Origin of the sequence: Gordonia sp. LUNF6, assembly GCF_047041125.1 — a bacterium.
GTDB classification, from domain to species: Bacteria; Actinomycetota; Actinomycetes; order Mycobacteriales; family Mycobacteriaceae; genus Gordonia; species Gordonia sihwensis.
In genome coordinates this window covers 1137927-1250161 of sequence record NZ_CP178181.1, presented here as the reverse complement: position 1 = coordinate 1250161, position 112235 = coordinate 1137927, and the positions used below count along the sequence as shown (strand labels likewise).

The 112235-nt window shown below is 69.5% G+C and carries 111 protein-coding genes, 1 pseudogene and 1 riboswitch (2 of these 113 cut by a window edge); of the genes and pseudogenes, 47 read left to right on the top strand and 65 right to left on the bottom strand.

What is annotated here, in order from left to right:
* The 3 genes from ACK8HH_RS05905 to ACK8HH_RS05895 all read left to right on the top strand — a co-directional run.
* Positions 1-1690, top strand: the end of a protein-coding gene (locus ACK8HH_RS05905) for an ATP-dependent helicase (protein ID WP_412475717.1). Its footprint begins 2957 nt before the window's first position; 1690 of the gene's 4647 nt are visible here — the last part of the coding sequence; its start codon lies beyond the left edge, outside the window; the stop codon is at positions 1688-1690.
* Between the two features lie 2 nt (positions 1691-1692).
* Positions 1693-2478: a DNA-formamidopyrimidine glycosylase family protein gene (locus tag ACK8HH_RS05900; RefSeq protein ID WP_045539391.1), complete on the top strand. Its 786-nt coding sequence runs from the start codon at positions 1693-1695 to the stop codon at positions 2476-2478.
* A gap of 83 nt (positions 2479-2561) precedes the next feature.
* Positions 2562-3065, top strand: a complete 504-nt coding sequence (locus ACK8HH_RS05895) for a nuclear transport factor 2 family protein (RefSeq protein ID WP_045539390.1) — start codon at positions 2562-2564, stop codon at positions 3063-3065.
* 6 nt (positions 3066-3071) lie between these two features.
* Here ACK8HH_RS05895 and ACK8HH_RS05890 read toward each other — a convergent pair whose 3' ends face one another.
* Together ACK8HH_RS05890 and ACK8HH_RS05885 are read right to left on the bottom strand one after the other, a co-directional pair.
* Positions 3072-3494 carry a pyridoxamine 5'-phosphate oxidase family protein gene (locus tag ACK8HH_RS05890; RefSeq protein WP_045539388.1) on the bottom strand — a complete coding sequence of 141 codons (423 nt, stop codon included), beginning with the start codon at positions 3492-3494 and terminating at the stop codon, positions 3072-3074.
* A 79-nt stretch (positions 3495-3573) separates the two neighbouring features.
* Positions 3574-5316, bottom strand: a complete 1743-nt coding sequence (locus ACK8HH_RS05885; protein WP_062367050.1) for a glycerol-3-phosphate dehydrogenase/oxidase — start codon at positions 5314-5316, stop codon at positions 3574-3576.
* A 51-nt stretch (positions 5317-5367) separates the two neighbouring features.
* On the opposite strand from ACK8HH_RS05885, the gene glpK reads away from it, so the two are divergent.
* From glpK to ACK8HH_RS05870, 3 genes are read left to right on the top strand one after another with little or no spacing between them, the layout of a single operon-like run.
* On the top strand, positions 5368-6876 hold the full coding sequence (glpK, locus tag ACK8HH_RS05880) for a glycerol kinase GlpK (RefSeq protein WP_082781277.1): 1509 nt from the start codon (positions 5368-5370) through the stop codon (positions 6874-6876).
* A 38-nt stretch (positions 6877-6914) separates the two neighbouring features.
* Positions 6915-7298, top strand: coding sequence for an ArsR/SmtB family transcription factor (locus tag ACK8HH_RS05875; RefSeq protein ID WP_006896517.1), 384 nt, complete (start codon positions 6915-6917; stop codon positions 7296-7298).
* Positions 7299-7307: 9 nt separating this feature from the next.
* Positions 7308-7793, top strand: coding sequence for an SRPBCC family protein (locus ACK8HH_RS05870; RefSeq protein ID WP_006896518.1), 486 nt, complete (start codon positions 7308-7310; stop codon positions 7791-7793).
* On the opposite strand, the gene ACK8HH_RS05865 is transcribed toward ACK8HH_RS05870, so the two are convergent.
* Together ACK8HH_RS05865 and ACK8HH_RS05860 are read right to left on the bottom strand one after the other, a co-directional pair.
* Positions 7762-9180 carry an MFS transporter gene (locus ACK8HH_RS05865; protein WP_006896519.1) on the bottom strand — a complete coding sequence of 473 codons (1419 nt, stop codon included), beginning with the start codon at positions 9178-9180 and terminating at the stop codon, positions 7762-7764. The genes ACK8HH_RS05870 and ACK8HH_RS05865 overlap by 32 nt on opposite strands.
* Positions 9177-10580, bottom strand: a complete 1404-nt coding sequence (locus ACK8HH_RS05860) for an NAD(P)H-quinone dehydrogenase (RefSeq protein ID WP_006896520.1) — start codon at positions 10578-10580, stop codon at positions 9177-9179. The genes ACK8HH_RS05865 and ACK8HH_RS05860 overlap by 4 nt, the downstream gene beginning before the upstream one ends.
* 121 nt (positions 10581-10701) lie before the next feature.
* Between ACK8HH_RS05860 and ACK8HH_RS05855 the strand changes: the two genes are divergently transcribed.
* A complete protein-coding gene (locus ACK8HH_RS05855) occupies positions 10702-11193 on the top strand; it encodes a gamma-glutamylcyclotransferase (protein WP_006896521.1) in 492 nt (163 codons plus the stop codon).
* Positions 11194-11266: 73 nt separating this feature from the next.
* Here the strand turns inward: ACK8HH_RS05855 and ACK8HH_RS05850 are convergent, their stop codons facing one another.
* Both ACK8HH_RS05850 and ACK8HH_RS05845 read right to left on the bottom strand, forming a co-directional pair.
* On the bottom strand, positions 11267-12445 hold the full coding sequence (locus ACK8HH_RS05850; RefSeq protein ID WP_062367052.1) for an amidohydrolase: 1179 nt from the start codon (positions 12443-12445) through the stop codon (positions 11267-11269).
* A complete protein-coding gene (locus ACK8HH_RS05845) occupies positions 12442-13137 on the bottom strand; it encodes an enoyl-CoA hydratase/isomerase family protein (protein WP_006896523.1) in 696 nt (231 codons plus the stop codon). The genes ACK8HH_RS05850 and ACK8HH_RS05845 overlap by 4 nt, the downstream gene beginning before the upstream one ends.
* A gap of 65 nt (positions 13138-13202) precedes the next feature.
* On the opposite strand from ACK8HH_RS05845, the gene ACK8HH_RS05840 reads away from it, so the two are divergent.
* From ACK8HH_RS05840 to ACK8HH_RS05830, 3 genes are read left to right on the top strand one after another with little or no spacing between them, the layout of a single operon-like run.
* Positions 13203-14015, top strand: coding sequence for a purine-nucleoside phosphorylase (locus ACK8HH_RS05840; protein ID WP_062367053.1), 813 nt, complete (start codon positions 13203-13205; stop codon positions 14013-14015).
* Between the two features lie 4 nt (positions 14016-14019).
* Positions 14020-15579 (top strand): phospho-sugar mutase, encoded by a 1560-nt coding sequence (locus tag ACK8HH_RS05835; protein WP_062367055.1) that lies wholly within the window; start codon positions 14020-14022, stop codon positions 15577-15579.
* Entirely contained in the window at positions 15576-16223 is a 648-nt protein-coding gene (locus ACK8HH_RS05830; protein ID WP_375002346.1) for a hypothetical protein, read from the top strand. Before ACK8HH_RS05835 ends, ACK8HH_RS05830 begins: the two co-directional genes overlap by 4 nt.
* Here the strand turns inward: ACK8HH_RS05830 and ACK8HH_RS05825 are convergent.
* Positions 16220-18142 carry an ABC transporter ATP-binding protein gene (locus ACK8HH_RS05825; protein WP_412475615.1) on the bottom strand — a complete coding sequence of 641 codons (1923 nt, stop codon included), beginning with the start codon at positions 18140-18142 and terminating at the stop codon, positions 16220-16222. The two genes, ACK8HH_RS05830 and ACK8HH_RS05825, sit on opposite strands and share 4 nt — an antisense overlap.
* Before the next feature lie 75 nt (positions 18143-18217).
* Between ACK8HH_RS05825 and soxR the strand changes: the two genes are divergently transcribed.
* Positions 18218-18682, top strand: coding sequence for a redox-sensitive transcriptional activator SoxR (soxR, locus tag ACK8HH_RS05820; protein WP_006896528.1), 465 nt, complete (start codon positions 18218-18220; stop codon positions 18680-18682).
* Positions 18683-18691: 9 nt separating this feature from the next.
* Here the strand turns inward: soxR and upp are convergent, their stop codons facing one another.
* Positions 18692-19339, bottom strand: a complete 648-nt coding sequence (upp, locus tag ACK8HH_RS05815; RefSeq protein WP_062367062.1) for a uracil phosphoribosyltransferase — start codon at positions 19337-19339, stop codon at positions 18692-18694.
* An 86-nt stretch (positions 19340-19425) separates the two neighbouring features.
* Between upp and ACK8HH_RS05810 the strand changes: the two genes are divergently transcribed.
* Together ACK8HH_RS05810 and ACK8HH_RS05805 are read left to right on the top strand one after the other, a co-directional pair.
* A complete protein-coding gene (locus tag ACK8HH_RS05810) occupies positions 19426-19749 on the top strand; it encodes a type VII secretion target (protein ID WP_062367064.1) in 324 nt (107 codons plus the stop codon).
* Positions 19746-20693: a C40 family peptidase gene (locus ACK8HH_RS05805; protein WP_062367065.1), complete on the top strand. Its 948-nt coding sequence runs from the start codon at positions 19746-19748 to the stop codon at positions 20691-20693. The genes ACK8HH_RS05810 and ACK8HH_RS05805 overlap by 4 nt, the downstream gene beginning before the upstream one ends.
* A gap of 30 nt (positions 20694-20723) precedes the next feature.
* On the opposite strand, the gene ACK8HH_RS05800 is transcribed toward ACK8HH_RS05805, so the two are convergent.
* The 5 genes from ACK8HH_RS05800 to ACK8HH_RS05780 form a co-directional block, all read right to left on the bottom strand.
* Positions 20724-22433, bottom strand: coding sequence for a cytochrome c biogenesis protein DipZ (locus tag ACK8HH_RS05800; protein WP_375002359.1), 1710 nt, complete (start codon positions 22431-22433; stop codon positions 20724-20726).
* Positions 22434-22514: 81 nt separating this feature from the next.
* Positions 22515-23237 (bottom strand): anti-sigma factor domain-containing protein, encoded by a 723-nt coding sequence (locus tag ACK8HH_RS05795; RefSeq protein WP_412475614.1) that lies wholly within the window; start codon positions 23235-23237, stop codon positions 22515-22517.
* A gap of 2 nt (positions 23238-23239) precedes the next feature.
* Positions 23240-23788, bottom strand: coding sequence for a sigma-70 family RNA polymerase sigma factor (locus tag ACK8HH_RS05790; protein ID WP_346075832.1), 549 nt, complete (start codon positions 23786-23788; stop codon positions 23240-23242).
* A gap of 61 nt (positions 23789-23849) precedes the next feature.
* On the bottom strand, positions 23850-24098 hold the full coding sequence (locus ACK8HH_RS05785) for a hypothetical protein (protein WP_062367073.1): 249 nt from the start codon (positions 24096-24098) through the stop codon (positions 23850-23852).
* 3 nt (positions 24099-24101) lie between these two features.
* A complete protein-coding gene (locus ACK8HH_RS05780; protein WP_156479425.1) occupies positions 24102-24254 on the bottom strand; it encodes a hypothetical protein in 153 nt (50 codons plus the stop codon).
* Positions 24255-24334: 80 nt separating this feature from the next.
* Between ACK8HH_RS05780 and ACK8HH_RS05775 the strand changes: the two genes are divergently transcribed.
* Positions 24335-25594 carry a primosomal protein gene (locus tag ACK8HH_RS05775; RefSeq protein WP_412475613.1) on the top strand — a complete coding sequence of 420 codons (1260 nt, stop codon included), beginning with the start codon at positions 24335-24337 and terminating at the stop codon, positions 25592-25594.
* Between the two features lie 248 nt (positions 25595-25842).
* Here the strand turns inward: ACK8HH_RS05775 and ACK8HH_RS05770 are convergent, their stop codons facing one another.
* From ACK8HH_RS05770 to ACK8HH_RS05755, 4 genes are read right to left on the bottom strand one after another with little or no spacing between them, the layout of a single operon-like run.
* Complete coding sequence (locus ACK8HH_RS05770) at positions 25843-26964, bottom strand: adenosine deaminase (protein WP_346075837.1); 1122 nt, start codon at positions 26962-26964, stop codon at positions 25843-25845.
* A gap of 51 nt (positions 26965-27015) precedes the next feature.
* Positions 27016-28029 carry an LLM class F420-dependent oxidoreductase gene (locus tag ACK8HH_RS05765; protein ID WP_006897246.1) on the bottom strand — a complete coding sequence of 338 codons (1014 nt, stop codon included), beginning with the start codon at positions 28027-28029 and terminating at the stop codon, positions 27016-27018.
* A gap of 42 nt (positions 28030-28071) precedes the next feature.
* Positions 28072-29382: a thymidine phosphorylase gene (locus ACK8HH_RS05760; protein ID WP_006897245.1), complete on the bottom strand. Its 1311-nt coding sequence runs from the start codon at positions 29380-29382 to the stop codon at positions 28072-28074.
* Positions 29379-29804, bottom strand: a complete 426-nt coding sequence (locus ACK8HH_RS05755) for a cytidine deaminase (RefSeq protein ID WP_006897244.1) — start codon at positions 29802-29804, stop codon at positions 29379-29381. Before ACK8HH_RS05755 ends, ACK8HH_RS05760 begins: the two co-directional genes overlap by 4 nt.
* Before the next feature lie 195 nt (positions 29805-29999).
* Between ACK8HH_RS05755 and sdhC the strand changes: the two genes are divergently transcribed.
* The 5 genes from sdhC to ACK8HH_RS05730 all read left to right on the top strand — a co-directional run bounded on the left by sdhC (position 30000) and on the right by ACK8HH_RS05730 (position 34984).
* On the top strand, positions 30000-30407 hold the full coding sequence (sdhC, locus tag ACK8HH_RS05750; RefSeq protein WP_006897243.1) for a succinate dehydrogenase, cytochrome b556 subunit: 408 nt from the start codon (positions 30000-30002) through the stop codon (positions 30405-30407).
* Positions 30408-30422: 15 nt separating this feature from the next.
* Positions 30423-30854: a succinate dehydrogenase hydrophobic membrane anchor subunit gene (locus tag ACK8HH_RS05745; RefSeq protein ID WP_006897242.1), complete on the top strand. Its 432-nt coding sequence runs from the start codon at positions 30423-30425 to the stop codon at positions 30852-30854.
* A gap of 16 nt (positions 30855-30870) precedes the next feature.
* Positions 30871-32625 carry a succinate dehydrogenase flavoprotein subunit gene (sdhA, locus tag ACK8HH_RS05740; protein WP_006897241.1) on the top strand — a complete coding sequence of 585 codons (1755 nt, stop codon included), beginning with the start codon at positions 30871-30873 and terminating at the stop codon, positions 32623-32625.
* Entirely contained in the window at positions 32625-33410 is a 786-nt protein-coding gene (locus ACK8HH_RS05735) for a succinate dehydrogenase iron-sulfur subunit (RefSeq protein ID WP_006897240.1), read from the top strand. Before sdhA ends, ACK8HH_RS05735 begins: the two co-directional genes overlap by 1 nt.
* A gap of 323 nt (positions 33411-33733) precedes the next feature.
* A complete protein-coding gene (locus ACK8HH_RS05730; RefSeq protein WP_412475612.1) occupies positions 33734-34984 on the top strand; it encodes a D-alanyl-D-alanine carboxypeptidase family protein in 1251 nt (416 codons plus the stop codon).
* A 1-nt stretch (position 34985) separates the two neighbouring features.
* On the opposite strand, the gene ACK8HH_RS05725 is transcribed toward ACK8HH_RS05730, so the two are convergent.
* Together ACK8HH_RS05725 and trpS are read right to left on the bottom strand one after the other, a co-directional pair.
* Positions 34986-36047: a YhjD/YihY/BrkB family envelope integrity protein gene (locus tag ACK8HH_RS05725; protein ID WP_006897238.1), complete on the bottom strand. Its 1062-nt coding sequence runs from the start codon at positions 36045-36047 to the stop codon at positions 34986-34988.
* A 62-nt stretch (positions 36048-36109) separates the two neighbouring features.
* Positions 36110-37141: a tryptophan--tRNA ligase gene (gene trpS, locus ACK8HH_RS05720; RefSeq protein WP_006897237.1), complete on the bottom strand. Its 1032-nt coding sequence runs from the start codon at positions 37139-37141 to the stop codon at positions 36110-36112.
* A 223-nt stretch (positions 37142-37364) separates the two neighbouring features.
* Here trpS and ACK8HH_RS05715 point away from each other — a divergent pair, with 223 nt between their 5' ends.
* Positions 37365-38141 carry a hypothetical protein gene (locus ACK8HH_RS05715; RefSeq protein WP_412475611.1) on the top strand — a complete coding sequence of 259 codons (777 nt, stop codon included), beginning with the start codon at positions 37365-37367 and terminating at the stop codon, positions 38139-38141.
* A 216-nt stretch (positions 38142-38357) separates the two neighbouring features.
* Entirely contained in the window at positions 38358-39065 is a 708-nt protein-coding gene (locus ACK8HH_RS05710) for a hypothetical protein (protein WP_412475610.1), read from the top strand.
* 28 nt (positions 39066-39093) lie between these two features.
* On the opposite strand, the gene ACK8HH_RS05705 is transcribed toward ACK8HH_RS05710, so the two are convergent.
* From ACK8HH_RS05705 to ACK8HH_RS05695, 3 genes are all read right to left on the bottom strand, one after another.
* Entirely contained in the window at positions 39094-39936 is an 843-nt protein-coding gene (locus ACK8HH_RS05705; protein WP_045539307.1) for an exodeoxyribonuclease III, read from the bottom strand.
* 9 nt (positions 39937-39945) lie between these two features.
* Positions 39946-41205, bottom strand: a complete 1260-nt coding sequence (locus ACK8HH_RS05700) for an MFS transporter (protein ID WP_231650279.1) — start codon at positions 41203-41205, stop codon at positions 39946-39948.
* Positions 41206-41299: 94 nt separating this feature from the next.
* A complete protein-coding gene (locus ACK8HH_RS05695) occupies positions 41300-42517 on the bottom strand; it encodes an NADP-dependent isocitrate dehydrogenase (RefSeq protein WP_006897232.1) in 1218 nt (405 codons plus the stop codon).
* A gap of 364 nt (positions 42518-42881) precedes the next feature.
* Positions 42882-42996: riboswitch (SAM riboswitch) on the top strand.
* Positions 42997-43062: 66 nt separating this feature from the next.
* Between ACK8HH_RS05695 and ACK8HH_RS05690 the strand changes: the two genes are divergently transcribed.
* Both ACK8HH_RS05690 and metX read left to right on the top strand, forming a co-directional pair.
* Positions 43063-44373 carry a bifunctional o-acetylhomoserine/o-acetylserine sulfhydrylase gene (locus ACK8HH_RS05690; RefSeq protein WP_412475609.1) on the top strand — a complete coding sequence of 437 codons (1311 nt, stop codon included), beginning with the start codon at positions 43063-43065 and terminating at the stop codon, positions 44371-44373.
* A gap of 48 nt (positions 44374-44421) precedes the next feature.
* Complete coding sequence (gene metX, locus ACK8HH_RS05685) at positions 44422-45582, top strand: homoserine O-acetyltransferase MetX (RefSeq protein WP_412475608.1); 1161 nt, start codon at positions 44422-44424, stop codon at positions 45580-45582.
* Positions 45583-45605: 23 nt separating this feature from the next.
* On the opposite strand, the gene ACK8HH_RS05680 is transcribed toward metX, so the two are convergent.
* Genes ACK8HH_RS05680 through ACK8HH_RS05665 form a run of 4 tightly spaced genes read right to left on the bottom strand, consistent with a single transcriptional unit; the run spans position 45606 to position 47906 of the window.
* Positions 45606-45983 carry a nuclear transport factor 2 family protein gene (locus tag ACK8HH_RS05680; protein WP_346075999.1) on the bottom strand — a complete coding sequence of 126 codons (378 nt, stop codon included), beginning with the start codon at positions 45981-45983 and terminating at the stop codon, positions 45606-45608.
* Between the two features lie 42 nt (positions 45984-46025).
* Positions 46026-46388, bottom strand: coding sequence for a DUF3017 domain-containing protein (locus ACK8HH_RS05675; protein WP_278126704.1), 363 nt, complete (start codon positions 46386-46388; stop codon positions 46026-46028).
* The gene (locus ACK8HH_RS05670; protein ID WP_412475607.1) at positions 46388-47254 is read right to left on the bottom strand and encodes a bifunctional methylenetetrahydrofolate dehydrogenase/methenyltetrahydrofolate cyclohydrolase; all 867 of its coding nucleotides are present in this window, start codon (positions 47252-47254) and stop codon (positions 46388-46390) included. Before ACK8HH_RS05670 ends, ACK8HH_RS05675 begins: the two co-directional genes overlap by 1 nt.
* Before the next feature lie 43 nt (positions 47255-47297).
* Positions 47298-47906, bottom strand: a complete 609-nt coding sequence (locus ACK8HH_RS05665) for a TetR/AcrR family transcriptional regulator (protein ID WP_412475606.1) — start codon at positions 47904-47906, stop codon at positions 47298-47300.
* Between the two features lie 121 nt (positions 47907-48027).
* Here ACK8HH_RS05665 and ACK8HH_RS05660 point away from each other — a divergent pair.
* Positions 48028-48973 (top strand): annotated as a pseudogene (locus tag ACK8HH_RS05660) (cytochrome P450).
* 92 nt (positions 48974-49065) lie between these two features.
* Complete coding sequence (locus tag ACK8HH_RS05655; RefSeq protein ID WP_412475605.1) at positions 49066-49440, top strand: PASTA domain-containing protein; 375 nt, start codon at positions 49066-49068, stop codon at positions 49438-49440.
* 28 nt (positions 49441-49468) lie between these two features.
* On the opposite strand, the gene ACK8HH_RS05650 is transcribed toward ACK8HH_RS05655, so the two are convergent.
* Positions 49469-49639 carry a hypothetical protein gene (locus ACK8HH_RS05650; RefSeq protein WP_412475604.1) on the bottom strand — a complete coding sequence of 57 codons (171 nt, stop codon included), beginning with the start codon at positions 49637-49639 and terminating at the stop codon, positions 49469-49471.
* Positions 49640-49942: 303 nt separating this feature from the next.
* On the opposite strand from ACK8HH_RS05650, the gene ACK8HH_RS05645 reads away from it, so the two are divergent.
* Positions 49943-50407 (top strand): tRNA (cytidine(34)-2'-O)-methyltransferase, encoded by a 465-nt coding sequence (locus ACK8HH_RS05645; RefSeq protein WP_006897221.1) that lies wholly within the window; start codon positions 49943-49945, stop codon positions 50405-50407.
* 37 nt (positions 50408-50444) lie between these two features.
* Here the strand turns inward: ACK8HH_RS05645 and ACK8HH_RS05640 are convergent, their stop codons facing one another.
* Positions 50445-51509, bottom strand: a complete 1065-nt coding sequence (locus ACK8HH_RS05640) for a citrate/2-methylcitrate synthase (protein WP_412475603.1) — start codon at positions 51507-51509, stop codon at positions 50445-50447.
* 54 nt (positions 51510-51563) lie between these two features.
* Between ACK8HH_RS05640 and ACK8HH_RS05635 the strand changes: the two genes are divergently transcribed.
* Entirely contained in the window at positions 51564-52718 is a 1155-nt protein-coding gene (locus tag ACK8HH_RS05635; RefSeq protein WP_412475602.1) for a citrate/2-methylcitrate synthase, read from the top strand.
* Here the strand turns inward: ACK8HH_RS05635 and nagB are convergent.
* Both nagB and ACK8HH_RS05625 read right to left on the bottom strand, forming a co-directional pair.
* The gene (nagB, locus tag ACK8HH_RS05630; protein ID WP_006897218.1) at positions 52715-53464 is read right to left on the bottom strand and encodes a glucosamine-6-phosphate deaminase; all 750 of its coding nucleotides are present in this window, start codon (positions 53462-53464) and stop codon (positions 52715-52717) included. The genes ACK8HH_RS05635 and nagB overlap by 4 nt on opposite strands.
* A 75-nt stretch (positions 53465-53539) precedes the next feature.
* Positions 53540-56830, bottom strand: a complete 3291-nt coding sequence (locus tag ACK8HH_RS05625; protein WP_412475601.1) for an error-prone DNA polymerase — start codon at positions 56828-56830, stop codon at positions 53540-53542.
* Between the two features lie 146 nt (positions 56831-56976).
* Here ACK8HH_RS05625 and ACK8HH_RS05620 point away from each other — a divergent pair, with 146 nt between their 5' ends.
* Positions 56977-58896 (top strand): SDR family oxidoreductase, encoded by a 1920-nt coding sequence (locus ACK8HH_RS05620; RefSeq protein ID WP_006897216.1) that lies wholly within the window; start codon positions 56977-56979, stop codon positions 58894-58896.
* 33 nt (positions 58897-58929) lie between these two features.
* On the top strand, positions 58930-59994 hold the full coding sequence (locus tag ACK8HH_RS05615) for an alanine racemase (RefSeq protein WP_006897215.1): 1065 nt from the start codon (positions 58930-58932) through the stop codon (positions 59992-59994).
* Positions 59995-60027: 33 nt separating this feature from the next.
* Here the strand turns inward: ACK8HH_RS05615 and ACK8HH_RS05610 are convergent, their stop codons facing one another.
* Together ACK8HH_RS05610 and ACK8HH_RS05605 are read right to left on the bottom strand one after the other, a co-directional pair.
* The gene (locus ACK8HH_RS05610) at positions 60028-61635 is read right to left on the bottom strand and encodes a DNA polymerase Y family protein (protein WP_006897214.1); all 1608 of its coding nucleotides are present in this window, start codon (positions 61633-61635) and stop codon (positions 60028-60030) included.
* On the bottom strand, positions 61632-62411 hold the full coding sequence (locus tag ACK8HH_RS05605; RefSeq protein WP_006897213.1) for a hypothetical protein: 780 nt from the start codon (positions 62409-62411) through the stop codon (positions 61632-61634). The genes ACK8HH_RS05610 and ACK8HH_RS05605 overlap by 4 nt, the downstream gene beginning before the upstream one ends.
* 213 nt (positions 62412-62624) lie before the next feature.
* Between ACK8HH_RS05605 and ACK8HH_RS05600 the strand changes: the two genes are divergently transcribed.
* On the top strand, positions 62625-63137 hold the full coding sequence (locus ACK8HH_RS05600; RefSeq protein WP_045537805.1) for a hypothetical protein: 513 nt from the start codon (positions 62625-62627) through the stop codon (positions 63135-63137).
* Positions 63138-63209: 72 nt separating this feature from the next.
* On the opposite strand, the gene ACK8HH_RS05595 is transcribed toward ACK8HH_RS05600, so the two are convergent.
* Positions 63210-64136 carry an SPL family radical SAM protein gene (locus ACK8HH_RS05595; protein WP_045537804.1) on the bottom strand — a complete coding sequence of 309 codons (927 nt, stop codon included), beginning with the start codon at positions 64134-64136 and terminating at the stop codon, positions 63210-63212.
* Between the two features lie 100 nt (positions 64137-64236).
* Here ACK8HH_RS05595 and ACK8HH_RS05590 point away from each other — a divergent pair, with 100 nt between their 5' ends.
* A complete protein-coding gene (locus ACK8HH_RS05590; protein ID WP_412475600.1) occupies positions 64237-65490 on the top strand; it encodes a protein kinase domain-containing protein in 1254 nt (417 codons plus the stop codon).
* A gap of 12 nt (positions 65491-65502) precedes the next feature.
* On the opposite strand, the gene ACK8HH_RS05585 is transcribed toward ACK8HH_RS05590, so the two are convergent.
* Both ACK8HH_RS05585 and ACK8HH_RS05580 read right to left on the bottom strand, forming a co-directional pair.
* A complete protein-coding gene (locus tag ACK8HH_RS05585) occupies positions 65503-66171 on the bottom strand; it encodes a response regulator (RefSeq protein WP_006897209.1) in 669 nt (222 codons plus the stop codon).
* Entirely contained in the window at positions 66168-67415 is a 1248-nt protein-coding gene (locus ACK8HH_RS05580; RefSeq protein ID WP_045537802.1) for a sensor histidine kinase, read from the bottom strand. Before ACK8HH_RS05580 ends, ACK8HH_RS05585 begins: the two co-directional genes overlap by 4 nt.
* Positions 67416-67514: 99 nt before the next feature.
* On the opposite strand from ACK8HH_RS05580, the gene ACK8HH_RS05575 reads away from it, so the two are divergent.
* Together ACK8HH_RS05575 and ACK8HH_RS05570 are read left to right on the top strand one after the other, a co-directional pair.
* Positions 67515-68798: a PspC domain-containing protein gene (locus tag ACK8HH_RS05575; RefSeq protein WP_412475599.1), complete on the top strand. Its 1284-nt coding sequence runs from the start codon at positions 67515-67517 to the stop codon at positions 68796-68798.
* Positions 68795-69013: a hypothetical protein gene (locus tag ACK8HH_RS05570; RefSeq protein WP_006897206.1), complete on the top strand. Its 219-nt coding sequence runs from the start codon at positions 68795-68797 to the stop codon at positions 69011-69013. Before ACK8HH_RS05575 ends, ACK8HH_RS05570 begins: the two co-directional genes overlap by 4 nt.
* A 291-nt stretch (positions 69014-69304) precedes the next feature.
* Here ACK8HH_RS05570 and guaA read toward each other — a convergent pair whose 3' ends face one another.
* Entirely contained in the window at positions 69305-70888 is a 1584-nt protein-coding gene (guaA, locus tag ACK8HH_RS05565) for a glutamine-hydrolyzing GMP synthase (RefSeq protein ID WP_006897205.1), read from the bottom strand.
* A 425-nt stretch (positions 70889-71313) separates the two neighbouring features.
* Between guaA and ACK8HH_RS05560 the strand changes: the two genes are divergently transcribed.
* From ACK8HH_RS05560 to cysE, 5 genes are all read left to right on the top strand, one after another.
* A complete protein-coding gene (locus tag ACK8HH_RS05560; RefSeq protein WP_006897190.1) occupies positions 71314-71931 on the top strand; it encodes a biotin transporter BioY in 618 nt (205 codons plus the stop codon).
* A complete protein-coding gene (locus ACK8HH_RS05555) occupies positions 71924-72622 on the top strand; it encodes an energy-coupling factor ABC transporter ATP-binding protein (RefSeq protein ID WP_006897189.1) in 699 nt (232 codons plus the stop codon). The genes ACK8HH_RS05560 and ACK8HH_RS05555 overlap by 8 nt, the downstream gene beginning before the upstream one ends.
* Positions 72619-73215, top strand: coding sequence for an energy-coupling factor transporter transmembrane protein EcfT (locus ACK8HH_RS05550; protein WP_346075975.1), 597 nt, complete (start codon positions 72619-72621; stop codon positions 73213-73215). The genes ACK8HH_RS05555 and ACK8HH_RS05550 overlap by 4 nt, the downstream gene beginning before the upstream one ends.
* Positions 73216-73484: 269 nt before the next feature.
* Entirely contained in the window at positions 73485-74423 is a 939-nt protein-coding gene (gene cysK, locus ACK8HH_RS05545) for a cysteine synthase A (RefSeq protein ID WP_412475598.1), read from the top strand.
* Positions 74423-75004: a serine O-acetyltransferase gene (gene cysE / locus ACK8HH_RS05540; RefSeq protein ID WP_006897186.1), complete on the top strand. Its 582-nt coding sequence runs from the start codon at positions 74423-74425 to the stop codon at positions 75002-75004. The genes cysK and cysE overlap by 1 nt, the downstream gene beginning before the upstream one ends.
* A 78-nt stretch (positions 75005-75082) precedes the next feature.
* Here cysE and ACK8HH_RS05535 read toward each other — a convergent pair whose 3' ends face one another.
* The 6 genes from ACK8HH_RS05535 to guaB form a co-directional block, all read right to left on the bottom strand.
* Positions 75083-76813 (bottom strand): GMC family oxidoreductase N-terminal domain-containing protein, encoded by a 1731-nt coding sequence (locus ACK8HH_RS05535; protein WP_412475597.1) that lies wholly within the window; start codon positions 76811-76813, stop codon positions 75083-75085.
* Positions 76814-76867: 54 nt separating this feature from the next.
* Positions 76868-77461, bottom strand: coding sequence for a TetR/AcrR family transcriptional regulator (locus ACK8HH_RS05530; protein ID WP_412475596.1), 594 nt, complete (start codon positions 77459-77461; stop codon positions 76868-76870).
* Positions 77458-78681 (bottom strand): cytochrome P450, encoded by a 1224-nt coding sequence (locus tag ACK8HH_RS05525; RefSeq protein WP_039867720.1) that lies wholly within the window; start codon positions 78679-78681, stop codon positions 77458-77460. The genes ACK8HH_RS05530 and ACK8HH_RS05525 overlap by 4 nt, the downstream gene beginning before the upstream one ends.
* A gap of 66 nt (positions 78682-78747) precedes the next feature.
* Entirely contained in the window at positions 78748-79038 is a 291-nt protein-coding gene (locus ACK8HH_RS05520; protein ID WP_006897182.1) for a DUF4287 domain-containing protein, read from the bottom strand.
* Between the two features lie 180 nt (positions 79039-79218).
* A complete protein-coding gene (locus ACK8HH_RS05515) occupies positions 79219-80385 on the bottom strand; it encodes a GuaB3 family IMP dehydrogenase-related protein (protein WP_039867727.1) in 1167 nt (388 codons plus the stop codon).
* 62 nt (positions 80386-80447) lie between these two features.
* Entirely contained in the window at positions 80448-81959 is a 1512-nt protein-coding gene (guaB, locus tag ACK8HH_RS05510) for an IMP dehydrogenase (RefSeq protein ID WP_006897180.1), read from the bottom strand.
* Positions 81960-82025: 66 nt separating this feature from the next.
* Between guaB and ACK8HH_RS05505 the strand changes: the two genes are divergently transcribed.
* Complete coding sequence (locus ACK8HH_RS05505) at positions 82026-82412, top strand: DUF5319 domain-containing protein (RefSeq protein WP_039867726.1); 387 nt, start codon at positions 82026-82028, stop codon at positions 82410-82412.
* 93 nt (positions 82413-82505) lie between these two features.
* Here ACK8HH_RS05505 and ACK8HH_RS05500 read toward each other — a convergent pair whose 3' ends face one another.
* The 3 genes from ACK8HH_RS05500 to ACK8HH_RS05490 form a co-directional block, all read right to left on the bottom strand.
* Positions 82506-83342: an anti-sigma-D factor RsdA gene (locus tag ACK8HH_RS05500; RefSeq protein WP_006897178.1), complete on the bottom strand. Its 837-nt coding sequence runs from the start codon at positions 83340-83342 to the stop codon at positions 82506-82508.
* Positions 83339-83914, bottom strand: coding sequence for a sigma-70 family RNA polymerase sigma factor (locus tag ACK8HH_RS05495; RefSeq protein WP_006897177.1), 576 nt, complete (start codon positions 83912-83914; stop codon positions 83339-83341). The genes ACK8HH_RS05500 and ACK8HH_RS05495 overlap by 4 nt, the downstream gene beginning before the upstream one ends.
* Positions 83915-83997: 83 nt before the next feature.
* Positions 83998-84840, bottom strand: coding sequence for a hypothetical protein (locus ACK8HH_RS05490; protein WP_006897176.1), 843 nt, complete (start codon positions 84838-84840; stop codon positions 83998-84000).
* 460 nt (positions 84841-85300) lie between these two features.
* Between ACK8HH_RS05490 and ACK8HH_RS05485 the strand changes: the two genes are divergently transcribed.
* On the top strand, positions 85301-85540 hold the full coding sequence (locus ACK8HH_RS05485; protein WP_045540292.1) for a WhiB family transcriptional regulator: 240 nt from the start codon (positions 85301-85303) through the stop codon (positions 85538-85540).
* A 125-nt stretch (positions 85541-85665) separates the two neighbouring features.
* On the opposite strand, the gene groES is transcribed toward ACK8HH_RS05485, so the two are convergent.
* The 16 genes from groES to rplM form a co-directional block, all read right to left on the bottom strand.
* Positions 85666-85962, bottom strand: a complete 297-nt coding sequence (gene groES, locus ACK8HH_RS05480; protein WP_006897174.1) for a co-chaperone GroES — start codon at positions 85960-85962, stop codon at positions 85666-85668.
* A 169-nt stretch (positions 85963-86131) separates the two neighbouring features.
* Complete coding sequence (gene tsaD, locus ACK8HH_RS05475) at positions 86132-87160, bottom strand: tRNA (adenosine(37)-N6)-threonylcarbamoyltransferase complex transferase subunit TsaD (protein ID WP_045540289.1); 1029 nt, start codon at positions 87158-87160, stop codon at positions 86132-86134.
* Positions 87157-87729 carry a ribosomal protein S18-alanine N-acetyltransferase gene (gene rimI, locus ACK8HH_RS05470; protein ID WP_375002413.1) on the bottom strand — a complete coding sequence of 191 codons (573 nt, stop codon included), beginning with the start codon at positions 87727-87729 and terminating at the stop codon, positions 87157-87159. Before rimI ends, tsaD begins: the two co-directional genes overlap by 4 nt.
* A complete protein-coding gene (gene tsaB / locus ACK8HH_RS05465) occupies positions 87722-88432 on the bottom strand; it encodes a tRNA (adenosine(37)-N6)-threonylcarbamoyltransferase complex dimerization subunit type 1 TsaB (RefSeq protein ID WP_006897171.1) in 711 nt (236 codons plus the stop codon). The genes rimI and tsaB overlap by 8 nt, the downstream gene beginning before the upstream one ends.
* The gene (tsaE, locus tag ACK8HH_RS05460; protein WP_006897170.1) at positions 88429-88881 is read right to left on the bottom strand and encodes a tRNA (adenosine(37)-N6)-threonylcarbamoyltransferase complex ATPase subunit type 1 TsaE; all 453 of its coding nucleotides are present in this window, start codon (positions 88879-88881) and stop codon (positions 88429-88431) included. The genes tsaB and tsaE overlap by 4 nt, the downstream gene beginning before the upstream one ends.
* The gene (locus ACK8HH_RS05455; protein WP_062367177.1) at positions 88878-90077 is read right to left on the bottom strand and encodes an alpha/beta fold hydrolase; all 1200 of its coding nucleotides are present in this window, start codon (positions 90075-90077) and stop codon (positions 88878-88880) included. Before ACK8HH_RS05455 ends, tsaE begins: the two co-directional genes overlap by 4 nt.
* The gene (gene alr, locus ACK8HH_RS05450; RefSeq protein ID WP_006897168.1) at positions 90070-91230 is read right to left on the bottom strand and encodes an alanine racemase; all 1161 of its coding nucleotides are present in this window, start codon (positions 91228-91230) and stop codon (positions 90070-90072) included. Before alr ends, ACK8HH_RS05455 begins: the two co-directional genes overlap by 8 nt.
* 5 nt (positions 91231-91235) lie before the next feature.
* Complete coding sequence (locus ACK8HH_RS05445; protein ID WP_412475595.1) at positions 91236-92666, bottom strand: NAD(P)H-hydrate dehydratase; 1431 nt, start codon at positions 92664-92666, stop codon at positions 91236-91238.
* 13 nt (positions 92667-92679) lie between these two features.
* On the bottom strand, positions 92680-94542 hold the full coding sequence (gene glmS, locus ACK8HH_RS05440) for a glutamine--fructose-6-phosphate transaminase (isomerizing) (protein WP_375002424.1): 1863 nt from the start codon (positions 94540-94542) through the stop codon (positions 92680-92682).
* A 17-nt stretch (positions 94543-94559) separates the two neighbouring features.
* A complete protein-coding gene (locus ACK8HH_RS05435) occupies positions 94560-95462 on the bottom strand; it encodes a chlorophyllase/cutinase-like alpha/beta fold protein (RefSeq protein WP_375002426.1) in 903 nt (300 codons plus the stop codon).
* A 50-nt stretch (positions 95463-95512) separates the two neighbouring features.
* On the bottom strand, positions 95513-95758 hold the full coding sequence (locus ACK8HH_RS05430) for a hypothetical protein (RefSeq protein WP_375002428.1): 246 nt from the start codon (positions 95756-95758) through the stop codon (positions 95513-95515).
* Positions 95755-96372 carry a hypothetical protein gene (locus tag ACK8HH_RS05425; RefSeq protein ID WP_375002431.1) on the bottom strand — a complete coding sequence of 206 codons (618 nt, stop codon included), beginning with the start codon at positions 96370-96372 and terminating at the stop codon, positions 95755-95757. Before ACK8HH_RS05425 ends, ACK8HH_RS05430 begins: the two co-directional genes overlap by 4 nt.
* Complete coding sequence (locus tag ACK8HH_RS05420) at positions 96369-96689, bottom strand: hypothetical protein (protein ID WP_006897162.1); 321 nt, start codon at positions 96687-96689, stop codon at positions 96369-96371. Before ACK8HH_RS05420 ends, ACK8HH_RS05425 begins: the two co-directional genes overlap by 4 nt.
* A 93-nt stretch (positions 96690-96782) precedes the next feature.
* Positions 96783-98111, bottom strand: a complete 1329-nt coding sequence (gene glmM, locus ACK8HH_RS05415; protein ID WP_062367114.1) for a phosphoglucosamine mutase — start codon at positions 98109-98111, stop codon at positions 96783-96785.
* A gap of 14 nt (positions 98112-98125) precedes the next feature.
* On the bottom strand, positions 98126-98647 hold the full coding sequence (gene rpsI, locus ACK8HH_RS05410) for a 30S ribosomal protein S9 (RefSeq protein WP_375002434.1): 522 nt from the start codon (positions 98645-98647) through the stop codon (positions 98126-98128).
* Positions 98644-99087 (bottom strand): 50S ribosomal protein L13, encoded by a 444-nt coding sequence (gene rplM / locus ACK8HH_RS05405; protein WP_006897159.1) that lies wholly within the window; start codon positions 99085-99087, stop codon positions 98644-98646. The genes rpsI and rplM overlap by 4 nt, the downstream gene beginning before the upstream one ends.
* A 175-nt stretch (positions 99088-99262) precedes the next feature.
* Between rplM and ACK8HH_RS05400 the strand changes: the two genes are divergently transcribed.
* On the top strand, positions 99263-99796 hold the full coding sequence (locus tag ACK8HH_RS05400; protein WP_039867718.1) for a YceI family protein: 534 nt from the start codon (positions 99263-99265) through the stop codon (positions 99794-99796).
* Here the strand turns inward: ACK8HH_RS05400 and ACK8HH_RS05395 are convergent.
* Entirely contained in the window at positions 99793-100974 is a 1182-nt protein-coding gene (locus ACK8HH_RS05395; protein ID WP_062367116.1) for a type VII secretion-associated protein, read from the bottom strand. The genes ACK8HH_RS05400 and ACK8HH_RS05395 overlap by 4 nt on opposite strands.
* Entirely contained in the window at positions 100971-104921 is a 3951-nt protein-coding gene (gene eccCa, locus ACK8HH_RS05390) for a type VII secretion protein EccCa (protein ID WP_375002437.1), read from the bottom strand. The genes ACK8HH_RS05395 and eccCa overlap by 4 nt, the downstream gene beginning before the upstream one ends.
* Before the next feature lie 161 nt (positions 104922-105082).
* Between eccCa and eccD the strand changes: the two genes are divergently transcribed.
* Both eccD and mycP read left to right on the top strand, forming a co-directional pair.
* Entirely contained in the window at positions 105083-106534 is a 1452-nt protein-coding gene (gene eccD / locus ACK8HH_RS05385) for a type VII secretion integral membrane protein EccD (protein ID WP_062367121.1), read from the top strand.
* Positions 106531-107850, top strand: a complete 1320-nt coding sequence (mycP, locus tag ACK8HH_RS05380; RefSeq protein WP_006898019.1) for a type VII secretion-associated serine protease mycosin — start codon at positions 106531-106533, stop codon at positions 107848-107850. Before eccD ends, mycP begins: the two co-directional genes overlap by 4 nt.
* Positions 107851-107877: 27 nt before the next feature.
* Here the strand turns inward: mycP and ACK8HH_RS05375 are convergent, their stop codons facing one another.
* Entirely contained in the window at positions 107878-108831 is a 954-nt protein-coding gene (locus ACK8HH_RS05375; RefSeq protein ID WP_081598154.1) for a 4-hydroxy-3-methylbut-2-enyl diphosphate reductase, read from the bottom strand.
* 34 nt (positions 108832-108865) lie between these two features.
* Between ACK8HH_RS05375 and ACK8HH_RS05370 the strand changes: the two genes are divergently transcribed.
* The 3 genes from ACK8HH_RS05370 (at position 108866) to ACK8HH_RS05360 (ending at position 111124) form a co-directional block, all read left to right on the top strand.
* Complete coding sequence (locus ACK8HH_RS05370) at positions 108866-109579, top strand: lipid droplet-associated protein (protein ID WP_278126544.1); 714 nt, start codon at positions 108866-108868, stop codon at positions 109577-109579.
* A gap of 64 nt (positions 109580-109643) precedes the next feature.
* The gene (xseA, locus tag ACK8HH_RS05365; RefSeq protein WP_006898022.1) at positions 109644-110888 is read left to right on the top strand and encodes an exodeoxyribonuclease VII large subunit; all 1245 of its coding nucleotides are present in this window, start codon (positions 109644-109646) and stop codon (positions 110886-110888) included.
* Positions 110885-111124, top strand: a complete 240-nt coding sequence (locus tag ACK8HH_RS05360; RefSeq protein ID WP_062367124.1) for an exodeoxyribonuclease VII small subunit — start codon at positions 110885-110887, stop codon at positions 111122-111124. Before xseA ends, ACK8HH_RS05360 begins: the two co-directional genes overlap by 4 nt.
* A 78-nt stretch (positions 111125-111202) precedes the next feature.
* On the opposite strand, the gene ACK8HH_RS05355 is transcribed toward ACK8HH_RS05360, so the two are convergent.
* Positions 111203-111772 (bottom strand): DUF4245 domain-containing protein, encoded by a 570-nt coding sequence (locus tag ACK8HH_RS05355; RefSeq protein WP_006898024.1) that lies wholly within the window; start codon positions 111770-111772, stop codon positions 111203-111205.
* A 108-nt stretch (positions 111773-111880) separates the two neighbouring features.
* On the opposite strand from ACK8HH_RS05355, the gene glpX reads away from it, so the two are divergent.
* Positions 111881-112235, top strand: partial view of a class II fructose-bisphosphatase gene (gene glpX, locus ACK8HH_RS05350; protein WP_006898025.1) — the start only. The gene runs 632 nt beyond the window's last position; the window shows 355 of its 987 coding nt (coding positions 1-355); its start codon is at positions 111881-111883; its stop codon lies beyond the right edge, outside the window.

Genomic DNA, 112235 nt, shown 5'->3' with positions numbered 1-112235 from the left:
CGCGACCGCTCTGGCCTCGGTCGACGACGCAGCGCGCCTCCGCGACGGCCTCGGCATACCGCTCCCGCTGGGCGTCCCCGCCGCCTACCTCCAGCCTGTCGCCGATCCCCTGGCCGACCTGGTGCACCGTTACGCCCGCACCCACGGACCGTTCACCACCGCCGATGTCGCGGAAGCTCTCGGCATGGCGCCCGCGGTGGTGACCCGGACCCTTGAAGAGCTCGCGGCGCGACGAACGGTGATCGAGGGCGAGTTCATTCCGCTCCCGCCCGAACCGCAGACCGGGCGCACCCCGAGCCAGTGGTGCCATTCCGACGTCCTCACCCAGCTCCGCCGCGGATCGCTGGCGGCCGGGCGCGCCGAAGTGGAGCCGGTCAGCGCCGAGGCGTACACCCGATTCCTGCTCGGCTGGCAGCACGTCACCGGGAAGTCACGGCTGCGCGGCGCCGCCGGCGTCGCGGCCGTCGTCGAGCAACTCGCCGGACAGCCGATACCGGCGTCGGCGTGGGAGACGCTGGTGCTGCCGGCCCGGGTGGAGGACTACCGGCCGTCGATGCTCGATGAGCTGACCGCCTCCGGCGAGGTGATCTGGTCCGGACACGGGGGCATCGGCGGGGCCGACGGCTGGGTGGCCCTGCATCTGGCCGACGCCGCCGCACTCACCCTCCGGCCCGCCGAGGACACCGAACTGACTCCCGCGCAGGACGCGGTCCGGACCGCTCTCGACCGGGGCGGGGCCCTGCGCTTCCGCGAGCTGTCCGACGCGCTGTACAACGCAGAGCACGCGATCCCCGACGGTGAACTGCCGGAGCTGCTGTGGGATCTCGTCTGGGCCGGGCTCATCACGAACGACTCGTTCTCGGTGGTCCGCGCCGCGCTGAACCCGCCGCGCAGCGCACGATCGTCGGCCACCTCCGCCCACCGGACTCGCGGTCGGCCGCCGCGTCTGCGCGCCGCGCGGCTGTCGTCGCAGTATCTGGCGGGTGCTGCGGGTGCGGCAGCCACGCCGCCCACGGTCGGGGGGCGGTGGTCGGTGATCCGTCGCATCGCCGTCGATCCGACCACCGCTGCCGCTGCCACCTGCGAGGTGCTTCTCGACCGCTACGGCGTGGTGACGAAGGGAGCCGTGACCGCCGAATCGACCGAGGGCGGGTTCGCGCGAATCTACAAGGCGCTCGGCGTCTTCGAGGACAACGGCCAGGTGCGGCGCGGGTACTACATCGACGGGCTGGGAGGCGCGCAGTTCGCCGCCGGTCACACCGTCGACATCCTGCGCGAGTCGGCTGTCGTCGCACGCCAGGAACGGTGCGCGGCGGTGGTGCTCGCGGCCACCGATCCGGCGAATCCGTACGGTGCGGCCCTCGACTGGCCCGAGCGAGCCGTCGAATCGGGGCATCGGCCCGGCCGGAAGCCGGGAGCGGTCGTGATCCTGGTGGGCGGACGCGCCGCGGTGTTCATCGAGCGCGGCGGAAAGACGGTGCTCACCTTCACCGCCGAGACCGAGATCCTCGAGGCGGCCGCGGCGGCGCTGTCGCACGCGGTCACCACCGGGGCGGTGCCGCGCATCCACATCGATCAGGTCGACGGCGAGCCGGTACGCCGCACACCGCTGGGTGACCGACTGGTCGCCTCCGGCTTCGCGACCACGCCCCGGGGGCTGCGGATGAACTACGACCCGAGGAGCCGGTAGCGGTGCCCGAAGGCGACACCGTGTTCCGTGCGGCGCACCGCCTCCGCACCGCGCTCGTCGGAAAAACCCTGAGCGACAGCGACTTCCGAGTACCTCGCTACGCCACCACCGACCTGTCCGGTGCGCGCGTCGAGTCCGTGCGGTCGGCGGGAAAGCACTTGTTCATCGATCTGCGGCGTCCCTCGGGCACCCCGGTCTCGATCCACTCGCATCTGATGATGGAGGGCCTGTGGGACGTGCACGCCATCGGTGCGAAGTGGCGCAGGCCGTGGCACACCGCACGAGTGGTGCTGCGTGCCGGAGACATCGAGGCCGTCGGCTTCGATCTCGGCGTCCTGGAACTGCTCGCCGATCCCGGCCCCGCGGTCGCCCATCTCGGCCCGGACCTGCTCGGCGACGATTGGGATGCGGCTCGCGCCGTCGAGAATCTGGCCGCCGCCCCCGATACCCCGATCGGCATCGCTCTCCTAGACCAGCGCAATCTGGCGGGTGTCGGCAACGTGTATCGCAGCGAACTCTGCTTCATGCGGCGCGTGCACCCGGCCACACCGACGGCCGCGGTCGACCTGCCGCCACTGGTGGACCTCGCGCACCGGTTGTTGACGGCCAACCGGCTGCGCGTCGCCCGCGTCACCACGGGCGCCACCGGCCGCGGCCGGGAACTGTGGGTGTACGGCCGCGACCGCCGCCCGTGCCGCAGATGCGGTACCGCCGTCGAACGCGGGATGCTGGGCGAGCCGCCGGCCGAGCGCAGCATCTATGTGTGTCCGCGATGTCAGACACGGTGACGCGGATGCGCCGAACCCCTAGGGTCGGGCGCAAGACCGGTCGGCCCCAGGCGTCGACCCGCACCGCGACGTCAGGAGGACGAATGGACATCGAACAGCGCGTGGCCGCACTCGAGAAGATCGAAGCGATCAAGGAACTCAAGTACCGCTATTGGCGCGCCTGCGACGCCAAGGATCCCCGCGGATTCCGTGACGCCTTCATCGCCTCCGGCGCCCGGATCGATTACGGCCGCCTCGGCGCGTTCGACGACGTCGAGCCGATGGCGCGGATCTTCACTCAGGTGGCACTGCACAAGGTGGACGGTCGCCACGCCATCCTCGACATGCACCACGGGATGCACCCGGAGATCCGGCTCACCGGTGAGTCGTCTGCGATCGGCCGGTGGACGCTACGATTCCGACAGCTCAACCTGTCGGACCGTACCGAGACGATCGCCACCGGCGAATACGACGACGAGTACGTCGTCGAGAACGGCGAATGGAAGATGTCGAAGTGCGTCTTCACCGAGACCTGGTCGGTGACACGCCCACTCGACGCCGGGGCGATCATCACCGAGGGCGCCTTCGCCGCAGAGTCGGCCGGGTGAACCGGATCAGCGGATCTCGTGGTCGGGCTCGGGCCCGAAGACGAACCGCCTGCCGGTGATCTCCTCCACGGCGATCTCCACGTACGTCGTCCGCACCGTGGGAATCCAGGGGTTGAGCGGGGTCTGGTCGGCCGCTTCGATCTCCGCGGAGTCTCGGAGGATGCGGGCGCGCCCCTTGGCCACCACGCTCCAGCCGATCCGGCTGGTGAAGGCGTCCACCTCGATCACTGCTCGGTCGTTGACGGCGAGCTCGGCCAGCTTCGTGCCCTCCGCGGTCCGGAACAGGATCTTGCCGTTCGACACGTAGATGTTCACCGGGAAGACGTCCGGCTGCCCGTCGACGCAGACCGCCAGCCTGCCGAGGACGCTGCCCTCCAGCAGTTCCCACGACTGTTCGTTGCTCAGGTTCTCCACCGGCTGCGTACTCATGGCCCCAGTCTGGCCCAGACCGCCCGGGCTGTACAGGGCACTTGGTCTGTGAGCCGGGCGACGTGAGTCGGATTCGCCGCTAGTCCGGAACGGGAACCGGTTCGAGGATCTCGCGGCGCGCCTCCGGTGCCGCGGCGCGCAGCGCATCGGCGGAGGCGTCGTCGGGCTGGCGCTGCGAGGCGATCTCGGCGTCCACCCGCGCCTTGTACGTCGCGACCTCGGTGGCGACCCTCGTCTCGTCCCATCCCAGGACCGGGGCGATCAACTCGGCCACCTCCTGCGCGCAGTCGACCCCGCGGTGGCTGTACTCGATCGCGATCCGCGTGCGACGGGCGAGCACGTCCTCCAGGTGGAGTGCGCCCTCGGCCCACACCGCGTAGACGATCTCGACCCGCAGGTACTGCGGTGCCGCCTGCAGCGGCTGCAGCAGCGACTCGTCGGCGTCGGCGTAGTACAGCACGTCGTCGAGCAGTGAGCCGTAGCGGTTCAGCAGCCGCCGGATCCGGTAGGGATGCAGGCCGAACCGCTGCCCCAGGTGCTCGCACTGGTTGATCAGTGCGAAGTAGCCGTCGGCCCCCACCAGCGGCACCCGCTCGGTGATCGACGGTGCGACACGGGTGGGGATGTAATCGTTGCAGGCGTCCACGGCGTCGGCCCCCATCACCCGGTAGGTGGTGTACTTGCCGCCCGCGATCGACACCAGGCCGGGTGCGACGACGGCCACCGCATGCTCGCGGGAGAGTTTGGAGGTCTCGTCGTCCTCACCGGCGAGCAGCGGCCGCAGCCCGGCGTACACGCCTTCGATGTCGTCGTGCGTCAGCGGGGTCACCAGTTCCTGGTTCACCCGGTCGAGGAGGTAGTCGATGTCTTTACGCGTGGCGGCGGGATGCGCGAGGTCGAGGTTCCAGTCGGTGTCGGTGGTGCCGATGATCCAGTGCGTCTCCCAGGGGATCACGAAGAGCACCGAACTGGCCGTCCGCAGGATGATCGCAGTCTCCGAGACGATCCGGTCGCGCGGGACCACGATGTGCACTCCCTTGGACGCACGCACCTTGAAGTGACCGCGCTGCTTCGAGAGTGCCTGCACCTCGTCGGTCCACACCCCGGCCGCGTTGATGACGCAGTGTCCGCGCACCTCGGTGGTCTCCCCCGTCTCCGAATCGCGGACCTTCACGCCCATCACCCGGTCGGACTCGGTGAGGAAGCCGACGGCCTGCGTCGAGGTCCGGATCACCGCACCGTACTGCGACGCGGTGCGGGCGAGGGTGAGGCTGTGACGGGCGTCGTCGACGACCGTGTCGTAGTACCGGATGCCGCCGATCAGCGAATCGCGCTTGAGGCTCGGCGCCACGCGCAGCGCACCCGACCGCGACACGTGCCGTTGTCCCGGAACCGATTTGGCGCCGCCCATCCGGTCGTAGAGGAACAGTCCGGCGGCCATGTACGGGCGCTCCCAGAAGCGGCGCGTGAGCGGAGCGAGGAAGGGCAGCGGCTTCACCAGGTGCGGAGCGAGCAGACGCAGCGACAGCTCGCGTTCACGCAGCGCCTCCCGCACCAGACCGAACTCGAACTGCTCCAGGTAGCGGAGCCCGCCGTGGAACATCTTCGACGAGCGGCTCGAGGTGCCGGACGCGATGTCGCGGGCCTCCACGAGCGCCACGCGAAGACCGCGAGTGGCCGCGTCGAGCGCCGCGCCGACGCCGACCACTCCGCCGCCGACGACCACGATGTCGAACTGTTCAGAGCCCAGTCTGCGCCAGGCCTCGTCGCGATAGGCGGGGCTGAGGTCGGCGGGCCGATCCGGATTGAACTCGCTCTCCATATTTCGCAAGACTACCCGAGGGTAACCGGCCGTCATGCCAGACTTGACGGCGTGAAATCGGATGCTCAGTACGTCGCCGCAATCGATCAGGGAACCACGTCCACCCGGGCGATGATCTTCGACCGCAAGGGGTCTGTGATGATGAGCGAGCAGGTGGAGCACAGACAGATCTTTCCCCGCGCCGGCTGGGTGGAGCACGACCCGATGGAGATCTGGCGCAACACCCGTCGCGTGGCCGCCGCCGCGCTGGCGGCGGCGCAGCTGCATCCGGGGAACATCGCGGCATGCGGGATCACCAATCAGCGGGAGACCACCGTCGTCTGGGATCGGCACACCGGCACTCCGATCCACAACGCGATCGTCTGGCAGGACACCCGCACCGATGCGCTGTGCGAGGAACTCGCGGGCGAGCACGGCGTCGACCGCTATCGCGAGCGGACCGGGCTGCCGCTGTCGACGTACTTCGCCGGGCCGAAGGTCGCGTGGATCCTCGACAACGTCGAGGGCGCCCGCGATCGCGCCGAGGCCGGCGACCTGCTGTTCGGAACGATGGACAGCTGGCTGGCGTGGAACATGACCGGCGGCGTCGACGGCGGGCTGCACGTCACCGACGTGACGAATGCGTCCCGCACCATGCTGATGGATCTGCATACGCTGCAATGGGATCCGGAGATCTGCGCGGACCTGCGCATCCCGATGTCGATGCTTCCCGAGATCCGGTCGAGCTCCGGTGTGATCGGGAGCCTGCGGACCTCGGGCTCCCTCCCAGATGTGCCGCTGGGCGGCATCCTGGGCGACCAGCAGGCCGCGATGTTCGGCCAGGCCTGCCTGGAACCCGGCGAGGCGAAGAACACCTACGGCACCGGCAACTTCCTGCTGCTCAACACCGGCACCGAGGCAGTGCTCAGCAAACACGGCCTGCTGAGCACCGTCTGCTATCGACTGGGCGATGAGCCGGCACGCTATGCGCTGGAGGGATCGATCGCGGTCACCGGCTCCCTGGTCCAATGGCTGCGCGACAACCTCGGGATCATCGACACGGCCGCCCAGGTGGAGGAGTTGGCCCGCCGAGCCGACGACAACGGGGGCGTCTACTTCGTCCCGGCGTTCTCCGGGCTGTTCGCGCCCCGCTGGCGACCGGATGCGCGCGGCGTGATCGTCGGGCTCACGCGGTTCGCCGACCGCACGCACATCGCACGCGCCGTCCTGGAGGCCTCCGCGTACCAGACGCGCGAGGTGATCGAGGCGATGCAGGCCGACTCGGGCGTGCACCTGCAGACGCTGAAGGTGGACGGCGGCATGGTCGTCAACGAGCTGTTGATGCAGTTCCAGTCGGACATCCTGGATGTCCCCGTGGTGCGGCCGGTGGTGAACGAGACCACCGCGCTGGGCGCCGCATACGCGGCCGGCCTCGCCGTCGGCTATTGGTCGAGCACCGATGAGATCCGCGACAACTGGGCGCGCGGCGGGCGGTGGGAACCGCGGATGTCGGAGTCCGACCGCACACGGCTTTTCGAGGGCTGGAACCGCGCGGTGACGCACAGTTTCGATCTGGCATGAGCCATTGACATACAACCGATTAGTTGTATGTTTGAGAGGTGACCGAGGACGACGAGGACCGCGCTGACGCGCTGTTCCACGCCCTCTCCGACCGCACACGGCGGGACATCCTCCGGCGGGTGCTGGCCGGCGAGCACTCGGTCACCGCGTTGGCGGAGAAGTACGACATGAGCTTCGCCGCGGTACAGAAGCACGTCGCCGTCCTCGAACGGGCCGGTCTGCTGGTGAAACGCCGTGCGGGCCGCCAGCAGATGGCGTCCGGCGACGTGAACGCTGTGCGCTCGGTGTCGGCGATGCTCTCCGACATCGAACAGATCTGGCGGGGCCGCATCGCCCGCGTCGACGACTTGCTCGCCGCATCCCCGGCCCCGACGACCGACACCACCGATCCCTCTGACATCCCACGAGACCATCGACCCTGAGGACCAGCCATGCCTGTCATCGACGTCCAGACCGACACGGACGCTCTCACCCTGACCATCACCGCCGAATTCGCCGCGCCTGTGGAGCGCGTCTGGGAGGTGTACGAGAACCCACGCCGACTCGAGAAGGTGTGGGGACCGCCCGAGTACCCGGCGACCTTCGTCGAGCACGACTTCACTCGCGGCGGACGCGCCACCTACTACATGACCAGTCCCGAAGGTGAGAAGTTCGGGGGCTGGTGGCGCTTCGAGACAATCGACCCGATGTCGTCGTTCACCTTCGAGGACGGTTTCGCCGATGCCGAACTCAAGCCGCTCGACGGCATGCCGGTGTCGCAGAACCGCTACGTCTTCGAGGCCACAGACAGCGGCACGCGCGCTGTCTTCACCTCCACCTACGAGAGCGCCGAGAACCTCCAGAAGGTCTTGGAGATGGGCATCATCGAGGGAGCCTCGGCGGCGATCAACCAGATCGACGACCTCCTCGCCGCGTAGGCGAATCGGGCTCGCGCATGCGGCGGTCGACGGCGAACTCCCGCAGCGCGACCGCGATGCCGCAGAAGGCCAACGCGGCGAAACCGAAGCTGAGGACCCTGGCCGATCCCACGATGTCGGGGCCGCCCAGAGCCACCAGCAGACCCGCCAGCGCCGAGCCGCAGGCGTTCGCGATCAGCTGGCTGGTGTTCAGTCCCGCCGACGCCTGGGCGGCCTCCGCTTCGTCATCGGTGACCCGCAGACCCGCGGTGAACCAGTGCGCCATCGCCATGCCGATGCCGCAGCCGCCGACGAACAGCACCGCGTACCACGCCACGATCACGCCGGGCGAGGGGTCGCGCATCTGCAGCAGGCCGTACAGGATCAGCCCCGACCCCAGCAGGAGCGGACCGCAGATCCGGACCGCTCGCCGCCCGCGCTCGCTCTCGATTCCGCTCGCAGAGATCGAGGCGACCGTCCATCCCCAGGACAGTGCCGCTCCGAGGAAACCGGCGGCGAGCGGCCCGAGCCCGCCGATCCGCTGCCCGAACAGCGGCAGGAAGGTCTCCACCGTCGACACCGCGGCGAGAACCAGGATCGCCAGGTAGATCCATCGCAGCGGCGACCGGCCCCGATAGGTCGTCTCCGGCAGCACTCGGGAACTCGCCCGCCGCTCCCAGCCCACGAAGCCCAGGCCCGCCAGCACGGCGAAGGCCAGCAGCGTCCACGTCGCGATCCCGTGCACCAGCGAGGCCACGCTGATCGCTCCGACCGCCGTCGTCAGCAACGCCAGCGACATCCACGGAACCGCGGCGGCCGGTTCACCGGATGTGCGCCGTACGGGAAGCGCCCGAAGCGTCATCGCGATCAGCGCCAGCGCCAGGAGGGTGAGCAGGCCGAATGCCCCACGCCAGAAGTGGATCTGGGCGAAGAATCCGCCGACCACGGGTCCGACGAAGTTGCCGACTCCCCACATCGCCGACATCAGGGCGATGGACCGCTGCCACAGATGAGGAGCCAGCACCAACCGCACCACCGCGAAGCCCAGGCCGCCGAGGAGACCGGCCCCGAATCCCTGCAGGGCCCGGCCCACCAGCATCACGGTCATGGTCGGCGACGCGCCGGCGACCACCGTGCCCGCAGCGAACAGCGCGAAGGCCCACACGTACGACCGCCTGGCCCCGAGCCCGGCCAGCCAGCGGCTCACCAACATCGACGAGATCACCGAGACCACCAGGAAGACGGTCATCGTCCAGGCGTACAGGTCCTGACCGCCGATGTCGGCGACCGCACTGGGCAGCAGCGAGGTGGTCAGGTAGACGTTGATCGCGAACAGCGCCACGCCGCCCGCCATCACCACCATCGGCGCGCGGTTGTCGCGCCCCAGCAGTTCCCGCCAGGTGCTCAATCCAGATCGTCGTGCCGGACGAGCTGGCGGGCGGCCTCGGTGATCGATCCCGACAGGGACGGGTACACCGAGAACGTCTGTGCGATCTCCGAGACCTGCAACTTGTTCTCCACGGCGATCGCGATCGGCAGAATCAGCTCCGAAGCGTTGGGCGCGACCACCACGCCGCCGATCACCACGCCGGTCGCCGGGCGGCAGAAGATCTTGACGAAGCCGCGGCGCAGACCGCTCATCTTGGCGCGCGGATTGGTCGACAGCGGCAGCATCACGGTGCGCGCCGGGTACTCCCCCGCGTCGATGGCCTTCTGCGAGACACCGACGTTGGCGATCTCGGGCCGGGTGAAGATGGCCGACGCCACCGTCTTGAGCCGGATCGGGCTCACGCCCTCGCCGAGCGCGTGGTACATGGCGATGCGTCCCTGCATGGCGGCCACCGAGGCGAGCGGCAGCACCCCCGTGCAGTCGCCGGCGGCGTACACGCCGGGCGCCGATGTGCGGGAGACCCGGTCGACGGTGATGTACCCGCCCCGATCGGTCACCACGCCCGCCTCCTCCAGGTTCAGCGAACCGGTGTTGGGGACCGAACCGACCGTCATCAGCACGTGGGTGCCCGTCACCTCCTTGCCGTCCGCGAGGTGCACGGTGGCGGAGTCCTCATCGCGCGTCACCCGGTCGGCGCGCGCGTACTTGATGAGGGTCACTCCGCGCTCGGAGAAGGCCTCCTCCAGGACGCGCGCGGCATCCTCGTCCTCGTGCGGAAGCACGCGGTCCCGGCTCGACACCAGCGTCACCTTCACGCCCAGCTCGGTGTACGCGTGAGCGAACTCGGCGCCGGTGACACCCGATCCGACGATCACCAGATGCTCGGGCAGCTCGGCCAGGTCGTAGAGCTGGCGCCAGTTGAGAATCCGCTCCCCGTCCGGCTGCGCCGTCGGCAGGATCCGCGGCGACGCCCCGGTGGCGATGAGCACCACGTCGCTCTCGTAGGTCTCGGTGGTGCCGTCGGCGAGCGTCGCCACCACTTCGTGCGCTCCGATTCCGGTTCCCGTCCGACCGAGCCGTGCGGTTCCATTGACGATCGTCACGCCCTCGCTGATGAGACGCGAACGGATGTCGGCCGACTGCGCGAAGGCCAGATCCTTCACCCGCTGGTGGATCTGCGGCAGGGTCACCATCGCCTGGTCGGTGGCGATGTTGATGCCGAGGTCCACGGCACGGCGCACCTCGGTGCGGATTCCGGTGGACGCGATGAACGTCTTCGACGGAACGCAGTCCCACAGCACGCACGCGCCGCCGATCCCGTCCGAATCGATGACCGTGATCTCCGCGCCGTAGGCCGCACCGGTCAGGGCCGCCTCGTAGCCGGCCGGCCCACCACCGATGATCACGATCTTCGCCACTGTGCACACTCCTTAGACACGACTCTGGACTCCGTGAACAAACTTATCCCCTGGCTGCTGCGCGCGCCGCCCGGACCGGCCGGTGTTCCCTCATCGGCCACCGACCGAATAGGCTGGCGACGTGCCGATCTATGCCGCCTACGCGTCGAACATGGACCCTGCCCAGATGCTGGAGCGGGCTCCGCACTCGCCGATGGCCTCGACCGGATGGCTCAACGGCTGGCGGCTGACCTTCGCGGGCGACGACATCGGTTGGGAGGGTTCGCTCGCCACCGTGACCGAGGACCGCGACAATCCCGACGCGCGCGTATTCGTGGTGCTCTACGACGTCACCGCAGAGGACGAGAAGAACCTCGACCGCTGGGAGGGCACCGAACTCGGCGTGCACCGCAAGATCCGCGCGCGAGTCGACACCGCCGACGGACCGGTACTGGCGTGGCTGTACGTCATCGACGGCTACGAGGGCGGTCTGCCGTCCGCGCGGTATCTCGGCGTGATGGCCGATGCGGCCGAGATCGCCGGCGCGCCCGCGGACTACGTCGAGCGGCTGCGCCTGCACGAGGCGCGCAACGTGGGTCCCGGGCCCGCGGAGCCGATGGACAACGAAGGCTGACCGCGGTCGGGAAGAATTTTGGCTCCCGGAGCGGTCTGAGAGGCCGTTGCGGGAGCCAAAATTTTTCGGCCGCTCAGTCCAGCTCTCCGGAGAGCACGACTCCCGCGAGCGTCGCGACGCCCACGCCGAGCGCGCGCTCATCGATGTCGAAGTTCGGCTGGTGCAGATCGCACTGCTGGCCGACGCCGGTCCACACTCCGAGCCTGGCCATGGCGCCGGGCACCGACTCCAGATACCACGCGAAGTCCTCGCCGCCGGGCGACTGCGGCGTGTCGACCGCTGCCGCCGGACCGATGGCCTCCACGCTGCGGCGCAGCATCGCGACACTGTGCGGGTCGTTGACCACCGGCGGCACACCGCGCACATAGGTCAAGTCGTAGGTGACTCCCAGCGGCGACACCAGTTCGCCGATGATGCTCCGCACCAGCGGCTCGAGGTCCTGCCACACGTCGCGGTCGCCGGTCCGGACCGTTCCGCGCAAGCGCCCCTCCTGCGGGATCGCGTTGGGGGCGTCACCGGAATGCGCGGCACCCCATGCCATCACGGTGCCCGAGCGCGGGTCCACCCGGCGCGACAGCAGTCCGGGGAGCCCGGTGATGACGGTGCCTATCGCGTACACGAGGTCGGCGGTCAGATGCGGACGCGAGGTGTGCCCGCCGGGCCCGCGCAGATGCACTTCCACACGATCGGCCGCGGAGGTCAGCGCACCCGCGCGCAGACCGACCGTTCCGGCCGCCAGGTGCGGATCGCAGTGCAGCGCGAAGATCCTGGTGAGTCCGTCGGTGACTCCCGCATCGATCGCGTCGAGCGCACCGCCGGGCATCACCTCCTCGGCCGCCTGGAACAGGAGCCGGACCCCGAACGGCAGTTCGCCGCCGGTCTCGGCGAACTCGGACAGCAGCAGCCCGGTGCCGAGCAGAATGGCCGCGTGCGCGTCGTGCCCGCAGGAATGGGAGACACCCTCCACCCGCGAGGTGAACGGAAGTCCGGTCTGCTCCGGGATCGGCAGCCCGTCCAGGTCGGCGCGCAGCCCGATGCGCGGCTTGTCGGCCGGCCCCAGATCGCAGACCACCCCGGTGCCCTTCGGCAGGATCTTCGGGGACAGGCCCGCATCGCTCAGGATCTGCACGACCTTCGCCGTGGTCGCGAACTCGGCCATCGACAGCTCGGGTTCGGCGTGGATCTCCCGGCGCCACGCCACCACGCGGCCGAGATTCGATGCGAGCCAGGCGTCGATCACGGGAGAACTCACAGCAGTGTCTCGGGGGTCGGGGCGGTGAGGTCCTCCAACAGCGGCAGTCGCAGCGCGCGCTTGACGGCACCGAGGTTGTCGCCGGCGAAGGACGCGCGCTCGCGGGCGACCTCGCGGGCGCGGTCGAGCAGGCGGTCGGCCTCGACCGCCTCGTCGACGATCCCGCCGGCGACGGCGTCGGCGGCACCGTAGCGGCGGGAGGTCAGCATCGCCTCGGTGAGGGTCGCATCGGGAACACGCGTGCGCAGCAGACCCGCCATCCCGCGCGGGAAGGGCATGTTCAGCGCCGCCTCCGGCAGCGACCAGAACCCGCGGTCGGAGCGCATGATGCGGTAGTCGGCGCAGAGGGCGAGCATCGCTCCGGCGCCGAACGCGTGGCCGTTGATCGCCGCGATCGTCGGCGTCGCGGCCGTCACCACCTTCGCGTACAGGGCGTGGACGGCATCGAGATACGCCGGCAGCGGCTCCGCACCGGAGAAGATGTAATCGGTGTCGAGGCCGTTGGTGAAGAACTTGCCGGTGGCGCTGATGATGAGCGGCTTCTTCGCGGCGACGGCCTCATCGGTCAGCTCCGACACCCGGGCCATCCACTCACGGCCGAAGCGGTTCTCCGGATTCGCCTCGTCCAGTTCCATGCCCTCGGTACCCAGGTACAACTCGGCGGCGTCTTCGGTGAGAGTCAAGTACGGCATGGCAGAAACCTTATCGCCGCACACCTCGGCAGGAGCAGGCACGGGTGAGACACTACGGTTGCCTCATGGATCCAACCGTCGATCATGACGCCGCGGCAGCCGCCGCGGCCGCCGTCATCGCCACCGCTACCGACTGTCCCCGCCACGACGTGGCCGTCGTCCTGGGATCCGGGTGGGCACCGGCTGCGGCGGCGCTCGGCACGCCGGTCGCGCGACTGCCGATGGCTGACATCCCCGGCTTCGGGACCCCGTCCGCGCGGGGACACGCGGGCACCGTCGAGTCGATTCAGCTCGGCGAAACCCGCGTGCTCGTCCTGCTCGGCCGGATCCACGCCTACGAGGGCCATGCCCTGGCGCGCGTGGTGCACCCGGTACGGACCGCGGCCGCCGCCGGCGCGCACACCGTCGTCCTGACGAACGCGGCGGGCGGCATCCGTCCCGGACTCGAGGTGGGCCGACCCGTGCTCATCGCCGACCAGATCAACCTCACCGGCCGGTCCCCGTTGGAGGGCGCGCACTTCGTGAACATGGTCGACGCCTACAGCCCGGCGCTGCGTGCGGCGGCCCGCCGCGTCGACCCCGAACTGGCCGAAGGCGTATACGCGGGACTGCCCGGTCCCCAGTACGAGACGCCCGCCGAGATCCGCATGCTCGGCGTGATGGGGGCCGACCTGGTGGGGATGTCCACCGTGCACGAGACGATCGCGGCCCGGGCGGCCGGCCTCGACGTCCTCGGACTGTCGCTGGTCACCAATCTCGCGGCGGGAATCACCGGGGAGCCGCTCGACCACGCGGAGGTCCTGGCCGTGGGCCGCGAGTCGGCCGAGCGGATGGGCCGGCTGCTCGGCGCGGTCATCGGCGCGCTCGCCGAACGGTGAGCCGATGCTGACCTTCGGAACCGCCGGTCTGCGGGGCCCCGTGGCGCCCGGGCCCGACGGGATGAACGTCGCCACGGTGACCCGCGCGACGGCGGGCCTGGCCGACTGGCTGATCGCGCGCGGACACGCCGGAGCGCCCGTCGTCGTGGGCCGCGACGCCCGCCACGGCTCGGAGGAGTTCGCCGCGGCGACGCGCGAGGTCCTGGCCGCGAGGGGATTCGACGTGATCGCGCTGCCCGGCCCGGCGCCGACGCCGGTGACGGCCTTCGCGACCCGCGTGCACGGCGCCGCCGCCGGCGTGATGATCACCGCCTCACACAATCCGCCGCGTGACAACGGCTACAAGGTGTACCTGGGCGATCCGCCGTGCCCGGGCGCCCAGTTGGTGGGCCCCGCCGATCGGGAGATCGAGGCCGCGATCGCCGCGACCGGACCGGCGGAGACGATTCCCCGGAGACCGGTGGCTCCGGACCGACGAGCCCGCGCCGCGCGCGCCGACTACCTGGCGCGGATCTGCGCACGCTTCGAGGGGGCGATTGCGCGGCCCCTGCGGATCGCGTTGACACCGTTGCACGGCGTCGGCGGCGACCTCGCGGTGGAGGCGCTCGCCCGCTGCGGATTCTCCGACGTGCACGTGGTCGGCGAGCAGTTCGCTCCCGATCCGGACTTCCCCACGGTCGCTTTCCCGAACCCCGAGGAACCCGGCGCCACCGACCTGCTGCTGGCACTGGCCGACGACGTGGACGCCGATCTCGCGGTCGCGCTCGACCCGGACGCCGATCGCTGCGCGGTAGGCATCCGCGACGGCGACCGCTGGCGCATGCTCACCGGCGACGAGACGGGGGCGCTGCTGGGCACCTGGGTCCTCGACGCCGTCGCCGAGTCGGCGGTGCCGCACGGCGACCGCCCGGTGGTCGCCAGCTCGATCGTCTCCGGCACGCTGCTGCACGCCGCGGCGCTGCGTCGCGGCGCCGACGCCCGCCGCACCCTCACCGGGTTCAAATGGCTCGTTCGGGCGGGCGAACCGCTCGTCTACGCCTACGAGGAGGCGCTCGGGCACTGCGTCGACCCGGCTGCCGTCCGCGATAAGGACGGAATCAGCGCGGCGGTGGCCGCCGCCTTCCTCGCGTCGTCCTGGATCGGGCGCGGCGGGCTGGCCGCGGCACTCGGCGCGCTGCACGCTGAGAACGGCGTGCACGTGACGGCACCGCGGTCGCTCCGGCTCGACGATCCGTCCGAGATCGCTGCGATCATGGCCGGTCTGCGCACCGCGCCGCCGGCGGCGCTCGCCGGCATCCCGGTGACGGCCGCCGACTACGCCGAACGCACCGACGGCCTGCGAACCGACGGCGTGGAGCTGACCGGTCGGCGGCCGGACGGCGTCGCTCTGCGCGTCTTCGCCCGTCCGAGCGGAACCGAACCGAAACTCAAGTACTACGGACAGCTGAGCGCGCCGGTCGCGGACGGTAGCGTCAGCACCGTGCACCACGAGCTGTCGCAGCTGTTGGACGACGTCCTGGCCGAGCTTCCGGCCGGTCGTCGCGGGGAGGAGATCCGACGATGAGCTATCCGCAGTATCCGGATCCGGGGTATTCGCAGGGCGGGCCCCCGACCGGTCCTCAGCCACCCCGCAACCAGTCGCCCTGGTCGTCGCCGGCGGTGCTGGTCGCGATCATCGCCGGCGTGGTGCTGCTGATCGGCGGGATCGCCGCCGCCGTCCTGTACTCGCAGGGGAGGAAGTCGGACACCGCGGCCCCGGTCTCGTCGTCGAGTCCACCGACGACCGTCACTCATACCGCGACCGGCACTCCGACGCCGCCCACCGTCACCGCGCAGCCCACCACCACCGCGCCGACGATCCCGACCACCGCGCCGGGCTCAGGTCCGGTCACCGTCCCCGGCGCCGACCGCCAGGGCTTCCTGTCCGGGCCGCGCTGCAACGCCTCAGAGGACGACGCGGTGTTCGTCGGATACACCGAGCGCTCTCGCGTCGTCATCTGCCAGGTGGGCACACAGACCGGCCGCTACTACTACAAGGGCGAGGCCGACGGTGACACGGTCGAGGTGGGGTATCCGACCCGCAGCGGCGACACCTTCGTCGCGACCAACGGCAGCGTCGACTACGTGGTCTCCCCCAGCTCGCTGACGATCCGGGAGAACGGCTCGACGCTCACCGTGGAGCCGATGGTCTCCAGCTGGGTGGATTAGCGGCCCGCTCCTCCGCTCGCGGTCGTGGTGCTCGGAGTCGGACCGGTCGCGAACTGCGTCCGGTAGAGCTCGGCGTAGCGGCCGCCGCGTTCCAGCAGCGATCGGTGGTCGCCGCGCTCGACCACCCGGCCTGATTCGAGCACGATGATCTCGTCGGCCGCCCGGACCGTGGAGAGCCGGTGGGCGATGACCAGCGACGTCCGCCCCGTCAGCGCCTCCGCGAGGGCCGCCGAGACGGCGGCCTCCGACGTCGAGTCCAGGTGCGCGGTGGCCTCGTCGAGGATCACCACCGACGGTCGGGCGAGCAGCAGCCGCGCGATGGTCAGCCGCTGGCGTTCGCCGCCCGAGAGGCGGTAGCCGCGTTCGCCGACCACCGTGTCCAAACCGTTGGGCAGCGAGCGGACCAGATCGTCCAGACGCGCCCGCGCCAACGCCTCCCAGAGTTCGTCGTCGGAGGCGTCCGGCCGGGCCAGCCGCAGATTGGCGCCGACGGTGTCGTGGAAGAGGTGCCCGTCCTGCGTGACCAGGCCGACGGTGCGGTGGATCGCATCCGACCGCAGGTCGCGGAGGTCCACACCGTTGAGCGAGATGCCGCCCTCATCGACGTCGTAGAGCCGGGTGGCCAGCGACGCGACCGTCGACTTGCCCGCGCCCGAACTCCCGACGAGAGCGACCATCGAGCCGGCGGGGACCTCGAAGTCGACCTCGTGCAGGACCGTGCCGCCGGTGCGGGAGTCCAGTTGCGCCACCTCCTCCAGCGAGGCCAGGGACACCTTGTCCGCGGACGGGTACCCGAATGAGACGTTCTCGAATCGGACCGTGACGCCGTCCGCGGCGTCGGGTACGGTCTCGGCCCCGGGGCGGTCCACGATCAGCGGCCGCAGATCGAGCACCTCGAAGACCCGCTCGAAACTGACGAGCGCGCTCATCACCTCCACGCGCGCATTGGCCAGCGCGGTCAGCGGCGCATACATGCGGGTGAGCAGCAGAGCCAGTGAGACCACCGCTCCGGCGGACAGATGCTGATGCACCGCCAGCCAACCGCCGAGACCGTAGACCAGAGCCAGAGCGAGTGCCGAGACGAGCATCAGCGCGGTGTAGAAGTAACTCTGCAGCATCGCCTGGCGGACTCCGATGTCTCGAACGGCGTCGGCGCGGTCGCCGAACTCCTTCGATTCGATCTCCGGGCGCCCGAAGAGCTTCACGAGCGTGGCGCCCGGAGCGGAGAAGCGCTCGGTCATCTGCGTCGACATCCGCGCGTTGTGATCCGCGCTCTCCCGCGCGAGCCCCGCCATCCGGCTGCCCATGCGTCGCGCCGGCACCACGAACACCGGGAGCAGGATGAGGGCGAGCACGGTGATCTGCCAGCTGATCGCGACCATCACGCCCAGGGTCAGCAGCAGGGTCACCACATTCGACACCACCCCCGAGAGGGTGTCACTGAAGGCGCGCTGCGCGCCGATCACGTCGTTGTTGAGCCGGCTCACGAGCGCACCCGTCCGGGTTCGGGTGAAGAACGCGACCGGCATCTGCTGGACGTGGTCGAACACGGCTCGGCGCAGGTCCAGGATCAGCCCCTCACCGATGTTCGACGACAGCCACCGCGTGCCGATCGAGGCCGCAGCCTCGGCGACGGCGATCGCCGCGATCAACAGCGCCAGCATCACGATCTCCCGGCCGGCGGCCGAGCCTCCGGATCCGATGAGGTTGACCACCCGGCCGGCCAGGAGCGGCGTGACGACGGTGAGTACCGCGGTCACCACCGACAGCAGGAGGAAGGTGATGATGCGCCGCCGGTGCGGGCGCGCGAAACCGCTGATCCGGCGCAGTGTCGCCCGCCGGTCCGCCCGGGCCGATTTCGCGTCGGCGGCGTGCATCGACTTGTACATGACGTCCCATGCGACCGATTCCATGCTCATCGCAGATCGCCCCGTTCGGTGCTCATGACTTACAGTGCACTTCATCAAGTGCACTTGATGTCAAGGAAAGGGCCGATGGCCGAGAGCTCGCCGCGCGGAGCGTGGCTCAAACCGGGACAGGTCGCAGACCGTGCGGGGGTCGCCGTCTCGACGCTGCACTACTACGAGCAGATCGGGCTCATCACCAGCCGCCGCACCGCCGGGAACAGGCGGGAGTACCGCAGGGACACGCTGCGGCTGGTCGCCTTCATCCGCGCCTCGCAGACACTCGGCATTCCGCTCGCCCGCATCAAGGCCGCACTGGACGCACTCCCGCATGAGAAGCCGCCGACCAGGCAGGACTGGGCACGGCTGGCTCAGGACTGGCGGGCCGACCTCGACCGCCGCATCGCCGGTCTGGTGGCCCTGCGAGACGATCTGGCCGACTGTATCGGCTGCGGCTGCCTGTCGCTCACCGAGTGTCCGTACGTCAACCCGGGGGATGTCCTGGGCGAACAGGGGCCGGGGCCGCGGCGACTGCCTCCGGCGACCCGGGGATGATCCGGGGGCTCAGCGCGGACCGAACTGGCGGTCGCCCGCGTCGCCGAGCCCGGGAACGATGAACTTGGCCTCGTTGAGCCGTTCGTCGACCGCACCTATCACCAGGCGCAGCGATCCGCCCCACGCGCGCAGCGCGTCGAGCCCCTCCGGTGCCCCGACCACGCAGATCGCCGTGAGATCGGTGGCGCCGCGGGCGACGAGCAGATCCAGCGTGTGCACCAGCGAGCCGCCGGTCGCCAGCATCGGGTCCAGCACGCACACCGGACGCCCGGTGAGGTCCTGCGGCAGCGATGCGAGGTACTCGGTGGGCATGGCCGTGGTCTCGTCGCGGGCCACGCCGACCAGACCGATCCCGGCCTCGGGCACCGCTGCGAGCGCGGCGTCGAGCATGCCGAGACCGGCGCGCAGGACCGGAACGAACAGCGGCGTGGACGCGAGCCTGCTGCACGACGCGTCCCCGACGGGAGTCCGCACCTGCAACGGGCGTTCCGGAACATCCGCGAAGGCCTCGTAGACCAGCATCTGGGCCAGTCGGGCGAGCGCGTTCCGGAAGGCCGCGTTGTCGGTGGCCTCGTCGCGCAGAACCGACAGCCACGCGCGGGTCAGCGGGTGATCGACGATGCGGACGTGCAGGCCTGACGAGGGGGTGTCGGTCATGCGCTCATCGTAATGTCGGGCAGTCGGTGACACGCCGTGGCCGACGGCGGCGGAACCGTTCGGCGGCCGGGTGCGTCCAATTAGGTATGAACGTCCAATCCGGCACACCGGTCATCGTCGATCCGGCCGCGGTCCACGCCGTCGCCGCCAACCAGTCGGGAGCGGCAGAGGCCGTCCGTGCGCGCACGGCGGCCGAGCGATCCGGCACGAGCACGCTGGTACCGACTTTCGGGCTGATCGGCGTCGAGTTCCTGGCCGCGCTCGAACGGCTGGGCGCGGCGCGGGCCGACCGACTCGACGCTCTCGCCTCGCGCCACGCATCGGCCGCCGACTGCGCGAGCACCGCCCGCACCGCCTACCAGTGTTGCGACGGCACCAACGCCGAGGCCGTCGCCGGGGTGCCGGCATGAGTGCCGAACTCTTGATCGCGCCACTCAAAGCGCTGGTGGCGACACTCGGCACCGGAGTGCTCCCGCCCGGGGCGACGGCGGTGTACTCCGACACCGGGTCCGCACTGGCCGAGGCTTCGACACTGTCGGACCGGAGTGTCGCCGCCACCGCAGCGGGCTGGCGCGGCGCGGGCGGCGACCGCGCGGGAACCGCATCACGCCGTCTGGCGGCCGTCGACGACTCGATCGGCACCGCCGGCAGCGACATCACGTCCATCATCGAGCACGCGGCCGGGCGGGTGAAGGAGGCGAACACCGAACTGAATGCTCTCGTCGAATCGTTCGTCGCGACTGCCGCGACGGTCCCGGCGATCGCCTCGCCCGCAGGGCTGGCCGCGCTGGTCCCGCTCGCGCTGAGCCATCTGGCGCGCGGGGTCCACGTGGTGCAGCGAGCGCAGGTCGACCTCTCGCGCGACGCCTCCGCCCTGGAGGGGCAGGCGGCGGCCGATCCGAGCGCGGCGCGGGCCGTCTCCGGTGCCCCGTCGGCCGGTGCTCCGTCGTCGGGCGGCGGACGGATCCCGATCACCCTCCCCGACGGCTCCGTGTCGTACGCCGAGAACGAGCGCGCCGCGACCGCGGTCCGCGCTGCGCTCAGCGTCCAGGGCACCCCGTACGTCTGGGGCGGAACCACCACCGACGGCTTCGACTGCAGCGGCTTCACCCAGTGGGCCTACCGGCAGGCGGGAGTGGAGCTGCCTCGGCTCGCCCAGGACCAGGACACCGCGGGGTTCGCCGTGTCACAGGACGACCTGCAGCCGGGAGACCTCGCCGTCTGGTCCGGGCACGTCGCCATGTACATCGGCAACGGCCAGCTCGTGGAGACCGGCGGCGATCCGGTCGGAGTGACGCCGTTGCGCACCTCCAACGCCGACCAGACCTTCGAGGGCTTCTACCGGCCCCGATGACGGTCGAGGCGGGCGGCCGTCGGTCCGGATTCAGCCGAAGGTGAAGCTGTACACCTCGAGTCCGTCGCTCAGATCGATCGTCGTGTCACGGTGGCGGTAACCGTCGTCAGCGAGGTTGTACAGCCGCGGCGGGACCGAGACGTCGATCGTCCGGTCCGGGGCTCCGGGTGTGTGCACGACCGCGCGGCCGGTGCCGCCGAGAACCGCGTTGACTGATGAGGCGGTGCTGTCGAGGCGGATACGGGCGGCGTCGACCGCGCGCACCGATTCGTCGGTCACGTCGAACTCGCCCGCTAGCGCGTATGTGCTGGGCTTCGAGTCGGCGCCGAATGAGAAGGTGCGGCGTCCCACAGTCAGCGCACCGCCCGCGTAGGAGCCCTCCGAGCGCGACGCCGACACGTACATCTCCGGCGAGATCGGTCCGGAGGCCGGTCCGCCGCCGAGGTCGCCGGCACTCACGGTGGCGCCGCTGACCGGTGCCGGCAGCGCACGCTCGGGCGAGGCCTCGTGGAGCAGAGTGCGGATTCGTTGTTCCATCTCCTCGTAGCCGCCCTCACCGTAGGAGACGGCACGCACGGTGCCGTGCGCGTCGATCAGGTACTTCGCCGGCCAGTAGCGGTTGCCGTAGGCGTTCCAGATCGCGTAGTCGTTGTCCTGCACCACCGGATAGCCGATGTGTTCGTCGCCGATCGCGGCGGCCACATTGCCCGAGTCCTTCTCGAACGCGAACTCCGGCGTGTGGACTCCGACGATCTCCAGTCCCGACGTCCGGTACGCGTCCCACCACTGGCGCACGTGCGGGCCGTCGCGCAGGCAGTTGATGCACGAGTAGGTCCAGAAGTCGACGAGGACCACTTTGCCCCGGAGCCCGGCCACCGTCAGCGGGGCGCCGCCGGGCGTGTTGAACCAGCGACCGCCTCCGGTGAAGTCGGCCGCACTGCCGCAGTCGGCGAGCCCGTCGCCGCCCGTGCACGCCGCGGCACCGCCCGTCTGCCGTCCGAGTGCGCGGTTGACCGCGTCCGACTGCGACAGCGCACGGTCGACCGAGGCGGTGTACGAGGGAATCGCCGCCTGCAGCCGGGCCGGGGCGTCGAAGACGAGTGCCACCGCCAGCCCGATGAGGATCACCCCTCCCACCGCGCGGAAGGTGCGCTGCCGCCGCCGGTACGCGGCCAGCCGCTTCGCCAGCGACGCCCCCGCGACCGCGAACACGGCCAGCGGCAGTGCCGCGCCGACGGCGAACGAGACGGTCAGGACCACGGTCCGCCACCCGATGTCGCCGGTCGCGCCGGCCACCGAGATCGCGGCGAGCACCGGGCCGGCGCACGGCACGTACAGGGTGCCCAGTCCCAGGCCCAGAAGGAAGGGCGCGGCCCGCCCGCCTCGGCCCTTCGGCGTCCACCCGGGCAGTCGCGCGAACGGACGCTCCAGCACATGCGCCACCGACGGGATCAGCATGCCCAGTCCGATCAACACCAGCAGGACGATGCCGGTCCATCGCAGCAGTCCGCTCGGCAGTCCCAGCGCGGCGAGCACCAGAGTCCCGAGCAGCGTGATGAGACTGAAGCTGACCACGATTCCGCCGATGATCGCGATCGCCCGGCCCGGTGACGCCGACGTCTCGCGAGTCCCGGTCTGGGCGCCGCCGGTCACGAAGATGATCGGAATCATCGGCAGCACGCACGGCGACACCCCGGTCACCAGACCTCCGGCCAACCCCACCAGAATCATCGTCAGCATCGCGGATCCATTCCTCTCGACCGGTCTGTTCACGATTGATTCGACGCCGAGCGCGGCGGGGATTGGATCGCGGGACAGATCTCAGGGAATCGGGAACTGGACCACCATCGGTGAGGTCGGCTGCGGCGAACCGGTCATCGGCTCCACCGACAGCGAGACGCCGGCCGGCCGGCTCATGTCGGTCATGATGACGCTCGACGTGTCGGCACCGTGCACCATGCCCGCCGACTTCTTCCGCCCGTCGACGGTGATCCACACCTGGTATCCGGTCCGGTGGTCGGTCGGCGGCAGGTTCTCAACACTCACCACGGTGGCGCGCTGCGACGGTGCGTACATCGCCTTGACCGTGCCGTCGCCGACGGCACCGGTGGCCTTCTCCATGTCGGGTGCGGCGAGCACGTCGTCCATCGAGGTCCCCGAGGTCGACGTCGCCGACGGCCGGTGGTCGGCGACGACCCGCCAGGTGACGACGCCGCCCGCGGCCGCGACCGCGATGCACGCCGCTGCCGCCGCGCGCACCCAGCGGCGCGAGCGGCGCGAGCGGCCGGCGGACGGCGCGGCGGACGCCTCACCGTCCACGGCGCGCATGAGCGCGGCCCGCACCGGCGGCGGTACCGGGTCCGCGTCGGTACTCAGATCTGCCGCGGTCTCCTGCCAGGCGGCCCATGCGGCCGCACATTCGGGGCACGTCTGCAGATGCGCCTCCACCCGGCGCCTGTCGAGTTCGTCGAGCGCGTCGAGCGCGTGCAGGGGCAGCAGATCACGCGGGTGGTCGCGGGTGCTTCCAGATCGTGGAACGCTCATGGTCACCGTCCTCCCATGCAGGTCCGGAGCCGTTGCAGCCCGTCACGGATACGTGTCTTGACCGTGGCCGGACTCAGCGCGAGGGCCGCCGCGACCTCCGAGTACGGCAGTCCGCCGAAGTAGGCGCGATCGATCGCCTCGCGCTGTTTGACGGTCAGCGTGTCCAGGCAGGCCCGCACCCGGATCCGTTCGTCACGCGCCACCACGTCGTCGCTGACCGAGTCGAAGTCCGGGACGCGCGCGGCCTCGAACCGCTCGTCACGCCGGTGTTCGGCCACGTCGTGGCGCACGGTGTCGACGGCGCGGCGGTGGACGAGCGTGGTGATCCAGGCCCGCGCGCTGCCGCGGCCGCGGTCGTAGGCGCCTGCGGTGCGCCATACCTGCAGCCACGCGTCCTGCAGCACCTCCTCGCCGCGGGCGCTGCTGCCGACCACGCGTCGAGCCAGCGCCAACGTGCGCGGGCCGAGTTCGTCGAAGAGCACGTCGAAGGCGTCGCGGTCGCCTTCGCCGACCGCTTCGAGGAGGTCGTCGAACGACACCGTGCCGGTCACGACAGACTGATTCGTGTGGTCCACACCAACCATTCGACACCCGATGCGTCACGGATTGGTGTCACTGCCGATTTCGATCGAAACCAATACTCGGCCGTCTCGGCGACGAATCATCAGCGAGGGCGGCCGAGCCGGCCACCCCGTCGACGAAACGAACTCCGATGATCTCCACCTCCACCCGTCGCACCGCCGTGGTCACGCTCGCGGGCGCCGCCGCCCTGGTCGCAGTGCTCTCGGCGTGCGGCGACGACAACGACAAGACTCCGACCACCCCGTCGACCATGTCCTCGCAGATGTCCCCCGCACCCATGTCTCAGACCCCGATGTCCCCGCCGATGTCCCAGACGCCCATGTCACCGCCGATGTCCTCGCAGATGGCACCCATGTCGCCGACGATGGCGCCGCCGGCCACCAGCGAGATGATGACTCCGCCGGGTGCGATGACGGACGAGAACGGTCCAGCCATGACCGGCCACTGACCCGAGTTCACGACGTCGACCGGCCCCGTGCAGCACGCGAACGAGTTCTTGATTAGGCTCAGTGACCATGGCCGGTGACATCGTTCCCATCGAACTCGGACTGACCGAAGGCAACCTCTTCACACTGTGGGCTCCGCGGTGGCGCGAGGGCGATGACGAGTGGGAAGCGTTCCTGGGTCTGGAAGACGACCTGTACGCGTTGCCCGGCGTCGCCGAACTCGTCGCCTTCGTGCGCACAGACGACGACAACGACCTCGTCGATCACCCCGCGTGGGAGACGATCAAGAAGGTGCAGGCGGCCGAGCTGGTCCCCGACGACCGGCACAGCTACGACCTCATCGGCGTCCCCGAGCTGGCCGCCGAGGACCCGCGACCGGAGGTCCTCGGCGAGCTCGAGGACGCGCTGGAGATCGTCCGCATCATCGGCGAGGTCTGCGAACTGGCCCCGGTCACCAAGTTCTTCACGGGCAACCCGATCCTGGGCGCCGTCACGGTCGGCACCAACAACTTCGAGGGCCGCGACGGCGTCGACCTCTGGGTCCGCATCGGGCGTCTCATCGCCAAGCACTGGGACGATGTGATCGACGCTCTCGATGCGGTCATCACCGTGCCGAAGGTCGACGCCGACGCGGTGACGATCGCCGAGGACGAGTTGGCCGCGGCGGCCTCCGCCGAGGACGAGGACGAGCCCGACTTCGATGCCGAAGAAGTGGTCCTCGACGACGCCGACGACGATGACGAGCAGGACGACGACGAGGAAGACGAGATCGACGAGGACGATTTCTGGGCCGGCGTCGGGATCGATCCCATCCGCATCTACACCGACGCCGGCGAGTTCCTGACCCTGCGCTGCTACCTCGGCGACGATCCAGTGTTCCTGGGCCGTAAGGGCACCATCTACGGTTTCGGATCGCAGCGGGCGCTCACTCGCTTCCTGGCCGACAACGACGACCACGATCTGGCGAAGCTGTCGACCTTCAATGAGGTGCAGGCCGCCGCCGACACCAACGAGATCGAGTACGACGTCCTCCCCGAGAACGTCTACGCGCTCCAGGGCATCGGCGAGGACATCCTGGACGGCCCGCGCCGGATCGACAGCCGCCAGCTCGATCTGGCCGTCGAACTGCTCACCGACGCCGCCGACTACGCGGGCATCGACACGGTCAACGAGGCGCTCGCCACCACCACGCCGCTCGGCTGGTTCGTCGACTACGCCATCAATCCCGACCCGAAGCGGCTCGCCCCGTCGGGCCCGTTCGACAACGAGGCCGAGGTGTGGCGCGCGCTGGTCCACGACTTCGAGGACCGCCTGGTACGGCGGGGTTAGCCGCCGCCCCGCCCCACGGCCAGTTACGCGAGCACGCCTCTGCGCCCTCCTTGGCCAGTTGAGCGAGCCTCCCCTCCTAATAGGCCAGTTGAGCGAGCCTCCCTCCTAGGCCAGTTGAGCGAGCCTCCCTCCTAGGCCAGTTGAGCGAGCCTCCCTCCTAGCCTCCTAGGCCAGTTGAGCGAGCCTCCCCTCCTAATAGGCCAGTTGAGCGAGCGAAGCGAGTCGAAACCCACCCCACCCCACCCCGCTCAGCCCATCAGCACCTCGAACCCGGGCTTGATCACGTCGTCGATCAGGCGCAGACGCTGGTCGAACGGGAGGAACGCCGACTTCATCGCGTTGACGGTGAACCGCTCGAAATCGGCCCACCCGTAGCCGAACTGACGATGCAGGACCATGAACTCACGGCTCATGGACGTGTTGCTCATGAGGCGGTTGTCGGTGTTCACCGTCACCCGGAACCGCAGTTTCGCGAGGATGTTGAAAGGGTGATCCGTCAGCGACGCGACGGCACCGGTCTGCACATTGCTGCTCGGGCACAGTTCCAGCGGAATCCGCTTGTCGCGGACGTAGTCGGCGACTTGGCCCAGCTTCGCGCCGTCGAAGGATGAGTCGGTCGGCCGGGAGCCGGGCGGGAGCACCACGTCGTCCATCACCCGCACCCCGTGGCCGAGCCGGTCGGTGCCGCAGAACGCGACCGCCTCGTGGATCGACGGTAGCCCGAACGCCTCGCCGGCGTGGATGGTGAAGTGCGAGCACTCGCCGCGCAGGTACTCGAAGGCGTCGAGATGTCGGCTCGGCGGATTCCCGGCCTCGGCGCCCGCGATGTCGAACCCGACCACACCGCGGCCACGGAAGCGGACCGCGAGTTCGGCGATCTCGCGAGAACGCGCCGCGTGCCGCATCGCCGTCACGAGGCATCGGACGATGATCGGCCGGCCTCCTCCCGACGACGCCGCGGCCTCCCCCGCCGCGAAGCCGCGCAGCACCGCCTCCACCACTTCGTCGAGGGACAGTCCCTGCTCCAGATGGAGCTCGGGAGCGAACCGCACTTCGGCGTACACCACACCGTCGGCGTGCAGATCCTCCACGCATTCGCGGGCCACCCGCTCGAGGGCGTCGGCGGTCTGCATCACGGCGACGGTGTGCGCGAACGTCTCCAGGTAGCGCTCCAGCGATCCGCTGTCAGCGGCGGTGGCGAACCACTCCGCCAGCTCGTCGGCGTCATCGGCGGGCAAGCGGTCGTAGCCGCCCCTGCGAGCGAGGTCGACGACGGTGGCCGGGCGCAGTCCCCCGTCCAGGTGATCGTGCAGCAGCACCTTCGGCGCCAACCGGCATTCTTCGACGGTGATCGTGGCGGAAGTGACCATGGCCTCGACGGTAGCGCCGATCCGGCGGCCGCGCGCGATGAGCGCGACCGCTCAGTTCAGCAGCGCCGTCAGCATCGCCCCGGCCTCAGCCACCTTCCCGGGCAGATGCCCGTTCGGGACCATGTTGATCACCAGCCCGTCGATCCCCTGGTCGAGTACCCGCCGCTGCAACTGGTCGGCGACGTCGTCCGGAGTACCGATGAACATCCGGTCGGTGGCGCGCGCGTAGGTCTCGTCGTCGATCACTTCCGGGTCCACGCCGGTCTTGCGGAGGTAGTCGTGCGCCAGGCTCCGGGCACGGTCGCCGTCCGCGTCCATGATCACGAAGCTCAGGAAGCTGGTCTCCAGGGTGTCGCGATCGCGTCCGGCCTCCTCGCACCGTGCCGCGAGCGCGTCCATCTTGCGCGGCAGTTCGGAGGCGTTGCAGATGACGTTGAGGTGGTCGGCGTAGCGCGCGGCCAGACCGAAGGTCTTCTTCTCCCCGCCGCCGCCGAGCATGATCGGCAGGTCGTCGCGCAACCGAGGCTGGTTGAGCGTGTCGTGCGCCGAGTACCACTTGCCGGTCAGCTCCGGCCGCCCGCCGCGCAGCATCGGCGAGAGGATCTCGAGCGATTCCGACAGCCGCTCGAACCGATCGGTGAAGGTCCCGAATTCAAAACCCATCTGATCGTGCTCGAGCTGGAACCAACCCGCGCCGATCGCGCACACCGCCCGGCCGCCGCTGACCACGTCGAGGGTGGTGACGGTCTTGGCCAGCATCGCCGGATTGCGATATGTGTTGCCCGTGACGAGCGCCGACAGCTTGATCTCGGATGTCGCACCCGACAGCGCACCGAGCGTGGTGTACGCCTCCAGCATCGGCTCGCTCGGCGCGCCCAGTCCCGGCAGTTGGTAGAAGTGATCCATCACGAAGACGGTGTCGAAGCCGGAGCGCTCGGCCTCCCGCGCCTGCGCCGCAACGGTCGGGAAGATGTCCGCGACCGGTCCGGCGTTCTCCGGCTCGAGCGGGTCGGGGTAGGTGAAGTTGGGAATCTGGTATCCGATGCGAATCCGCTTGTCGACCATGCGATCCAACGTAGCGCCGAAAGCCAGTCGCCGCTCGTCGATTCACCCGGCGGCCGGGACCCGGTCGAGAATGCGTGAAGCGGGCCGGGACACGGGCTCGACGCGCACATCGACCCCGCCGTCGAGGGCGGCCAGCGCACCCTCGATGCGTGTCTCGTCGTCGGTGTGAAGGGTGAGCAGCGGCTGCCCGCGGCGCACCTGGTCGCCGATGGCGGCGTGCCACACGACGCCGGCGGTCGCCGACACGGCCTGACCGGGCCTGCTGCGCCCGGCACCGAGCAGCCAGGCCGCCTGCCCCACGGCCAGCGCGTCGAGCCTCGCCAATCGGCCGTCGCGGTCGGCGATCACCTCGTGGGTGCAGCGCGGCGCGGGCAACGGGGCATCCGGATCTCCGCCCTGCGCCTCGATCATCGAGCGCCAGGTGTCCATCGCCTTGCCGTTCGCCAGGTTGCGGAGCGGATCCACGTCGTGCATCCCGGAGGCGTCGAGCATCTCCGACGCCAGCGCCGCCGTCAGTTCCACCACGTCCGCGGGACCGCCGCCGGCCAGCACTTCCAGGGACTCGGCGACTTCGACGGCGTTGCCCGCGGTGCGGCCCAGCGGCGTCGCCATGTCGGTCAGGAGGGCGCTGGTACGCACGCCCGCGTCCGCACCGAGCGCCACCATCGTCTCGGCGAGCTCCCGCGCGTCGGCCATGTCCTTCATGAACGCGCCGGAGCCCACCTTGACGTCGAGCACCAGCGACTGCGTGCCCTCCGCGATCTTCTTGCTCATGATGCTGCTGGCGATCAGCGGGATCGACGCGACGGTCCCGGTCACGTCGCGCAGTGCGTACAGCTTGCGGTCGGCGGGCGCGAGGTCGGCGGTCGCCGCGCAGATCACCGCACCGACCCTGCCCAGTTGACTGCGCATCGCGTCCACGGACACCTCGGCCCGCCATCCCGGTATGCACTCGAGCTTGTCGAGGGTGCCGCCGGTGTGACCGAGCCCGCGGCCGGACAACTGCGGCACCGCGACTCCGTACGACGCGACCAGCGGCGTGAGCGGCAGCGTGATCTTGTCGCCCACGCCGCCGGTGGAGTGCTTGTCGACGGTCGGCACCCGCCGGCCGCCGCGCCGCAGGTCCGAGAAGTCCATCGTGATGCCGGAGTCGATCATCGCGGCGGTCCAGTCTCCGATCTCGCGACGGGTCATCCCGCGCAGGACGATCGCCATCAGCAGCGCCGACATCTGCTCCGGAGCCACGTCGCCCGCGGTGAATCCGGCGATCATCCCGCGGATCTGCTCACCGGTCAGTTCGCGGCCGTCCTTCTTGGCCAGGATCGCGTCGACCGGCTCGAGCGATGCGGTCACCGGATCGCCTCCAGGTGGCCCGGGCCGAAGGCGTCCGGCAGCAGTTCCCGCAGCGGCCGAGGCCCCGCGGCCGAGTCGACGAGAAGCTCCTCGCCGCCGAACTCCAGGAGCACCTGTCGGCAGCGGCCGCACGGGGTCAGCACGCTGCCGCGCGCGTCACAGACGCTCACCGCTATCAGTCGTTCGCGCGAGGCGCGATCGGCGTCCATACGACCGAGAGAAATGCCCGCCGCGACCATCGACACCTCGGCGCAGAGCCCTAAGCCGTATGAGACATTCTCCACATTGCTTCCGGTGATGATCTGGCCGCTGAGTGTGATTCCCGCCGCACCGACCGCAAAGCCGGAGTAGGGGGCGTATGCCCTGGTCATCGCCGTCGACGCCGCGTTTCGCAATGAATCGAAGTCGATTCCCGCAGTCAATTGATCCCCTCTCCACACAAATCACCGTAGGTAAGGCACACCTAATTAAATCGGTGGACCTTGGTCACATTGCTCCGGCAATTTACGACAACACTCAGCTTAGGTTTAAAGTCAGGAGCATTGGGTCTTGCAGCGACCTACGCGTGCGCTTGCGGTCCCACCCCAAGTCCACGACAACGGAGGCGTAGTTTCGCGATGAGCACCCCCACAGAGGTTGCACCGGCACCGGTGCGCAAGCGCTCTCTCTACAGAGGTGACCCAGGCATGTGGTCGTGGGTGTTGCACCGCATCACCGGCGTGTCCATCTTCTTCTTCCTCTTCGTGCACGTGCTCGACACCGCCGTCATCCGGGTCAACGAGAACACGTACACCGAGATCATCGACACCTACAAGACACCGATCATCGGCCTCATGGAGATCGGTCTCGTCTTCTGCGTGCTCTACCACGCCCTCAACGGTCTGCGCGTCATCCTCGTCGACTTCTGGTCGAAGGGCGCCAAGTACCAGCGCCAGATGCTGTGGGCCATCCTCACCGTCTTCGCGATCGTGTTCATCGCGGCTGCCGTGCGCATGCTGCAGATCCTGATCACGCACGCGCTTTAAGGGAGCTGAGAAACAATGACTGAAGCAAAGACCCTCGGCACCGCCTACGACCGCCCCGCCAGCCTGGACGCGCCGGGTGCCCCGCGCATCCGCAGCCGCGGCAACTTCGAGAAGAACGCGTGGCTGTTCATGCGTTTCTCGGGCCTGGCCCTCATCGTCCTGACGTTCGGCCACATGTTCATCATGCTCATGTGGGACAGCGGCGTGCACCGCATCGACGCGTCGTTCGTCGCAGACCGCTGGAAGTCGCCGTTCTGGCAGGTCTGGGATCTTTTCATGCTCTGGCTCGCGCAGCTGCACGGCGGCAACGGCGTCCGCACGGTGATCGCCGACTACTCGCGCAAGGACTCCACCCGCTTCTGGCTGAACACCTTGCTCGCCCTGTCGATGATCCTGATCCTCGTGCTGGGCACCTACGCGATCCTCACCTTCGGCAGCGCCAGCTAAGGAGAACTAGAAACCCATGCAGGAACACCGCTATGACGTGGTCATCGTCGGCGCCGGCGGCGCCGGTATGCGCGCTGCCATCGAGGCCGCACCGCGGGCCCGCACCGCAGTCCTGACCAAGCTCTACCCCACCCGCTCGCACACCGGCGCGGCACAGGGCGGCATGTGCGCCGCTCTGGCCAACGTCGAAGAGGACAACTGGGAGTGGCACACCTTCGACACGGTCAAGGGCGGCGACTACATCGTCGACCAGGACGCCGCTGAGATCATGGCCAAGGAGGCCATCGACGCGGTGCTCGACCTGGAGAAGATGGGTCTGCCGTTCAACCGCACCCCCGAGGGCCGCATCGACCAGCGCCGCTTCGGCGGTCACACCCGCGACCACGGCAAGGCGCCGGTCCGCCGCGCCTGCTACGCCGCGGACCGCACCGGTCACATGATCCTTCAGACCCTGTACCAGAACTGCGTCAAGCACGACGTCGAGTTCTTCAACGAGTTCTACGCTCTGGACGTCAACATGACGACCGACGAGAACGGCGAGCCCGTCGCCAACGGTGTCGTCGCGTACGAGTTGGCCACCGGCGAGATCCACGTCTTCCACGCCAAGTCGATCGTCTTCGCCACCGGCGGTTCGGGTCGCATGTACAAGACCACGTCCAATGCGCACACGCTCACCGGCGACGGCATGGGCATCATCTTCCGCAAGGGCCTGCCGCTGGAGGACATGGAGTTCCACCAGTTCCATCCGACGGGTCTGGCCGGTCTGGGCATCCTGATCTCCGAGGCGGTCCGAGGCGAGGGCGGCATCCTCCGCAACGCCGACGGCGAACGCTTCATGGAGCGGTACGCACCCACGATCAAGGACCTCGCCCCGCGTGACATCGTCGCCCGGTCGATGGTGCTCGAGGTGCTCGAAGGCCGCGGCGCCGGACCCAACAAGGACTACGTCTACATCGACGTGCGTCACCTGGGCGAGGACGTGCTCAACGAGAAGCTCCCGGACATCACCGAGTTCTCGCGCACCTACCTGGGCGTGGACCCGGTCACCGAGTTGGTCCCGGTGTACCCCACCTGCCACTACGTGATGGGCGGCATCCCGACCAACGTCCGCGGCCAGGTGCTCGCGAACAACGAGCAGATCGTTCACGGTCTGTTCGCCGCCGGCGAGTGTGCCTGCGTGTCGGTCCACGGCGCGAACCGCCTGGGCACCAACTCGCTCCTCGACATCAACGTCTTCGGTCGCCGCGCCGGAATCGCCGCTGCCGAGTACGCCAACTCCACCGACTTCACCGAGCAGGTGGAGAACCCGACGGCGATGGTCGACGGCTGGCTCGCCGGCCTGCTGTCCGAGCACGGCAACGAGCGCGTGGCCGACATCCGCACCGAACTGCAGCAGACCATGGACAACAACGCGTCCGTGTTCCGCACCGACGAGACCCTGAACAAGGCGCTCGCCGATGTCCGTGCACTCAAGGAGCGGTACAACCACATCCGCGTCCACGACAAGGGCAAGCGCTTCAACAGCGATCTGCTCGAGGCCGTCGAGCTGGGCTTCCTGCTCGAACTGGCCGAGGTCACCGTCGCCGGTGCGCTCAACCGCAAGGAGTCGCGCGGCGGTCACGCCCGCGAGGACTTCCCGAAGCGCGACGACGAGAACTACCTGGTGCACACCATGGCGTACAAGAAGGGCGACGGCCTGCTCGCCGACATCGAGCTCGACTACAAGCCCGTCGTTCAGACCCGCTACGAGCCGATGGAGCGTAAGTACTGATGACTGCCACACTCGAATCCACCCCGGCGACCAATGAGCCCCCGCTGCCTCCGGTTCCGGCCGAGGCGACGATGGTCACGCTGAAGATCTACCGGTTCAACCCGGAGAACCCGGACGCCCAGGGCTTCGAGAGCTTCCGTGTCCCGGCGCTGCCGACCGACCGCCTGCTCAACCTGCTCCTGTACGTCAAGGGTTACCTGGACGGCTCGCTGACCTTCCGCCGCAGCTGCGCCCACGGCGTCTGCGGTTCGGACGCGATGCGGATCAACGGCGTCAACCGGCTGGCCTGCAAGCTCCTCATGAAGGATCTGCTGCCGAAGGACTCGTCCAAGGAGATCACCATCACCATCGAGCCCATCAAGGGCCTCCCGGTGGAGAAGGACCTCGTGGTCGACATGGAGCCGTTCTTCGACGCGTACCGCGCCATCAAGCCGTTCCTGATCACCTCGGGCAACGAGCCGACGTACGAGCGGATCCAGAGCCAGGCCGACCGCGCCCGGTTCGACGACACCACCAAGTGCATCCTGTGTGCGTGCTGCACCACGAGCTGCCCGGTGTTCTGGAACGAGGGATCGTACTTCGGACCGGCCGCGATCGTGAACGCTCACCGGTTCATCTTCGACAGCCGTGACGAGGGCGCCGCCGAGCGTCTCGACATCCTCAACGACGTCGACGGTGTGTGGCGCTGCCGCACCACCTTCAACTGCACCGACGCATGCCCCCGCGGCATCCAGGTGACGCAGGCGATCCAGGAAGTCAAGCGCGCCCTGATGTTCGCCCGCTAGAAGCAGACCTTTCTCTGCAGCCCCGACGAGGCCCCCGGTTACTTCCGGGGGCCTCGTCGTCTGCGCCGCGGGCAGCGCTTGTTTCGACTCGCTTCGCTCGCTCAACTGGCCTGGAGTTCGCTCGCTCAACTGGCCTGGAGTTCGCTCGCTCAACTGGCCTGCAGAAGGCCTGGGACTGTCGAACGCTCCCCCAGGCTGGTTGAGCGAGCGAAGCGAGTCGAAACCACCCGCACCCGGACGCCGAGCGGAGCGAGTCGAAACCACCCGCACCCGGACGCCGAGCGCGGACCGCCCGACGACCGCCCTGTAGGGTGACGCTCGTCATGAGCATGTCCGTCTTGAAGCGCGCCGGGGCGACGGTCGCCGCGTTCGGCGTCGTCGCGGCGCTGTGCGCACCGCCCTCGTCGGCCGATCCGGCCGTGGCGGTCACTCCTCCGGTGCCGATGACCACCCCGAACACCGACGCATGCCCGCATCGCACCGATCCGCCGCCCGCGGTCGACGAATCCGAAGCGGTCGCTCCCGGCGTCCCCTCGCCCTCGCCGCTGCCGGTGCCCCAGCGGCCAGTCGGCGGTGACGCGCTCGGCGGATGCGGCGTAGTCGCCGACCCCGCGGCGGGCCCGCTGCCCGACCGTCTCAACTCCTCCGGCTGGCTGATCGCCGACCTCGACTCGGGTCGAGTGATCGCCGCGAAGGATCCGCACGGCCGGTACCGCCCGGCGTCGACCATCAAGGTCCTGCTCGCGCTCGTCGTCCTCGACGAACTCGACCTCGACTCGTCTGTGGAACCGACGCCCGCGGACTGGTCGATGGAGGGCGACTCCTGCGGGATGGGCCCGGGCGGCCGCTACACGGTGCGCGACCTGCTCACCGGCCTGCTGGTCGTCTCCGGCAACGACTGCGCCTCCGCGCTGGCCGGGCGTCTCGGCGGGCATGACGCGGCGCTGGCGAAGATGAACGCGAAGGCCGCCCACTTGGGCGCCGACGACACCCGTGCGGCCAGCCCGTCGGGCCTGGACGCACCGGGGATGTCGACCTCGCCGTTCGATCTGGCGGTGATATTCCGAGAGGCGATGCGGAATCCGGTGTTCCGTCAGATCGTCGCACTGAGGACCTTCACCTTCCCCGGCTATCCGAAACGGCCGGACGTTCCCGGCGACGTCGACCATCCGGCATGGACGATGCACACGTCGAACACCCTGCTCCGCGACGGCTGGCCCGGCATGCTCGGCGGCAAGACCGGGTACACCGACGACGCCCTGAAGACCTTCGTCGGCGCCGCCGAGCGCGACGGCCGCAGGGTGATCGTGACTCAGATGTACGGGCTCAACGAAGCCGACAACATGTACTCGCAGCAGGCTGAGCGGATGTTCGACTACGGGTTCGCGGCCCCGCCCGACACCTCCGTCGGAACACTCGACGTCGCCGATCCGCCATCGGCCGCTGCCACGACCGCCGAGCCGGGCCACGACGATCCCTCGCCCGCCTCGGTCTGGACGGCAGGGCTCGTGGCCTTCGCCGCCGTGTGTCTCACCGCCGCGGCGGTCCTGTGGCGGAAGCGATCACGGCGCTGACTCAGCGGTCGTGACGGCCGAGCCAGCCGGCCAGCCCCGCCGCCGCGGCGCCTATCCCGGCCGCGGCGATCAGACGGCGCGCCTGCTTCTCCGGCTCCGCCTCATACACCGGCGCCAGGACCACGGGTTCGGCTTCCGGCTCCTCCGGGTGCTCGAGCTCGTCGACGATCAGGAACCGCTCGTTGTTCGGGTCGGCGGCGCTCCAGGCGGCCGCGTAGAGCACGATCCGGGAAGCGAGATAGGCGAAGACCATCACACCGATGATCGGCCCGAACGCGGTGCCCGCCGGGCTCCCCAACACCTTCTGCAGATACAGGCTGCTCACCGATTTCAGGATCTCGAACACGACCGCCGTGCCGAGGGCCGGCCACAGGATCGCACGTGCCGACACGGTACAGCGCGGCATCCACGCGAGAACCACGATGAACAGCACCCAGGTGGCGGCCACCCCGACGATCACCGACGCCGCGCGCAGCAGGAAAGTCATGAGCCAGTTGTCGGGCAGACCCAGATAGTCGGTGATCTGCGAGCCCAGCGGCCCGGTGGACACGATGTTCAGTCCGATGGTGACGAGGAACAGCAGTCCCAGTGCCACGAACGTGCCGAGGTCGTACAGTTTGCCGAGAATCGCGTTGTTCTTGACGCGCCCGCCCCACATCTCCGTGAGACCGTTGCGCATCAACGTCATCCAGCCGATACCGGTCAGCGCCGCGGTCACCAGACCGATCACACCGACCGTGCGGCGCGAGGCGATGGCGGAGTCGATCACCGAGTTCAGCTGATCCCCGAGCTCGCCGGGCACGTGTTCGACGATCGCATCGGTGATATCGGTCAGCAGCGCGGGATTCCAGACCAGCACGAAGGCTGCGGTGGCGAACGACACCATCAGGATCGGGACGAGAGCCAGGATGCCGATGAAGCTGATCGCCGCGGCGTAGGCATTTCCGCGACGCTCGTTGTACCGGTCGAGCGTCGCGACGACGTGGCGCAGCAGGCCCCACCGGTCGATCGACGCGTCGTACAGCGCCTTCAGCCGGGCGATGATCTCCTTGATGCGGTCCATGCTCCCCTTCGTCTCGGCCACGTCACTCCCCGCGGCGTCGTCGCTCGGACCCTACCCGGTGATCAGCCGGGCAGCAGGAATCCGACCTTGTCGTAGACGGCGGCGACGGTGTCCGACGCGATCTCCCGAGCGCGTGCGGCTCCGTCGGCGAGGATGCCGTCCAGGTGAGCCCGATCGGCCAGGATCTCTTCGACGCGACCGCGCAACGGCGTGACGAACTCCGTGAGGATGTCGGCGGTATCGACTTTCAGCTCACCGTATCCCTTGCCCTCGTACGACGCGACGATTTCGTCCATCGCACGCCCGGTCAGCGCCGCTTGAATGGTGAGGAGGTTGGAGACGCCCGGTTTGTTCTCGCGGTCGAAGGCGACGACCCTGTCATTGTCGGTGACGGCCGAGCGGATCTTCTTGGCCGACCGCTTCGGTTCATCGAGCAGAGAGATCAGACCCGAGTCGGAGTCGGCCGATTTGCTCATCTTCGCCGTCGGGTTCTGGAGGTCGTAGATCTTGGCGAACTCTTCGACGATGTACGGCTTCGGCACCGTCAGCGTCTTGCCGTATCGCTTGTTGAAGCGCTGGGCGAGGTCGCGCGTCAGTTCCAGATGCTGCCGCTGGTCCTCGCCCACCGGAACGCTGTCGACCTGGAAGGCGAGGATGTCGGCCGCCATCAGGATCGGATAGGTGAACAGGCCTACGCCGGCAGCATCGGTTCCCGACTTCGCCGACTTGTCCTTGAACTGCGTCATCCGGCTGGCCTCGCCGAACCCGGTGAGACACGACAGCACCCAGGTCAGCTGTGCGATCTCCGGCACGTGCGACTGCACGTAGATGGTCGCGCGCTTCGGGTCGACGCCGACCGCCAACAATTGTGCGACGCTGCGTCGGGTGCGCTCCCGCAGCACCTTCGGGTCCTGCGGAACCGTGATCGCATGCATGTCCGGGATGAAGTAGAAGGCCTCGTCGAACTCGTCCTGCAACTGCACCCACTGCCGTACCGCGCCGAGGTAGTTCCCGAGGTGGAACGAGTCGCTGGTCGGCTGGATTCCGGACAGGACGCGGCGGCGCGGTGCAGGCCGCGATACAGGCGATGTCATGACCTCAATTGTTTCAGACCCGGACAATCGAGTTTCCGACGGTCGCGGACCGGCTTCCGCGCCGGTCGATCGGCCGACGAAACACCGAAATCGTGTCGCCATGTGTGACATGTCCGGTCATTGGATCGTCACGTGGTCACCACCACTGTTAGCTTCAAGCTTCAACCGGTCACCGCACCGGCCTCTCCCTCCTGGTCAATCCCTTCCGAACAACGGAGCCCCCATGAAGCTGTCCCTCGTCAAGCGCGGCGCGATCGTCGCTGCTGCCGCCGCCGTCGCGGGCGCCGGACTCACCGCTGCCCCCGCGGTCACCGGTGCCGTCGGCGGCGCCTCGGCCGCCACCTGCAAGTCGGAGTCGACCGAGACTGTCAGCGACGCCATCATTCCCAGCATCAAGTACATCTTCCAGAAGTCGGCACCCGCCGAGGTCGGCCAGGGTGCATCGATTACCTATTCGATCTCCGTCAGCACAACCGGCGCAGGTAACCCGTACGTGCAGGGCGTCTGGGACACCCCGCCGGCGGAACTACGTGATGTGAAGCCGACGGTCAAGGTCAAGGCGTTCACCCTGCTCGGCGGCATTCTCGGCGGCGGCGGTGCGTTCGACAAACTCATCCAGGAACGGGCCGTCGCACCCGGCGACGTCACCAAAGACAACGCCAGCTGGCGGATCAGCCACACCGGGTGGGCGATCTTCGCTGGTCAGGCATACACGGCGAGCTTCACTTACCAGCTCCCCAGCAGCGTTCGAGTCGGAAAGCAGCTCACCAGCGGCGGTGCCGCCGTGCGAGGAACGCCGGATTGGTCGATCGGTTCGAAGCAGATGCCGAACCTGACCGCCTGCACCACGGTGCGCGCACCCAACGCCGGCGAGGCGATCACCGGCAGCCTGGATTCCGCGGGTCTGGGTTCCTCGGACGGACAGCTGTCGAGCACCGGTTCACTCTCCGATGTGCTGCCGGGCGTCATCGGCGGCATCGTCGGTGACATGGCCGGCTGATCCCACACGATTCATCCAGTGGGTCCGCTTCCCGTGACGGGAAGCGGACCCGCTTGTTTCCGCGTAGTCGGGACCGCGGAGAAGCGCCCGCCGCCGACCTCGGATTCGTGCCATCGCCCGCGCCGCGAATCGGCTCCTCGGCTGTGTGCGTGCCAGGATCGCACCGAAGCGCCCTTGGCGCAGTCACTGATGATTCTCTCTGAACGGTGGTCCCGCATGAAGCGAATCCCCTTGTCCCGCACGACTTCTCTCGTCACCGCAGCCGCCCTGATCTGCGGTGGCCTCACCGCCGCCTCCGTCGGCGCGGCAGGTGGCGCCGACGCCGCGACCTGCTCGTCGGCCAGCCGCACCACCAAGAAGGCCACCCTAGCGACGCATAACTACTCCGAGTCGGTGACCCAGACCGCCGGTGCGCTCGCGAAGGTGACCTACACGATCGACGTCGGCACCTCCGGTGCCGGCAATCCGTACGTCAACTCGATCACCGACACCCCGCCCGCCGGATTCGGGAAGCCGACGGCGAAGGTGAGGGCGTACCACTTCCTCACCGGCCTCAAAGAAGAGGCGGTTCCGGTGACTGCGTCCGGTACCGGCTGGAAGGTCTCGAACACGGGCTGGTCGGTGACCTCGAGCCATCCCGTCACGGCGTCGTTCACCTACGACATGCCGCTGTCGGAGATTCCCGGCTTCCCGGTCACCAGCGGCGGCATCGCCGTCACCGGAACTGTCGGCGTCGACGGCACCTTCCCCGGTCTCACCGCGTGCTTCCTGACTCGCCCGATGTCTCCCGGCGAGGCGATCGGCAGCGTCAGCGGCGATCTGTCCAGTTCCGGGTCCACCCAGGACATCATCAGCGAGGTGGTGGCCGGACTGGTCGGCGGCGTGATCGGCGGCATCGGCAGCGGAAGCAAATCGGCCAGCTGACGGATGCGCCCCGGAGGCCGCGGACCGCTCAGCCGAACACCGCGGTCACCGGGGCGTGATCGGACCACCGAAGGTTGTACGCGCCGGCTCGATCAACCCACGTCCGTTGCGCTCGTGCAGCCAATGCCGGCGTCGCGAGGTGGTAGTCGATACGCCAGCCGGCGTCGTTGTCGAACGCCTTGCCCCGCCACGACCACCACGCGTACGGCCCAGCGACGTCGCCGTGATGCTCGCGCGCCACGTCCACCCAGCCGGCCTCCAGCAGCCCGGCGACCCATGCCCGCTCGTGCGGGAGGAAACCCGCGTTCTTGAGATTGCCCTTCCAGTTCTTGATGTCACGCTCGTCGGGCGCGATGTTCCAGTCGCCCGCCACCACCGCCAGTCCCCCGGTGCCGAGCAGTTTGTCGAGGTAGGGCCGGAACGCTTCGAGGAAGCGCCGCTTCTCCTCGTACTTCTCGATGTCCTTCTCCTGCTCGGTCGGCGCCGCCCCCGTCGGCAGATACAGGCTCGCCGCGGTCACCGTCTCACCGCCGAAGTCGAAGTCCGCCTCGATATAGCGTCCCGCCGTGTCGAACTCGTCGCTGCCGAAACCGACCCGCACCTGCGAGGGTGCGCGGCGAGACAGGATCCCGACGCCGGCGCGGCCGTTGACCGACGATTCCGTGTGCACGAAGTGCCACCCGGCATCCAGCGCGGGCTGCAGCGCCTTGCGAGCGATCGCGTCGCCGGCCCTCACCTCTTGCATCAGCACCACGTCGGGTGCGGCGTCCTCGAGCCACGGGAGCATGCCCGGATTGTCGTCCGAGCGCTGCTTCACAGCGGCACGGATCCCGTTGACGTTGATCGTGGTGATGGAGAACGGTGTGGTCACGGGACCACCCTAGCGACCGCTTCGGACATCGCCCACGGGCTCGTCTCCGACCGGAACCGCGACCTCCCGCTGAGGCATCTCCTCGCCGGACCGCCGCGCAGCCGCCACCGCCGCCGCGAGCACCAGCACGCCGCCCACCGCGAGGACCGCACCGACCAGTGACGGTGCCCGGTAGCCGAGACCGTGGGCGATCACCAGTCCGCCGACCCATGCGCCGAGAGCGTTGGCGACGTTCAGCGCCGAATGGTTGAGCGCGGCCGCGATCGTCTGCGCATCGTGCGCGACGTCCATCAATCGCGTCTGCAGCCCGGGGATGGCGGCCGATCCGGAACAGCCGACGAAGAAGGTCATGATCACGGCCGGCCACCCGGTGGACACCAGGAGCGCGAACAGCACCAGCGCCGACGCTGCGCTCGCCATGCCGATGGCGATGGCCTTGTCGCCCAGGCGGTCGGCGAGACGGCCGCCGAGGTAATTGCCGCTCACCATTCCCGCGCCGAACAGCATCAGCGCGATCGGCACCGCGGCCTCCGACAGTCCGCCCAGCGAGGTGAGCGCGGTGTTCAGATACGTGTAGAAGGCGAAGAAGCCGCCGAATCCCACCACGCCGACCAGCAGCGTCAGCCAGATCTGCCCGTGGCGGAGTCCGCCGAGTTCAGTGGCGGGATCGGTGGTGCGCATCGACCGCAGATCGGGCACCACGCGCCACAGCGCGAGCACCGTCACAGCACCGATCACCACGACGAGGGCGAGGGCGGCGCGCCACCCGAGCGCCTGGCCCAGCCAGGTGGCCGCCGGCACCCCGAGGACGTTGGCCACCGACAGTCCCATCATCACCTGCCCCACCGCCTGCGCACGGCGGCCGGGGCCGGCGAGGTGGGCGGCGACCAACGAGGCCACGCCGAAATACGCCCCGTGCGGCAGCCCGGCGACGAAGCGTGCGGCCATCAGCGTCGGATAGTTCTGCGCCACCAGACTCAGCGCATTGCCGAGAGTGAACGCCACCATGAGTGCGATCAACAGCGTCCGTCGCGACACCCGGGCCGCGAGCACCGCGATCAGCGGAGCGCCCACCACCACGCCCAGCGCATAGGCGGAGATCAGGTGCCCGGCGGTCGGCTCACTGACGCCGAGGCTCGACGCGATGTTCGGCAGCAGCCCCATCGCGACGAACTCGGTGGTTCCGATGCCGAACCCGCCGAGCGCGAGTGCTCCGACCACCCAGCCCACCCGCCGAGCCGGATGCTCGCCGTCGCACGATGCCGCCACGTCCTGAGTCTCGGTGTCCACCCGATGCGCAACACCCGCACGCCGAGCGCCATTCCACAGACCCGCGGTGACCTCCGACACCCGGAGGAGAGGACTACCGCAGCGCGGCCTGCAGATTGTCGTCGAGGGCGCCCAGGAACTCCTCGGTGGTGAGGTACGCCTGGTCGCCGCCGACCAGCAGTGCCAGGTCCTTGGTCATCTTCCCCGACTCGACGGTCTTGATGACGACGTCCTCGAGCTTCTCCGCGAACTCGCGCACCTCGGGGGTGTTGTCGAGCTTGCCGCGGTGGTCCAGACCACGCGTCCAGGCGAAGATCGACGCGATCGGATTGGTCGACGTCGGCTTGCCCTGCTGGTGCTGCCGGTAGTGCCGGGTCACGGTACCGTGCGCGGCCTCGGCCTCGCAGGTCTGGCCGTCGGGTGTCATCAGAACCGAGGTCATCAGTCCGAGCGAGCCGTAGCCCTGGGCCACGGTGTCCGACTGGACGTCGCCGTCGTAGTTCTTGCACGCCCAGACGTAGCCGCCCTCCCACTTGAGCGACGAGGCGACCATGTCGTCGATCAGCCGGTGCTCGTAGTGCAGCCCCGCGGCATCGAACTCGGCCTTGAACTCACGCTCGAAGACGTCGGCGAAGATGTCCTTGAACGCGCCGTCGTAGGCCTTGAGGATGGTGTTCTTGGTGGACAGGTACACCGGATAGTTGCGCTGCAGTCCGTAGTTGAACGACGCCCGCGCGAAGTCCTCGATCGACTTGTTGAAGTTGTACATGCCCATCACGACGCCACCCGACTCGGGGATTCGGACGATCTCGTGCTCGATCGGCTCGCTTCCGTCGTCGGGCGTGTAGGTGATGGTGACCGTGCCCGCCGAGGGCACCTTGAAGTCGGTGGCGCGGTACTGGTCGCCGAAGGCGTGACGCCCGACGACCACCGGCTTGGTCCAGCCGGGTACCAGCCGAGGCACGTTCGAGATCAGGATCGGAGCCCGGAAGATGGTGCCGCCGAGGATGTTCCGAATGGTGCCGTTAGGCGATCGCCACATCTTCTTGAGACCGAATTCCTCGACGCGGGCCTCGTCGGGGGTGATGGTGGCGCACTTGACGCCGACACCGTGCTTCTGAATCGCGTGCGCGGCGTCCACCGTGACCTGATCGTCGGTCGCGTCGCGGTTCTCGATCCCGAGGTCGTAGTAATCCAGATCGATGTCGAGGTAGGGGTGGATCAGCTTCTCTTTGATGAACTGCCAGATGATTCGCGTCATCTCGTCGCCGTCGAGTTCGACGACGGTGCCCTCGACCTTGATCTTGCCCATATGGCTCTGTGCCCTCCTCAGCAGTAGACCGCCGGCCACTCGTCCTCAAACGTAATACGGACGGTCGTTCGGCGCGGCGGGCTCCAAACAGAACGCGCGTACTGTTTTAACCAGCATATCCCATGAGCAGCTCAGCGACCGAGCGATCGTGCAAGCACCGCCGCGCCTCCGCAGATCCGCGCCGAATGCCCTGTGCGGCAGCAGTTCTCCTTGAACACAGCGCCGACGCGCCGAGACCGACCGCTCGCACCGGTCGCCGCTTTTGCGCGGTCCTACCACATCGCCCACCGAGTCGACAGATTTACGACCAGGGGCGGTGAAGCCGTTTCAACAGCCGCATCGAGTTGATATATCCTCAGCAACAGGTCATGAGTGTCAGCGCACAGCCCCGGCTTGCTGACCGGCAACCCTCCATCCGCGGTGGGGTGCTCCGGGTGATGACCTGGCTGCGACGGAAGTCGCCGCAGCAAGCGCGGGTCCGAGGGTCGGACCCAACATACGAGGCCCGCCCCGGGCCGCCGACCGAAGAAAGAGAATGACGTCTCATGTCTGACGCCGCGAATTGGAGCTTCGAGACCACCCAGGTGCACGCCGGGCAGGTAGTCGACGCGACCGCCAAGACACGCGCACTGCCGATCTACCAGACCACGTCGTACGTGTTCGACAACACCGACCACGCGGCGAACCTGTTCGCGCTCGCCGAGCCGGGCAACATCTACACCCGGATCATGAATCCGACGCAGGACACCGTCGAGCAGCGCCTCGCGGCTCTCGGCGGCGGCGTCGCGGCCCTCTTGGTGGCCTCCGGCCAGGCCGCCACCACCTACGCGATTCAGAACATCGTCGAGGCCGGCGGACACGTCGTCTCCAGCCCCCGAATCTACGGCGGCACATACAATCTCTTCCACTACACGCTGCCGAAGTTCGGCATCGAGGTCTCGTTCGTCGACGATCCCGACGATCTCGAGTCGTGGAAGTCGGCGATCCGGCCCAACACCCGCGCACTGTTCGGTGAGACCATCGCGAACCCGCACAATCAGGTCCTCGACATCGCCGGAGTGGCGGACGTCGCACACGCGCACAGCCTCCCGCTGATCGTCGACAACACGGTCGCGACGCCGTATCTGCTGAATCCCATCGAGCACGGGGCCGACATCGTCGTGCACTCGGCCACCAAGTACATCGGCGGTCACGGCACCGCGATCGGCGGCGTCATCATCGACGGCGGCACCTTCGACTGGCGCGTCCAGCGCGACGGTGAAGACCTGTTCCCCGGCTTCACCACCCCGGACCCGAGTTACAACGGCGTCGTCTTCGCCGACCTGGGGGCTCCGGCCTACGCGCTCAAGGCGCGCACGCAATTGCTGCGCGACACGGGCGCGGCCATCTCCCCGTTCAACGCCTTCCTGCTGGCTCAGGGCATCGAGACGCTGAGCCTGCGCGTGGAGCGCCACGTCTCCAATGCACAGAAGGTGGCCGAGTTCTTGGAGGCCAACGACCAGGTCACCTCGGTCTCGTACGCCGGTCTCAAGTCGTCGCCGTACTACGAACGGGCGCAGAAGCTGCTGCCGAAGGGCGCCGGCGCGGTCATCGGATTCGAGATCGAGGGCGGCGTCGAGGCGGGCAAGGCCTTCGTGAACGCGCTGACCCTGCACAGCCATGTCGCCAACATCGGCGACGTCCGCTCGCTGGTGATCCACCCCGCGTCCACCACGCACAGCCAGCTCTCCCCGGAGGAGCAGCTGGCCGCCGGTGTGACGCCGGGTCTGGTCCGGCTCGCCGTGGGCATCGAGGGCATCGACGACATCCTCGCCGACCTCACCACCGGGTTCGCCGCGGCAGCGCGAGTCAAGTAGCCGTTGTCTCGTCCACTGCCGTTGTCTCGTCCACTGAAGGGAGGCCAGGTGTCGGTCAGTATCGACCCGGCCACGACGGTGAGCGACCCCGACTGGGCCACCCGTCCGGACGGAGCTCAGGTCAGCGTCTCGATCGGCGATCTGACTCTCGATTCGGGAGCCACGCTGGCCGACGTCACCGTCGCCTTCCAGAAGTGGGGCACGCCGACGGCGGCCCGGGACAACATCGTGTTGGCGCTGCACGCGCTCACCGGTAACTCGCACGTCGCCGGCCCGGCCGACGATCAGTTCTCGATGACCGGATGGTGGGACGGACTGATCGGGCCGGGCTGCGCGGTCGACACCGACGAATGGTGCGTGTTGGCGCCGAACGCGATCGGCGGCTGCTTCGGCTCCACCGGTCCCGGCTCCCTCGCTCCCGACGGCAGGCCGTGGGGGTCACGCTTCCCGCGGCTCACCGTTCGCGACCTCGTCCGGTCGGAGTCGCTCGCGCTGGAGGCACTCGGCATCAGCCGGCTGGCCGCCGTCGCGGGCGGCTCGATGGGCGGTGCCCGTGCCCTCGAATGGGCCGTCACCTACCCCGACGCGGTCGGCGCCGCGCTGGTGCTGGCGGTGGGCGCACGCGCCAGCGCCGATCAGATCGGCACGCAGACCACCCAGATCGAGGCGATCAAGTCCGATCCCGCGTGGCAGGGCGGCGACTACTACGGGACCGGCCGCTCCCCCAGCATCGGAATGGGTATCGCGCGCCGAATCGCGCATCTGAGCTACCGGAGCGACCGCGAACTCGACCAGCGTTTCGAGAACCGCCCCCAGGGGGAGGAGAACCCGCTGGTCGACGGCCGCTACTCCATCGCCAGCTATCTGGAGCACCAGGCCGAGAAGCTCAAGCGGCGCTTCGATCCGGGCGCCTACGTGGTGCTCTCGGATGTCCTCAACAACCACGACGTCGGCCGCGACCGCGGCGGCGTCGCGGCGGCCCTGGCCGGATGCAGCGTGCCGACCGTCGTCGGCGCGATCGACTCCGACCGGCTGTATCCGCTGTACCAGCTCGAGGAGATCGCCCGCGAGCTCGGCGACTGCGTCGGCGGGCTGCACGTGATCCGCTCCGACGCCGGCCACGACGGATTCCTCACCGAGTTCGAGCCGATCCGGGAACTCCTCGCGAAGACGATGGACGTCGCGCGCCTGCGGCGGTCGGCGGACTGAGCCGCACCCCGCAGCGCTCACTCTCACAGTTCCGTCGAGGCCACCCAGTACTCGGTGAACCGTCCGTCACGGACGCTCAGGATGTCGTTGCCCGTCAGATACGAGATCTGGCCGTCGGACGTCGTACCCTGACCTGCCCACCGCCCGGCCACGTAGCCGTCGGCGGCGAACGGCCCGACCTCCACCTCGAAGACCAGGTCCCGGTAGGTGGCTTTCGTGGCGTCGACCAGTGCGGCGAGCTTGCCGGGACCGGCGACCTCCGCGCTCGGCCAGTGTCCGAGGAAGTCCTCGCTCACCAGTTCCTCGGCGACCGCCTTGAGACGTTCACGGTCGGTCGGCCCGTTCCACAATTCATCGATCCAGCGGCGATACAGATCGCATGCGTCGGCAGATTCGGTCATGCCTCAACCGTGACACATCCCGGCGCCGACCCGGCGGAGGTGCTATGCGGTTCCGAGCGAGTCGATCGATGTGGCGAGCCAGAGCACGGTGCCGCCGAGCGCCGCCATGGCGCAGATGTCGAAGACGCGGCTGCGCACCTGCAGGAGGCCGACGCGATTCGCCGGAAGGAACGCACGGAACACCGCGCCCAGGAGCATCGCCGAGCCGAAGACGAATGCCCCGCGGCGCCAACGGTCGATCAGCACCAGCAGCGCCGCGACGGCGATCACCGCCAGAACGGTGTAGTAGGGCACGTTCGCGATGAAGCCGTGCAGCTTGCGGGCACGGCGCATCGATTCCACCCGTGCCGAGTCGACCGGGACGGGCCCGTCGTGCGCGGCACCCCCGGACGCCTCGGCCGCCATCACTTGCTCTCGAGGTCCGCCAGCTGAGCTTCGGCGCGCTCGACGACGTTCGCCAGCAGGAATGCGCGCGTCAGCGGACCGACGCCGCCCGGGTTGGGCGACACCGCGCCGGCGACCTCCCAGACGTCGGGGTGCACGTCGCCGGTGAGTCCCGCCTCGGTGCGGCTGACGCCGACGTCGATGACGGCGGCACCCGGCTTCACCATGTCGGCCGTGATCAGGTGCGGCACGCCGGCTGCCGCGACCACGATGTCGGCGCGGCTCACCTCGGCCGCGAGGTCGCGGGTACCGGTGTGGCACAGCGTGACCGTCGCGTTCTCGCTCCGGCGGGTCAGCAGCAGGCCGATCGGCCGGCCGATGGTGACGCCGCGGCCGACCACGGTGACGCGCGCGCCGTCGAGCGGGATGTCGTAGCGGCGCAGCAGGTGGATCACGCCGCGCGGCGTGCACGGCAGGGTCGACTCCTTACCGAGCACGAGGCGGCCGAGGTTGATCGGATGCAGACCGTCGGCGTCCTTCTCCGGTGCGATGCGCTCGAGCGCCGCGTTCTCATCGAGATGCTTGGGCAGCGGCAGCTGCACGATGTAGCCGGTGCACGCGGGGTCCGCGTTGAGTTCGTCGATCGCGGCGTTCAGCTGCGCGGTGGTCGCGTCGGCCGGGAGATCCTTGCGGATCGACGCGATGCCGACCTTGGCGCAGTCGGAGTGCTTGCCCTTCACGTACGAGTGCGAACCCGGGTCGTCGCCGACGAGCACGGTTCCCAGTCCGGGAGTGATCCCGGCTGCGTTGAGCCGCGCCACGCGGGCGCTCAGATCGGTGAAGATCTCGTCGCGGGTGAGTTTGCCGTCCAGTCGAATCGCCGTCACGGGTCTCTATTGTTCCACTATCCCCGCCGATCGCGCGTACCCCCTAGTCGACGGCGCGCGCAGCGGCGGTGCCGCCGACCAGGGCGACGCACGCCGCCACCGCCGGCTCCTCGAGCGAGCTCAGCGGAAGGCCGCGTTCGATCGTCGATGCCGCGAGTTCCCGAATGCCTCCCCAGACGATCACCGCGGTCTCGCGAGACATCGGCGGGATGCCCGCGGCGTGGAACCGGTCCGTGCCGGTCAGGCGTGCCATCAGAGCCGTGAACGCCTCCAGCGAAGCGAGCTGCACCGCACGGGCCGCGTCACCGAGAGCCGGCAGTTCCCGAATCCAGCTGCGCGTGGTGCCGGGATTCGATTCACACACCGTGATGTAGGCGTGCACCGCCTGTCGCACCTGCGCCGGCCACGCGGACGCCGGGTCGACGGCCGTCTCGATGGCCGCCAGCAGTTCCACGTTGACGGCGCCCAGCAGTTCTACGTAGCACTCCTGCTTGTCTGCGAACTCGGCGTAGAAGGAACGTTTCGACGTGCGTGCCACACGCACGATGTCGGCGATGGTGGTCGCTTGGTAGCCGCGATCGGTCAGGCACTGGCGCATCGCGTCGAGCAGCCGTCCGCGGACGGTCGGGCTCTCCTGCTCTGTCGTCGGCATCTCCCACCTCACGGGTCCCCTTGGCAAGTTCGGTACTTCATCGTACCGTTGGTACCGACTGGTACCAGAGCGGACGCGGGCCGCGTTCCGCCGGTACCCGCTCCCGAGAAAGGACGATGTCGTGGATCTCCAAGTCTCCGATCAGGAACGCACTCGCGTCGACGGGCCGCACCGTCTTCCACCCGGCCCTCGACTGCCGCGCGCGGTGCAGGGTGCCGGATTCCTCGTCGACCGACGCCGATCCCTGCGCTGGATCGCGCACCGCTACGGCGACGCCGCCGCGCTGGCCCTTCCGTTCTTCGGCGAGACCGTGCTGATCAGCGATCCGGCGATGGCCAAGCAACTGTGCATGGCGAAGTCGGACACCGTCGTCAACGTCCGGCCCAACCTCGGGCGCACCCTGGGCCGCGGTTCGATGTTCGCACTCGACGGCGACGAGCATCGGCGCCGACGGCGTCTGCTCACTCCGCCGCTGCACGGGCACAGTCATGTCCGACGCGGAGATCCGCGACGAACTGCTGACCCTGCTCGCCGCCGGTCATGAGACCACCGCGACCACGCTCGCGTGGGCGATGGAGCGTCTGAGCCGGCACCCGCGGATTCTCGCCGACCTCGCGGCCGAGGCGCGGTCGGAGGAGAACGCACTCCGGATCGCGACGATCCACGAGGTCCAGCGGAGCCGGCCGGTGATCGACCTGTTCGGCAGACACGTCATCGCCGAGGACGGTCTCGAACTCGGCGACTACCGAATCCCCAAGGGATACAACGCGGTGGTGGCCATCTCACTGCTGCACGACGACAGCCGGCAGTTCGCCGACCCGGCACGGTTCGACCCGCAGCGCTTCGTCGACGCGAAGCCCGGGCAGGCGTGGCTGCCCTTCGGCGGCGGCACCCGGCGCTGCATCGGAGCAGCGTTCGCGCACATGGAGATGGATGTGGTGCTCCGAGAACTGCTGCGCACGTTCACCGTCCAGCCGACCGCAGCGAAGGGCGAACGCTGGCACTCCCGAGGCGTCGCGTACGCGCCCGCACGAGGCGGGCGCGTGGTGCTGTCGCGACGAATCTGAGGCGGCGGACGCGGGGTGGTTCCCCGCCGCCGGCCGATATGAGTCGGTATCGTCCCATTCATCAGAATGAGAGGCGCCCCATGTTTCGCTCTGTGACCGGTGTTGTTGCGGCAGTCGTCGCAGCCGGCCTGCTCGTCGGCTGTTCCACAGGCGACGTCTCCGCCGGAGGCGCGACGTCGCCGGAGACGACCGAGATGAACACTCAGCACCCTGCGGCACCAGTCAGCTCGGCCGCGAACGCGATCATGCCGAACGTCGTGTGCATGAACCTCCAAGAGGCTCAGAACGAGATCCAGCGCGCCGGTGTCTTCTACTCGCGAAGCAACGACGCCACCGGCAGGGGCCGGCACCAGATCCGCGATCGGAACTGGGTGGTCGTCGCTCAGACTCCGTCCCCCGGGACGCCGATCGGTGAGGGCGACGCCGTTCTGTCGGTCGTCAAGATCGGCGAGCCCAGCCTGTGCTGAACCGCCCAGTCCCTGCCGCGAACAGAGGTCAGGCGGCGGCCATCTGCTGCGACCGCGCGACGGCGAGGAACCCCTCGACCGTCACGTAGAAGCCGGTGGCGTCGTCGATCTGAAACCAGACGGTCTGCTTCGGATCGAGCCCGGCCCGTCCCGCGATCGAGGTGATGGTGGTGTTGTTGTTGTCGATAGTGCTGTTCATGTGATGCCTCCTGGCATTCGGGTAGATGGCAACGGCTCACGCCGTCGCGGGAGATGTCATGGGTCTGGGGCTCCGATATCGGCCCAGTCACGGACTTCATGAGGCTCTCGTGGTTCGGCTGCATCGATGCGCCGATCCTTGACCCAGAGTTCCTCGGGAGATTCGCGGATCGCTTCCGGCGGACCGTGAGAGGGTCTACGCCAGCGAATCGCGGATACAACATCCTCGCACATTCATTCGAGGCGCGTCAAGCACCCGTGCCTCGACTCCGGCTTGCGAGGTGCCGGAGCATAGGATCCTCGTGTGTTCCGAATCGTCTACTACCAGCCCTGCATCCCTCCGAACACCGGCAATGCGATTCGGATCGCGGCCAACACGGGCTGCGAACTGCACCTCATCGAGCCGCTCGGGTTCACCATGACCGATGCCCAGGTGCGCCGTGCCGGTCTCGACTACCACGAGATGGCCAATGTGACCGTCCACCCGGACCTGGACACCGCGTGGGAACGGCTCGCTCCCCGACGGGTGTTCGCCTTCACCGCCCACGCCACCCGCTTCTACACCGACGTCGCCTACGAGACCGGCGATGTGCTGTTGTTCGGACCGGAACCCACGGGACTGCCCGACGAGGTCCTCGCCGATCCGCGGATCACCGACCGGCTGCGCATCCCGATGCTGGAGGGGCGGCGTTCGATGAACCTGGCGAATGCCACCAGCGTCGCGCTGTACGAGGCGTGGCGTCAGCACGGGTTCGACGGCGCGGTGTGACGCCGGTGACGAGGTCGCGTCCGGCACGTCCCACTCGTCACCCCGTCCTGCTGCCTCGCCACCGCAGCGGCGCCTCGCCGTACTCCTCGACCGCGTGCGCGGCCATCCCGACCGTCCGCCCGTACTGAAACAGCACCTCCCCCGACCGCACCGGGAGCCCCAGTTCGTGGGTGACGACAGCACCGGCGAAGTCGATGTTCATCGGCCGCCCCACCCGGCGGGCGATCGACTCGGCCGCAGCCAGTGCCTGCGAGTCGGGCCGGTCGGCCCGGACACGGTCGAGCACGATCCGCGCCCGCGGATCCACCCCGGTGTAGATCACGTGCCCGAACCCCGGCACACGGCCTCCGACCACCGCGTCGGCCAGCGCGCGATCGACCGCCGTCCCGCCGACCACCGCGTCGAGCAGCACCCGGGCAGTGGCCGGCGCCCCACCGTGCAGCGGACCCGACAGCGCCGCGTATCCGGCGAGCAGCGCGTCGAACACCCCGGCGCGTGCCGACGCCGCGACCCGGGCCGCCGTCGTCGACGCGGCGAGCCCGTTGTCGATCAGGACGGTCGCGAGCAGGTCGATCCACGGGTGCGTGAAGTCGATTTCGGGCACTGATGCGGCAAGACGCGGAAGCAGTCCCACGACGCGGTCGCCGATGTCCGACAGATCGGCCCGCAGCGGGTCGGCCGCGGCGATCAACGCCACCGTCAACGGGATGCGGCGCTCGACGGGCACGCCCGACACCACGGAACCGTCGACGTCGGGCGGGGTCACGACCGACGAGGCTCCGAGGACCAACTTCGCCGCCCCCGCGAAATCGGTCTCCGCGCACAGTTCGGCGAGGTCACGGCCCCGCAGGTACAGGCGGTCGTCGCGGATCGCGGACACGCCGCTGGCGACGGCGCGGAACCGCAGCAGCCGGTCGCCCGCCCGGCGTCCGTCGTGCTTGGCGGCGGCCAGGGAGTCGATCTGCGTGCGGTCGAACAGCGATTCCGACTGGCCCGGCATCCGCCACGAGGACAGGACGCCGCGACTGACGTACGAGTACAGCGTCCCGCGCTTGACTCCGAGCCGGGCCGCCGCCTCCGACGTGGTAATCCACTGGTCCACGGGTTGATTCAATCAACATTGCAGATGTTGATCAATGGGCGCAGACTCGGCCGCATGACTCAGAGCACGCCCATCACCGTTCCCCGCGGACTGAAGAATGTGATCGTCACCGACACGGCCATCGGCGACGTGCGCGGCGAGGAGGGCTTCTACCACTACCGGCAGTACGACGCGACGGAGCTGGCGCGCACGGCGCGCTTCGAGGACGTCTGGCATCTGATGATCTACGGCGAGCTTCCCGACGCGGCGGCGTCGGAGCGGTTCGCGCGCCGCATCGGTGAACTCCGCGTCCTCGACGGCACCACCGTCGATCTGCTGCGCAGCGTCGTCACCCCCGATGTGGAGCCGTTGGCGGCATTGCGCGTGGCACTGGCGACGGCGGGGATCACCGAACGCCCGCTGTTCGACCTGCCCGAAGCCGACCGCATACACGCCGCGCTGCGCTACGCGGCCATCGCTCCCACCGTGATCGCCGCCGCGCACCGGCTCGCGCGCGGACTCGACGTCGTCGACGCCGACCCCGCCGCCGGACAGGCGGCCGACTACCTGCGGATGGCGACCGGGAACACCACCGACGACGCCGTCAGCGCCCTGCAGACCTACCTCGTGACCACCATCGACCACGGCTTCAACGCCTCGACGTTCGCCGGGCGTGTGGTCGCCTCATCGGGGTCGGACATGACCTCGTCGATCCTGGGCGCGCTCGGTGCGTTTCTCGGCCCGCTGCACGGCGGCGCGCCCGGACGGGCGCTGGCGGCGCTCGAGGAGATCGGCGATCCGTCGAACACCCGGGACTGGGTGCGGGGAAAGGTGGCCGGCGGCGAGGTCATCATGGGCTTCGGTCATGCCGTCTACCGCACGCACGACCCCCGCGCCGAACTGCTGAAAGAGGTGGTCACCACGCGCTACGACTCACCCCTGGTCCGGCAGGCGGCCGCGGTGGAGGCCGAGATCGAAACCGCGATCAACGAATTCAAGCCCGGTCGGCGACTGTACGCGAACGTCGAGTTCTACGCCGGTGTGCTGATGAGCGAGGTCGGTCTGCCGCCGGAGATGTTCACGCCGACCTTCGGCGTCGCGCGAATCGTCGGCTGGACCGCGAACATCCTCGAACAGGCCGCCGAGCGCAAGATCATCCGTCCGGTGGCCCGCTACGTGGGACCGGAGCCGAGCCGCACCGCGAGTTCGCGAACCACTGCGGACGCCTAAGGCTTGTGGGCGTAGACGTACTTGTAGTAGTCGGCGTCGGCCAGCTTGCTCGCGGCCGCGGGATCGATCACCACCGTCGCGTGACGATGCCACTGGAGGATCGATGCCGGGCACGACGCCGACAGCGGTCCCTCCACCGCCGCCGCGATCGCGTCCGCCTTGCCCTCGCCGGTGGCGACCAGCGCGAGCCGTTCGGCATCGCAGATGGTGCCGAGCCCCTGGGTGATCACGTGCATCGGCACTTCGTCGAACGAGTCGAAGAATCGGGCGTTGTCCTGCCTGGTCTTCTCGGTCAGCGTCTTGATCCGGGTGCGTGAGGTCAGTGACGACGACGGTTCGTTGAATCCGATGTGCCCATTGCTGCCGATGCCGAGGATCTGCACGTCCACCGGGCCGAGGCGGCCGATGAGCGCGTCGTAGGCTTCGGCGGCGGCCTTGAAATCGGGAGCCATGCCGTCCGGCGAGTGCACCGTGCCGATGTCGATGTGATCGGTGAAGTTGTCGCGGATGAACCGGGCGTACGACTCCGGGTGCGTGGGCGGAAGCCCGACGTACTCGTCGAGCAGTACCGCGTCGACGCCCGCGAACGACAGCCCGTTCTCGCGGTGCCTGCGGATCAGCTCGGTGTAGGTGGCCAGCGGCGACGATCCGGTCGCGAGGCCGAGCGTCGATGCACCGCCTTCGATCGCCTCGGCGATGATGTCGGCCATCACCAGCTCCGGACGATCGACGATCACGACCTCCATGCGTCTCCCCGCTCTCTGTGCGCCTCCGTCGTCACCGCGACGATATCCCGATTCGGCCGGTGGTGCGGCGAGTCGTCAGCACCAGTCCCGAGACCGCGTTCCCACTTTCAGATCCAGTCGCTGCAGCCGATCGGCGACGACGGTCACCGCTCCCTCCGCGTTCTGCACCCGGCCCCGGATCAGCAACGCCGACGCCGTCTGCGCCAGTGACCGATAGCGTGCCCACAACCCCACCGAACACACCACGTTCACCATGCCGGTCTCGTCTTCGAGGTTCACGAACGTGACACCCGAAGCGGTGGCCGGCCGCTGCCGATGCGTCACCGCTCCCCCGACCAGCACCCGGCTGCCGTCGGCCACCGACAGCAGCCGGGCGGCCGGGACCACACCCATCGCATCGAGCCGGGGCCGCAGGTATTCGGTGGGATAGGACTTGGGTGAGATGCCGGTGGAGAGCGCGTCGACGGCCGTGAGTTCCACCTCCGACATGCCGGGCAGCGTCGGGGTCGCCCGCGGTGGCGGCACGTCGAGCTGGTCGTCGCGCAGTCCCGAGGCGGCACCGGCCTCCCATAGCGCCTGTCTGCGATCCAGACCGAGGCTCTCGAACGCGCCCGCGGTCGCGAGCGCCTCCAGCTGCGCCGTCGTCGCATTCACACGCCGGGACAGATCCGCCACCGAGACGAACGGACCGCCGCAGGTCCGCTCCTCGACGATCCTCGTCGCGAGGTCGTCGGACAGTCCGCGCACCGCACTCAGGCCGATCCGCACGTCGAGCCCGTCGTTCTCCAGACTCGCGTGGGAGAGCGAGGAGTTCACATCCGGTCGGTGCACCTGGACGCCGTGCCGCCGGGCATCGGCGACCAGCGACTGCGGCGAGTAGAAGCCCATCGGCTGGGCGCGCAGCAGCGCCGCGCAGAACGCCGCCGGGTGATGGAGTTTGAACCACGCGGAGTAGAAGACCAGCGACGCGAAACTCTGCGAATGACTCTCCGGGAAACCGAAATTCGCGAACGCTGCCATCTTCTCGTAGATGCGGTCGGCGAGGTCGCCGGTGATGCCGTGTCTCTCGCGCATCCCGTCGTAGAACCGTGTGCGGAGCCGCTGCATCTTCTCCGGCGACCGTTTGGATCCCATCGCACGACGCAACTGGTCGGCCTCCGCGGCGCCGAAACCCGCGACATCGCGCGCCACCTGCATCAGCTGCTCCTGGAACAGTGGAATGCCGAGGGTGCGCCCGAGTGCGTCCTCCATCGACGGATGATCGCAGTGCGGCTCCTCCAGCCCGTTGCGCCGGCGGATGTACGGATGCACCGAACCGCCCTGGATCGGCCCCGGCCGGATCAACGCCACCTCAACGACGAGGTCGTAGAAGTTCCGCGGCTTCAGCCGCGGCAGGGTCGCCATCTGCGCCCGTGACTCCACCTGGAAGACGCCGACCGAATCGGCGCGGCACAGCATGTCGTAGACGGCCTCCTCGGCCAGGTCGAGCCGTGCCAGATCCACCCGCACGCCCTTGTGCTCGGCGACGAGATCGATCATGTAGTGCAGTGCCGACAGCATGCCCAGGCCCAGCAGATCGAACTTCACCAAGCCGACCGCCGCGCAGTCGTCCTTGTCCCACTGCAGGATGCTGCGATTCTCCATCCGGGCCCATTCGGTGGGGCAGACGTCGGCGATCGGCCTGTCGCAGATCACCATTCCGCCCGAGTGAATCCCCAGATGTCTCGGCAGCGAGGAGATCTGCGCGGCGAGCTCGCGGACGTCGTCGGGCGCGGAGTCGGGGATCTTGCTCCAGGCGTCCTGCTGCCCGGGGGCGTACCCGAGCGCCCGGGCCATATCGCGCACGGCCGACCGCCCGCGGTAGGTGATGACATTGGTGACCTGTGCGCTGTGACTGCGCCCGTGCTTGGCGTAGACGTGCTGGATCGCTTCCTCACGGCGGTCGGACTCGATGTCGACGTCGATGTCCGGCGGACCGTCCCGCTCGGGTGAGAGGAATCGCTCGAACAGCAGATGGTTGGCGACCGGGTCGACGTTGGTGATCCCGAGCGCGTAGCAGACCGCCGAGTTCGCCGCGCTGCCCCGGCCCTGACACAGGATGTCGTTGTCCTTGCAGAACGAGACGATGTCGTGCACCACGAGGAAGTAGCCGGGGAAGGTCAGCGTCTCGATGATCGCCAGCTCGTGGTCGATCTGCCGGTACGCGTCGGGACGCTGCTCCCTGGTGCCGTAACGCTCGCGGGCTCCCCGTTCGGTGAGTGCGCGGAGCCAACTGGCCTCGGTGTGGCCGTCGGGGACGTCGAAGGGCGGGAGGTTCGGGGCGATCAGCCCGAGCGAGAAGGCGCATTCCTCCGCGAAGGCGACGGCGTTGTCGATGGCTTCACGGTGGGCGGGCATCAGCCGGAGCATCTCGTCTCCGCTGCGCAGGTGCGCCCCGCCCACCCCGGGCATCCAGCCGTCGATGGTCGCGATATCGGTCCGGGCGCGCACCGCCGCCATCGCCGTCGCGAGTCGGCCGTTCTCCGGCGCGGCGAAGTGCGCGCCGGTGGTCGCGACTGTCGGCACCCGATGGGATGCGGCCAGTGACGCCAGAATCGCATTGCGTTCGTCGTCGTCCGACCCGGCACCGGGGCTCAGCTCGACGGCGATGTTCCCGGCCCCGAAACGGTCGATCATCGTCCCGAGCGCGGTGTCGGCGGCCCGCCGGCCGCCGCGGTCGAGCGCCCGGCGCACCGCACCCTTGCGGCACCCGGTCAGAACCAGCCAGTCGCCGTCGGCGGCGTACTCGGTGATCGCGTCGGCATCGTAGCGCAACAGCCCCTTCTCGCCACCGCTCATATGCGCGTCGGCGATGACGCGGGAGAGCCGGCGGTAGCCCTCGGCGCGGCGTGCGAGGACCAACAGGTGCTCCCCCGGCGGGTCCACCGCACCGGCGCGGGCACTGTCTCGCTGCAGCGAGAGTTCGGCGCCGAACACCGTCGGCATGCCGAACTCGCGGGCCGCTTCGGCGAATCGGACGACACCGTAGAAGCCGTCGTGATCGGTCAGCGCGAGCCCGCGCAGCCCCAGCCGCTGCGCCTCCTCGACCATGGCCTCGGGCATCGACGCGCCGTCGAGGAAGCTGTAGGCACTGTGCGCGTGCAACTCGGCGTACGGCACCGTCGATGCGCCGAACTCGATGTCGGTGGCCTGGTACGGGCCCCGCTTACGCGACCATGCCGGCGAATCGCCGCCGTCCCCCGGCGGCCCCGCGCCGTTGAACGTGGGCGGAAACGTCTCACCGAGCCGGTCGCCGCGCGCAGGCGCACGCCCCGACAGCACTCGCTCCATCTCCGACCAGGTCGGAGGCCCGTTGTTCCATCCCACACACCGATGATAGAACATATGTTCGATATCTGCCTTGCCGTGGCCCGCCCCGGCCACACCCCAAACGCGTGCCAGAGACCGGACCGACGCACGAATTACCGCTGTCAATCATTCACATCGGTATCTCTCTGTGAGACTCTGGGCCGGTGACGAGCTATTTCGTGACCGGCGGCAGCGGCTTCATCGGCCGTCGAGTCGTCGCGCGCCTGCTGGCCCGCGACGAGCAGGCCCGGGTGTACGCGCTCGTGCGCACCGGATCACTGCAGCGATTCGCCGCCGCCATGGAGAGGATCGACGGCGGCGACCGCGTCGTCGCCGTCGCCGGCGACCTCACACACGAAGGCCTCGGCCTGCACGGCTCCGACGTCGACGAGGTCGACCACGTGATCCACCTGGCCGCACTGCACGACCTCACCGCCGAGGAGGCCGACCTGCGGGCGGTCAACGTCGACGGGACCCGCAGGGTCGCCGAGTTCGCTCTCGCCCGCGGCGCGCTCCTGCACCATCTCTCCTCGATCGCGGTGGCCGGCGACCATCGCGGCGACTTCACCGAGACCGACTTCGACCTCGGCCAAGGCCTGCCGACCGAATGCCACCGCACCGTGTTCGACGCCGAACGCGTCGTGCGGGAGACCGAGGGCCTGCGCTGGCGGGTGTATCGGCCGTCGGCCGTCGTCGGAGACTCCGTCACCGGACAGGTCGACAGGGCCGACGGCCCCTACTACTTCTTCGGTCACCTCGCCGTGCTCAGTCAGCTGCCCTCGTTCCTGCCGCTGCCGATCCCCGATCCGGGGCCCCTCAACGTCGTCCCCGTCGACTTCGTCGCCGAGGCGATGGTCGCGCTGACCGATGTGCAGGACGGCCGGAGCGGGCTCGTGTTCCATCTCGCCGACCCCGACCCACGCTCGATCACCGACCTGTTCAACGCCCTGTCACCGGCCTTCGACGGACCGTGGGCCTTCACCGCACTGCCTTCGGGTCTGGTGAGGCCGATGCTGGCCGCCATCGGTCGCGGACTGCTGCGGCCCGGCCGCGACCTGATCGCCGAGCAGACCGGCGTCCCACCCGCGATCCTCGACGTCGCCTCCCTTCCCGTGGTGTTCCGCAGCGACGCGACCGCCGCCGAACTCGACACGCTCGGTGTGAGACTGCCCGATCTGGACGAGTACGCACCCCGACTGTGGCGGTACTGGTACGAGAACCTCGATCCGGCCCGTCACCGCCGCAACGATTCGCGGGGCCCGCTGGTCGGCAAGAACATCTTGATCACCGGGGCGTCGTCGGGAATCGGCCGCGCGACCGCCCGCATGTGCGTGCGGCGCGGCGCCAACGTCTTCCTGGTGGCCCGCGATGCCGATCGGCTGATCGAGACCGCCGCCGAACTCGACGCGGAGGTTCCCAAACCCGGGCTGCCCGTCGGACGCGCGTACGCCTATCCCGTCGACATCACCGATGAGGCCGCGGTGCAGACCCTTGTGAAGTCGGTGATCTGCGAGCACGGCCATGTGGACGTGCTGGTCAACAACGCAGGCCGGTCCATCCGACGGGCGACCGCGAACGCGGTGACCAGGTCGCACGACTATCACCGGATGATGGCCGTCAACTACTTCGGCGCCGTCTATCTCACGCTCGCCCTGCTGCCGCACATGATCGAGCGGCAGTCCGGACACATCGTCAACGTGTCCTCGATCGAAGTCCAAAGCCGCGCACCGCGATTCGGCGCGTACGCCGCGTCGAAGGCCGCACTGGAGGCGTTCAGCGACGCCACCGGTGCCGAGACCCTCTCCGATCACGTCACGTTCAGCAATGTGCGCATCCCGTTGACCCGAACGCGGATGATCGTTCCGACCAACGCCTACGACAGCGCTCGGGGGATCTGGAGCGTCGACAAGGCCGCCCACCGGGTGCTGCACGCGATCGTCGAGCGCCCCAAGCGGGTGAACACGCTACTCGGCGACCTCATCGATTTCGGTCATCACGCCGCACCGCGGCTCACCAACCGACTGCTCCATCAGGACTTCCTTCTGCATGAGGAGTCCGACGCCGCGCTCGGCCGCACCGGCTGACGACGAAAGCCGTCGTCCATGCCACCATCAGGTATGCCCGACACTCCGTTCCTGCACGTCGATCCCGCTCGCCTCGACCGCAATCTCGCCGCGATGGCCGGGTGGGCCGAACGGCACGGCGTGCGCTTGCGACCACATGCCAAGACGCACAAGTGCGTTCGGGTCGCGCAGCGGCAGCTCGCCGCCGGTGCCGTCGGACTCACCGTCGCGACGATCGGCGAGGCGGAGGTCTTCGCCGACGCCGGGTTCGACGATCTGTTCGTCGCCTATCCGCTGTGGTTGTCGGAGGACAAGGCCCGCCGCCTGCGTGCACTCGCCGGTCGGGTGACGCTGACCGTCGGTGCCGATTCCGTCGAGGGCGTGCGCCGTCTCGCCGAAGGACTCGGCGGCGCTCCCGTCGGAGTGCTCGTGGAGATCGATTCGGGCATGCACCGCAGCGGTGTACCCGCCGATAGCGTGGTCTCGGTCGCCGACGCGGCTCGCGACGCGGGACTGACCGTGGCCGGTGTCTTCACCTTCCCCGGCCACGGCTACGGACTCGACACAGCGCGAGCCGACGCCGCGGAGCAGGAGGCCCGATCCCTGGCCGTCGCTGCGAACGCTCTGCGCGACAACGGTATCGACGTCTCCGTGGTGAGCGGAGGGTCGACGCCGACCGCACGACTCGCCGATCCCGGCGTGGTCACCGAGTTGCGTCCGGGCGTTTACGTCTTCAACGACGCCCAGCAGTTGGAACTCGGCAGCTGCGGTATCGACGACATCGCACTGACCGCGGTGTCCACGGTGGTCAGCGCATCCGGCTCCCGGGTGGTGCTCGACGCCGGCAGCAAGATCCTCGGGGCGGACCGCCCCGGCTGGACCACCGGTTTCGGCCGGCTCGCCGATCATCTCGACGCCCGTCTCGTCTCGCTGTCCGAGCATCATGCCGTCGCCGAGTTCCCACCGGCTGCCGTCGTGCCCGAGGTGGGCGACCGGGTGCGGGTGATACCCAACCACGTCTGTACCGCGGTGAACCTGGTCGACGAACTGTTCGCCGGTCCGGACCCGTACGGTGAACTCGAATCGTGGCCGGTCGCGGCGCGTGGCGCGAACAGCTGAGTCCTCCTCCGGGATCGCCGGAACGGGTTCGCCTCACTCATAGACTCCTTCCACAACCCACACCTCCTCCCGGCAGCAGAGCAGCAGTGCGCGGCCGTCTTCCAGCAGTGCCTGTGCCCGAGCCCTCCCCGGACCGAACGGCCACGGTCCCGCCCACCAGTGCAGACGATGCGACCGCGCCCCGAGCCGCACGGTCACCGGCTCCGCACTGAACACACCGCGCGGACTCACGGCGACCGACCGCCCCTCGGCGTCGAGGACCTCCGCTGTGGCCTGCACCAACAGCGAGGGCGTCGGCCGGGCAAGGCGGTCGGGCCAGGCGGCCGCCGGATCGCGCGGCGGTCGCAGTTCGTCGCCGAAGGCCACCAGCGCCACCTGCTCGGCCGGTCCCCGACCACCGCTGCGCACCGGCACCCGCACCGACTCGCCGCCGAGCAGCCCTTGGACCCGGACCAGAGCCCGACGTGCTTGATCGCCGAGACCGCCACCGGTGTCGCCCGGAAGCCCGGCGCCCGTCAGCGCCGACTGCAGCGTTCCCGGATTCACCACCTCGACCGGCTCCAGCACCAGTCGGACGACCGGTGAGTCAGGCGCTTCGACGCTGCCGGCCCGGCCGGTCAGCCACCCCTCCAGCTGCCAGCGCACACGGTCGGCAGTGGCCTCCGGCGTGAGCGGCTCCACGCATCGCCAGGTCCGTGAGTGCCGTTGCCCTCGCTCCGTGAACGCGTGAATCGTCAGTCGCATACAGGCCAGCGAGGCTGCGGACAGTCGCTCGTGCAGCTCCTGCGCCATTCGCCGTCCCAGGAAGGCCGCGGCGTCGATCCGATCGACCGGCGGATCACAGCTGTGCTCCACCGCCAAACCCGGCGGGATCGGTGCCCGGCTGGGCCGCCGGCCCGGCAGACCTCGGGCCAGCCGATGCGCGGTGATCGCATCGCCGGAGAAACGTGATGCGATATCCGCGGGATCCATCGCAGCGAAGGCGCCCAGGGTGCGAATCCCCAAGCGCCACAACAGACTCACCAGATCCTCACGTCCCGGGCCGTTCAGCGCGGGTTCTGCCACCAGGTCGGCGACCGGCCTCGCCGAGAGATAGGCGGCATCCGTCCCCGGCGGGACGGTCTGCCCCGATCTCGCGGCGAGCACCGCGGTGAACAGCTCATCGGCCACCCCGACTCTGGCCGTGACTCCCCCGACCACCGTCCTTCCGAGACCATCTGCGTCGCGGCCCCTGCCGACCTCGGCCACCGCATCAGTGAGCCGTTCGGCCAATTGCTCCTCCCCGCCGAAGAAGCGCGCCGCACGATCGGCGGCCACCACCAGCAGTCCCGGCCGCAGCACCTCGGTCATCGGGACCACGCCGGTCACCGCCGCCACCACCGGCTCGAACAATCTCCCATCGCGTGCCGGGTCGGCGTCGTACACGGTCAGCCGCGGACACGACGACTGCGCCTGCCGTTTGCGCATCCCCCGTCTCACCCCGTCGACGCGGGCCGCATGCGAACACGCCTCCACTCGTCCCGCCCGCAGCACCGCCACCGGATCGCCCGGAACTCGCCCGGCCGCCGCGGCGGCCGCCGTCGTCGGCCAGTCCGGACACCACAGTGCCAGCACTCGCCTGCCGGGAGAATCGGCGGTCAATTCGCCACCGCCAGCGCCGCCGGCACCCGGGCCCCGTGTTCTGCACCTGACCCCGCCTTCGGCATCGTCGGCCGGACCAGCCGCATCACTCCTTCTTCTCCCAGTCCCGGCACCACGAGGTCGAACACGTCGCTCACTGGGCGAGCCCCCGGCGCCGACACCTGAACTTCCACCCGAAACCCCCCGATGCGGCCGTATCCGCTTCGCCGTACCGGCAGATGCCGGTACTCCCGCACTCGCCCCTGCACACGCGTGGCCGTCCCCGGCCAGTCACCGAGGACCAGCAGCGTGGACGACTGCTTCCTCGCCCGGCCCCCGAGCACCCGGGCTCGGGCCGGTGCCACCGACGACCCCGTCGGACCCAGTCGATCCTCGAATCCCAGCACCACCAGGTCCATTCCGTCCAGCAGCACCCCAGCCACCTCCAGTCGATCGGCTCCCGGCTCGGCGACCACCGCGATCCGGCTCAGATCCGCCCCCATCTCCACCGCCGCGGCCAGATTGAGTCGCGGCAGCCCGACCAGAGCCACCGTGGCCCCCGTCCGACTCGCCTCGGCGATGATCGACATCGGCACCACCGAAGCACCGGACACCGCGGCCACCGAGCCACGCGGGAGCCCGCGCTTCGGAAACAACGACGCCACGGACTCCGGCACGGCGATCACTCCCGACGACACCACTCCCGAGGCCGTTCCCGCACGAGCGCCCGACTGGCCGGACAGCCGGCTCAGCTTGCGACGCAGGTGTTCCAGTTCGGCCTTCTCCGCTGCATTCATGGCGCTTCCCCTCGTCGTTCCGGGCTTGCGCCCGTGTTCTCACCTCTCGTCCGAAGCGGCAGGGAAGATGCCGGTGTTCGAACTTGTGTTCGATGTTAAGCCCACCCTCTGACAACCGTCAACGGAGCAGGAAACACCCGCCACACGCGAGGATCTGCGTCCCTTCAGTCGCAACAGCGACCGTCGGCGCACCATGCTCTACCATTCGGATCCATGCAGTCCCGAGCCCTTCCATTCGCCGTCATCGCCGCCGCCGTCACCGGAATCGCGGTCACGGCGCTGCCGTGGTTCGACCTGCGCCGACTGGGCATGGACGCCTCATGGAACGGACTCGGAATCGGCACCGTGAGCCAGAGCGACCTCGGCGTGGCACCGGCCGGCCGCGGCTGGCTGATCGTCGCCGCATGCGCGCTGGCCGCCCTCGCCGGAATCGTCGCACTGCTGCCCGCCGCGAAAGCCCAGAGCATCGGCCGAGTCCTGGCCGGAGTCGCCGCCGTCGGATCCACTGCCGCCGCCTTCGTCCCCGTAGCGGTGTGGATCTGGCCGTCCTGGTACTTCGCCGGGTTCCTCGACGGACTCGGATTGAGTGACGCCCAGGAGCTCGTCACCGTCAGCAAAGCGATCCTCATCGGCCTGATCGTGATACTGCTGATCCTGGCCGCACTGTGCGGCGCACTCTTCATCGACCGCAGCGAACAGAACCTGATCGACGACTCCGGAGCCTGACCCGGCCCACTTCCTGGCGGTACCTCGATTCCGCACGCAGCGACCGCAGCCGCAGACCCGATCCGAACCTGATCAGAACAACGTCAGATCTGGCGAGGGAGCCGTCCCCGCCGGCGGAAGCACCGACGGTTCGGCCGGATTCACACTCTCCGACTCCGGGTCACTGCCCAGACCGTACTTCTCCACGAGCGGCGTCATCCGTGCCCGGAGACCGAGCGCATACTCCGCCGACACGAAGCTCCGTCGGCCGTAGAGGGAGCGGTACCTGCGCACCAGCGCAGGGTGCTCATTTCCCAGCCAGCCGAGGAAGTCAGCACCGTCGTCACCGCCCAACTGCAGCGGAGACACCGACACCCGGGCGGCACCCGCGGCCGACAACGCCGCGAGGAGTTCGTCGAGCTGCGCCGTGCCGTCGGCGAGCAACGGCGGCAGCGGCGCGATCCGAATATGCGGCGCGAGTCCCGCCTCCGACAGCCGCGCCACCATGTCCAGTCGCGCCCGTGGCGACGATGCCGAAGGATCGACCCGCGCCGACAGTCCCGGATCGAGGGTGGCCAGTGAGATCGACACCGTCACCGGCACCGCCCGCCCGATCAACCGCAGCAACGGCAGATCGCGCAGCAGCAGCGTCGACGCGGTGTAGAGAGCGATCGGCGTCTGCGACTCCGACAGGACCGACAGGACCTGAGGCATCATCCGGTAGTGCTCTTCCACCGGATCGTAGGGATCCTCGGCCACTCCGATCGCCACGGTGTCGCGACGCCACGACCGACGCCGCAGCTCCCTCCGGAGCACCGCCGGGGCGTTCATCTTCACCTGCATCGCCTCGCCCGACCGCCGCAGAGCCGAGGCCGCGAAGGAGTGCCGATGACTCCGGTCGCCGGTGACCGATTCCAGCACTGTCCGCGCCAGCACCTCGTGCACCCGGACGCCCGGCGCCTCCGGGATCATGGTCGATCGCATGAAGTCGCCGCACACCAGTTCGGTCAGCGCTGCCATGCCACCTATCCGAACATACGTGCGATGGACTCGTCAAGGGCCGGCGCGCACAGTGAGTGCGGCTCCGATCGCCGTCACCGCCTGCGGCTATCATCGGGCCATGACCTCTCCTGCCACACCCGGCCCGTCGTATCTGGTGGCCGGACGCTACCGGCTGATCCGAAGGATCGGACACGGCGGCATGGGTGCGGTGTGGCTGGCGCACGATCAACTCCTCGACCGCGAGGTGGCGGTGAAACAGGTCCTGACCACCAGCGGGATGGACGAATCAGTCGCCGAGACCTCCCGGGCCCGAGCGCTGCGTGAGGGCCGGTTGGCAGCTCGGCTCTCGCACCGGAACGCCGTTGCGATGCACGACGTCGCGCTCGATCGCAACGAGCCGTGGCTGGTGATGGAGTACCTGCCGAGCCACAGCGTGGCCGACGTCCTGCACGAGAACGGGACGATCGATCCGGTCGAGGCCGCGCAGATCTGCGCGCAGGTGGCCGACGCCATCGCCGAAGCGCACGCCTCCGGCATCGTCCACCGCGACATCAAGCCGGCCAACATCCTGATCGCGAACACCGGCCGCAACGTCGGCCTGGTCAAGATCACCGACTTCGGCATCTCCCGCGCGAAGGACGACGTATCCATCACTCAGACCGGTGTCGTGACCGGCACGCCCGCGTATTTCGCACCGGAAGTGGCCCGAGGCGATGAACCGGGCGAGTCCTCGGACGTCTACTCGCTGGGGTCCACCCTGTACACGATGATCGAGGGGCGTCCCCCGTTTGGCAGCGAGGACAATTACATCGCCACGCTGCACCGGGTGGCGCTCGGTCAGATCAATCCGATCACCCGGGCGGGCGCGCTCTCGCCGATCCTCCTGCGGCTGCTGGAGCCGAATCCCGCCAATCGGCCGACGATGGCCCAGGCCCGAGATCTGCTCGCCAAGTACGCTGCCGACACCCTCGGCACCACCGACAACGTGCTCACCGGGCTGGTGGCGACCAAACCGCTGTCGGCGCGGAACCGGTCGGCCACACTGCCCCCGATCAGCGGTCAATCCACATCGCAACCGTCCACTCCGCAGACGTCCGCCCCGCAGACGCACTCGGCCCCGGACACGTCGCAGGGCTCGGCGCCCCACAACCCGACTCAGGTCGCCTCCGGTTATTACGCGCCGCGAACCACGCCGGAACCGGTGCCCTACGCTCCCACGCAGTATTCGTCGGCGCCGGGCCTGTACACGCCCCCGCCCACCTACTACCAGCAGCAGGGGCCGAGCAGTCACGCCGGTCTCGCGGCCGCTGTCTTCGCCGTATTCGCACTGCTCACCGCGATCGCCGCGGGCATCATCATCCTGGTGATGTGACCCGCGCCCGCCTCATCCGATCTGGCGGTTCACCGCCCAGCGGGTGAGGGCGTTGCGGTTGGACTGCTGCGTCTTGCGCAGCACGTTCGACGCGTGAGTCTCCACCGTCTTCACCGAGATGAACAGTTCCTCCGCGATCTCCCGGTAGGTGTAGCCGCGCGCGAGCAGGCGCAGCACCTCCATCTCGCGGCGGGTCAGCGAATCGAGTTCGGGATCGAGCTGCGGTTCGGGCACCGGCGACCGCCCGGTGAAGGAGTCGAGGACGAATCCGGCCAGTCGCGGACTGAACACCGCGTCGCCCTCGGCGACGCGACGGACCGCGTCGGCCAGTTCGGTGCCGTCGATGGTCTTGGTGACGTACCCCCGCGCGCCGGCGCGGATGGTGGCGATGACATCGGTGGCGGCGTCGGAGACGCTCAGTGCGAGGAACACCGGCGCCTCCGAACCCAGCGCGTCGGTCACCCCGCGGAGCACCGCGACACCTCCGCCGCCCGGCATGTGGACGTCGAGCAGCACCACGTCGGGACGCGCCTGGACGATGCCCGCGACCGCTTCGGGAACGTTGCCCGCGTCGCCGACCACCTCGAGTCCGGCCTCGCCGGCGAGCTCGGTGCGCACCCCCGAGCGGAACACCCCGTGGTCGTCGACCAGGAACACCCGGTAGGTCTTGTCGGCGGTCATGAGAGCTCCTGTGTCCGTTGAGTTTCCGAATCGATGGACGCCGACGGCCCGTGCCGCCGGCCACGCGGCAGCATCAGCGCCACATTGGTACCACGGCCCGGTGTCGAGGTGATCCGCACCGACCCTCCCACACGCTCCATGCGCGCGCGGATCGACCGCGCGATGCCCTGGCGGTCCTGGCTCACCGCGTCGGGATCGAACCCCTTGCCGCGGTCGCGGACGAAGACCTCGACGTGGTCGTCGTCCACCTCGCAGTAGACGTCCACCTTGTCGGCGCCGGAGTGCTTGGCGGCGTTCACCAATGCCTCGCGAGCGGCCGCGACCACCGTCTGCAACCCGTTGGAGACCGTCTCGTCGCGCAGTTCGTCGGGAGTCACGTCGCCGACCGTCACCGTCTCGATCTCGACACCGTACGCGTCCTCCACCTCCGCCGAGACCGCCGAGACGGCCGCGGCGAGCGACTCGCGCCTGCGCGCCTGGTCGCCGAAGAGCCACTGCCGCAGCTCGCGCTCCTGGCGACGGGCGAGCTGTGCGACGGCGTCGGGCTGGTCGGCGCGCTTCTGGATCAGCGCGAGCGTCTGAAGAACCGAGTCGTGCAGGTGCGAGGCGATCTCCTCGCGTTCCTGGTTCCGGATCCGCGCGGCACGCTCGGCGTTCAGCGTCCGCCACATCCGCATCCACAGGGGGATGGTCAGCAGCAACACGCCGAACAGCGTCCCGAGGACCGCGAGCAGGGTCGGGTTCATTCCGGCCAGCGCGGTGTCCGGGGCGGTCACCAGCACCACCAGTCCTCCGACCACGAGGACGGCGCCGGCGGCCAGTCGGAGCCACGTCACCACGCCCCCGCGCGAGGAGACGCCGGTGACGTCCACCTCGCGCCACACCAGCGCCGCACCGCCGAGTACCACCACCAGTGCCAGCAGCGTGGACGCCGGCGCGCTCGAGGCTGCGAAACCGTTGAGCAGCAAGGCCACCACGCCGATGACGATCAATCCCTGCGCCTGCCGGCGCTCCCGAGGAGCGGGCCGCTCCACGTCGGTGCCCGTCGGACAGAAGAACCACAGCAGTCCGTAGGCGGCCACGCCCGCCCCCGCCAGCGCGGCGAGCACGACGAAGACCACGCGGACGCGGAAGACGTCGACGCCCAGGTGGTCGGCGATGCCGCCGCACACTCCGCCCACGACCTTGCCTCCGTTGCGCCGGCGCACACGGTCGACTTGCGGGGTCTGCGTCACGTGAGTCATTGATTCGATAGTGGCACGAACCGGACCGCGTGCACATCAGGGAGCATCTCAGGGTTTAACCCGATTTGCCTCGCTGATCAGGCGTCCAAGATTGACTGCATGGACACCAAGACTCTGATCGACATCTGGAACACCCGGCCGGTCCGCCGCCGGACCGGAAAGTCCGTCGGCGGCGTCTGCACCGGCATCGGCATGCGCTACCGGGTCGATCCGACGCTGGTGAAGGTCGCATTCGTCGTCGCGGCGTTGTTCGGGGGCAGCGGAATCCTGCTCTACATCGCCGCGCTGATCGCTCTTCCCGCCGAAGACGAGACGGCACCCCGCAAGATCCATCAGTCGCATCGCGCACATCACCGCGTGCGGCACGACATGCCCTGGTACTGGATCGTGGTCGCCGTCATCGCGGTCATCGTCTTCAGCAACATGGGCTCGTCGCCGTTCTGGGGCACCAGCGGACTGCTCGGACTCGTGCTGATGCTGGGCGGCTGGTGGCTGCTCTATCAGCGCACCCCGACCGCGCCCGCCGGAACCAGCGCGGATCAGCTGAGGCCGTCCGACGGATCGACGACCGTGACGCCCGCGCCGACGCTCATCGCGGACGAGGTGGTCACGAACGACGTTCTCGCCGACACCGCCGTCCGGCCCGCGTCCGAGACGATCCCGTTCGCGGCCGCTGAACCGCCGGCGCCCGCCCCGCCCGACGCACCGCCGTCGTGGGATCCGCTCGGGACCGCGAGGTTCGCCTGGGATCTGCCGGAACCGACACCGCCCGAGCCGCCCGTGGTGAAGCCGCCCCGGTCTCCGTTGACGTCGGTCTTCGCCGGTCTCGCCCTCATCGCCGCGACCGTCGGCACCGCCGCCCGCGTACTCGGCGACGTCGAGTGGTTCACCGTGGGCCGGATCGCCGGACTCGCGCTGGCGGTGCTGGGTGTCGGAATGGCGATCGACGCGCTGCAGCGCAGGCAGAGCAATACGCGCGCGGCCGGACTGGTGCCGCTCGCCATCATCGTCGGCGTCGTGGCAGTCACCGCCACCGCGTTCTCCGGCGATCGGCCGGCCTTCGCCTCCGGCGGGATCGGCGACCGGTCGTGGCATCCGCGCAGCGCCGAGCAGCTCAGCGAGACCTACCAGCTGACCATCGGCACCACCAGCCTCGACCTCCGCGATCTCGGCGGGCTCGACCACGACCGAACCATCGAGATCCACCAGGGCATCGGCGATATGACGGTCTGGCTGCCCGACGACATCCGCGTCAAGACCGAGTGCAGCACGGTGGTCGGTGATCAGACGTGCCCCGACGGGATCGTCAACCCCGACGCCAAGACGCCGACGCTGACGGTGAAGGCGAACCTCAACCTCGGAACCGTGGAGATGAAGCATTGATCGACGAGACTCCCGACCAGACCGGTACCGCCGAACCCGAGCGCCACCGCTCAGTGGTGATGGGTCTCTCGGCGCTGGTGACCCTCCTGGTGGCCGCCTGGTGCCTGGCCGACGGCCCCTTCCTCCTCGACACGACCTACCTGCCCTGGGCACTGCTCGCGATCGGAATCGTGGTGGGCGTCGGCCTGATCGCGAGCGGATTCCGAAGAAAGTAGGACCCTCGCCGTCTGCCCAGGCTCGTCGAGCCGCACCGGAGCGCAGCGACGGAGCGAGTCGAGACCACCCACCGCCACCGGCCCAGGCCCGTCGAACCGTCCCTCGCCGTCCACCACAGGCTCGTCGAGCCGCACCGGAACGAAGCGCTACCACAGGCTCGTCGAGCCGCACCGGAGCGCAGCGACGGAGCGAGTCGAGACCACCCACCGCCACACACCACCCGCCCCGAAAACCACCGAGTGCCGCCCACATCCAGATGCGGGCGGCACTCGGCGCGGTTCAGCGGGAGGTCACTCCCATTCGATCGTGCCCGGCGGCTTGCTCGTCACGTCGAGCACCACGCGGTTCACGTCCGGGACCTCGTTGGTGATGCGGGTCGAGATCGTCTCCAGGACCTCGTACGGCACGCGCGTCCAGTCGGCGGTCATCGCGTCTTCGCTCGACACCGGGCGCAGCACGATCGGGTGGCCGTACGTACGACCGTCGCCCTGCACCCCGACGCTGCGGACGTCGGCCAGCAGGACCACCGGGCACTGCCAGATCTGGCCGTCGAGGCCGGCGGACGTCAGTTCCTCGCGCGCGATCAGGTCCGCCTTGCGCAGCAGTTCGAGCCGGTCCTTGGTGACCGATCCGACGATGCGGATCGCGAGACCGGGGCCCGGGAACGGCTGTCGTGCGACGATCTCCTCCGGCAGGCCGAGTTCACGGCCGACGGCACGGACCTCGTCCTTGAAGAGGAGGCGCAGCGGTTCGACGAGCTTGAACTCGAGGTCTTCCGGCAGGCCGCCGACGTTGTGGTGGCTCTTGATGTTCGCGGTGCCGCTGCCGCCGCCGGATTCGACGACGTCCGGGTACAGGGTGCCCTGAACGAGGAAGTCGACCTTCTTGCCCGCGGCGGCCTGGTCGCCCAGCACCTCCGACACCGCGCCCTCGAAGGAGCGGATGAACTCGCGGCCGATGATCTTGCGTTTGGTCTCCGGATCGGAGACGCCGTCGAGGTGGCCGAGGAAGACGTCCTCGGCGTCCACCGTCACCAGCCGCGCGCCCGTCGCCGCGACGAAGTCGGTCTGCACCTGCTCGCGTTCACCGGCGCGCAGCAGTCCGTGGTCGACGAAAACACAGGTCAGACGGTCGCCGATCGCGCGCTGCACCAGTGCTGCCGCCACCGCCGAGTCGACGCCGCCGGACAGTCCGCAGATCGCGAGACCCTCGTCGCCGACCTGCTCCCGGATGTCGGCGATGAGCGCCTCGGCGATGTTCGCCGCGGTCCACGTCGGCGTGAGGTTCGCGATCTCGTAGAGGAAGCGGGTCAGCACTTCCTGGCCGTGCGGGCTGTGCAGGACCTCCGGATGGTATTGCACGCCGGCCATCTGCCGCTCCGCGCACTCGAACGCGGCGACCGGCGCGCCCGGCGTGGACGCGGTGACGGTGAAGCCCTCCGGGGCCACCTGCACGGCGTCGTTGTGGCTCATCCACACCGGCTGCGACTCCGGCAGTCCGCGGTGCAGTTTGCCGCCGTCGGCGACCGTGAGCGTTGTCCGGCCGAACTCGCGTCCGCCGGTGTTCGCGACGGTGCCGCCGAGAGCGGCCGTCATCTTCTGGAATCCGTAGCAGATGCCGAATACCGGAACGCCGAGGTCGAAGAGCTTCTCATCGATGGTCGGCGCATCGTCGGCGTACACCGACGCCGGTCCGCCCGACAGGATCAGCGCGGCCGGATTCTTGGCCTTGATCTCTTCCAGCGTCGCGTCGTGCGCGATCACTTCCGAGTAGATGCGGGCCTCGCGAACGCGGCGAGCGATCAGCTGCGCGTACTGGGCTCCGAAGTCGACGACGAGTACGGGACGCGGGTGGTCGGGGGATGTTTCCGTCACGACGTGAAGTCTATCTTGCGCGCGATCGTCGCTGGTGGTCCGGACCAGCGAGGCAGTTCGGGAGCCCTGCGGCGACCGTGGCGGTCGACTAGAATGATCGGATCGCGGGTTCTCGACTGGACGATGGAAGTCCGGAAGCGAGTTCCCCGCGTAGCTAGTTTGGAAGACTAGGACGCTTTGTGTTCCCCGCGAATGTGTTCCCCGCGAGCGGGGATGGCCCATGGTCGAACTCGGGATCGACGGCGTGGGTGCCGTGCTCCCCGCGCGAGCGGGGATGGTCCGTCTGCCACCGAGTACGTATCCACAGCGCCGCTACCTCACCGCTGTGACCTGCACCCGCCACCCCACCCGTTTTCGTTCCCGCACCACGCTCCCGCCCAGCCCGCAATAGGTATCTGTGCCACTCGCCAAATACCCTTGACCCTGTGACGCACCTTTCCTCCGACACCGAAGGCCGCCGCTCGCGTTGGTCGCTGACCATCGCCGACCTGGCTCAGGCCGCCGTCTTCGCCGCGCTCATCGCGGTCCTCGGCCTCCCCGGGCAGATCAATCTCGCCGGCGGAGTCCCGATCACGCTGCAGACGCTCGGCGTGATGCTGGCGGGGGCGGTACTCGGACCGAAGAAGGGCACGCTCGCGGTCGTCATCTTCATGGTGCTGGCCATCGCCGGCCTGCCGATCCTGGCGGGCGGACGCACCGGCATGGTGGCGCTCGGCTCCCCGACCGCAGGCTACTTCGTCGGCTTCCTGCCCGCGGTGATCGTGATCGGCCTGCTCACCGCGCTGATGATGCCGAAGTACAACATCGTGGCCGGCATCGTGATCAACCTCTTCGGCGGCGTCCTGATCATCTACGCGTGCGGCATCGTGGGCCTGCTCCTGCGCACCGACATGTCGCTGGGCGCGGCCATCGCCACCAACGGATCCTTCGTCGCCGGCGACGTGCTCAAGGCGCTCGTGACCGCTCTCGTCGCGGCCCCCGTGCATCGCGGCCGTCCCGGTCTCATCGCGCCGCTGCGGCCGTCGTTCCTCCGCCGTGCCTGAGCCCGCCCCGTCGTCGATCGTCTTCGACGGCGTCGAGCACGCCTTCGGCGACCGCGTGGTACTGCGCGGAGTGGACCTGGCCATCTCGCAACGCCGCGTCGGCATCGTCGGCGCCAATGGCAGCGGCAAGTCGACGCTGGCACGGATGATCAACGGGCTCGTCCTCCCCGACCGCGGGACGGTCACGGTCAACGGGCTCGACGTCCGCAAGAACAAGCGCAGGGTCCGGCGCGACGTCGGCTTCATCTTCTCCGATCCGGACCGGCAGATCATCATGCCGACCGTGGCCGAGGACATCGAGCTCTCGCTCTCGCGCATCGTCTCCGACAAGGCCCAGCGTCGCGCCCGGGCGCGCGAGGTACTCGCCGACTTCGGCCTCGACGGCCACGCCGACCAGCCCGCGCATCAGCTCTCCGGCGGCCAGAAGCAACTGCTCGCGCTCGCCGCAGTGATGGTGGTCGGACCGACCATTCTGGTGGCCGACGAGCCCACCACCATGCTCGACCTCCGCAACGCGCTCATGCTCCGGAGAGTGTTCGCCGACCTCGCAGAACAGCTGATCGTACTGACGCACGACCTCGACATGCTCGACGATTTCGACCGCGTGCTCGTCCTCGACGACGGCCGGGTGGTGGCCGACGACGAACCGGCCCCCGCACTCGCCTTCTACCGCGACCTGATGAGCCGATGATCGGCGTCTACGTTCCCGGCCGCTCCCTGCTGCACCGGCTCCCGGCGGGGTTCAAGATCGTCGCGCTGATGGCGTCGATCATCACGCTCGCAGTGGTGGTCCGAACACCGATCGCCGCCGGGATCGCCCTGGCGGGCACCGTCGCGACGTTCGCCCTCGCCTGGATTCCGCCCCGCCACGCCTGGTCGCAGATCAAGGGCGTGGTCTGGGTACTGGCGGCGCTCTTCGTCTTCCAGTGGCTCATCACCGACGCCGCGCGAGCCTTCGTGGTGTGCGCGGTCCTGCTCGCCTCGGTGGGGCTGGCCGCCGTCGTCACACTCACCACCCGGACCACCGACATGCTCGACGCGATCATCACCGGCCTCTCCCCGTTGCGCCGGCTCGGCGTGCGGACCGACCTCATCGCCATGGCGTTCGCGCTCACCATCCGCAGCATCCCACTGATCGCCGAAGTGCTCGCCCAGGTGGACGAGGCGCGTCGCGCCCGCGGACTGCGCGCCGGCCCGCGCGTTCTCCTGGCACCGACGGTGCTCGCCGCCCTGCAGACGGCCGACGGCTTCGCCGAGACCCTCGCCGCACGCGGAATGGACTGACGAGCAGCCCTTCCCCGATCTGTCGGTCACCGCGGTCTGTTAGCCTTCAATCAGACGGCTTGACGACTTCAAGGAGGATGCGGTGGACCCCTTCCCGCACCTGTCGCGCGCCCTCTTCGCCCACTCGGTGTACTTCCTCACCGATCACTGTCAGTAGGGCTCATCGCACCGTGCCGTCCCGTTCTCAGGGTCGGCACCTGAGCACCGGATCCAGGCCATCAGTGTCTGCAAACCGACCCCTCACGGACCCATTTCGCAAAGGAAAAGTCATGTCTCCCAACATTTTCGACGACGTCACCGCTCTCATGGGCCGCACCCCGCTGGTGCGCCTCAACCGCATCACCGACGGCGTGGACGCCACGATCCTGGCCAAGCTGGAGTACTACAACCCCACCAACTCCGTGAAAGACCGCATCGGCGTGGCGATCGTCGACGCCGCCGAAGCCTCCGGAGAACTGCCCGCGGGCGGCACGATCATCGAGGCCACCAGCGGCAACACCGGCATCGCACTGGCGATGGTCGGCGCGGCGCGCGGCTACAACGTCGTCCTGACGATGCCCGAGTCGATGTCGAAGGAGCGCCGCGCCCTGCTCCGCGCCTTCGGCGCCGAACTCGTCCTGACCCCGGCCGCCGAAGGCATGGCCGGCGCCGTCAACGCCGCAGAGAAGATCGCCGCCGAGCGCCGCGGTTCGGTCCTCGCCCGCCAGTTCGCCAACGAGGCCAACGCCGAGATCCACCGTCGCACCACCGCCGAGGAGATCTGGAACGACACCGACGGCGCGGTCGACGCCGTGGTGGCCGGCATCGGCACCGGCGGCACGATCACCGGTATCGGCCAGGTCATCAAGAAGCGCAAGCCCGAGATCAAGATCTACGCCGTCGAACCCGCCGAGTCGCCGATCCTCAACGGCGGCGCGCCCGGACCGCACAAGATCCAGGGCCTGGGCGCCAACTTCGTCCCCGAGGTCCTCGACACCACCGTGTACGACGAGGTCATCGACGTCGACGTCGACACCGCCGTGAAGTGGGCCCGCCGGGCGGCCACCGAGGAGGGCCTGCTCGTCGGCATCTCGTCCGGTGCCGCGCTGGCCGCCGCCGTCGACGTCGCCAAGCGTCCGGAGCTCAAGGGCAAGACCATCGTCGTCGTGCTCCCCGACTTCGGCGAGCGCTACCTGTCGACGCTGCTCTTCGAAGGGCTGGTCGACTGATGTCCGAGCCGGTTCCGCTACTGCGCCTGTTGCGCGAAGATCTGCGCGTCGCGCAGGAGCGGGATCCGGCGGCCCGGTCGATGATCGAGGTCGCACTCGCCTACCCGGGAGTCCATGCACTCTGGTTCCACCGGGTGGCTCACCGACTGTGGAACTCCGGCGGGGCGGCGCGTCTACCCGCGCGCCTGCTCTCGCAGTTGGGCCGGTTCGTCACGGGCATCGAGATCCATCCCGGCGCGAGGCTCGGCCGCCGCATGTTCATCGACCACGGCATGGGTGTGGTGATCGGCGAGACCGCCGAGGTCGGCGAGGACGTCGTGATGTTCCACGGATCCACCCTCGGTGGCGTCAGCATGTCGAAGGGCAAACGTCATCCCACCGTCGGCGACCGCGTGCTGATCGGCGCCGGCGCCAAGGTCCTCGGTCCCATCACGCTCGGTGACGACGCGAAGATCGGCGCCAATGCCGTTGTGGTGCATGACGTTCCGGCCGGATTCGTCGCAGTGGGCGTCGCCGCGACGACACGGGCGGCCGGCGCACCGGTGCACGACCCGTACGCCGACCCGGCGATCTACATCTGATTCTTCCTGCTCAAACGCTTATGCCGTTCTCCGTGACCCGATTCGAGTCACGGAGAACGGCATAAGCGTTCAGATCGGTCAGGCCTTCTCCACCGGGGTGATCGGCAAGCGCAGCGCGCCGGGCGCGTCCGCCGGAACCACCGGCGCCTTCGGCGCCACCGGGGTCAGGCGCCGGTAGGCGTCGCCCTGCGCGGGACGCGGGTCGGCCTCACCCTTGTTCGGCCACAGGGAGATCGCACGCTCGGCCTGCGCGCAGATCGACAGCGACGGGTTCACACCGAGGTTCGCGGTGATCGCCGCGCCGTCGGTGATGTGCAGCGTCGGGTAGTTCCAGACGCGGTGGTAGGGGTCGATGACGCCGGTGGCCGGGTCGTCGGAGATGACGCATCCGCCGAGGTAGTGCGCGGTGAGCGGCATGTTGAAGATGTCGCCCCAGGTGCCGCCCGCCAGTCCGCCGGGCAGCTTGGCCGCGATCCGGCGGGTCGCCTCGTTGCCCTCCGGAATCCAGGTCGGATTCGGCTCGCCGATGCCCTGCTTGCTCGTCACGTACTTGAACGGACCGCGCTTACGGACGAAGGTCGTCAGCGAGTTGTTGTTGTTCTGCATCACGAGCGCGATCACCGTCCGCTCGCTCCACTTGCGGACGAAGAACAGCCGCAGCAGCATCAGCGGGTTGGTGACGGCGTTCTTGAGGAACTGGCCGAGCCGGTTGGGGACGCTGCCGCCATCGGTGAGCAGCGTCTGCAGGTAGGCCATCGCGTTGCTGCCCTTGCCGTACCGCACCGGCTCGATGTGAGTGTTGGACGTGGGGTGGAACGACGAGGTGATCGCGACGCCCTCGGTGAAGTCGCGGCTCGAATCGTACGACCGCGCCTGCGCCCCGAGGATGGATTCGGAATTGGTGCGTGTCAGCACGCCCATCGCGTCCGAGAGCCTCGGCAGGGTCGAGCCCTTGGCGCGATGCATGATCTTCTGCGTATTGAACGTGCCCGCGGCGACGATCACCTGGTCGGCGGTGAACTGCCGCCGCCGGGCGCCGAACGGGCCCCAGGACGACGACCCGTGCGCCGACACCAGCCATGAGCCGTCGGCCCGCTGCTCCAGGCGATCGACGGTGGTCCGGTCGATGATCGTCGCGCCGTTCCGTTCGGCCAGACCGAGGTAGTTCTTCATCAGCGTGTTCTTGGCTCCGACGCGGCAGCCGGTCATGCACGCGCCGCACTCCGTGCAGGCGGTGCGTTCGGGACCCGCGCCGCCGAAGTAGGGGTCGGGCACCGTCTCACCCGGGGCGCCCTCGCCGCCGGTCTTGGCTCCGAAGAAGACGCCGACCGGGGTGGAGGTGAAGGTGTCGCCGACCCCCATCTCGTCGGCCACCTCCTTCATGATGCGGTCCGAGTTGGTGAACGTCGGGTTGGTCACCACACCGAGCATCCGGCGAGCCTGCTCGTAATGGGGCGTCAGCTCTGATTCCCAGTCGGTGATGTGGTTCCACTGGGGATCGGTGAAGAACGGTGTGGGCGGCTTGTAGAGCGTGTTGGCGTAGTTCAGCGATCCGCCGCCGACTCCGGCGCCGGCGAGAACCATGACGTCCTTGAGCATGTGGACGCGCTGGATGCCCATCAAACCGAACTTCGGCGCCCAGACGAATCGGTTGAGACGCCAACTCGTCTTGGCGAACTGGTCGTCCTCGAAGCGGCGACCGGCTTCGATGATGCCGACGCGATATCCCTTCTCGATGAGGCGGAGCGCACTGACGCTGCCGCCGAATCCGGAACCGATGATGAGGACGTCGAAATCAGTCTGCGCCATAGCCGACCATACTAATGATCATTGTCTCATTATCGAAAGCCAGTGTAGGCTACGCTAACTCCTGGTCTCGGTGAATCCGAGCACGATCGGCGTGACGAAACGAGCGATCACTGCGCGCTCTCGCTCCGGCGACCCTTCTGGCACCGCGAGCAGCGACACGATCACCCGGACCACCCATCGCGCCGCCTCTCCCCCTTCCTCACCGCCGGTGCCGAGGAAGGCCGTCGCCACCGTCTCGATGAACTCCGACGACAGCGCGAGTTCACCGGCCACTCCCGCACCCGCCGCGGTGAACCAGGCGGCCAGCGCGGGATCCCGGCGGACCTCCGTCAGCGCCACGACGATCGACTCGGTCAGCCGGTCCGCAGGCTCCGGTCGGTCGGAGACGGTCTCGGCCACCACGGCGCCGATCCGGCGAGCGACGCGTTCGATGTACGCCAGCTGCAACTGGCGCCGGCCGTCGAAATAGCGGTACAGGGTCGCCCGGGAACACCCCACCGCGGCGGCGATGTCCCCCATCGAGGCGTTGGCCCCCTTCGTGGCGAACACCTCGCCCGCGATCTCGAGGATCGCGTCCTGTACGGCGGGCCGCCGGGTGCCGCGCATCCAATCCGCCCCGCGCACTCGGAGATCCTGATCGTCGGTCATGCCGAGAACGGTACCGAGACCGGTCGCCGCACATAGTTTCCGGACGCCCATTCGATTCCGTCGACGTCGACGTGGAAGTCCGGGCACCGCGCGAGCAGTTCTTCGAGCGCCACCCGCGCCTGCATCCGTGCGGCGGCGGCGCCGAGGCAGTGGTGGGATCCGTGGCTGAAGGTGAGGATGTTCGCGGGGTCGCGGCGGACGTCCAGGTCGGCGGCGTCCTCGCCGTACACGCGTTCGTCACGGTTGGCCGACGCGTAGCAGAGCAGCACCTTGCGGCCCGCCGGGATCGTCACCCCCTCGACCTCGACGTCGCGCGTCGCCGTACGGGCCAGCCCCTGCACCGGCGAGGTCAGCCGCAGCAGTTCGTTGACGGCCGACGGCAGCAGCTCGGGTTCCCGCCGAAGAATCGCACGCTGATCCGGATGCATGGTCAGCAGCGCCGACGAGCCGCCCAGCATGCCGGTGGTCGTGTCGTTTCCGCCGGCGACCATTGTGAAGGCGAACGCCAGCACCGACAGGACGCCCGACTGGTCCGCCGGGTCGTCGGTCAGGCCGGCGGCCACCAGATGCGACACCGTGTCGTCGCCGGGACTGCGCTTGCGGAATTCGATGAGGTCGGCGAAGTACGCCATCAGTCCCATCACCGCCTCCGACGCCGATTCGACGGCCGAGGCCATGTCGGCGCCCGGGTTGGCCGCGACGATCGCGTCGGTCCACGCGTCGAACTGTCCGCGATCGGACTCCGGCACGCCGAGGTAGTGGGCGACGACCATGCTCGGCAGCGGTTTGAACAGGTCCGCGGCGATGTCTCCGCCGCCGCGGGAGGCAAGGTCGTCGAGCCGCTCGATCACGAACTCGCGAACCTCGGGCTCCAACGTCGTCACCTGTCTCGGCGTGAAGCCGCGCGCCACGAGGCGACGGAAGGCGGTGTGCCGCGGCGGATCCTGCATCACCATCGGCGGGTTGTCCTGCAGGCCGATGCTCTCCAGTTCGCCGTACGCCACGGTCAATCCGCGCGCCGAGGAGAAGGTCTCCCAGTCCCGCGCGGCGGCCATCACGTCGGCATGGCGAGTGAGGACGTAGTAGTCCGCCGCCGGATCCCCCTCGGGCACCACGTGATGGACAGGGTCGCGGTCGCGCAGGAGCGCGTACATCTCGAACGGATCGCGCCAGGACGGACCCGACCGCAAGGTGAACTCCGGAGACAGATCGTTCTTCATGTCCCAACTATGAGACAGTTCACACATATTGTCAACGACGGACGATGCCTCCGCCTCCCGCCCGCGTCAGCGTGACGGGTTCGTCGCCGCCCCGTCGAGCCACAGCGTGTCGCCGGCATCGCGGTGCGGGCCGGACGTCCCGACGTGTTTCGCGCTGATCTTCGGCCCCTTGGTGATGACGTGGACCAGCGCCATGCCGTGTCCACGGCCGAGCCCGTACTCGTCCTTCAGCCATTCGAGAATCGGCCCGGCCTTGGTGCCCGGGCCGAAACCGCGTTCGGCTGCCTGCTCGACGAGTTCGCGTGGGGTGTGCCCGGTCTTGATCTCGATGGTGTCGAGGTATGCCTGGAATGACATGACGGTTCTCCTGTCGTCGGATGCTGTCACCAGTATTGACAGCCGCCGGCACCGAAACTGATCGGTATCAGCCCGAAACGACTCAGGACGGTTCACGACCATGTCGCAGACCAAGAGAGCCGAGACCCCGGTACTCCGGGGTCTCGGCTCACCGAGTGGGCGACGCCTGGCGTCGCGAGGTCAGGCTCGGACCGAGAGGCCGACCTTCTGGAACTCCTTGAGATCGGAGTAACCCGCCTTCGCCATGGACCGGCGGAGGCCGCCGACCAGGTTCAGCAGGCCGTCCGGATCGTCGGACGGTCCGTTCAGCACGGTCTCGAGGGAAGGCCGCTCCTCGTCGATCGCCACCTGCAGCAACGCACCGCGCGGAGTGTCGGGGTGCGCCGCGGCCGACGGCCAGAACCAGCCGCGGCCCGGAGCGGTGTCGGCGGCGGCGAGCGGTGTGCCCAGCACCGCGGCGTCGGCACCGCACGCGATCGCCTTGGCGAGGTCGCCTGAAGTGTGGATGTCGCCGTCGGCGATCACGTGCACATAGCGTCCACCGGTCTCGTCGAGGTAGTCGCGACGGGCCGCGGCCGCGTCGGCGATCGCGGTCGCCATCGGGACCCCGATGCCGAGGACCTCACCGGTCGTGGTGGATCCCTCCGTGGAGCCGTATCCGACGATGACGCCCGCGGCGCCGGTACGCATCAGATGCAGTGCCGTGCGGTGGTCGTGCACGCCTCCGGCGATCACCGGGATGTCGAGGTCGGAGATGAAGGTCTTCAGGTTGAGCGGTTCGGCGACGAGTCCGTCCTCGTGGCCGCGGTCGACCAGCACCACGTGCTCGGCGGAGATGATCGTGCCATGCACCACCAGAATCTCGGCGCCCGCCTTGATCAGCGCGGGTGTCAGTTCGGGGGCGTGCTGGGGGCTCACCCGGACCGCCGTGGTGACACCGGCCTCCCGCACTCGGGCGACGGCCTGCGACAGCAGGTCGAGGTTGATCGGGGCGCGATGGAGCTCCTGCAGGCGACGGATCGCCGCGGACGGGTCCGGATTCTTCTCCGCGATCTCGACCAGCTCGGCGATCTTGTCCTCGACGTGCTCGTGGCGGGCCCAGAGGCCTTCGCCGTTCAGCACGCCGAGCGCACCGAGCTTCCCCATCGCGATGGCCGACTCCGGCGAGCCGAGCGCATCGGTCGGATGGTTCAGGATCGGCGATTCGAAGCGGTATGCATCGATCTGCCATGCGGTCGAGACGTTCTTCGACGACCGCGTCCGCCGGGACGGGATGATCGAGATGTCTTCCAGTTCGTACGTTCGGCGAGCCGTCCGGCCCATGCCGAATTCGACGAGGTCACGCACCATTGCGCCTTTCTAGTGGAAACTCAGGCGAGCGGGCTGCGGCGGTCGCGCCGCAAACCGGCTCAGCGTGCATAGTAGTTGGGCGCCTCGGCGGTGAGGGTGATGTCATGCGGGTGCGACTCCTTGAGACCCGCCGCGGTGATCTGCACGAACTGCGCGTTCTGCAGGTCGGCGATGGTCTGCGACCCCGTGTAGCCCATGGCCGCGCGGAGGCCGCCGGTGAGCTGATGGATCACCTGTGACAGCGGTCCGCGGAACGGCACCCGACCTTCGATGCCCTCGGGGACCAGCTTGTCCTCGGCGAGCACGTCGTCCTGGAAGTAGCGGTCCTTGGAGTACGACTTGCCCTGGCCACGCCCCTGCATCGCACCCAGCGAGCCCATGCCGCGGTAGCTCTTGAACTGCTTGCCGTTGACGAGGATCAACTCACCCGGCGACTCCTCGGTACCCGCCAACAGCGAGCCGAGCATGGCGGTCGAGGCACCGGCGGCCAGCGCCTTGGCGACATCGCCCGAGTACTGCAGACCGCCGTCGGCGATCACCGGGACATCGGCCGCCTTGCACGCGGCGACGGCCTCGAGGATCGCGGTGATCTGGGGCGCGCCGACGCCCGCGACGACGCGGGTGGTGCAGATGGAGCCGGGGCCGACGCCGACCTTGACCGCGTCGACGCCCGCGTCGATGAGCGCCTGCGCACCCGACCGAGTCGCGACGTTGCCGCCGATCAGCTGGACGCGGCCGCCGACCTCCGCCTTGAGCTTGGCGATCATCTCGAGCACCCCGCGCGAGTGGCCGTGGGCGCTGTCGACCACGAGCACGTCGACGCCGACCTCGGCGAGGGCGAGCGCGCGATTCCACGCCTCGTCGCCCGCTCCGACGGCCGCGCCCACCAGCAGCCGGCCGTCGGCGTCCTTGGTGGCGTCGGGGTGCTGCTCGGTCTTCACGAAGTCCTTGACCGTGATCAGTCCGGTCAGCTTGCCGTTGCCGTCGACGATCGGCAGTTTCTCGATCTTGTGCCTGCGCAGCAGACCGAGCGCCGCCTCGGCGGAGACGCCCTCGGACGCGGTGATCAGCGGCGCGGGAGTCATCACCTCGGACACCGGCCGGGTCTCGTCGGCCTCGAAGCGCATGTCGCGGTTGGTGATGATGCCGACCAGATCGCCGGACGCGTCGACGACGGGCAGACCCGAGATCCGGTACCGCGCACACATCGCGTCGACCTCGGCGAGCGTGTTGGTCGGCAGACAGGTGACCGGGTTGGTGACCATGCCCGCTTCCGAGCGCTTCACGGTCTCGACGGCGGCGGCCTGCGCCTCGATCGAGAGGTTGCGGTGCAGCACGCCCATACCGCCGGCGCGCGCCATCGCGATCGCCATCCGGGCCTCGGTGACGGTGTCCATCGCCGAACTGACGAGCGGGACCCGGAGGGTGATCTCCCGGGTCAGCCTGGACGAGGTGTCCACGGCGTTCGGGACGACATCCGACGCCGCCGGGAGCAGCAGTACGTCGTCGAAGGTGAGGCCGAGCATTGCGACCTTGTCGGGATCATCTCCACCAGTGCGAACCTGCGTCATCTGCACATCGTATCCGCTGTGGATTGAGGAAGCCTGTCCGCCCGGTTATCGGCTACGGTGGAGGACGTGCATGACCAGTTCCCCGGACTCCCGCCGGACCCCTTCGCCGATGACCCGAACGACCCTGCGTCGGCCCTGGACGCGCTCGACCCGGGAATCCCTCTTGACGAGGGTGAACGCACCGCGGTGGAAGAGGATCTCGCCGACCTCGATGTGTACGAACGCCTCCTCGCGCCGCGCGGTGTGCGGGGCCTGGTAGTGATGTGCGAGGACTGTCGCGAAGATCACTACCACGACTGGGACATGTTGCGCTCCAATCTGCGCCAATTGCTCGTGGACGGCACGGTCCGACCGCACGAGCCCGCAGTGGATCCCGAGCCCGACGACTACGTCACCTGGGATTACTGCCGCGGGTACGCCGACGCCTCACTGCGCTATCACGAACGCTACTGATCCGCAGGGGAACGAACTCCGAACACACGAGAGGGACCGTGATCGTCGATCACGGTCCCTCTCGCTGTTCGGACTACCTCGCGGCCCGTCGGGTCAGCGGATGCTCTCCGACGGCGCGGTGGTCGTCACCGACGCCGACGCCGTCGCCGACGACGTGGTGGTCGTCGGCTTGTCCGTGTCCGTCTTGCTCGTGGACGGTTCCTGCGTGGTCGACGGCGCGGTGCTCGGGCTGCTCGAACCGCTGGAGGAGCCCGGCGGCTTCAGCATCACGGTCGGGTCCGGGACGTCGGGGCTGGTGGCGGAGGTCGGCAACGGCAGCGACGGCAGGGACGACAGCGGCGGAATCAGCGCACTCGGGTCCTGCCTGCGCACGTCCTCGATCAGGCTGCGCAGTTGATCGGCCTCGGACTTGTCCTTGAGCGGGCCGATGTCCTTCTCGGCCTTCGCGATCAATTCGCGGGCCTTGACGGTGTCGCCCGCGGCGAGCGCCTTCTTGGCCTCGGCGATGTTCTGCTCGGCGTTCATCCGCGACTGCGTCTGCTGCGCCTGCTCGGAGAACACCACCTGCTTCACCGACCACAGCGGATCGCCGGGCTGCGATCCCTCCGACAGCACGAGCAGGCCGGCACCGGCGACCGCCAGGATGGCGGCGGCACCCGAGACCACCCGGAGCCTGCGCGCCAGTCCGCCGCGACGCTCCCGCTCGTTGGCCCGAGCGATGGCCGTCTCGATGTCGGCGATCGTCGGCGTGCTCGGAACCGGCCCGGCCAACGACTCCGCGCGCCACTGCGCGAGCAGACCGGCGAGCCGGTACTCGGCGTCGTCGCCGATCCGGGCGGCCCTGCCTGCCGCGAGATCGTCGATGAATTCGTCGTCGTGGTGCACCGCGCCCACATCGATGGGACCGGTAGGCATTTCGTCCTCCGTCATCGACGTTCACCTCCTGGGGTCATGAGTTTCTTGAGCTTGGTGAGCGCCCGATGCTGTGCCACTCGCACCGCTCCCGGGCTGCTGCCGACCATGTCCGCGGTCTCCTCAGCGGAGAGACCGACGACGAGCCGAAGCACCAGAATCTCGCGTTGCTTCTCGGGAAGGGTGCCGAGAAGATCTCGCATCTGCCTCGAGGCATCTGATTCGAGGGCAGCCTGTTCCGGCCCGTTCGAGAAGTCGAGCGAGTCGGGGACGTCTTCTACCGGATCTGACTTCACGCGGGCCGCCGAACGCATCGCGTCGGCGACCTTGTGCGAGGCGATGCCATATACGAACGCCATGAAGGGACGCCCCTGGTCTTCGTACCGGGGCAACGCCGTCATCACCGCCATCAACACCTCCTGAGCCACGTCGTCAGCGGAGAACAAGTGTCGTTCTCCGGCACCGATTCGTCCTCGGCAGTAGCGCAGGACTGGTTCCCGCACACTGTCGAGCACTGAGGTCAGCGCAGCGCGGTCACCATCGGCCGCCGCACGGACCGCCTGGCCCAACGCATCACCTGTAAGTTTCATCGCCGCTTAGGTGCCCGGGTGTTACGCATTCGGGAGACTACTGACCGCGGTGCGCCGTGTGGTTCGCCTAGATCAGTCATCAATCAAGCGTACCGAGCCGCGTGCGCCGAACCCGCCAAGGGCGCGAAGCCCATGCCCAGGCCGATGAGTTTCTCCTGGATGGCGGCCGCCGCCCGGCTCTGCTCGTTCCGGTCGGCGGCGAACGAGGCGAGCATGCTGCGTGCTGCCCACTCCAGCGGCGCCAGTCCGGCCGCCGCGCAGTCGCCTGCGACGTTCCGTGCAGTCTGCGCCGCCGCCTCGACCCGGCCCGAGGCCGCGTCGGCGGCAGCGGCGATCAGTGCGGTCTTGAGCCGATGGCGCACCGACGGTGCCCCGGCGGACAACTCGAGCGCCCGCGCCGCGAGGTCCGCGGCGTCGGACCGGCCGGTGTACAGGGCCAGTTCGGTACGCACCCACGCCAGGCGCAGTGCCGGACGGCCGTCGAGCACCCAGTTCCCGCGGGCCGCCGTCGATACTGTGCCCGCCGATTCTGCCGCCGCGCGTTCCAGGAGCCGGGCCGAGCCGGCGAAGTCGCCGATCCCCAACCCGTCCGCGGCCAGCCCGACGAGGGCGTCCACTCGAGCGACGGCGGCCCAGCGGCTCTCCTCCGCTCCCGCGCTCACCGCGACGCGCAGTGCCGCACCGTCATCGGCTCGCGCGTACCCGTGACCCCCGGCCTGCCGCGTGAGCGACGCGCGAGTCGCCAGTGCCAGTGCGGTGACCCCGGCGCCGGTGGCCGGATCGGCGAGCAGGTCGGCGATCAGCGCACGCGCCGCGGCGGCCCTGCCGAGCGCTCCGAGCCGAACCGCACGCGCCCAGCGATCGCCCCCCGGCGGACAGTCCGGCGGTGCGTCGACGCCGAATGCGTCGTTCCACTGATCCGACATTCGCAATTCACCTTTCACTACCGGCGCCTGCGCGCAGAATGAAGATTTCATTTCGACTAACAAAAGATGATCACGTGGAAGCAGAATTGCCGCAGTCGACAACTCCCGTTATCTCCGACGTAACCTTCGTACGATTGCAGTCCATCCTCCCACCGAGGCGCCGCGCCGTTCGACCGGCCCAGCGCCTCCGCCCTCGATCAACAAAATCGCAGGTAAAGGGCGACATAGAGTCGGAGTATCCGTCGCCCGCCGAGACCGCCATGGTCCCCGTCACGTCACCGGGCGTTCACTTGTTCGCTTTTAATCGCAGTGATTCGAGACCGGAGAACGAGTTGACTCGCTTTTCCGGACGCACATACCGTGAGCGTCGTAGGTAAGAGCGTTTCTCATTCAGGAGCGAAGATTGACGACCACAATCGACAGACTGCCCGGCCCCAACTCCGACTTCTGGGACTGGCAGATGCAAGGCAGATGCCGAGGGCTCGAATCGTCGGTCTTCTTTCACCCCGAGGGTGAGCGCGGCCAGGCGCGGATGCAGCGCGAACGGCGTGCCAAGCAGGTCTGCGCCGACTGCCCCGTGTTGCAGCAGTGTCGTGCGCACGCCCTGCGTGTGGACGAGCCGTACGGGATCTGGGGCGGCCTCACCGAGTCCGAGCGGAATCTGATGCGGCGACGCAATCCCCGGCGCCTGGCCGGCTGAGCGTCCCGGGGCGCGGTCGCTGTGCGAGAACCCGAACGCCCCGGACATCGAGCCTCAGACACAGATCAGCCCCGGTTGAGATCGAACTCAACCGGGGCTGATCTGTGTCTGTACGCCGACTGGCGTCAGCCGACCACCGCGAGGATGTCGCGGGCCGACAGGATCAGGTATTCCTGACCTGCGTACTTGATCTCGGTGCCGCCGTACTTGCTGTAGATGACGACGTCGCCTTCCTTGACGTCGACCGGGATACGGTTGCCCTGATCGGTGACGCGGCCTTCGCCGACAGCGATGACCTTGCCCTCCTGCGGCTTCTCCTTGGCCGAATCCGGGATGACCAGGCCGGAAGCAGTGGTGGTCTCAGCCTCGACGGCCTGAACGAGGATCTTGTCCTCAAGCGGCTTGATGTTCACGCTCGCCACGATGTCAGTTCCTTTTCCTTCATGTAACTGATGGGAAGTTCGCGGCACCGGGTCGCTTTGCCACGTCGTCGCGGGTGCCGCGGCGCTGCATTTCGGATGCCAACTAGCACTCTACCCATGAGAGTGCCAGCACATCAAGGGCCCCGGCGTCCGAGCCGGTCGCGGCAGCTCAGAGCTTGCTGATCTGCACGCTCATCCCGGGATCGGTCGCCACGGTGAGAGGCGACGGAGGGGCGCCGCCGCCGATCACGTGGGCTCCCAGGGTGGCGACCATGACGCCGTTGTCGGTGCACAACCTCGGCTTCGGCACGCGCAGTTCGATACCCGCGGCGGCGGTCCGCTCGGCCGCGAGCGACCGGATCCGCGAATTGGCGGTCGCACCGCCGCCCAAGACCAGGGTGTCGACGCCGCGATCACGGCATGCGCGCAGCGCCTTGGCGGTCAGCACATCCGCGACCGCCTCCTGGAACGACGCGGCGACGTCGGGCACCGACACGGGGGCACCCGACCGGACCCGGCCCTCCACGTATCGCGCGACGGCCGTCTTGAGACCGCTGAAGGAGAAGTCGTACGGCGCGTCGCGGGGCCCGGTCATGCCGCGCGGGAACGCGATCGCGGCGGGATCGCCGCCACGGGCGGCCGCGTCGAGTGCGGGACCCCCCGGGTAGCCGAGATCCAGCAGCCGCGCCACCTTGTCGAAGGCCTCCCCCGCGGCGTCGTCGACGGTGGTGCCCATTTCGACGATCGGCTGTGACAGGTTCTGCACGCCGAGCAGATGCGTGTGCCCGCCGGAGACCAGCAGCGCCACCGCGGGCGGCATCGGACCGTGCTCGAGGGTGTCGACCGCGACATGTCCGCCGAGGTGATTGACCGCGTACAGCGGCACATCCCAGGCCAGCGCATACGCCTTGGCCGCGGCGACGCCGACCAGCAGGGCTCCGGCGAGTCCCGGTCCGATCGTCACCGCGATGGCGTCGGGCCGGTCGATCCCGGCCGCCTCACGCGCCCGCTGCATCGTCGGGACCATCGCCTGCAGGTGGGCCCGCGAGGCGACCTCCGGGACCACGCCGCCGTACCGCGCGTGCTCGTCCACCGACGATGCCACTTCATCGGCCAGCAGCGTCGCCGTCTCGCCGTCCCATTCGACGACACCGACTCCGGTCTCGTCGCAGGAGCTCTCGATACCCATCACGATCATGAGGTCGCGTGCCCTTCCGGCCGGTGATTGCCCGGTTCGTCGTTACTGTGTTCGTCGTTGCTGTGTTCGCCGCTGCTGTGTTCGTCGCCGTCCCGGCGCGCGGCGCGCACCATCGTGTACGCGTCCGCGCCGGACGGCTGATAGTAGTTGCGTCGCACTCCCGCCACCTCGAATCCGCTGCGCTCGTACAGCGCGATCGCCGGGACGTTGTCGGTGCGCACTTCCAGGAATACCGGCGCGTGGACGGCGTCGGCAACCCGCAGCAACGCGTCGAGCAGAGCCCGCCCGTAGCCGCGCCCCTGGCAGGCGGCGTCGACCGCGATGGTGTGCACCTCGCACTCGTGGTCGCCGGCACGGCCCAGCACGCTGATACCCGCGTAGCCGGAGACCGGGGCGCCCGGGACGGTGCGCACCGCGAAGTAGGTGTTGTGCGGCGCCCGCAGTTCGGCGACGAAGCCGGTCAGCGGCCACGGCGAATCCGTGGCGAAGAGTTCCCGCTCGATCTCGGCGCATCGGGCCAGGTCGGAGGGAGTCAGTTCGTCGACGACCGGGCCGGGGCCCTCACTCATGTGTCGCCGAGGGCAGCAGCGACTTGCGCTTCTGGTCCTTGAGTTCGACGGCGTCCGGGCGGCGCAGGTACAACGGCGTCAGAGGCTCGGCCGGAGCCCGAGCGGTGAGTCGCTCGGCGGCGACGGCGACCAGCGAGGCCGGGGTCGGTGTGACCAGGTCGGCGCCCGCCGCGCCGAAGCGCTCGGTGAATCTGCTCTCCCCCACCACGTCGGAGAGCGTGCGGCCCGCCAGTTCCGCGACCAGCGTGTCGGGTGAGTCGACGGCCGGTCCCGCGACACGCCGACCGGCCTCGTACAGCGCCCAGTACACCTCGCGGCGACGGGCATCGGTGAGCACCAGTCGCGTCCCCGCCTCCGGCGCAGGCGTGCCGCGGTCGATCGCATCGAGGGTGCACACCCCGTAGGCGGGAAGGCCGAGCGCGTCGGCGTACGCCGCTCCGGTGGCCATTCCGACGCGCAGCCCGGTGAACGGTCCGGGACCGCAACCGACGACCACGGCGTCGAGGGCGTCGCCCGCCACACCCGCCTCGGCGAGCACGTCCCGCATCAGGGTCGTGAGCACTTCGGCGTGACGGCGCTGATCGGTCACGATCCGCTCCGCGAGCGTCACGGGCCCCTCGTCGCGCAGTTCCACCACGCCGGTCACCACGGCGGAAGTCGCGGTGTCCAGCGCCAGAGCCCGAATCGGCGGCTGCGCGGTCATCGGTTCACCCACTCCCAGGTCGCATGTCGTGTCTCGGTGTCGTCGTCGCGGCGCAGCCGGACGATGAGGTATTCGTCGACGAGTCGCTCCACGACGCCTTCGCCCCATTCGACCACGACCACGCTGTCGTCGAGGTCGGTGTCGAGATCGAGGGCGTCCAGATCGTCCAGGCCGCCCAGCCGGTAGGCGTCGACGTGGACCAGGCCGGTGCCGCCGGGCACGCCGGGAGCGTGCTGACGAGCGATGATGAAGGTCGGCGACGAGACACGGCCGGCCACGCCGAGCCCGGCGGCGATACCGCGCGTCAGCGCCGTCTTCCCCGCACCGAGCGGACCGTCGAGGATCACCAGATCCCCCGGGCCGAGGTCGGCGGCGAGCTCGCGGCCGAGGTCTTCGGTGTCGGCCACCTCGGGCAGGTCGCGGGTTCCGGAGGTGCGCTGCGGCGTCATCCCTGTCGCTCCGATCGTGCGTGCTTGTCCGAACGCGCGCGGCCGGAGAGCCGCCACGGCAGCACCGGCCGGCCCAGCGCCAGGCGCGACCGCGAGACCAGGTCGTCGATGGCGTCGGTGACCAGCTCCGGGTCCTCCATGGGGAGCATGTGCCCGCAGCCCTCCGCGATGACCATGCGGGAGTCGTGACCGAGCTGTCCGTACATGCTCAGTGAGTTCGGCAGCGGCGTCAGCCGGTCCTCGTCGCCGCACATCACCACCGTCGGTACCTGAGCGAGCACCGGCAGCGCCGTCGCCTCGTCGTGGCTCTCCAAGACGTGCAGGAAGTTCACCATGGTCGCGATCGACGTGTTCTGAATCATCGACTCGACGGCGTGGCCGGCGCGCGGGCTGTAGTGGTCGTGGCCGAAACTCGCCGCGACGAGCACCGGTTCCACCGCCCGGCGCGTGATCCCCCGGCCGGCCTGCACGGCGCCCGGGATGTAGCGGACCGACAGGCGCAGCGCATCGACGATCGGGTTGTTGAGTCCTTCGCCGAGCCCGGCCTCGGTGATGCCCCTGGCCGCCGTGGAGACCAGTGCGACGCCCGCGATGCGACCGCTGTGAGAGAACATCCGCGAATGACGTCGCGCGAACGACATGATCGACATCCCGCCCATCGAATGGCCCACCAGAACCACCGGTCCGGTCGGCGCCATCGTGCGGATCACCGCGGCGAGGTCGTCGCCGAGCTGCGCCATCGTAGAGCTCTCGGCGGACGCCGGGTCGCTTGCTCCGTGGCCGCGCTGGTCGTAGAAGACCATCTTGATGTGCCGGCCCGCCCAGCGCTCGGCGAGACCGAACCGCTGGAAGTGCCAGGCCGCCATCCGCAGGGTGAACCCGTGCACGAAGACCACGGTCAGCTCGGGCGTCGCGGTGCGCCCCCACTTGCGGTCGCCGCGCACGTCGGGACCGCCGGTGAGCACCGTGCGGACCGCGAGACACACGCCGTCGTCGGCGGTGACCGTCGCAGCTTCGTCGGCGTAGATCGCTTTGAAGTCGACGCCCGCATGCGGATCGATCCGCATGTCGGCCTTGCGGAGCTTGCGGCGGCGGAAGGCGCCGCCCGCCGTCACCGCGCCGAGCGAGCGCGCCTCCGACAATCCCGAGCGCCATGCGGCCTTCCGTCGCGGCTTCGCACGCTCGCGGTCAGGCATCGACGTCTCCCCCGGGACCGCCGACATACCGTCGCACCGCGCGCGAACCGATTCGGGAGATGATCTCGTAATCGATCGTGCCGATGGTGTCGGCCCAGTCGGTCGCGGTCGGCACCGGCGCGCCGCCCGCGGCGCCCGCGGGTCCGAACAGCACGGCCCGGTCGCCCTCGGCGACGCCGCCGCCGTCCGGTCCGAGGTCGATCACCAGCTGATCCATGCAGACCCGCCCGACGTTCGGGAAGATCCGGCCGTTCACGTGCACGCCGAACCGGCCGGACAGCAGGCGCGGAACTCCGTCCGCGTAGCCCGCGGGCACCACGCCGAGAACGGTGTCGGCGGGAGCGACCCACGTGTGGTTGTAGGAGACGCCCTGCCCGGCCGGAATCCTCTTGACCAGCGAGATCCGCGTCTCCAGCGTCATCGCCGGAATCAGCCCGAAGTCGCCGATGTCCGGGACCGGCGAGTAGCCGTAGATCGAGAGTCCCGGACGGACCGCGTCGCGCGCCAGGTCGGGCCGGGTGAGCGCCGCCGGAGAGTTCGCGATGTGCACCAGCTGCGGCCGTACGCCGCGCGCACGCAGGTCGGCGACGGCATCGTCGACACGCTGCGCCTGCTGTGAGTTGAGCGGATGGTCGGGCACGTCGCCGAAGGCGAGATGACACATCACACCGTGCAGGCTGATCGCGCCCTCCGCACATGCGGCAGCCACCGCGTCGGCGGTCTGCGCCCATTCCTCCGGGCTGACGCCGCTGCGCGCGAGCCCGGTGTCGAGCTTCACCGTCACCGTGGCGGTCCGGCCGAGTCTGCGCGCCTGCGCCAGCACCAGCTCCAGCTGCCGCGGCGAGGAGACGGCGATGTCGATCCCGTCGGCGATCGCCCCGGCGAAATCGGCCTCCGCGGTGTGCAGCCAGGCGATCAGGTGCCCGTCGATGCCGGCGGCGCGCAGTGCGCGGGCCTCGCTGATCTGCGCCACACCGAGCGCGATGGCACCCGCTCCGAGCGCGGTGCGGCCCACGGCGACCGCCCCGTGCGCATAGCCATCGGCTTTGACCACCGCGATCACATCGGAGCCCGAGCGCTCCCGCAGGACGCCCACATTGTGGGCGATGGCGTCGAGATCGACAGTGGCGTAGAGGTTAGCGTGCGAGTCCATCGCACCTATTCTCGCAAATCCAGCAGACGGCGGAGCGTCGGCGCGACCGCGTCGCGCAACGCGGCGGCGCTGATCGGCGCTCCCCCGCTCGCGAGCGCGGCGGCGCGCGCGTGCACGCGGGCAGCGCAGACGCCGGCCGAACGAGCGGGGAGTCCCGCCGCCAACAACGATCCGGCGATGCCGGTGAGCACGTCGCCCGCCCCGGCGGTCGCGGCCCAGGACGACTCCGCGTCGTTGCCGCTGACCCGACCGTCCGGGTCGGCCACCAGGGTGATCCGGCCCTTGAGCAGCACCGTCACCCCGAGCCTCTCGGCCAGGCCGCGCACTGCGCTCAGCCGGTCCGGCCCCGGTTCGGCTCCGGCGAGCCGGGCGAACTCCCCGGCGTGCGGCGTCAGCAGCGTCGGTGCGGTCCGATCCGCCAGAAGCTCGGGCGCACGCGCCAGCACGGTGAGCCCGTCGGCGTCGACCAGTGTCGGAAGGTCGGTCCCGAGCACATCTGCCAGTAGATCGTGTGCTTGCTCACCCGTGCCGATTCCGGGGCCGATCGCCCACGCCTGGACTCGCCCGGCATCGGCGACGGTGGACGCCGCGACCACCTCCGGCGACTTCGCCAGCACCTCGTCGACCGCCGGACCGACGTAGCGCGTCATGCCCGATGTCGCGGCCACCGCGGCCGAGGTGGCGAGCACCGCAGCCCCCGGGAACACCGCGGACCCGGCGATCACGCCGACCACGCCCTGCGAGTATTTGTCGTCGCCCGGCCCGGGAAGCGGCCACAGCGCGGCCACCTCCGCATCGCTCGGACTGGTCACCTGTGCAGCCGGTACCGGGATGCCGATGTCGGCCACCACCACCCGGCCGCAGGCCGGCGCGGCGAGCAGGTGGGCGAGCCTCGGCGCCCCGAAGGTCACGCACACGTCGGCCCGCACCGACGGTGTGTTCACCACGCCGGTGTCGGGATCGACGCCGGACGGAAGGTCGACGGAGAGCACCGCCGCGCCCGTGTCCGCGATCCGCGCGAAGACCTCCGCAGCCGGCGGTCGCAGCGGGCCGCGGCCGCCGAGCCCCACCACGGCGTCGACGGCGATGTCGAGTTCGTCCGGCACGGTGGCGCTCACGCGGCCGCCGGCGCTCCGGAACGCCGCCAGGCCCGCACCGTGCGCGTGATCGGGATCGAGCAGGAGTGCGTCGACGCGGACGCCGCGCCGCCGCAGACGAACTCCGGCGTAGAGCGCGTCGCCGCCGTTGTTTCCCGCGCCGACCACCAGCAGCACCCGCCGGCCGTAGACGCCGCCGGTCCGCTCGCGCAGTTCGGCGCTCACCTGCGCCGCCACCGCATTCGCGGCGCGGGCCATCAGCACACCGCCGCTGAGCAGAACGCCGGTCGCGGCTTCGGCGTCCCGGATCTGCGCGGCGGTGTAGTAGCCGGTCACCACAAGGTCCTCATCGCTATTCGACGGTGACGGACTTGGCCAGGTTCCGCGGCTTGTCGACGTCGTAGCCGCGCGCCTGGGCGACGGTGGCTGCGAACACCTGCAACGGGACCGTCGAGACCAGCGGCTGCAGGAGGGTCGCGGTGTGCGGGATCGGGATCAGATGGTCGGCGACCTCCACCGCCGCGGTGTCCGTGGCCTCGGCGATCACGATCGTCCGGGCACCGCGCGCCTGGATCTCGCGGATGTTGCTGATCATCTTGGAGTGCAGCAGGGCCCGGCCCTCGGGGGACGGCATCACCACGATCACCGGCAGCCCGTCTTCGATCAGGGCGATCGGGCCGTGCTTCAGCTCGCCTGCCGCGAAACCCTCGGCGTGGATGTACGCGAGTTCCTTGAGTTTGAGCGCGCCTTCCAGCGCCACCGGGTAGCCGACGTGCCTGCCGAGGAACAGGATCGTGTCAGCCGAGGCGAGGCCGCGGGCGAGCTCTCGGACGGGCTCCATCTGCTCGAGCACCTTCTCGACCGCGGCCGGGATCTGTTCCAATGCCTCGAACTCGCGTGTCACCTCGTCGGCGTACTTGGTACCGACGGCCTGAGCCAGTGCGAGGCCCACCATGTAGGCCGCGGCGATCTGCGCGAGGAAGCACTTGGTGGACGCGACCCCGATCTCGGGGCCGGCGTGGGTGTATAGCACGGCGTCCGATTCGCGCGGGATCTGCGCGCCGTTGGTGTTGCAGATCGCCAGGACGCGGGCCTTCTGGTCCTTGGCGTGGCGTACGGCCTCCAGGGTGTCGGCGGTCTCGCCGGACTGGCTGATCGCCACCACCAGCGTCGACCGGTCGAGCACCGGGTCGCGGTAGCGGAACTCGCTGGCGAGTTCCACCTCGACGGGCAGTCGGGTCCAGTGCTCGATCGCGTACTTGGCGATCAGTCCGGCGTGGTAGGCGGTGCCGCAGGCGACGACGAAGACCTTGTCGACGTCGCGCAGGTCCTGATCGCTCAGGCGCTGTTCGTCGAGCACGATCCGGCCGTTGCGGAGGTGACCGATCAGGGTGTCCGAGAGCGCCGCGGGCTGCTCGGCGATCTCTTTGAGCATGAAGTAGTCGTAGCCGCCCTTCTCCGCGGCGGCCAGGTCCCAGTCGATGTGGAACGGGGTGCCGCCGGTCGGGTTGCCGTCGAAGTCGGTGACCGCATAGGTGTCGGCGGTGATGACCACGACCTCGTCCTGACCGAGTTCGATCGCGTCGCGGGTGTGCTCGATGAACGCCGTCACGTCGGAGGCCACGAACATCTCGCCGTCGCCGACCCCGACGACCAGCGGGGTGGACCGGCGTGCGGCGACGATGGTGTCCGGGTGGTCGGCGTGGGTGAAGACCAGGGTGAAGGCGCCCTCCAGACGCCGCAGCGTGGCGTACGCGGCGGCCACGAAGTCGCCCGCGTGCCGGCCCGACGCGTATTCGCGCTCCATCAGATGCACCGCGGTCTCGGTGTCGGTGTCGGAGGAGAATTCGATGCCGGAGTCTTCGAGCTCGGCACGCAGCGGCGCGTAGTTCTCGATGATCCCGTTGTGCACGACGGCGATCTTGTGGTCGGTGCTGAGGTGCGGGTGCGCGTTGCGATCGGTCGGTTGACCGTGCGTGGCCCAGCGCGTGTGGCCCATACCGGTGTGACCGGTGAGCGCCGCACGGCCGACTTCAGCGATCTGCTTGTCGAGGTTCTCCAGCCGGCCGGCCTTCTTCTCGACCGTCACCGCACCGTTGCCGTCCAGGATCGCCACGCCGGCCGAATCGTAGCCGCGGTACTCCATCCGGCGGAGGGCGTCCACGACGATGTCGAGCGCGTCGCGCTTGCCCACATATCCCACGATTCCACACATGGGTACCAAGAATAGCGTCAGGCGGAGCGTGGTTTAGCGCCGAGCAACTGGGACACGGTGTCCAGTTCGGGACGGTCGGCGGACTCGAGGTCGACGGCGAGCGCGTCGCCCATGGTGAGCTCGGGGTCGGAGAAGGCGGCGTACTTCTCGTCGCCGGTCAGCCGATGCAGGAAGAAGCCGGTCAGCTGCGCCCGAACCGCCTTGTGTACGGCTCGATCGGCGCCGTTGATGCCGATGAGGGACTTGACCGAGGGCGTCTCGACGAGGTCGCCCGCGTCCGCTCCGGGGAGTGTGCGCAACACCACATCGCCTGCGACGTTCTCCGCCAGGTCGAGTGCGTTGCCGGTCATCGACGCCAGGTGTCCGCTGCCTGCCAGCACCAGCGACGGCACCCGGACGGTCGCGGCCGCGGCAGGCAGGTCGGCGGTGGTGGGCGCGGGGAACACGGTCGCCAGCGCCTTGACGTTCATCGGCGGCCTGCCCAGCAGCACGGCGTCGGATGCGGCCCGGACCGCGGCTGCGGCACCGAACCCGTGTCCGGCGAGCCCGATCCGGTTCGGATCGACGCGGACCCGGCCGGTGCCGAGTTGCACGCTGCCGGCGACGGTCGCCGCGGCGCGCAGGTCGGTGCCCAGGGAGATGTCGGACGGGAACGGGCCCCGGCTGCCGTCGGGCGCGGCCGCCACGATGCCCCATGAGGCGAGGTGGAACAGCAGATCCCGGTAGCGGGCACTTCCCATCAGCCAGCCGTGCGCGAACGCCACTGCCGGAAGTTCGCTGCCGGTGCGCGGTGCGAAGATCTGACCGGACATGCCGACTATCCCGAGATCGCCGCGATCGACCTTGTTGGGTCCGCGGCGCGCGAGTTCCTTCATCAGCTTGTCGGGCGGAGGCGCCACGACCTTGTTGTTCCCGAACACGGCTCCCACCCTATGACATCGATCGCGGATAGGGACTCGGTGCCGAGCGATCACCGTCCGCGCGAGCGCGGCCGCGCCGCGTCGAGTCCTGCGGCCAGCATCAGCCGCCCGAGCACGGCGTCGGCCGCATCGGCGTCGGCGCGCAGCCGGGCGCGGAGCCGCTGGACGCGCACCGGATCCTCGCGCGGTGCGGGCGCCGCCGCTGCCAAACGGTCGCGGTAGCGTCGGCCGGCCTGTTCGAACCCGCTCGCGGATTCGGCGGACAATGCCTCGAGTCGGTTCTCCGGGGACGTCACCGCAGATCCGCCAGTACGAGCTCGCCTGCCGAACCGGTGTCGGTCGTCCATGCCGAGGCCACCTCCGCGAGGGCTGCGGCGATGGCGTCGGCGGCCAGTTCCCCCGCGGAGTCCGCGTAGTCAAGACGCGCATGCACTTCGGCTCGCAGTTCGCCTTCGGTGACCGCGCCGGCATTCAGAGCGGCAGGTACCGCGTCGAGGTCCACCCCGCCCAGCCTGCGACGGGACACCGTCTCCAGTACCGCTGCGTGGCGTGCGAGCACCTCTTCGAGGACCCGAGCGGCGTGGGTGGTCACGGCCGCCCCTTGCGTCAGCCGGCTCCGCAGATCGGCGACGTCGCCTGCCACCACCCGTACCGCGCTGCCCGCCGCGTGTCCGGATCTGCCGGACCACTCCCCGACCGTCGTCGCCGTCGCACCCGCTGCTCCCTCCGCGCGGGCGAGGCGGTCGGCCAGGTCGCTCAACCGTTGCGCATCCGCCACGAATGCCGGCATCCGAAACTCGTCCACCGCTGAATGAGGCCGGCGTACGGCCGCCTCGTCCACCGCGGTCAGGCCCAGTTCCCGGCAGACGGCGATCACCGTCGCGAAACCGTCCGCGCACGAGCCCGTCATGCCGGCCGGCCCGTCGCCCACGACGCCGCGGCCGACTCCGCGTCGGCGAACGCCGCACCGGCCCGCCCCAGATCCGCGGCCACCGCGTCCACCGCGACTCCGCAGCCACGGAGCCGGGCGGCGAGATCGAGGAGCCGGTCCAGCGTGGCGTCCGCCGCACGACGCGGCGGACCGTGATCGGCCCAGTCGCACATCCCGCCGCCGTCGAGTTCCGCGGCGCATTCCGCGAGCGTCGTCACGATGTGCTGCTGGGCGGCGGTGAAGTCCGCGAGTTGGTCCAGATCGACGTGGATCGAGTCATTGCTTCCGGCGTCCATGCCTATTGGACGCACGCGCCGCCCGCACGGTTCCGCGACACGCCGAAAACGTCGCATCCCCGACCGGTCGGGCGTGTCTGTCGCGGGGCCTGTTCAGACGCCCGCGACCACAGCGGCCACGCGTTCGGCGATTCCGCGCGCCGACTCGGGGGTCTGCGCCTCCACCATCACCCGGACGAGTTGCTCGGTTCCCGACGGACGCAGCAGGATGCGCCCGCATCCGTCCAGTTCGGACTCGGCGGCCGCTACCGCGCTGAGCACCTCTTCGGCGACCGCGACGGCGTGTTTGTCGGAGACGGGGACGTTGATGAGCTCCTGCGGCAGAACCGTCATCACCCCGGCCAGATCGGCCAAGCGCTGTCCGGTCTGCGCCACCCGCGCGGCGAGCATGAGGCCGGTGAGCACTCCGTCGCCGGTGGTTCCGACGGCCGGGACCACGATGTGGCCGGACTGCTCACCGCCGAGGGCGTAACCGCCCGAGCGCAGTTCCTCGAGGACGTAACGGTCGCCCACGCCCGTCACCTTGAGCTCGATTCCCGCGCTCTTCATCGCCAGGTGCAGGCCGAGGTTGCTCATGACGGTGGCCACGAGGACGCCGTCGGTCAGGTGGCCCGCCTCGTGCATCGCCAGCGCCAGGATCGCCATTATCCGGTCGCCGTCGACCACCGAACCGGTCGAGTCGACCGCCAGGCAGCGGTCGGCGTCACCGTCATGGGCCAGGCCGAGGTCGGCGCCGTACTCCAGGACGGCGGCCTGCAGTTTGTCCATGTGCGTGGAGCCGCACCCGTCGTTGATGTTGAGGCCGTCGGGCTCGGCGTGGATCGCAATCACCTTGGCGCCGGCGGCCTCATACGCGCGGGGAGCCACATGGGACGCCGCACCGTGTGCGCAGTCGACCACGAGCGTCAACCCGTCGAGCGAGGTCGGGACCGACTCGGCCAGATGAGCGAGGTAGCGTTCGGCGGCGTCCTGGGCGTCGCGGATCCGGCCCACACCGGCGCCGGTGGGACGGGGCTGGTCGGCGTGCATCGCCGCCTCGATCTCGTCCTCGACGTCGTCGGGGAGTTTGTGGCCGCCCGCGGCGAAGAACTTGATGCCGTTGTCGGGCATGGGATTGTGCGAGGCGGAGATCATCACTCCGAAATCCGCCCGATAGTCAGCCGTCAGAAAGGCGACGGCCGGGGTGGGGACCACTCCCACCCGGATGGCGTCGGCGCCCGCCGCGGCCAGACCGGCGCACAGCGCGGCCTCCAGGAGTTCGCCGGAGGCGCGGGGGTCACGTCCGACGACGACGCGCGGACGGGAACGAGCGTTTGCACCGAGAACGCGAACGGCGGCCGAGGCCAGGGCCAACGCCAGCTCTGCGGTGAGCTGGTCGTTGGCCCGGCCTCGGACGCCGTCGGTGCCGAAAAGGCGAGCCACAGTAGCCGAAGCGATCAGCGCTTGCTGTACTGCGAGGCCTTGCGGGCCTTCTTCAGGCCGTACTTCTTACGCTCCACAGCACGCGCGTCGCGGGTCAGGAAGCCGGCCTTCTTCAGTGCCGGACGATCCTCGGGGCTGACCTCGATGAGGCCGCGCGCGATGGCCAGACGCAGCGCGCCCGCCTGACCCGACGGGCCGCCGCCGACCAGACGAGCGTGGATGTCGAAGGCGTCGGTGCGCTCGACGGTGACGAGCGGAGCCTTGATGAGCTGCTGGTGCACCTTGTTCGGGAAGTAGTCCTCGAGGGTGCGGCCGTTGAGCGTGAACTCGCCGGTGCCGGGCACCAGGCGGACCCGGACGATGGCCTCCTTGCGGCGGCCCACGGTCTGGATCGGGCGGTCGAGCACGACCGGTCCGCGAGTGGCGGTCTCGGTCTCGACGACCTCGACGGACTCCGTGGTGTAGCTGCCGTCCTCGTTCAGGGTCTCTTCTTCGACGACCTCGACGTCGACGTCGTTCAGGTTCTCGTTGGTCACTGGGCCACCTGCTTGATCTCGTAGTTGACCGGCTTCTGCGCGGTGTGCGGGTGGTTGGGGCCCGCGTAGACCTTGAGCTTGCCTGCGATGGCGTTGCCCAGCTTGTTCTTCGGGAGCATGCCCTTGACGGCGCTCTCGACGACGCGCTCGGGCTTGGTGGCCAGGAGCTCACCGATGCTCTGGGACTTCAGGCCGCCCGGGTGACCCGAGTGGCGGTAGAGACGCTTGTCGGTCAGCTTGTTGCCGCTGACGGCGACCTTCTCCGCGTTGATGATGATGACGTAGTCGCCGCCGTCGACGTGCGGGGCGAACGTGGGCTTGCCCTTGCCGCGGAGCAGGTTGGCGCTCGCGACGGCGAGGCGGCCGAGCACCACGTCGGTGGCGTCGATGACGTACCACTCGCGGGTCACGTCACCGGCCTTCGGGGTGTAGGTAGGCACAGTAGTCCTCTTTTGAACTCGTTTGCTGCTGGTCAGGCACTTCTGCAGAGCGTGCTCCCGGCGACCAGTGGGGACCCGGGCACTCTGTTGACGCAGGGCACCAGCGATCTAGCTTACGCGGGCTCGTCGACGCGGGTCAAAACGCGCGTCCGGCTGGGTCCGTATCGTCGAGAGCATGACTTCAGTGATCAGCATCGGTCCCGGCGACGGCGCCCTCACCCTGCGCACCGGCGTCGCCGGGCGGGCGGCGCGGACCGGCCACAGCTTGACGATCGGGTTCGACGCGTGGCGAGCCGACATCGCCTTCGACGGCGACACTCCGGTCTCCGTGGCGCTGCGGGTGGACGTCGACTCCCTGCAGGTGCTCTCGGGCGAGGGCGGGCTGACTCCGATGACCGGTCCGGAACGGCTGGTCGCGCGCGCCAACGCTCTCAAGTCGCTGAAATCGTCCGCCTTCCCCGAGATCGTCTTCCGGGCCGGCGACGTGTCGGCGAGCGGCGACGGCTACCGGTTGTCGGGCGATCTGACGATCTGTGGAGTCACCGAGCCCCACACCGTCGACGTGGCGGTGGACGGCAGCACCGTCTCCGGGCAGTCCGCGGTGACGCAGACGACGTTCGGGATCAAGCCGTATTCGCTGATGATGGGCGCCCTGAAGGTGGCCGACGAGGTGGTCGTGACGCTGGAGGCGTCGGTCACCGTCTCCTAATCGCTCACCACACGCAGGGAACCCACGGCCCCGCGGCACGGACCGTCCACCGACTCCTCCCCCGTGCCCGTCTGACAACCGATGCTGATCTGCGTGCCGCTCTCGACGGCCACGTACCAGGCCACGGGAGAACCCGACGCCGGCGTCTCGCGATACCCGATCACGCGACGGCCCGCATAGCTCACGTCTGCTGCGAACTCGGCCACCGCGTCGTCCCCGCGCTGCGCGATGCGGTTCCGCAGGCTCTCCGCGACCGTCGCGACGGTGGAACCGCCCCGCAGCCGCGAGACTACGACGATCAGCCGCCTGCCGTCGTCGGGGGCCGCGAACACCGTGCGGCTTCCGGCGGTCGCATCGTCCCCGTCACTGCGCCGCCACTGGCCCGGAACGGCGAGTTCGGCCCGGCCCACCCGGACTGTCTGCTGCGCGGACCGCTCCGGCCGCGGCCAATGCGCCCACCCGGCGGTCGCGGCTGCGGCCAGCACCAGCACCGCGGCGACGACTGCCGGCGCGCGCAGTCCCCGGCGCGACGCGGCGATCGGCGGCGCGGGCAGGCCGGCGAGCAGCTCGGCGGCGCTCACCGGACCGAGCCGACCTCCGTGCCTGGTCAGAACCGTTCTGTCGACGGCCATCGCGCGTACACCGAAGGCTTCGAGCAGCAACCGCTGGGCGGCGGCGACCGATTCCGGATCGGGACCGTCGACGAAGACCGCGTCGGCGGCGCGCAGCGGAGCCGACCACCCGGGTTCGGCCGATATCCGGCGCGGGAGGTCCACCGCGCCCCGCCCCAGCGACCACCGGCCGTCGGTGCGCGTCACCGTGTGCACGCTCCAGTGTCCGCCGGTGGCCGGCAGCATCCGGGTCTCCACCACGGCGCAGCGGTGCACGGTCGCGTCGGCGTGCGAAGCGGCGATCGCCACCGCCCGTGGAACGGGTTCGGCGGCGGCGCCCACGGAGGCGAGTTCGCCGACCAGAGCCTCGGTGCGGACCGGTCCCCACACGGTGGGCAGCAGGATCCGGGAGGCGCCGACGGCCCGCGCCATCACCTCGCGCAGCGCCTGCCGGGCGAGGGCCCGCCGTTCGGCGCAGTCGATGTCCTCCAGCAGCGTCGTCAGATCCACGGTGCTGCCGGGACCGGTCACACGTCCGTAGGCGAGATCGATCACCGGGCCGCTCACGCCCGTTCTCCCAGCGCGACCTGGACGATCTCCGGCGACCGGTTGCGCGACACCAGTTCGCCGCGGCCTGCCGGCAGGCGCTGCAGGCGGTGCCTGCCCACCACGTAGCCCTCGTCGGGGTCGCCGTTCATCAGGAGGACATCGCACGAGAGGTCGCGCAGACAGGCGATCAGCGGATCGAACAGCGCTCGGCCGACACCGCCGGATCGGCGCGTGAGGATCAGCCGGAAACCGATGTCGCGACCGTGCCCGAGCAACTCGATCAATGGCGACAATGGATTCCCGGACGCCGTGGCGACGAGGTCGTAGTCGTCGACCACCAGATAGACGGTGGGCCCCGACCACCAGCTGCGGTCGACGAGTTGTTGCGGTGTCACGTCGTCGCCGGGCAGCCGCGCGGCGAAGTACTCGGCGAGTTGCGCCATCATCGGCCGCGCCGTGCGTTCGGAACTGGCGTAGCCGCCCAGATGCGTCTCCGGCACCTCTCCGAGCAGTCCGCGACGGTAATCGACGAGGACGAGCTTGACCTCGTCCGGATCTCCGCCGGCCACCAGTCCGCGGACCAGCGTGCGAAGCGTCTCGGTCTTGCCCGATTCGACGTCGGCGAACACCAGCAGGTGCGGCTGGGCGTCGAAGTCGAGGACGCACGGCCCCAAGTCGGTCTCCGACAGCCCGAGCGCGACCGTACCGGCCCGCGTCCCGGCTCCCTGCGCGGCAACGGTCTCCGCGAGCACGGAACCGTCCACCACTCGTGCGAGAGTCCGCACCTCCGGAGCCCGGCGATCGCCGTATTCCCGCGCGACGGCCTCGACCAGCTTCGCCGTTCCGGCGGACACATCGGTCGCGTCGGCGACGCCGTCCACCCGCGGCAGCGCCACCAGCAGGTGCTTCTCCTGCGCGGTCAGCCCGCGGCCCGGCCGTCCCTCCGGCACTCCGGCCGCGGCGCGGCGGCTCATCTCGGAATCGAGGGCGTCACCGAGCCGCAGTTCCACGCGACCGGCCATCAGGTCCTTCATGGCGGGCCGGATCTCGCCCCACCGCGACGCGCTGACCACCACGTGCACGCCGTACGCCAGCCCCGTCGAGACGAGGGCGTCGACCTTCTCCTCCAGCGCCTCGAAGTCGGCCCGGAGCACGCCGATCCCGTCGATGACCAGGAAGACGTCGCCGTACCGGTCGTCGGCGAAGCGGCCCGCAGCGCGCGCCGCGCGGTACTCCCGCATCGACTCGATGCCGTGCTCGGCGAAGCACGCCTCCCGGCTCGTCTTCACCGCCAGGATCTCGGCGAGCGTGCGGCGGATCCGGTCGTGCTGGACTCGGGTGGCCACCGAGCCGACGTGCGGCAGACCATCGAGTGCGGCGAGCGTGCCGCCGCCGAAGTCCAGACAGTAGAACTGCACCTGTTCGGGGGTGTGGGTCCTGGCGGCTCCGCAGATCAGGGTGCGCAGCGTGGTGGACTTGCCCGACTGCGGACCGCCCACGACAGCGACGTGCCCGGCCGCACCCGCGACGTCGAGCCATGCGGTGTCGCGCCGCTGCTCGAACGGCAGGTCGATGACCCCGTACGGAAAGGTCAAGGTGCCGGGTGCGGTGTCGCGTGCCAGCGCATCGAGGGTGATCGCCCGCTCCAGCGGCGGCAACCACACCCGATGCGGGGTGCGGCCGTGCCCGGCCAGTGCCGCGACCACCGTCTCGAGCACCGTCGCGGACGGACCCTCGTCGGCCTGGCCGTCCGGCTGCTCCGTGGCCGGTTCGGCGAGCGGGACCTCCGCGGTGGTGAACGCGACCGGCCGGGTCTGCGCACACGACGCGGAACCGGCAGACGGCCCCGCCGGTGGTCGATAGGGGCCGGAGACGAAGCACGTGTTGAAGCGTGTCGGCGCCGACGAATCGCACTTCAGGTAGGCCGCGCCGGGCGCACTCGGCAGGTGATAGGCGTCGGGGACGCCCAGCACAGTCCGGGACTCGTTGGCGGAGAAGGTCTTCAATCCGATCCGGTACGAGAGATGACTGTCGAGCCCGCGCAGCCTGCCCTCCTCGAGACGCTGGGACGCGAGCAGCAGGTGGATGTGCAGGGAGCGCCCCAGCCGGCCGATCGCCACGAACAGGTCCGCGAATTCCGGTTTCTGCGCGAGCAGTTCGGAGAACTCGTCGACGACGATGAAGAGGGCGGGCAGCGGGTCGAGCGGCGCCCCCGCCCGGCGGGCCTGTTCGTAGTCGGTGACATTGGCGAAGTTGCCTGCGGCGCGCAGCAGTTCCTGACGGCGGTTCAGTTCGCCGGAGAGTGCGTCGCCCATCCGGTCCACCATCGCGAGTTCCTGCTCGAGGTTGGTGATCACCGCGGCCGTGTGCTTGGCCTGCTCCAGACCGAGAAAGGTGGCCCCGCCCTTGAAGTCGACCAAGACCAGGTTCAACTCGTCCGGGGAGTGCGTCGCGATCAGCGCGAGGACGAGGGTGCGCAGCAGTTCGCTCTTGCCGCTGCCGGTGGCGCCGATGCACAGCCCGTGCGGCCCCATTCCGCCGTGCGCGCTCTCCTTCAGGTCAAGGTGCACGGGAGCGCCCTCCGGGGTGTAGCCGATCGGCACGCGCAGTCGTTCGGCACCGAGGCGCCCGCGCCAGGCCGACTCCGGGGTCACGCGGCCCGCGTCTCCCAGACCCAGCAGTGCGGGCAGTCCGGGATCGCTCGCGAGAACCGGCGTGTCGAGATCGAGAAGTGCGTCGAGCGACGCCGGGCGGTACCGGGCGAGCCGGCGCGCGACGGCTTCGGCGCACGGCCCGGACAGCCGGTCGGCGACGGCGAACTCCTCCAGTCCGGCGGCGGTGCGGGCGGCGACACGACCGCCGGACACCGTCAGCTGCAGCCCGCGACGCACCGCCAGCGGGCTCGGCGCGGTGCCCAGACTCACCACTGTCACGCCGTCGAGGCCTACGCCGCCGATCAATTCGTCGTCCACATCGACTCGATCGGTGTCGACCACGATCAACAGATGGGACGTCGCCGGAGAGTCGGCCGTCCGGCTGAAACCCGCTCGGGCCGCGAGATCGGCGGCGAGGTCGTCGCCGAGGGCGCCGAGCGTCGGGTACACCATGCGCACGGCACCGAGCCCGTCCCGACGAGCCGGATGGCCGATGTGCGGCAGCCACTTGACCCAATCCCATTCGGCGTCGAGCGGATCGTCGGCGACGACCGCGATCCGCAGGTGGTCCGGACCGTGCAGTACGGCCAACGAGCACAGCATGAACCGCAGCAGGGCGCGCACCTGCACCGGATCCCCGAGCAGGCTGACCGCCGGGAATCCGCGCAGCGCGATCGCCGTCGGCAGCCCGTCGACGGCCGCATGCGCCGCAGCGAAACGTCTCAGCGCCACCGCCGACACCGGCTCCAGGTCGTCGCCCGGCGGCGTCTCCGGCGGCACCAACGCGGTCGCGAGGCGGTGTGTCCCGCGGCCGACGCGGACATGGCCGAAGTCGTCGTCGGTGAATCTGCGCTCCCACATCCGGCGGCCCCCGACCAGGCCGATCAGCGCTCCCGGATCCGGATGCCGCCACTGCGCCGATTCTCGTTGCGCTGCAGCCGTTTCGGCGACATCGTCGCGAAGCTGCCCGAGATGGCGCAGATAGTCCTTGCGGTTCTCATTCACCTCGGCTGCCCGCTCGGGACCGCCTCGCCCGCCGGATGCCAGCATTCCCACCATCGACATCACCATCATCAGCGGGAACATCAGAAACATCGGATTCGCCAGTGCCCCAGCGCCTCCGGTCATCACCATCATGGCGACCATGCCGATGACGGCGACCACCATGACCACCGGCAGAAGCCGCACCAGCAGATTCGGCGGCACTGCGCGCGACAGCTCCGGCGGCGCGGTCAGCTCGATCTCCCCGTCCGGCGGAGCCTCCACGACGATCCGCGGACGACGCGCGAAACCGATTGTTGCACTGCCCATTCGAGCCCCCCAGCTCTGATTCGGCCGCCGCGTGAGGCCGGTTGAGCGATTTCCCCCAATCGCTGACCGCGACGACTCCCGACATGGTTATCTCGACGACGTCCTCGCCTCACGGGCGATGGAAGAGGTTGTATCAGGAACCTTGGGGGAAGGTTTGCCGAATGACCGTGTTGACCGAACCGGACATGATCCGGACATCGATCGTGGGTGGGAGCACTCAACTCGACGCAGGCCTTCCGGCCGGCGTGCCGATCGCGGCGCTGATGCCCGATCTTCTCGACGCTCTGCGGGTCCGGGTGGACGACAGCGCTGAACCCGCGAACTGGACACTCGCCCGCATCGACGGAACCGCCTTGGCCGCCGAGCACACTCTCGCGCAGTGCGGGGTGTGCGACGGCGATCTGCTGGTGATCCGCACTGCGCCGGCCGATGCCGGGACGGTGCTGATCGACGACGTCGCCGACGGTGTGGCGGCGGCTCTGCAGCGGGACCGCTTCGGCTGGTCGTCGGACGCCTCACGCATGGTGAGCTATCTGGTCTTCCTGGTCGCGGTGGTCGGGGCCGTCCCGGCCGGCCGCTGGGCGGCGGCCGCCGGCGACGCTCCGGTGGTCCTCGCGGTCTCGGCCCTGGGTGCGGCGGTCTCACTCGGGGCGGCACTGTCCGGCCGTCGCCTGGAGAGCGACCCGCGGACCTCCGCCGTCCTCAGCATCGCGGGCTGCGTCCTCGGCGCCGTCGCGGCCTCGCTCGTCGTGCCCGGCGCGGCGGGCGGAGTCCAGCTCGCGTTAGCGGGCATCGCTGCCCTGGCCGGTGCGGTGATCGGATACCAGGGCACCGGCCGGGCCGCGGCGGCCCACACCGCGATCGCCGTGGTCGGCGGCGCAACCGCGGCGACCGGGCTGCTCGCCACGGTGTGGGCGCCGTCAGTGCGGGATCTGGCCGCAGTCGTCGCGGCGGCGGGCGTCGGCCTGGTGCTCTGCGCGCCGCGAATCGCGATCGCCGCCGGACGTCTGCCGTTGCCGTCGGTGCCGAACACTGCGCCGGCGGCACCCGACGGGACCGATCCCGCGGTGGTCGACGGCGTGGACGCGGTCCGGCTCTCGACCCGCGATCCGCTCGGCGCAATCGCCGACCTCGCGCTGGGCGACCTCGACGCGCTCGCGCGCCGCGCCGCCGTGACCGCATCGATTCTGACGGGCGCACTCGCCGGTGCCGTCCTGGTCACCGGGGTCGCGACCGCGGCCGTCGCCGCTGCGGCGGGCGGATCGCCGGTGGCGCTGGGCTACTGCGCGTGCATCGTGGTGGCACTCGCCGCCCGCGGCCGGACGCACGCCGACCGGCTGCAGTCGGCTCTGCTGGTCGGGGCGGCCGGGATCATCGGAGTCGTCGCCGCGCTCGCCGCCGTCGCGGGGTCCGGCCCGGAACCGGTCTGGGTGTTCGCGGGGACGATCGGCTGGGCGGTCGGCGCTCTGCTGCTGGGCACGGTCGCATCCGGCCGCGACTACTCTCCGCCCGCCGTGCGCGCCGTCGAGATCGCCGAATACGCCGCGCTGACCGCGGTGATTCCGCTGCTGCTCTGGGTCCTGGACGTCTATCAGGCGGTCCGGACCCTGTGATCCGGCGGATCGGCGCGATCACGGCGGTCGCGGCGGTCGTCTGGTTCTCCGGCGCGGGTGCCGCCGTGGCGGTCCCGGCGCCGGTGATCGCCCGGGCGACGGTCTCGGCCGCACCGCTGGGCCCGCCCGAGCCGACCGAGCAGCGCGCCCGCTGCGCGACCACCGCCGACGCGGACACCGCAGGCGAACCCGCGGGCCACCGACTGCTCGACGTGGCAGCGGCCCATCGGTTCAGTCGCGGCGCCGGCGTGTCCGTGGCGGTCATCGACACGGGTGTGAGCCCGCACACCAGGCTGCCGCGCCTCGTCGCCGGCGGCGACTACGTCGGGACCGGCGACGGACTGTCGGACTGCGACGCCCACGGAACGCTGGTCGCGGGCATCATCGCAGCACAGCCCTCCGCCGACGACGACTTCGTCGGTGTGGCGCCCGAGGCGACCATCATCTCGATTCGGCAGTCGAGCGGAGCGTTCAGCGCCCGGGGCAGCGGAGCCGACGACGCCGTGGTGGGAGCCGGATACGGCCCGCTCACCACTCTCGCGCGGTCGGTGGTACGGGCCGTCGACCTGGGTGCACGGGTGATCAACATCTCAGAGGTGGCATGCGCACCCGCCGCCGGTCCGCTCGATGACGGTCTCGTCGGGACCGCGCTGGCCTACGCGCGTGAGCGGGACGTGGTGGTGGTCGTGGCAGCCGGGAACCTGACCGAGACCACGGCGTGTCGGGAGCAGAACCCGTCGGGTGCGGCCTCGGTCGAGCAGGCGTGGGCGCGACTGCGCACGGCCGTCACCCCGGCGCGATTCGCGCCGCTGGTGCTGACGGTGGGCGCCGTCGCGGCCGCCGACGGCGCAGCGGCGGACTTCAGCCTGCGCGGGCCGTGGGTGAGCGTGGCGGCGCCGGGCACCGATGTGGTCAGCGTGATGCCGGGCTCGGGCGGCCCGCGGCTCGCCGGCGGCCTGCGCACCGGCGACGGGGTGGCCCCGCTCGCCGGCACCAGCTACGCGGCGCCGTACGTGTCGGGCCTGGCGGCGCTGATCCGGTCCCGGTACCCGCGACTGTCGGCCGCTGAGGTGATCGACCGCATCGTCGACACGGCGCACGGCGGCGGCCGGGACGACGCCGTCGGCAGCGGGGTGATCGATCCGCTCGCCGCACTCACCGACGACCCCGAGGTGCGCGCCGCTCCGGGTCTGCGGCCGTTGGCTCTCCCCGACGATGAGCCCGAGTCGGGCTCCGGTGCGGGCGTCATCCTCGCGGGTGCGGGTTTCGCGGCTGTCGCCGTCGTGGGCGGACGCCTGCTGCGCCGCCGCCGATGATCGCTGCCGAGGCGATGGGCGCCGCGGTCAGCGGGGATTGCGGGCGGGCCGCAGTTCGCGCGGCAACGCGAAGGTGAGCGTCTCCTCGGCGGTGGTCACGGTCTCGACGTCCGCGTAACCGTGCTCGGCGAGCAGATCCACCACCCCGCGGACGAGGACCTCCGGGACCGAGGCACCCGAGGTGACGCCGACCGTGGTGACGCCGTCGAGCCAGGCCAGGTCGATGTCGCGGGCGTAGTCCACCAGGTAAGACGCCTCGGCGCCGTTCTGCAGCGCCACCTCCACCAGCCGCTGCGAATTGGACGAGTTCTGCGAACCGACCACGATCACCAGCTCGCACCGCGGCGCCATCGCCTTGACAGCTACCTGGCGGTTCTGGGTGGCGTAGCAGATATCGTCCGACGGCGGGTCGTTCAGCAGCGGGAACCGTTCCCGGAGCCGGGACACCGTCTCCATCGTCTCGTCCACCGACAGCGTGGTCTGCGACAGCCAGATCACCCGCGACTCGTCGCGCACCTGCACGTCGTCGACGGCGTCGGGTCCGTCGACCACCTGGATGTGCTGCGGGGCCTCGCCGGCGGTGCCCTCGACCTCCTCGTGGCCCTCGTGGCCGATCAGCACGATGTCGTAATCGTCGCGCGCGAACCGCTTCGCCTCCTGATGCACCTTGGTGACCAGCGGGCACGTCGCGTCGATGGTCTTGAGGCTGCGCTGCGCAGCGCTCTGGTGCACCTCGGGAGAGACTCCGTGGGCGGAGAAGACCACGATCGCACCCTCGGGCACTTCGTCGGTCTCGTCGACGAAGATCGCGCCACGCTCGGTCAGCGTGTCGACCACATGCCGGTTGTGCACGATCTCCTTGCGGACATACACCGGCGCACCGTGCTTGTCGAGGGTCCGCTCGACAGTCTCCACGGCCCGGTCGACGCCTGCACAATATCCACGGGGCGACGCGAGAAGGACGCGCTTACTATCAGCCATGAACTCCAGGGTACGGCTGTGAGAGAGTTAGTACATGAGTCGTCCTCCATACGCTGCCCGCGTGGTCGCCGGTCTGGTCGCCACCACCATCGAGGAAACCCGCAAACTGCCGACGCGAGTCATCACTCTGCCGATGGGTGCGGTGAGCCGGAGTCTGCAGGCCGGCATGCGACTTCAGCAGAACATCGCCGAGCTCGCCATCAAGGGCGACGAGCTGCTCGCGCCGCTGTGCGACAAGTCTCAGGAACAGCCCGAGTGGGCGCGGTTCGACGAAGACGACGACGCGGAGGCGGCGAGCCGGCCGCTGCGTGCCGACGCGCCGGCCACTGTTCCGCAAGCCCCGGCCCGCGCCCCTGAGATGAACTCCGCGACAAACCACGCTGAGACGAGCGCCGCCGAGGCCCCCGCTGCGAGCCCCGACGAGTCCGCCGCCGACAGCGCCGCGCCCCCGGCCAACGCCGGACGTTTCGCGCTCTACAGCTCGGCTCCGGCCGACGTGGCCGCGGGCCCCACCTCTACGACGCCGGATGCCGCAGCGTCGCCGGAGCATCTCCCGGCCGCCGTCGCCGCCCTCGACTACCCGACGCTGACGCTGGCCCAGCTGCGCGCCAAGGTCCGCGGGCTCGGCACCGAGGAACTCACCGAGATCCTCGAGTTCGAGAAGGCGAACCGCAATCGCACGCCCTTCGTCACGATGCTCGACAACCGCATCGTCAGCCAGCAGAAGAAGGCCGAATCCGCGCAGTGAGCAACCGCGCAGTGACAACCGGCGCAGTGATCGACCCGGCCCGGCTCTGCACCGGGGTTCCGCGATGACGCCCGAGCAGGGGAACACCGCCGAGAATCCGTGGCCGGTGCGCACGCTCAGTTTCAAGATCGCGGACTGGATCCACCGGCTCGGGCAGGTGTGGGTGGAAGGTCAGATCACCCAGCTGAGCCTGCGCCGCGGCACGCGCACCGCTTTTCTGACGTTGCGCGATCCCGCCGCCGACATCTCGATCTCGGTGACCTGCGACCCGGGTCTGCTTCAGCGGAGTCCGGTGCCGCTCACCGAGGGCGCCCGGGTGGTGGTGTACGGCCGGCCCAACTTCTACACCGGCCGGGGCACTCTGTCGCTGCGGATCACCGACATCCGGCCGGTCGGCATCGGCGAACTCCTCGCCCGGATCGAACGCGTCAGGGCCCTGCTCGCCGCCGAGGGGCTCTTCGACGCCCGCCGAAAGAGGCCGCTGCCGTTCCTCCCCCACACGATCGGACTGATCACCGGCCGCGCCAGTGCCGCACAGCGCGATGTGATCGCCGTCGCGACCGCCCGGTGGGACGCGGTGCGGTTCGAGGTCCGGGATTCGCCCGTGCAGGGACCGACCGCGGTGCCTGCGATCGTCGAGCACCTCGCGGCGCTGGACGCCGCACCGCACGTCCAGGTCATCGTCATCGCGCGCGGGGGCGGCAGCGTCGAGGACCTGCTCCCCTTCTCCGACGAGACGCTGCTGCGCGCCGTCTCCGCCTGCCGGACCCCCGTGGTGAGCGCCATCGGCCACGAACCCGACAGTCCGCTGCTCGACCTGGTGGCCGACGTCCGCGCCGCGACGCCGACCGATGCCGCCAAGCGTGTGGTGCCGGACGTCTCGGCCGAACTGCAGGGAATCGCCGAGTTGCGCCGGCGCAGTGCCCACGCGCTGCGCAACTGGGTGCACCGGGAGGAACGGGTGGTCGAGGGGCTCCGGGCCCGGCCCGTGCTCGCGAACCCGCTGCGCATGGTCGACGACCGGCAGGACCGTGTCGACGGCGCAGTGCGCGACATCCGCCGCAGTGTCCGGCACCTGGTGACTGTCGAGGAGCATCGCACCGAACGTCTCGCATCGCAGCTGTCGACCCTCGGACCAGCGCAGACGCTCGCCCGCGGATACGCCGTGGTGCAGCGCACCGACTCCGACCAGCCGCACGCGGTCCGCTCGGTGGACGACCTGCCGGCCGGAGCGGCCGTGCGCATCCGCGTCGCCGACGGATCGGCCGCGGCAGTGATCTCGCCGACCACGAAGGAGAGCCGACAGTGACCGATCCCGGAGCCGATTTCACGCCCGTCGCCGAACTCGACTACGAGCAGGCTCGTGACGAATTGTCGGAGGTGGTCACCGCACTCGAGCGGGGTGGACTGGGTCTCGACGAGTCGCTGGCGCTCTGGGAGCGCGGCGAGGCGCTGGCCAAGCGGTGCACCGAGCATCTCGAGGGAGCTCGATCACGGATCGAGGCCGCACTGAACGACGACGCCGAGACCGACGACGAGGACTGAGGGACGAGGGCTGGCGGACGAGGACTGGAAGATTAACTTCCCCGCAGGCCCGGTGGCCGATCCGGCGACCGGCTCGGGTCAGGGACGCTTGGACGGCAGCGGTTCGGCCTCGGTGACCGCCTTCGCGAGGGTCTGCATGTCGGAGTCCGCGCCGCGGCTCACCACGCCCACTCGCACGTCGCCCATGTCGGCGATCCATGCCTTGCGGTGATCGTCGCCTGAGTAGGTGACCCAGCGCTGGCCCGAGATCTCGCGCACGCCACCGCCACTCGCGCCGTCGCCGAGCAGCTTCGGAACCAGCTGCTCCTCGGTCGCGGCGGTCTGCGTCAGCTGGATGTAGACGCCGTTGGGGGTGATCCAGCCGACGTTGCTGGAGAGAGTGGCGCCGATCTCCTGAGTCGAACCCGAGTTGGCCTTCCAGTTCGCGGGCAGTTTCGGCTCCCGGATCGGGAACGGCATCGACTCCGCATCGGCGTGCAGACCTGCACTGACGTTGAAACTGGGAATCTTCTGCTCGGTCGCCGAGTTGCCGAAGCCCCAGGAGCAACTGCCGCTGACCCCGGCCACGATCAGTGCGATCACCAGCAGCGGGATGAGCGACCAGACGAGGTCTCGTCCGTCTTGCAGGATCCGGGGTTTCTGGGCCATGGCTTCGATTATCGCAGTCGGGCGCCGCCCCCAGCCAATCGCCGGTCCCGGCCATGAAAGAATCGAGGTCTAGACCTCATCAAGGTTCGCAACGAAAGTGGAGTCCGCATGACCAAGCAAGCACCCGACCGCAACCTGGCCATGGAACTGGTCCGTGTCACCGAGGCCGCGGCGCTGGCCGCTGGTCGGTGGGTCGGGCGCGGCGACAAGAACTCCGGCGACGGCGCCGCGGTCGACGCGATGCGCGAACTCCTCTCCACAGTGTCGATGCGCGGAACCGTCGTGATCGGCGAGGGCGAGAAGGATGAGGCCCCGATGCTGTACAACGGCGAGATCGTCGGCAACGGCGAGGGCCCCGAGGTGGACGTCGCCGTCGACCCGATCGACGGCACCACGCTGATGGCCGAGGGACGTCCGAACTCGATCGCCGTCATCGCGGTCTCCGAACGCGGCACCATGTACG

Excerpts from the sequence above, each read along its gene's own strand:
- soxR (WP_006896528.1), top strand. The coding sequence starts at position 18,218 with ATGGCCGAGAGCTCGCCGCGCGGAGCGTGGCTCAAACCGGGACAGGTC.
- ACK8HH_RS05485 (WP_045540292.1), top strand. The coding sequence starts at position 85,301 with ATGCAAGGCAGATGCCGAGGGCTCGAATCGTCGGTCTTCTTTCACCCC.
- ACK8HH_RS05725 (WP_006897238.1), bottom strand. The coding sequence starts at position 36,047 with ATGGACCGCATCAAGGAGATCATCGCCCGGCTGAAGGCGCTGTACGAC.
- ACK8HH_RS05775 (WP_412475613.1), top strand. The coding sequence starts at position 24,335 with ATGGCCGGTGACATCGTTCCCATCGAACTCGGACTGACCGAAGGCAAC.
- cysE (WP_006897186.1), top strand. The coding sequence starts at position 74,423 with ATGTCCGAGCCGGTTCCGCTACTGCGCCTGTTGCGCGAAGATCTGCGC.
- xseA (WP_006898022.1), top strand. The coding sequence starts at position 109,644 with ATGACGCCCGAGCAGGGGAACACCGCCGAGAATCCGTGGCCGGTGCGC.
- ACK8HH_RS05770 (WP_346075837.1), bottom strand. The coding sequence starts at position 26,964 with ATGGTCACTTCCGCCACGATCACCGTCGAAGAATGCCGGTTGGCGCCG.
- nagB (WP_006897218.1), bottom strand. The coding sequence starts at position 53,464 with ATGGAGGTCGTGATCGTCGATCGTCCGGAGCTGGTGATGGCCGACATC.
- ACK8HH_RS05885 (WP_062367050.1), bottom strand. The coding sequence starts at position 5,316 with ATGGAGAGCGAGTTCAATCCGGATCGGCCCGCCGACCTCAGCCCCGCC.
- ACK8HH_RS05675 (WP_278126704.1), bottom strand. The coding sequence starts at position 46,388 with ATGGCGGCCGAGGCGTCCGGGGGTGCCGCGCACGACGGGCCCGTCCCG.
- ACK8HH_RS05420 (WP_006897162.1), bottom strand. The coding sequence starts at position 96,689 with ATGGACGCCGGAAGCAATGACTCGATCCACGTCGATCTGGACCAACTC.
- ACK8HH_RS05615 (WP_006897215.1), top strand. The coding sequence starts at position 58,930 with ATGCCCGACACTCCGTTCCTGCACGTCGATCCCGCTCGCCTCGACCGC.
- ACK8HH_RS05845 (WP_006896523.1), bottom strand. The coding sequence starts at position 13,137 with ATGCCGTACTTGACTCTCACCGAAGACGCCGCCGAGTTGTACCTGGGT.
- glmS (WP_375002424.1), bottom strand. The coding sequence starts at position 94,542 with ATGTGTGGAATCGTGGGATATGTGGGCAAGCGCGACGCGCTCGACATC.
- ACK8HH_RS05870 (WP_006896518.1), top strand. The coding sequence starts at position 7,308 with ATGCCTGTCATCGACGTCCAGACCGACACGGACGCTCTCACCCTGACC.
- eccD (WP_062367121.1), top strand. The coding sequence starts at position 105,083 with ATGACCGTGTTGACCGAACCGGACATGATCCGGACATCGATCGTGGGT.
- ACK8HH_RS05680 (WP_346075999.1), bottom strand. The coding sequence starts at position 45,983 with ATGACCGAATCTGCCGACGCATGCGATCTGTATCGCCGCTGGATCGAT.
- ACK8HH_RS05665 (WP_412475606.1), bottom strand. The coding sequence starts at position 47,906 with ATGCCGACGACAGAGCAGGAGAGCCCGACCGTCCGCGGACGGCTGCTC.
- tsaD (WP_045540289.1), bottom strand. The coding sequence starts at position 87,160 with ATGATCGTGATGGGTATCGAGAGCTCCTGCGACGAGACCGGAGTCGGT.
- ACK8HH_RS05530 (WP_412475596.1), bottom strand. The coding sequence starts at position 77,461 with ATGACCGACGATCAGGATCTCCGAGTGCGCGGGGCGGATTGGATGCGC.
- ACK8HH_RS05800 (WP_375002359.1), bottom strand. The coding sequence starts at position 22,433 with ATGCTGACGATGATTCTGGTGGGGTTGGCCGGAGGTCTGGTGACCGGG.
- ACK8HH_RS05825 (WP_412475615.1), bottom strand. The coding sequence starts at position 18,142 with ATGAGCATGGAATCGGTCGCATGGGACGTCATGTACAAGTCGATGCAC.
- alr (WP_006897168.1), bottom strand. The coding sequence starts at position 91,230 with ATGGACTCGCACGCTAACCTCTACGCCACTGTCGATCTCGACGCCATC.
- ACK8HH_RS05585 (WP_006897209.1), bottom strand. The coding sequence starts at position 66,171 with ATGACCGCCGACAAGACCTACCGGGTGTTCCTGGTCGACGACCACGGG.
- trpS (WP_006897237.1), bottom strand. The coding sequence starts at position 37,141 with ATGACATCGCCTGTATCGCGGCCTGCACCGCGCCGCCGCGTCCTGTCC.
- upp (WP_062367062.1), bottom strand. The coding sequence starts at position 19,339 with ATGACCGACACCCCCTCGTCAGGCCTGCACGTCCGCATCGTCGATCAC.
- ACK8HH_RS05795 (WP_412475614.1), bottom strand. The coding sequence starts at position 23,237 with ATGAGCGTTCCACGATCTGGAAGCACCCGCGACCACCCGCGTGATCTG.
- eccCa (WP_375002437.1), bottom strand. The coding sequence starts at position 104,921 with ATGGGCAGTGCAACAATCGGTTTCGCGCGTCGTCCGCGGATCGTCGTG.
- ACK8HH_RS05805 (WP_062367065.1), top strand. The coding sequence starts at position 19,746 with ATGAGTGCCGAACTCTTGATCGCGCCACTCAAAGCGCTGGTGGCGACA.
- ACK8HH_RS05500 (WP_006897178.1), bottom strand. The coding sequence starts at position 83,342 with ATGACGGAGGACGAAATGCCTACCGGTCCCATCGATGTGGGCGCGGTG.
- ACK8HH_RS05730 (WP_412475612.1), top strand. The coding sequence starts at position 33,734 with ATGAGCATGTCCGTCTTGAAGCGCGCCGGGGCGACGGTCGCCGCGTTC.
- rimI (WP_375002413.1), bottom strand. The coding sequence starts at position 87,729 with ATGAGTGAGGGCCCCGGCCCGGTCGTCGACGAACTGACTCCCTCCGAC.
- ACK8HH_RS05715 (WP_412475611.1), top strand. The coding sequence starts at position 37,365 with ATGAAGCTGTCCCTCGTCAAGCGCGGCGCGATCGTCGCTGCTGCCGCC.
- ACK8HH_RS05455 (WP_062367177.1), bottom strand. The coding sequence starts at position 90,077 with ATGCCTGACCGCGAGCGTGCGAAGCCGCGACGGAAGGCCGCATGGCGC.
- ACK8HH_RS05635 (WP_412475602.1), top strand. The coding sequence starts at position 51,564 with ATGACTCAGAGCACGCCCATCACCGTTCCCCGCGGACTGAAGAATGTG.
- ACK8HH_RS05495 (WP_006897177.1), bottom strand. The coding sequence starts at position 83,914 with ATGAAACTTACAGGTGATGCGTTGGGCCAGGCGGTCCGTGCGGCGGCC.
- ACK8HH_RS05840 (WP_062367053.1), top strand. The coding sequence starts at position 13,203 with ATGGATCCAACCGTCGATCATGACGCCGCGGCAGCCGCCGCGGCCGCC.
- ACK8HH_RS05895 (WP_045539390.1), top strand. The coding sequence starts at position 2,562 with ATGGACATCGAACAGCGCGTGGCCGCACTCGAGAAGATCGAAGCGATC.
- ACK8HH_RS05400 (WP_039867718.1), top strand. The coding sequence starts at position 99,263 with ATGACTTCAGTGATCAGCATCGGTCCCGGCGACGGCGCCCTCACCCTG.
- ACK8HH_RS05590 (WP_412475600.1), top strand. The coding sequence starts at position 64,237 with ATGACCTCTCCTGCCACACCCGGCCCGTCGTATCTGGTGGCCGGACGC.
- ACK8HH_RS05490 (WP_006897176.1), bottom strand. The coding sequence starts at position 84,840 with ATGTCGGATCAGTGGAACGACGCATTCGGCGTCGACGCACCGCCGGAC.
- sdhC (WP_006897243.1), top strand. The coding sequence starts at position 30,000 with ATGAGCACCCCCACAGAGGTTGCACCGGCACCGGTGCGCAAGCGCTCT.
- ACK8HH_RS05520 (WP_006897182.1), bottom strand. The coding sequence starts at position 79,038 with ATGTCATTCCAGGCATACCTCGACACCATCGAGATCAAGACCGGGCAC.
- ACK8HH_RS05710 (WP_412475610.1), top strand. The coding sequence starts at position 38,358 with ATGAAGCGAATCCCCTTGTCCCGCACGACTTCTCTCGTCACCGCAGCC.
- tsaE (WP_006897170.1), bottom strand. The coding sequence starts at position 88,881 with ATGACGCCGCAGCGCACCTCCGGAACCCGCGACCTGCCCGAGGTGGCC.
- ACK8HH_RS05835 (WP_062367055.1), top strand. The coding sequence starts at position 14,020 with ATGCTGACCTTCGGAACCGCCGGTCTGCGGGGCCCCGTGGCGCCCGGG.
- ACK8HH_RS05650 (WP_412475604.1), bottom strand. The coding sequence starts at position 49,639 with ATGAACAGCACTATCGACAACAACAACACCACCATCACCTCGATCGCG.
- ACK8HH_RS05695 (WP_006897232.1), bottom strand. The coding sequence starts at position 42,517 with ATGGGCAAGATCAAGGTCGAGGGCACCGTCGTCGAACTCGACGGCGAC.
- ACK8HH_RS05595 (WP_045537804.1), bottom strand. The coding sequence starts at position 64,136 with ATGGCAGCGCTGACCGAACTGGTGTGCGGCGACTTCATGCGATCGACC.
- ACK8HH_RS05535 (WP_412475597.1), bottom strand. The coding sequence starts at position 76,813 with ATGGCGCAGACTGATTTCGACGTCCTCATCATCGGTTCCGGATTCGGC.
- ACK8HH_RS05575 (WP_412475599.1), top strand. The coding sequence starts at position 67,515 with ATGGACACCAAGACTCTGATCGACATCTGGAACACCCGGCCGGTCCGC.
- ACK8HH_RS05810 (WP_062367064.1), top strand. The coding sequence starts at position 19,426 with ATGAACGTCCAATCCGGCACACCGGTCATCGTCGATCCGGCCGCGGTC.
- ACK8HH_RS05355 (WP_006898024.1), bottom strand. The coding sequence starts at position 111,772 with ATGGCCCAGAAACCCCGGATCCTGCAAGACGGACGAGACCTCGTCTGG.
- ACK8HH_RS05605 (WP_006897213.1), bottom strand. The coding sequence starts at position 62,411 with ATGAATGCAGCGGAGAAGGCCGAACTGGAACACCTGCGTCGCAAGCTG.
- ACK8HH_RS05890 (WP_045539388.1), bottom strand. The coding sequence starts at position 3,494 with ATGAGTACGCAGCCGGTGGAGAACCTGAGCAACGAACAGTCGTGGGAA.
- ACK8HH_RS05745 (WP_006897242.1), top strand. The coding sequence starts at position 30,423 with ATGACTGAAGCAAAGACCCTCGGCACCGCCTACGACCGCCCCGCCAGC.
- ACK8HH_RS05370 (WP_278126544.1), top strand. The coding sequence starts at position 108,866 with ATGAGTCGTCCTCCATACGCTGCCCGCGTGGTCGCCGGTCTGGTCGCC.
- ACK8HH_RS05830 (WP_375002346.1), top strand. The coding sequence starts at position 15,576 with ATGAGCTATCCGCAGTATCCGGATCCGGGGTATTCGCAGGGCGGGCCC.
- sdhA (WP_006897241.1), top strand. The coding sequence starts at position 30,871 with ATGCAGGAACACCGCTATGACGTGGTCATCGTCGGCGCCGGCGGCGCC.
- ACK8HH_RS05550 (WP_346075975.1), top strand. The coding sequence starts at position 72,619 with ATGATCGGCGTCTACGTTCCCGGCCGCTCCCTGCTGCACCGGCTCCCG.
- guaB (WP_006897180.1), bottom strand. The coding sequence starts at position 81,959 with ATGACGCAGGTTCGCACTGGTGGAGATGATCCCGACAAGGTCGCAATG.
- ACK8HH_RS05765 (WP_006897246.1), bottom strand. The coding sequence starts at position 28,029 with ATGGTCGACAAGCGGATTCGCATCGGATACCAGATTCCCAACTTCACC.
- ACK8HH_RS05525 (WP_039867720.1), bottom strand. The coding sequence starts at position 78,681 with ATGAAGAACGATCTGTCTCCGGAGTTCACCTTGCGGTCGGGTCCGTCC.
- ACK8HH_RS05425 (WP_375002431.1), bottom strand. The coding sequence starts at position 96,372 with ATGACGGGCTCGTGCGCGGACGGTTTCGCGACGGTGATCGCCGTCTGC.
- ACK8HH_RS05580 (WP_045537802.1), bottom strand. The coding sequence starts at position 67,415 with ATGACTCACGTGACGCAGACCCCGCAAGTCGACCGTGTGCGCCGGCGC.
- ACK8HH_RS05690 (WP_412475609.1), top strand. The coding sequence starts at position 43,063 with ATGTCTGACGCCGCGAATTGGAGCTTCGAGACCACCCAGGTGCACGCC.
- ACK8HH_RS05600 (WP_045537805.1), top strand. The coding sequence starts at position 62,625 with ATGCAGTCCCGAGCCCTTCCATTCGCCGTCATCGCCGCCGCCGTCACC.
- ACK8HH_RS05785 (WP_062367073.1), bottom strand. The coding sequence starts at position 24,098 with ATGGGTGCGGGGGACATCTGCGAGGACATGGTCGACGGGGTGGTCGGA.
- ACK8HH_RS05375 (WP_081598154.1), bottom strand. The coding sequence starts at position 108,831 with ATGGCTGATAGTAAGCGCGTCCTTCTCGCGTCGCCCCGTGGATATTGT.
- ACK8HH_RS05735 (WP_006897240.1), top strand. The coding sequence starts at position 32,625 with ATGACTGCCACACTCGAATCCACCCCGGCGACCAATGAGCCCCCGCTG.
- ACK8HH_RS05780 (WP_156479425.1), bottom strand. The coding sequence starts at position 24,254 with ATGGCTGGACCGTTCTCGTCCGTCATCGCACCCGGCGGAGTCATCATC.
- cysK (WP_412475598.1), top strand. The coding sequence starts at position 73,485 with ATGTCTCCCAACATTTTCGACGACGTCACCGCTCTCATGGGCCGCACC.
- tsaB (WP_006897171.1), bottom strand. The coding sequence starts at position 88,432 with ATGACCGCGCAGCCGCCGATTCGGGCTCTGGCGCTGGACACCGCGACT.